Annotated in this window: 110 protein-coding genes, 4 tRNA genes and 1 riboswitch (2 of these 115 only partly in view); of the genes, 61 read left to right on the top strand and 53 right to left on the bottom strand. The window is 64.1% G+C overall.

Going from position 1 to position 113,527, the window contains the following annotated elements; all coding sequences use genetic code 11:
• From pssA to PI87_RS11665, 5 genes are all read right to left on the bottom strand, one after another.
• Positions 1–305, bottom strand: partial view of a CDP-diacylglycerol--serine O-phosphatidyltransferase gene (gene pssA, locus PI87_RS11685; RefSeq protein WP_039597855.1) — the 5' portion only. The gene continues 568 nt to the left of window position 1, outside the view; 305 of the gene's 873 nt are visible here — the first part of the coding sequence; it begins with the start codon at positions 303–305; the stop codon falls past the left edge of the window.
• 13 nt (positions 306–318) lie between these two features.
• Positions 319–966, bottom strand: a complete 648-nt coding sequence (locus tag PI87_RS11680) for a phosphatidylserine decarboxylase (protein ID WP_039597854.1) — start codon at positions 964–966, stop codon at positions 319–321.
• 150 nt (positions 967–1,116) lie between these two features.
• Positions 1,117–2,133 (bottom strand): ketol-acid reductoisomerase, encoded by a 1,017-nt coding sequence (ilvC, locus tag PI87_RS11675; protein WP_039597853.1) that lies wholly within the window; start codon positions 2,131–2,133, stop codon positions 1,117–1,119.
• A 74-nt stretch (positions 2,134–2,207) separates the two neighbouring features.
• Entirely contained in the window at positions 2,208–2,699 is a 492-nt protein-coding gene (gene ilvN / locus PI87_RS11670) for an acetolactate synthase small subunit (RefSeq protein WP_021195003.1), read from the bottom strand.
• Positions 2,699–4,456 (bottom strand): acetolactate synthase 3 catalytic subunit, encoded by a 1,758-nt coding sequence (locus tag PI87_RS11665; RefSeq protein WP_039597852.1) that lies wholly within the window; start codon positions 4,454–4,456, stop codon positions 2,699–2,701. Before PI87_RS11665 ends, ilvN begins: the two co-directional genes overlap by 1 nt.
• 379 nt (positions 4,457–4,835) lie before the next feature.
• Here PI87_RS11665 and PI87_RS11660 point away from each other — a divergent pair, with 379 nt between their 5' ends.
• The 10 genes from PI87_RS11660 (at position 4,836) to PI87_RS11615 (ending at position 12,606) form a co-directional block, all read left to right on the top strand.
• Positions 4,836–5,402, top strand: a complete 567-nt coding sequence (locus tag PI87_RS11660) for an RNA polymerase sigma factor (RefSeq protein WP_021195005.1) — start codon at positions 4,836–4,838, stop codon at positions 5,400–5,402.
• The gene (locus PI87_RS11655) at positions 5,399–5,845 is read left to right on the top strand and encodes a DUF3619 family protein (protein WP_039597851.1); all 447 of its coding nucleotides are present in this window, start codon (positions 5,399–5,401) and stop codon (positions 5,843–5,845) included. The genes PI87_RS11660 and PI87_RS11655 overlap by 4 nt, the downstream gene beginning before the upstream one ends.
• An 11-nt stretch (positions 5,846–5,856) precedes the next feature.
• A complete protein-coding gene (locus PI87_RS11650; RefSeq protein WP_039597850.1) occupies positions 5,857–6,708 on the top strand; it encodes a DUF3106 domain-containing protein in 852 nt (283 codons plus the stop codon).
• Positions 6,709–6,800: 92 nt separating this feature from the next.
• The gene (locus tag PI87_RS11645) at positions 6,801–7,325 is read left to right on the top strand and encodes an RDD family protein (protein ID WP_039597849.1); all 525 of its coding nucleotides are present in this window, start codon (positions 6,801–6,803) and stop codon (positions 7,323–7,325) included.
• 30 nt (positions 7,326–7,355) lie between these two features.
• Positions 7,356–8,375, top strand: coding sequence for an esterase/lipase family protein (locus PI87_RS11640; RefSeq protein ID WP_039597848.1), 1,020 nt, complete (start codon positions 7,356–7,358; stop codon positions 8,373–8,375).
• A gap of 241 nt (positions 8,376–8,616) precedes the next feature.
• Entirely contained in the window at positions 8,617–9,564 is a 948-nt protein-coding gene (locus tag PI87_RS11635) for a UDP-2,3-diacylglucosamine diphosphatase (RefSeq protein ID WP_039597847.1), read from the top strand.
• Positions 9,565–9,575: 11 nt separating this feature from the next.
• The gene (locus PI87_RS11630) at positions 9,576–10,694 is read left to right on the top strand and encodes a glycosyltransferase family 4 protein (protein WP_232313978.1); all 1,119 of its coding nucleotides are present in this window, start codon (positions 9,576–9,578) and stop codon (positions 10,692–10,694) included.
• 12 nt (positions 10,695–10,706) lie between these two features.
• Positions 10,707–11,171 (top strand): diacylglycerol kinase, encoded by a 465-nt coding sequence (locus PI87_RS11625; protein WP_052321487.1) that lies wholly within the window; start codon positions 10,707–10,709, stop codon positions 11,169–11,171.
• Between the two features lie 140 nt (positions 11,172–11,311).
• The gene (locus tag PI87_RS11620; RefSeq protein ID WP_039597846.1) at positions 11,312–12,025 is read left to right on the top strand and encodes a TetR/AcrR family transcriptional regulator; all 714 of its coding nucleotides are present in this window, start codon (positions 11,312–11,314) and stop codon (positions 12,023–12,025) included.
• Positions 12,022–12,606, top strand: a complete 585-nt coding sequence (locus tag PI87_RS11615) for a TIGR00730 family Rossman fold protein (RefSeq protein ID WP_039597845.1) — start codon at positions 12,022–12,024, stop codon at positions 12,604–12,606. The genes PI87_RS11620 and PI87_RS11615 overlap by 4 nt, the downstream gene beginning before the upstream one ends.
• A 19-nt stretch (positions 12,607–12,625) precedes the next feature.
• Here the strand turns inward: PI87_RS11615 and PI87_RS11610 are convergent, their stop codons facing one another.
• The 4 genes from PI87_RS11610 to PI87_RS11595 form a co-directional block, all read right to left on the bottom strand.
• Positions 12,626–13,204 (bottom strand): DUF924 family protein, encoded by a 579-nt coding sequence (locus PI87_RS11610; RefSeq protein ID WP_039597844.1) that lies wholly within the window; start codon positions 13,202–13,204, stop codon positions 12,626–12,628.
• 63 nt (positions 13,205–13,267) lie between these two features.
• Positions 13,268–13,672 (bottom strand): group II truncated hemoglobin, encoded by a 405-nt coding sequence (locus PI87_RS11605; protein ID WP_039597843.1) that lies wholly within the window; start codon positions 13,670–13,672, stop codon positions 13,268–13,270.
• A gap of 27 nt (positions 13,673–13,699) precedes the next feature.
• Complete coding sequence (locus PI87_RS11600; protein WP_039597842.1) at positions 13,700–16,234, bottom strand: ABC transporter permease; 2,535 nt, start codon at positions 16,232–16,234, stop codon at positions 13,700–13,702.
• Between the two features lie 65 nt (positions 16,235–16,299).
• On the bottom strand, positions 16,300–17,400 hold the full coding sequence (locus PI87_RS11595; protein ID WP_039597841.1) for a substrate-binding domain-containing protein: 1,101 nt from the start codon (positions 17,398–17,400) through the stop codon (positions 16,300–16,302).
• A 159-nt stretch (positions 17,401–17,559) separates the two neighbouring features.
• Here PI87_RS11595 and PI87_RS11590 point away from each other — a divergent pair, with 159 nt between their 5' ends.
• The gene (locus PI87_RS11590) at positions 17,560–18,408 is read left to right on the top strand and encodes a substrate-binding domain-containing protein (RefSeq protein ID WP_039597840.1); all 849 of its coding nucleotides are present in this window, start codon (positions 17,560–17,562) and stop codon (positions 18,406–18,408) included.
• A 30-nt stretch (positions 18,409–18,438) separates the two neighbouring features.
• Here PI87_RS11590 and PI87_RS11585 read toward each other — a convergent pair whose 3' ends face one another.
• Positions 18,439–19,383, bottom strand: a complete 945-nt coding sequence (locus PI87_RS11585; RefSeq protein WP_039597839.1) for a LysR substrate-binding domain-containing protein — start codon at positions 19,381–19,383, stop codon at positions 18,439–18,441.
• Positions 19,384–19,606: 223 nt separating this feature from the next.
• On the opposite strand from PI87_RS11585, the gene xdhA reads away from it, so the two are divergent.
• The 6 genes from xdhA (at position 19,607) to PI87_RS11555 (ending at position 27,776) form a co-directional block, all read left to right on the top strand.
• Positions 19,607–21,121 carry a xanthine dehydrogenase small subunit gene (gene xdhA / locus PI87_RS11580; RefSeq protein ID WP_039597838.1) on the top strand — a complete coding sequence of 505 codons (1,515 nt, stop codon included), beginning with the start codon at positions 19,607–19,609 and terminating at the stop codon, positions 21,119–21,121.
• A 22-nt stretch (positions 21,122–21,143) separates the two neighbouring features.
• Positions 21,144–23,510: a xanthine dehydrogenase molybdopterin binding subunit gene (gene xdhB, locus PI87_RS11575; RefSeq protein WP_039597837.1), complete on the top strand. Its 2,367-nt coding sequence runs from the start codon at positions 21,144–21,146 to the stop codon at positions 23,508–23,510.
• A gap of 25 nt (positions 23,511–23,535) precedes the next feature.
• The gene (gene xdhC / locus PI87_RS11570; protein WP_039597918.1) at positions 23,536–24,570 is read left to right on the top strand and encodes a xanthine dehydrogenase accessory protein XdhC; all 1,035 of its coding nucleotides are present in this window, start codon (positions 23,536–23,538) and stop codon (positions 24,568–24,570) included.
• A gap of 2 nt (positions 24,571–24,572) precedes the next feature.
• The gene (locus tag PI87_RS11565) at positions 24,573–25,610 is read left to right on the top strand and encodes an adenosine deaminase (protein WP_039597836.1); all 1,038 of its coding nucleotides are present in this window, start codon (positions 24,573–24,575) and stop codon (positions 25,608–25,610) included.
• A 19-nt stretch (positions 25,611–25,629) separates the two neighbouring features.
• Positions 25,630–26,964 carry a guanine deaminase gene (guaD, locus tag PI87_RS11560; RefSeq protein WP_039597835.1) on the top strand — a complete coding sequence of 445 codons (1,335 nt, stop codon included), beginning with the start codon at positions 25,630–25,632 and terminating at the stop codon, positions 26,962–26,964.
• Positions 26,965–26,977: 13 nt separating this feature from the next.
• Positions 26,978–27,108: riboswitch (yybP-ykoY riboswitch) on the top strand.
• A gap of 95 nt (positions 27,109–27,203) precedes the next feature.
• Positions 27,204–27,776, top strand: coding sequence for a TMEM165/GDT1 family protein (locus tag PI87_RS11555; protein WP_039597834.1), 573 nt, complete (start codon positions 27,204–27,206; stop codon positions 27,774–27,776).
• A 273-nt stretch (positions 27,777–28,049) separates the two neighbouring features.
• Here PI87_RS11555 and PI87_RS11550 read toward each other — a convergent pair whose 3' ends face one another.
• Both PI87_RS11550 and uraH read right to left on the bottom strand, forming a co-directional pair.
• Positions 28,050–29,315, bottom strand: coding sequence for a urate hydroxylase PuuD (locus PI87_RS11550; protein ID WP_039597833.1), 1,266 nt, complete (start codon positions 29,313–29,315; stop codon positions 28,050–28,052).
• Positions 29,316–29,332: 17 nt separating this feature from the next.
• On the bottom strand, positions 29,333–29,686 hold the full coding sequence (gene uraH, locus PI87_RS11545; protein WP_039597832.1) for a hydroxyisourate hydrolase: 354 nt from the start codon (positions 29,684–29,686) through the stop codon (positions 29,333–29,335).
• A 366-nt stretch (positions 29,687–30,052) separates the two neighbouring features.
• Here uraH and PI87_RS11540 point away from each other — a divergent pair, with 366 nt between their 5' ends.
• From PI87_RS11540 to PI87_RS11510, 7 genes are all read left to right on the top strand, one after another.
• Positions 30,053–30,802: a GntR family transcriptional regulator gene (locus tag PI87_RS11540; protein WP_039597831.1), complete on the top strand. Its 750-nt coding sequence runs from the start codon at positions 30,053–30,055 to the stop codon at positions 30,800–30,802.
• A 93-nt stretch (positions 30,803–30,895) separates the two neighbouring features.
• Positions 30,896–32,305 (top strand): nucleobase:cation symporter-2 family protein, encoded by a 1,410-nt coding sequence (locus PI87_RS11535; protein WP_039597830.1) that lies wholly within the window; start codon positions 30,896–30,898, stop codon positions 32,303–32,305.
• Positions 32,306–32,309: 4 nt separating this feature from the next.
• Positions 32,310–33,740, top strand: coding sequence for an 8-oxoguanine deaminase (locus PI87_RS11530; RefSeq protein WP_039597829.1), 1,431 nt, complete (start codon positions 32,310–32,312; stop codon positions 33,738–33,740).
• Positions 33,741–33,937: 197 nt separating this feature from the next.
• Entirely contained in the window at positions 33,938–34,900 is a 963-nt protein-coding gene (puuE, locus tag PI87_RS11525; RefSeq protein WP_039597828.1) for an allantoinase PuuE, read from the top strand.
• Positions 34,897–35,418, top strand: a complete 522-nt coding sequence (uraD, locus tag PI87_RS11520) for a 2-oxo-4-hydroxy-4-carboxy-5-ureidoimidazoline decarboxylase (RefSeq protein WP_039597827.1) — start codon at positions 34,897–34,899, stop codon at positions 35,416–35,418. The genes puuE and uraD (PI87_RS11520) overlap by 4 nt, the downstream gene beginning before the upstream one ends.
• A gap of 291 nt (positions 35,419–35,709) precedes the next feature.
• Positions 35,710–36,192, top strand: coding sequence for a 2-oxo-4-hydroxy-4-carboxy-5-ureidoimidazoline decarboxylase (gene uraD / locus PI87_RS11515; RefSeq protein ID WP_052321492.1), 483 nt, complete (start codon positions 35,710–35,712; stop codon positions 36,190–36,192).
• A gap of 137 nt (positions 36,193–36,329) precedes the next feature.
• Positions 36,330–37,400: a porin gene (locus tag PI87_RS11510; protein WP_039597826.1), complete on the top strand. Its 1,071-nt coding sequence runs from the start codon at positions 36,330–36,332 to the stop codon at positions 37,398–37,400.
• Between the two features lie 200 nt (positions 37,401–37,600).
• Here PI87_RS11510 and PI87_RS11505 read toward each other — a convergent pair whose 3' ends face one another.
• Both PI87_RS11505 and PI87_RS11500 read right to left on the bottom strand, forming a co-directional pair.
• On the bottom strand, positions 37,601–39,922 hold the full coding sequence (locus PI87_RS11505; RefSeq protein WP_039597825.1) for an NADP-dependent malic enzyme: 2,322 nt from the start codon (positions 39,920–39,922) through the stop codon (positions 37,601–37,603).
• A 305-nt stretch (positions 39,923–40,227) separates the two neighbouring features.
• Positions 40,228–40,881, bottom strand: coding sequence for a DUF4136 domain-containing protein (locus tag PI87_RS11500; RefSeq protein WP_039597824.1), 654 nt, complete (start codon positions 40,879–40,881; stop codon positions 40,228–40,230).
• Between the two features lie 153 nt (positions 40,882–41,034).
• On the opposite strand from PI87_RS11500, the gene pepN reads away from it, so the two are divergent.
• The 3 genes from pepN to PI87_RS11485 all read left to right on the top strand — a co-directional run bounded on the left by pepN (position 41,035) and on the right by PI87_RS11485 (position 44,946).
• Entirely contained in the window at positions 41,035–43,737 is a 2,703-nt protein-coding gene (pepN, locus tag PI87_RS11495) for an aminopeptidase N (protein WP_039597823.1), read from the top strand.
• Positions 43,738–43,789: 52 nt separating this feature from the next.
• Entirely contained in the window at positions 43,790–44,797 is a 1,008-nt protein-coding gene (locus PI87_RS11490) for a class 1 fructose-bisphosphatase (RefSeq protein WP_039597822.1), read from the top strand.
• Between the two features lie 73 nt (positions 44,798–44,870).
• A tRNA-Thr gene (locus PI87_RS11485) sits at positions 44,871–44,946 on the top strand.
• A gap of 61 nt (positions 44,947–45,007) precedes the next feature.
• On the opposite strand, the gene lysM is transcribed toward PI87_RS11485, so the two are convergent.
• Positions 45,008–45,493 carry a peptidoglycan-binding protein LysM gene (gene lysM / locus PI87_RS11480; protein ID WP_039597821.1) on the bottom strand — a complete coding sequence of 162 codons (486 nt, stop codon included), beginning with the start codon at positions 45,491–45,493 and terminating at the stop codon, positions 45,008–45,010.
• A gap of 290 nt (positions 45,494–45,783) precedes the next feature.
• On the opposite strand from lysM, the gene PI87_RS11475 reads away from it, so the two are divergent.
• Complete coding sequence (locus tag PI87_RS11475) at positions 45,784–46,830, top strand: extracellular catalytic domain type 1 short-chain-length polyhydroxyalkanoate depolymerase (RefSeq protein WP_039597820.1); 1,047 nt, start codon at positions 45,784–45,786, stop codon at positions 46,828–46,830.
• Between the two features lie 8 nt (positions 46,831–46,838).
• Here the strand turns inward: PI87_RS11475 and PI87_RS11470 are convergent, their stop codons facing one another.
• The 3 genes from PI87_RS11470 to gcvA all read right to left on the bottom strand — a co-directional run bounded on the left by PI87_RS11470 (position 46,839) and on the right by gcvA (position 48,698).
• A complete protein-coding gene (locus PI87_RS11470) occupies positions 46,839–47,147 on the bottom strand; it encodes a hypothetical protein (RefSeq protein ID WP_039597819.1) in 309 nt (102 codons plus the stop codon).
• A gap of 105 nt (positions 47,148–47,252) precedes the next feature.
• Positions 47,253–47,690: a YXWGXW repeat-containing protein gene (locus PI87_RS11465; RefSeq protein WP_039597818.1), complete on the bottom strand. Its 438-nt coding sequence runs from the start codon at positions 47,688–47,690 to the stop codon at positions 47,253–47,255.
• A 72-nt stretch (positions 47,691–47,762) separates the two neighbouring features.
• Positions 47,763–48,698, bottom strand: a complete 936-nt coding sequence (gene gcvA, locus PI87_RS11460; protein ID WP_039597817.1) for a transcriptional regulator GcvA — start codon at positions 48,696–48,698, stop codon at positions 47,763–47,765.
• Positions 48,699–48,838: 140 nt separating this feature from the next.
• Here gcvA and PI87_RS11455 point away from each other — a divergent pair, with 140 nt between their 5' ends.
• A complete protein-coding gene (locus tag PI87_RS11455) occupies positions 48,839–49,672 on the top strand; it encodes a DMT family transporter (protein WP_039597816.1) in 834 nt (277 codons plus the stop codon).
• A gap of 22 nt (positions 49,673–49,694) precedes the next feature.
• Here PI87_RS11455 and greB read toward each other — a convergent pair whose 3' ends face one another.
• Positions 49,695–50,258 (bottom strand): transcription elongation factor GreB, encoded by a 564-nt coding sequence (gene greB, locus PI87_RS11450; protein ID WP_039597815.1) that lies wholly within the window; start codon positions 50,256–50,258, stop codon positions 49,695–49,697.
• Positions 50,259–50,373: 115 nt separating this feature from the next.
• On the opposite strand from greB, the gene PI87_RS11445 reads away from it, so the two are divergent.
• Positions 50,374–50,450: transfer RNA gene (locus PI87_RS11445), tRNA-Arg, on the top strand.
• Between the two features lie 217 nt (positions 50,451–50,667).
• Positions 50,668–50,744: transfer RNA gene (locus PI87_RS11440), tRNA-Arg, on the top strand.
• A 157-nt stretch (positions 50,745–50,901) separates the two neighbouring features.
• Here PI87_RS11440 and PI87_RS11435 read toward each other — a convergent pair.
• A complete protein-coding gene (locus tag PI87_RS11435) occupies positions 50,902–53,316 on the bottom strand; it encodes a RelA/SpoT family protein (protein ID WP_039597814.1) in 2,415 nt (804 codons plus the stop codon).
• On the opposite strand from PI87_RS11435, the gene PI87_RS11430 reads away from it, so the two are divergent.
• Positions 53,315–53,530 (top strand): hypothetical protein, encoded by a 216-nt coding sequence (locus tag PI87_RS11430; protein WP_039597813.1) that lies wholly within the window; start codon positions 53,315–53,317, stop codon positions 53,528–53,530. The two genes, PI87_RS11435 and PI87_RS11430, sit on opposite strands and share 2 nt — an antisense overlap.
• Before the next feature lie 35 nt (positions 53,531–53,565).
• Here the strand turns inward: PI87_RS11430 and rpoZ are convergent, their stop codons facing one another.
• The 3 genes from rpoZ to PI87_RS11415 all read right to left on the bottom strand — a co-directional run bounded on the left by rpoZ (position 53,566) and on the right by PI87_RS11415 (position 55,542).
• Positions 53,566–53,769 carry a DNA-directed RNA polymerase subunit omega gene (gene rpoZ, locus PI87_RS11425; RefSeq protein WP_004630929.1) on the bottom strand — a complete coding sequence of 68 codons (204 nt, stop codon included), beginning with the start codon at positions 53,767–53,769 and terminating at the stop codon, positions 53,566–53,568.
• A gap of 137 nt (positions 53,770–53,906) precedes the next feature.
• The gene (gmk, locus tag PI87_RS11420) at positions 53,907–54,581 is read right to left on the bottom strand and encodes a guanylate kinase (protein WP_039597812.1); all 675 of its coding nucleotides are present in this window, start codon (positions 54,579–54,581) and stop codon (positions 53,907–53,909) included.
• 25 nt (positions 54,582–54,606) lie between these two features.
• A complete protein-coding gene (locus PI87_RS11415) occupies positions 54,607–55,542 on the bottom strand; it encodes a YicC/YloC family endoribonuclease (RefSeq protein ID WP_039597811.1) in 936 nt (311 codons plus the stop codon).
• A gap of 157 nt (positions 55,543–55,699) precedes the next feature.
• On the opposite strand from PI87_RS11415, the gene PI87_RS11410 reads away from it, so the two are divergent.
• The 6 genes from PI87_RS11410 to PI87_RS11385 all read left to right on the top strand — a co-directional run bounded on the left by PI87_RS11410 (position 55,700) and on the right by PI87_RS11385 (position 60,639).
• Positions 55,700–56,725 carry a serine/threonine protein kinase gene (locus tag PI87_RS11410; RefSeq protein WP_039597810.1) on the top strand — a complete coding sequence of 342 codons (1,026 nt, stop codon included), beginning with the start codon at positions 55,700–55,702 and terminating at the stop codon, positions 56,723–56,725.
• A 105-nt stretch (positions 56,726–56,830) separates the two neighbouring features.
• On the top strand, positions 56,831–57,745 hold the full coding sequence (locus tag PI87_RS11405; protein ID WP_039597809.1) for a PP2C family protein-serine/threonine phosphatase: 915 nt from the start codon (positions 56,831–56,833) through the stop codon (positions 57,743–57,745).
• A gap of 103 nt (positions 57,746–57,848) precedes the next feature.
• Positions 57,849–58,571 (top strand): ribonuclease PH, encoded by a 723-nt coding sequence (gene rph, locus PI87_RS11400; RefSeq protein ID WP_039597808.1) that lies wholly within the window; start codon positions 57,849–57,851, stop codon positions 58,569–58,571.
• 20 nt (positions 58,572–58,591) lie between these two features.
• Complete coding sequence (gene rdgB / locus PI87_RS11395) at positions 58,592–59,197, top strand: RdgB/HAM1 family non-canonical purine NTP pyrophosphatase (RefSeq protein ID WP_039597916.1); 606 nt, start codon at positions 58,592–58,594, stop codon at positions 59,195–59,197.
• A 6-nt stretch (positions 59,198–59,203) separates the two neighbouring features.
• Positions 59,204–60,472, top strand: coding sequence for a radical SAM family heme chaperone HemW (gene hemW / locus PI87_RS11390; protein ID WP_039597807.1), 1,269 nt, complete (start codon positions 59,204–59,206; stop codon positions 60,470–60,472).
• A 77-nt stretch (positions 60,473–60,549) separates the two neighbouring features.
• Positions 60,550–60,639 (top strand) — tRNA-Ser (locus PI87_RS11385).
• A gap of 21 nt (positions 60,640–60,660) precedes the next feature.
• Here PI87_RS11385 and PI87_RS11380 read toward each other — a convergent pair.
• Both PI87_RS11380 and PI87_RS11375 read right to left on the bottom strand, forming a co-directional pair.
• On the bottom strand, positions 60,661–61,818 hold the full coding sequence (locus PI87_RS11380; protein WP_039597806.1) for an FAD-dependent oxidoreductase: 1,158 nt from the start codon (positions 61,816–61,818) through the stop codon (positions 60,661–60,663).
• Positions 61,811–62,251, bottom strand: coding sequence for a hypothetical protein (locus tag PI87_RS11375; RefSeq protein ID WP_039597805.1), 441 nt, complete (start codon positions 62,249–62,251; stop codon positions 61,811–61,813). The genes PI87_RS11380 and PI87_RS11375 overlap by 8 nt, the downstream gene beginning before the upstream one ends.
• 156 nt (positions 62,252–62,407) lie before the next feature.
• On the opposite strand from PI87_RS11375, the gene PI87_RS11370 reads away from it, so the two are divergent.
• The 3 genes from PI87_RS11370 to PI87_RS11360 all read left to right on the top strand — a co-directional run bounded on the left by PI87_RS11370 (position 62,408) and on the right by PI87_RS11360 (position 64,876).
• A complete protein-coding gene (locus PI87_RS11370; protein WP_039597915.1) occupies positions 62,408–63,256 on the top strand; it encodes an AraC family transcriptional regulator in 849 nt (282 codons plus the stop codon).
• Positions 63,257–63,323: 67 nt separating this feature from the next.
• A complete protein-coding gene (locus PI87_RS11365) occupies positions 63,324–63,956 on the top strand; it encodes a DUF2968 domain-containing protein (protein ID WP_039597804.1) in 633 nt (210 codons plus the stop codon).
• A gap of 182 nt (positions 63,957–64,138) precedes the next feature.
• On the top strand, positions 64,139–64,876 hold the full coding sequence (locus PI87_RS11360) for a hypothetical protein (protein WP_039597803.1): 738 nt from the start codon (positions 64,139–64,141) through the stop codon (positions 64,874–64,876).
• 40 nt (positions 64,877–64,916) lie between these two features.
• Here PI87_RS11360 and pcp read toward each other — a convergent pair whose 3' ends face one another.
• From pcp to PI87_RS29050, 9 genes are all read right to left on the bottom strand, one after another.
• The gene (gene pcp, locus PI87_RS11355) at positions 64,917–65,564 is read right to left on the bottom strand and encodes a pyroglutamyl-peptidase I (protein ID WP_039597802.1); all 648 of its coding nucleotides are present in this window, start codon (positions 65,562–65,564) and stop codon (positions 64,917–64,919) included.
• A 78-nt stretch (positions 65,565–65,642) separates the two neighbouring features.
• Positions 65,643–66,677, bottom strand: coding sequence for a TRAP transporter substrate-binding protein (locus PI87_RS11350; protein WP_039597801.1), 1,035 nt, complete (start codon positions 66,675–66,677; stop codon positions 65,643–65,645).
• A 142-nt stretch (positions 66,678–66,819) separates the two neighbouring features.
• On the bottom strand, positions 66,820–67,776 hold the full coding sequence (locus PI87_RS11345; protein ID WP_039597800.1) for a DUF979 domain-containing protein: 957 nt from the start codon (positions 67,774–67,776) through the stop codon (positions 66,820–66,822).
• Positions 67,777–67,779: 3 nt separating this feature from the next.
• Positions 67,780–68,505, bottom strand: a complete 726-nt coding sequence (locus PI87_RS11340) for a DUF969 domain-containing protein (protein WP_039597799.1) — start codon at positions 68,503–68,505, stop codon at positions 67,780–67,782.
• Positions 68,506–68,564: 59 nt separating this feature from the next.
• On the bottom strand, positions 68,565–69,308 hold the full coding sequence (gene pxpA / locus PI87_RS11335) for a 5-oxoprolinase subunit PxpA (protein ID WP_039597914.1): 744 nt from the start codon (positions 69,306–69,308) through the stop codon (positions 68,565–68,567).
• 19 nt (positions 69,309–69,327) lie between these two features.
• Positions 69,328–70,389, bottom strand: a complete 1,062-nt coding sequence (locus PI87_RS11330; protein WP_052321486.1) for a biotin-dependent carboxyltransferase family protein — start codon at positions 70,387–70,389, stop codon at positions 69,328–69,330.
• A complete protein-coding gene (gene pxpB / locus PI87_RS11325; protein ID WP_039597797.1) occupies positions 70,386–71,033 on the bottom strand; it encodes a 5-oxoprolinase subunit PxpB in 648 nt (215 codons plus the stop codon). The genes PI87_RS11330 and pxpB overlap by 4 nt, the downstream gene beginning before the upstream one ends.
• Before the next feature lie 259 nt (positions 71,034–71,292).
• A complete protein-coding gene (locus PI87_RS11320) occupies positions 71,293–72,507 on the bottom strand; it encodes a multidrug effflux MFS transporter (RefSeq protein ID WP_039597913.1) in 1,215 nt (404 codons plus the stop codon).
• 302 nt (positions 72,508–72,809) lie between these two features.
• Entirely contained in the window at positions 72,810–72,965 is a 156-nt protein-coding gene (locus PI87_RS29050) for a hypothetical protein (protein WP_157003111.1), read from the bottom strand.
• 49 nt (positions 72,966–73,014) lie between these two features.
• On the opposite strand from PI87_RS29050, the gene PI87_RS11315 reads away from it, so the two are divergent.
• The 5 genes from PI87_RS11315 (at position 73,015) to PI87_RS11295 (ending at position 78,252) form a co-directional block, all read left to right on the top strand.
• Complete coding sequence (locus PI87_RS11315; protein ID WP_039597796.1) at positions 73,015–74,529, top strand: ABC transporter ATP-binding protein; 1,515 nt, start codon at positions 73,015–73,017, stop codon at positions 74,527–74,529.
• Positions 74,522–75,643, top strand: a complete 1,122-nt coding sequence (locus PI87_RS11310; RefSeq protein WP_039597795.1) for an ABC transporter permease — start codon at positions 74,522–74,524, stop codon at positions 75,641–75,643. Before PI87_RS11315 ends, PI87_RS11310 begins: the two co-directional genes overlap by 8 nt.
• A 30-nt stretch (positions 75,644–75,673) precedes the next feature.
• Entirely contained in the window at positions 75,674–76,594 is a 921-nt protein-coding gene (locus PI87_RS11305; protein ID WP_039597794.1) for an ABC transporter permease, read from the top strand.
• Between the two features lie 62 nt (positions 76,595–76,656).
• Entirely contained in the window at positions 76,657–77,817 is a 1,161-nt protein-coding gene (locus PI87_RS11300; protein WP_039597793.1) for a BMP family ABC transporter substrate-binding protein, read from the top strand.
• A gap of 153 nt (positions 77,818–77,970) precedes the next feature.
• Complete coding sequence (locus PI87_RS11295) at positions 77,971–78,252, top strand: YkvA family protein (protein WP_039597792.1); 282 nt, start codon at positions 77,971–77,973, stop codon at positions 78,250–78,252.
• A gap of 35 nt (positions 78,253–78,287) precedes the next feature.
• On the opposite strand, the gene PI87_RS11290 is transcribed toward PI87_RS11295, so the two are convergent.
• The 4 genes from PI87_RS11290 to PI87_RS11275 are packed head-to-tail and all read right to left on the bottom strand — an operon-like array spanning position 78,288 to position 81,440.
• Positions 78,288–79,259 carry a quinone oxidoreductase family protein gene (locus PI87_RS11290; protein WP_039597791.1) on the bottom strand — a complete coding sequence of 324 codons (972 nt, stop codon included), beginning with the start codon at positions 79,257–79,259 and terminating at the stop codon, positions 78,288–78,290.
• Positions 79,256–79,690 (bottom strand): methylglyoxal synthase, encoded by a 435-nt coding sequence (locus tag PI87_RS11285; RefSeq protein WP_039597790.1) that lies wholly within the window; start codon positions 79,688–79,690, stop codon positions 79,256–79,258. The genes PI87_RS11290 and PI87_RS11285 overlap by 4 nt, the downstream gene beginning before the upstream one ends.
• 9 nt (positions 79,691–79,699) lie before the next feature.
• On the bottom strand, positions 79,700–80,491 hold the full coding sequence (locus tag PI87_RS11280) for an SDR family oxidoreductase (protein ID WP_039597789.1): 792 nt from the start codon (positions 80,489–80,491) through the stop codon (positions 79,700–79,702).
• A gap of 22 nt (positions 80,492–80,513) precedes the next feature.
• Positions 80,514–81,440: a DMT family transporter gene (locus PI87_RS11275; RefSeq protein WP_039597788.1), complete on the bottom strand. Its 927-nt coding sequence runs from the start codon at positions 81,438–81,440 to the stop codon at positions 80,514–80,516.
• A gap of 199 nt (positions 81,441–81,639) precedes the next feature.
• Here PI87_RS11275 and PI87_RS11270 point away from each other — a divergent pair, with 199 nt between their 5' ends.
• Positions 81,640–83,118: an NCS1 family nucleobase:cation symporter-1 gene (locus PI87_RS11270; protein WP_039597787.1), complete on the top strand. Its 1,479-nt coding sequence runs from the start codon at positions 81,640–81,642 to the stop codon at positions 83,116–83,118.
• 68 nt (positions 83,119–83,186) lie between these two features.
• Positions 83,187–83,837, top strand: a complete 651-nt coding sequence (upp, locus tag PI87_RS11265; RefSeq protein ID WP_039597786.1) for a uracil phosphoribosyltransferase — start codon at positions 83,187–83,189, stop codon at positions 83,835–83,837.
• 112 nt (positions 83,838–83,949) lie between these two features.
• Here upp and PI87_RS28505 read toward each other — a convergent pair whose 3' ends face one another.
• A complete protein-coding gene (locus tag PI87_RS28505; RefSeq protein WP_084209933.1) occupies positions 83,950–84,102 on the bottom strand; it encodes a DUF3149 domain-containing protein in 153 nt (50 codons plus the stop codon).
• A 154-nt stretch (positions 84,103–84,256) separates the two neighbouring features.
• Positions 84,257–85,816: a helicase HerA-like C-terminal domain-containing protein gene (locus tag PI87_RS11260; protein WP_039597785.1), complete on the bottom strand. Its 1,560-nt coding sequence runs from the start codon at positions 85,814–85,816 to the stop codon at positions 84,257–84,259.
• A 183-nt stretch (positions 85,817–85,999) separates the two neighbouring features.
• Here PI87_RS11260 and PI87_RS11255 point away from each other — a divergent pair, with 183 nt between their 5' ends.
• The 8 genes from PI87_RS11255 (at position 86,000) to rng (ending at position 93,270) form a co-directional block, all read left to right on the top strand.
• On the top strand, positions 86,000–86,725 hold the full coding sequence (locus tag PI87_RS11255) for a YebC/PmpR family DNA-binding transcriptional regulator (RefSeq protein ID WP_039597784.1): 726 nt from the start codon (positions 86,000–86,002) through the stop codon (positions 86,723–86,725).
• A gap of 83 nt (positions 86,726–86,808) precedes the next feature.
• On the top strand, positions 86,809–88,077 hold the full coding sequence (gene purD, locus PI87_RS11250; protein ID WP_039597783.1) for a phosphoribosylamine--glycine ligase: 1,269 nt from the start codon (positions 86,809–86,811) through the stop codon (positions 88,075–88,077).
• Positions 88,078–88,225: 148 nt separating this feature from the next.
• The gene (hemF, locus tag PI87_RS11245; RefSeq protein ID WP_039597782.1) at positions 88,226–89,134 is read left to right on the top strand and encodes an oxygen-dependent coproporphyrinogen oxidase; all 909 of its coding nucleotides are present in this window, start codon (positions 88,226–88,228) and stop codon (positions 89,132–89,134) included.
• Positions 89,131–89,841, top strand: a complete 711-nt coding sequence (locus tag PI87_RS11240; RefSeq protein ID WP_039597781.1) for a nicotinate-nucleotide adenylyltransferase — start codon at positions 89,131–89,133, stop codon at positions 89,839–89,841. The genes hemF and PI87_RS11240 overlap by 4 nt, the downstream gene beginning before the upstream one ends.
• Before the next feature lie 64 nt (positions 89,842–89,905).
• A complete protein-coding gene (gene rsfS, locus PI87_RS11235) occupies positions 89,906–90,550 on the top strand; it encodes a ribosome silencing factor (RefSeq protein ID WP_039597780.1) in 645 nt (214 codons plus the stop codon).
• A gap of 21 nt (positions 90,551–90,571) precedes the next feature.
• Positions 90,572–91,042, top strand: coding sequence for a 23S rRNA (pseudouridine(1915)-N(3))-methyltransferase RlmH (gene rlmH / locus PI87_RS11230; protein WP_027680941.1), 471 nt, complete (start codon positions 90,572–90,574; stop codon positions 91,040–91,042).
• Positions 91,039–91,662, top strand: a complete 624-nt coding sequence (locus PI87_RS11225; RefSeq protein ID WP_039597779.1) for a Maf family protein — start codon at positions 91,039–91,041, stop codon at positions 91,660–91,662. Before rlmH ends, PI87_RS11225 begins: the two co-directional genes overlap by 4 nt.
• 138 nt (positions 91,663–91,800) lie before the next feature.
• The gene (gene rng / locus PI87_RS11220; RefSeq protein ID WP_039597778.1) at positions 91,801–93,270 is read left to right on the top strand and encodes a ribonuclease G; all 1,470 of its coding nucleotides are present in this window, start codon (positions 91,801–91,803) and stop codon (positions 93,268–93,270) included.
• A 24-nt stretch (positions 93,271–93,294) separates the two neighbouring features.
• Here rng and PI87_RS11215 read toward each other — a convergent pair whose 3' ends face one another.
• The 4 genes from PI87_RS11215 to mdlC all read right to left on the bottom strand — a co-directional run bounded on the left by PI87_RS11215 (position 93,295) and on the right by mdlC (position 98,893).
• The gene (locus tag PI87_RS11215; protein ID WP_052321485.1) at positions 93,295–94,686 is read right to left on the bottom strand and encodes an MFS transporter; all 1,392 of its coding nucleotides are present in this window, start codon (positions 94,684–94,686) and stop codon (positions 93,295–93,297) included.
• Between the two features lie 182 nt (positions 94,687–94,868).
• Positions 94,869–95,804: a ketopantoate reductase family protein gene (locus tag PI87_RS11210; protein WP_039597777.1), complete on the bottom strand. Its 936-nt coding sequence runs from the start codon at positions 95,802–95,804 to the stop codon at positions 94,869–94,871.
• Between the two features lie 6 nt (positions 95,805–95,810).
• Positions 95,811–97,295, bottom strand: coding sequence for an aldehyde dehydrogenase (locus PI87_RS11205; protein ID WP_052321484.1), 1,485 nt, complete (start codon positions 97,293–97,295; stop codon positions 95,811–95,813).
• The gene (gene mdlC / locus PI87_RS11200; RefSeq protein ID WP_039597776.1) at positions 97,295–98,893 is read right to left on the bottom strand and encodes a benzoylformate decarboxylase; all 1,599 of its coding nucleotides are present in this window, start codon (positions 98,891–98,893) and stop codon (positions 97,295–97,297) included. Before mdlC ends, PI87_RS11205 begins: the two co-directional genes overlap by 1 nt.
• 101 nt (positions 98,894–98,994) lie before the next feature.
• Between mdlC and PI87_RS11195 the strand changes: the two genes are divergently transcribed.
• Positions 98,995–99,894 (top strand): LysR family transcriptional regulator, encoded by a 900-nt coding sequence (locus PI87_RS11195; protein ID WP_039597775.1) that lies wholly within the window; start codon positions 98,995–98,997, stop codon positions 99,892–99,894.
• A 13-nt stretch (positions 99,895–99,907) separates the two neighbouring features.
• On the opposite strand, the gene PI87_RS11190 is transcribed toward PI87_RS11195, so the two are convergent.
• Both PI87_RS11190 and msbA read right to left on the bottom strand, forming a co-directional pair.
• Positions 99,908–100,504, bottom strand: a complete 597-nt coding sequence (locus PI87_RS11190) for a peroxidase-related enzyme (RefSeq protein WP_039597774.1) — start codon at positions 100,502–100,504, stop codon at positions 99,908–99,910.
• Positions 100,505–100,549: 45 nt separating this feature from the next.
• A complete protein-coding gene (msbA, locus tag PI87_RS11185) occupies positions 100,550–102,217 on the bottom strand; it encodes a lipid A export permease/ATP-binding protein MsbA (protein WP_442965488.1) in 1,668 nt (555 codons plus the stop codon).
• Positions 102,218–102,507: 290 nt separating this feature from the next.
• On the opposite strand from msbA, the gene PI87_RS11180 reads away from it, so the two are divergent.
• Entirely contained in the window at positions 102,508–103,290 is a 783-nt protein-coding gene (locus PI87_RS11180; RefSeq protein WP_039597772.1) for a glycosyltransferase family 25 protein, read from the top strand.
• A 16-nt stretch (positions 103,291–103,306) separates the two neighbouring features.
• Here PI87_RS11180 and PI87_RS11175 read toward each other — a convergent pair whose 3' ends face one another.
• From PI87_RS11175 to dnaE, 5 genes are all read right to left on the bottom strand, one after another.
• Positions 103,307–104,149 (bottom strand): glycosyltransferase family 2 protein, encoded by an 843-nt coding sequence (locus PI87_RS11175; protein ID WP_039597771.1) that lies wholly within the window; start codon positions 104,147–104,149, stop codon positions 103,307–103,309.
• Entirely contained in the window at positions 104,136–104,909 is a 774-nt protein-coding gene (locus PI87_RS11170) for a glycosyltransferase family 2 protein (protein WP_039597770.1), read from the bottom strand. The genes PI87_RS11175 and PI87_RS11170 overlap by 14 nt, the downstream gene beginning before the upstream one ends.
• 12 nt (positions 104,910–104,921) lie before the next feature.
• Positions 104,922–106,202 (bottom strand): O-antigen ligase family protein, encoded by a 1,281-nt coding sequence (locus PI87_RS11165; RefSeq protein WP_039597769.1) that lies wholly within the window; start codon positions 106,200–106,202, stop codon positions 104,922–104,924.
• Positions 106,199–107,266: a glycosyltransferase family 4 protein gene (locus PI87_RS11160; RefSeq protein ID WP_039597768.1), complete on the bottom strand. Its 1,068-nt coding sequence runs from the start codon at positions 107,264–107,266 to the stop codon at positions 106,199–106,201. The genes PI87_RS11165 and PI87_RS11160 overlap by 4 nt, the downstream gene beginning before the upstream one ends.
• 84 nt (positions 107,267–107,350) lie before the next feature.
• Entirely contained in the window at positions 107,351–110,878 is a 3,528-nt protein-coding gene (dnaE, locus tag PI87_RS11155) for a DNA polymerase III subunit alpha (RefSeq protein WP_039597767.1), read from the bottom strand.
• Positions 110,879–111,028: 150 nt separating this feature from the next.
• Between dnaE and PI87_RS11150 the strand changes: the two genes are divergently transcribed.
• Positions 111,029–111,877: a sulfurtransferase gene (locus PI87_RS11150; RefSeq protein WP_039597766.1), complete on the top strand. Its 849-nt coding sequence runs from the start codon at positions 111,029–111,031 to the stop codon at positions 111,875–111,877.
• Complete coding sequence (locus PI87_RS29830; RefSeq protein ID WP_269746643.1) at positions 111,874–111,999, top strand: hypothetical protein; 126 nt, start codon at positions 111,874–111,876, stop codon at positions 111,997–111,999. The genes PI87_RS11150 and PI87_RS29830 overlap by 4 nt, the downstream gene beginning before the upstream one ends.
• A gap of 64 nt (positions 112,000–112,063) precedes the next feature.
• Here the strand turns inward: PI87_RS29830 and PI87_RS11145 are convergent, their stop codons facing one another.
• Positions 112,064–112,636 carry a flavodoxin family protein gene (locus PI87_RS11145; protein ID WP_039597765.1) on the bottom strand — a complete coding sequence of 191 codons (573 nt, stop codon included), beginning with the start codon at positions 112,634–112,636 and terminating at the stop codon, positions 112,064–112,066.
• A gap of 79 nt (positions 112,637–112,715) precedes the next feature.
• Positions 112,716–113,414, bottom strand: a complete 699-nt coding sequence (locus tag PI87_RS11140) for a pirin family protein (RefSeq protein ID WP_039597764.1) — start codon at positions 113,412–113,414, stop codon at positions 112,716–112,718.
• Positions 113,415–113,521: 107 nt separating this feature from the next.
• On the opposite strand from PI87_RS11140, the gene PI87_RS11135 reads away from it, so the two are divergent.
• A protein-coding gene (locus PI87_RS11135; protein WP_039597763.1) for a LysR family transcriptional regulator crosses the window boundary here: on the top strand, positions 113,522–113,527 show its 5' portion. Its footprint extends 897 nt past the window's final position; only the first 6 of its 903 coding nucleotides appear in the window; the start codon lies at positions 113,522–113,524; its stop codon lies beyond the right edge, outside the window.

Below are 113,527 nucleotides of genomic sequence, written 5' to 3'. Positions count from 1 at the left end.
CCGAACGCGCTTTGCGTGTTGGTGAGGCGTGCGACACGGCCATCCATGCCGTCGAGCACCATCGCCGCGAAGATAGCAATGGCCGCCGTCTCGAAGTTCAGGTTCATCGCCTGCACGATGGCGAAGAAGCCAGCGAACAGCGCAGCCGTCGTGAACGCGTTGGGCAGCAGATAGATGCCGCGGCGGCGGGGACGAACGACTTCCAGATCGTCGTCATCCGGGCGCGGCTGGTTGTGGCGCAGCGGACGCAGGTGCGTCACGTTGCTGGGGGTAAAGCGCTTCTTGCGCCGATTGAACGCGGGCATGACGGCCTCCGGATCAGTCCAGTTCGGCGAGCACCGTCAGCGTGGCCGACACCTTCTCGCCGATCGTCACGCGCGGGCGCGCCGTCAGCGGCAGGTACACGTCGACGCGCGAGCCAAAGCGGATGAAGCCATAACGCTGACCGCGCGAGAGACTCTCCCCTGCCTTGGTATAGCAAAGGATGCGGCGCGCGATCAACCCGGCCACCTGCACTGAGGTGACGAGCTGGCCATCGGGACGGCGCAGGACGACTGCGTTGCGCTCGTTCTCGAGCGAAGCCTTGTCCAGGTCTGCATTGACGAACTTGCCCGGGAAGTACTGCACCTGCTGCACCGTGCCATCGACGGGCGCGCGGTTCGAGTGCACATTGAAGACGTTCATGAACACGCTGATCTTCAGCGAGTCGCGATCGGCGTACGGATCACGCACTTGTTCGACGGCGACGATACGGCCGTCGGCCGGCGAAAGAATCGCGTTGGCCTGCGTTGGCACCGCACGCGCCGGATCACGGAAAAACTGCAGCACGAACAGCGTCAGCACCCAGAACGGCCAAGCCCAGCCGAAGCCGGCGGCAACCTGCACGATGAGCGAGACAATGAAGATCCCGCCCAGGTACGGCCAGCCCTCGCGGGCGATGATGGGATGCGGATACGTGTTGTTCAAAATCAGACCTCGACAGCGTCTTGAAGGAAATGCGGCATTCTAGCCGACACGGGACCGCGCCAGCACTCGAAACGGTACATCCTCCTGTGGATTCAGCATAAAAAAAGCCAGCCCGAAGGCTGGCTTTCTTCTCGCACAAGGCGCGGGCGATCAGTTCTTCGACTGGTCGACCAGCTTGTTCTTGGCGATCCACGGCATCATCGCGCGCAGCTTGGCGCCGACTTGCTCGATCTGGTGCTCTTCGGTCAGGCGGCGGCGCGAGATCAGCGTCGGCTGACCTGCCTTGTACTCCAGCAGGAAGCTCTTGGCGTATTCGCCGGTCTGGATGTCCTTCAGGCATTGTTTCATGGCCTTCTTGGTCTCGTCCGTCACGACGCGCGGGCCGGTGACGTACTCGCCGTATTCGGCGTTGTTCGAGATCGAGTAGTTCATGTTGGCGATGCCGCCTTCGTAGATCAGGTCGACGATCAGCTTCAGCTCGTGCAGGCACTCGAAGTAAGCCATTTCCGGAGCGTAGCCGGCTTCCACCAGCGTCTCGAAGCCAGCCTTGATCAGCTCGACGGTACCGCCGCACAGCACGGCTTGTTCGCCGAACAGGTCGGTTTCGGTTTCTTCGCGGAAGTTGGTTTCGATGATGCCGGCGCGGCCGCCGCCGTTGGCGGTAGCGTACGACAGGGCGATGTCACGCGCAGCGCCCGACTTGTCCTGGTGCACGGCGATCAGGTGCGGCACGCCACCACCTTGAGCGTACGTGCCACGCACGGTGTGGCCCGGGGCCTTCGGGGCGATCATGATGACGTCCAGGTCCGCGCGCGGGATCACGGCGCCGTAGTGCACGTTGAAGCCGTGAGCGAAGGCCAGCGCAGCGCCTTGCTTGATGTTGTTGTGCACTTCGTTCTTGTACACGTCGGCGATCTGTTCGTCCGGCAGCAGGATCATGACAACGTCGGCTTCCTTCACTGCCTCGGCCACTTCCTTGACCTGCAGGCCGGCGTTGACGGCCTTGTTCCACGACGCGCCGTTCTTGCGCAGACCGACCGTCACCTTCACACCCGAGTCGTTCAGGTTCAGGGCGTGGGCGTGGCCTTGCGAGCCGTAGCCAACGATGGTGACATTCTTGCCCTTGATCAGGGAGAGGTCGGCGTCCTTGTCGTAAAACACTTTCATGGTGATGTCCTAATTTTCAAATATTGCTGATCTATGGGGTCCGGCCGCAGTTACACGCTCGTGCACGCGCCGGTTCAAACCTTCAGAATGCGCTCGCCGCGGCCGATGCCCGAGCCGCCCGTACGGACGGTCTCAAGGATGGCAGTACGGTCGATGGCATCAAGAAACGCGTCAAGCTTGCTGCCGTTGCCGGTCAGCTCGATCGTGTAGGTCTTCTCGGTCACGTCGATGACGCGGCCGCGGAAGATGTCCGCCGTACGCTTCATCTCCTCGCGTTCCTTGCCGACCGCGCGCACCTTCACGAGCATCAGCTCGCGCTCGATGTGCGCGCCTTCGGTCAGGTCGACGACCTTGACGACTTCCACAAGGCGATTCAGGTGCTTGGTGATCTGCTCGATGATGTCGTCCGAACCGGTCGTGACGATCGTCATGCGCGACAGCGAGGCGTCTTCGGTCGGAGCGACCGTCAGCGTCTCGATGTTGTAGCCGCGCGCCGAGAACAAACCCACCACGCGCGACAGCGCGCCGGCTTCGTTTTCCAGCAGGACGGAAATGATGTGACGCATTACAGGTCCTCCGCGCCGAGCAGCATTTCAGAGATGCCCTTGCCCGCCTGGACCATCGGCCAGACGTTTTCGGTCGGGTCGGTCTGGAAGTCGAGGAACACGGTGCGATCCTTGAGTCGGAAGGCTTCGCGCAGCGCAGGCTCAACGTCAGCGGTCTTTTCGACGCGCATGCCAACGTGGCCGTACGACTCAGCCAGCTTCACGAAGTCGGGCAGCGCCTGCATGTAGGAGTGCGAGTAACGGTTGTCGTACTCGATTTCCTGCCACTGACGCACCATGCCCAGATAGCCGTTGTTGAGCGAGCAGATCTTCACTGGGGTGTCGTACTGCAGGCAGGTCGACAGTTCCTGGATACACATCTGGATCGAGCCTTCACCGGTGATGGTGACGACTTCCTTGTCCGGGAACGCCTTCTTGATGCCCATGGCGTACGGCAGGCCCACGCCCATCGTGCCCAGGCCACCGGAGTTGATCCAGCGACGCGGCTCGTTGAACTTGTAGAACTGCGCAGCCCACATCTGGTGCTGACCCACGTCGGAGCAGACGAAGGCGTCGCCATTCGTCAGTTCCCAGATCTTCTCGACCACGTACTGCGGCTTGATGATCTCGGAGGTGCGGTCGTACTTCAGGCAGTCGACGCTGCGCCACTGCTCGATCTGCTCCCACCACTTGGCCAGCGCCGTCTTGTTCGGCTTAGCTTCGCCAGACTGGATCTGGGCGATCATCTCCTGCAGCACGTCCTTGACGTTGCCGACGATGGGGATGTCGACCTTCACCCGCTTGGAGATGGACGACGGATCGATGTCGATGTGGATGATCTTGCGCGGCTGCGACGTGAAGTGCGCCGGGCTGCCGATCACGCGATCATCAAAGCGCGCGCCGATGGCGATCAGCACGTCGCAGTTCTGCATCGCCATGTTGGCTTCGTAGGTACCGTGCATGCCCAGCATGCCGACGAACTGCTTGCTGGTGCCGGGGAATGCGCCCAGGCCCATCAGCGTGTTCGTGACCGGGTAACCCGTTAGCGCAGCCAGTTGACGCAGCTCTTCGCTGGCCTCGGCAAGCACCACGCCGCCACCCGAATAGATGTACGGACGTTCGGCCTGCAGCAGCAGACTCACCGCCTTGCGGATCTGGCCGGAGTGCCCCTTGTTGACGGGGTTGTACGAGCGCATCTCGATGGTCTTCGGATACTCGTACTTGCACATCTCGCGCGAAACATCTTTCGGGATGTCCACCACCACCGGGCCCGGACGGCCCGTCGCGGCAATGTAGAACGCCTTCTTGATGGTCGAAGCGAGGTTGCGCACATCCTTGACCAGGAAGTTGTGCTTGACGATCGGGCGGGTGATGCCGACGGTGTCGCATTCCTGGAAGGCATCCTGGCCGATGGCGTGCGTCGGCACGTTGCCGGTGATGATCACCATCGGGATCGAATCCAGGTAGGCGGTGGCGATGCCGGTCACGGCATTGGTCACGCCAGGGCCGGACGTCACGAGGGCGACACCGACCTTGCCCGTGGCGCGCGCATAGCCGTCAGCCGCATGGACTGCCGCCTGTTCATGGCGCACCAGGATGTGTTCGATCTTGTTTTGCTTGTAGAACGCGTCGTAGATATAGAGCACCGCGCCGCCGGGGTAACCCCAGACGAACTCGACGCCCTCTGCCGCGAGCGCATTGACGAGGATGTCAGCCCCCATCATGTCGGCAGATGAACCGCTATTGGCGTGGGAAAATTCCGCGCTTGGCATATTCATGTCAGTCCTTTGCAATTTTCGGCAAAAAATTGTTTGGATGCTCTCTACCGGGCTTGTGGCACGGATTTGAGCGGTGCGCGTCTGCATGGATGGCCGCCTGATGGGCAGCCAGATGAGACAAACCACAGATGTTGTGAACCGATGATGATACTGCAATGCCGCATGGTGGTCCAGCAGCGGCGCGAATCACCACACCGCGGCCACACCGAGCGGTCCGCCAGACGGTCGGACTGTCCGTCGACCCGCATTTTTGCTAGCATCGCAACATTTTTGACGGTCTAGACCGTCGCTGCTGCGCGGCGTCATGTTCACATCGCATCACTTCATGACAATGTGAAATTTCGCCAACCCGCCCCACAGGATTCGCACCCGCTGTTGTATGGCCTCTGAACAGGAACTGTCGGCCTTCCTCATAAGCGTCGAAAAACGCGCCTTCAAGCAGGCAGTATTCGCGGTCCGCGACGACGACGCTGCGCTCGACATCGTGCAGGACGCGATGATCAAGCTGGCCGAAAAATATGGCGACAAGCCCGAGGCCGAACTGCCGCTGCTGTTCCAGCGCATTCTGCAGAACACGATCCACGACTGGTTCCGCCGCTCCAAGGTGCGCAACACGTGGGTCAGCCTGTTCTCCAGCTTCCGCACGGATGCAGAAGGCGACGATACCGACCCGCTGGAGCTGATCGAAAGTGAAGCCGGCTCCACAGCAGCAGAAAGCAGCGCCGACAAGGTCGAGCGCTCGCAGATGCTGGAAATCCTGGAACGCGAAATCGAGAAGCTCCCCACACGTCAACGGGAAGCCTTTCTGATGCGTTACTGGGAAGACATGGATGTTGCCGAAACTGCCCAGGCGATGGGCTGTTCCGAGGGGAGCGTGAAAACGCACTGCTCGCGGGCAACGCACGCCCTGGCCCAAGCGCTGCGGGCGCGAGGGATCCGACTATGAACAAGGTAGAACTTCGAGAACGCCGCTTTGTGCACGCCGTCCGCACCGCTCTGAACGAGTCGGCCGGACAGTTGCCGCCTGACGTACGTGACCGCCTCTCTGCGGCACGCCGAACGGCGCTCGCGCATAAGAAAGCGGAAGCGCCGAGCACAGTGCGCTCGCCTGCCCTGGTCATGCCGGGTGTGGGTCAGGTCTCCTTCGACTTGGAGGACGACGCCACGTCGCCGCTGCAGCGCCTCGGCGCGTTCCTGCGTCGATTTGGCCTGCTGTGGCCGACCATCGCGCTGGTTGCAGGGCTTGCCGGCATCTATCAGTGGCAGCAGCAACAACGCGTGGACGAGCTCGCCGAGGTCGACGCCGCCATGCTGCTCGACGACCTGCCGCTGGCCGCCTACGCCGATCAAGGCTTCCATCAGTACCTCGATAAACGCGATCAGCAGTGAAAGGCTGATCGATGAGCAACTTCCACCGCACCCACGGCCAACCACCGCGAGGCGGCCAGACCTCGCGCCTGTGCGCTACCCTCTTCGCGCTGATTGGCGCCGCTGGGCTGACCGCCGGACTGGCGATTGCACAAGTTCCGGCCGCATCGGCACCAGTTGCCGCGCCTGACATCAGCACCAACGCACCGTTGGCGCTGCCCACGCCACCGACCACCAATCCGCAACCGTCCATCCATCCGAACTGGTCAGAGTTGACCATCGTGCAGCAGCGCATCCTGGCGCCGCTCGCGCCGGAGTGGAACGGCATGCCCGAGCTTGCCCGCAAGAAATGGCTGCAGATTGCCCAGGCCTATCCGAAGTACGCACCTGCGCAGCAGCAGCGTCTGCAGACGCGCATGGCGGACTGGGTCAAGCTGACCCCGGAACAGCGCCACCGTGCGCGCGAAAACTTCCAGACCACCAAGTCGGTTCCGGTGCAGAAGAAGAGCGAGGCCTGGCAGCGTTACCAGCAACTGCCTGATGAGCAGAAGAAGGAGCTTGCTGCTGCCGCCAAGGCGCAGAAGCGTCCGTCTGCGGTGACGGCATTGCCAGGCAGCACAAGCCTGGCCAAGGACGCAGCCAAGGCCGTCCACCATGGTCGCACCAAGCCGGGCACGACAAAATCGGCGCCGAATCCGCTGGCGCCGGCCAAGTCCACTGCAACGGCTGCGGCATCTGCGCCTGCCGCAGCAGCACCCGCCCCCGCTGCAGTGGCGCCAGCACCGGCAAGTGCGCCGATCACGCCGGCACATCCGGTTGCTCCAGCGACTAGCCCCGACGGCGATTCAGGCAATCCTCCACCGTCGACCGTACTGGGCGGCTAAGCCCGCACACCCTTTGGCATAATCCGATCACGCGCCGCGCACGTTGTGCGGGCGCACGATCAATTACGCCCAGCCTGCGCTTACCCGGTTCGATGGCCACTACCGCTTCCCCCTCCTCGCCTGTCACGACGCCTGATCCACTCGCCGCTCCCACGCTGCGCCGCCGACTGGCTGCGATGCTCTACGAGGGCTTGCTGCTGTTTGGCGTGATGTTTGGCGCGACAGCGATCTTTCTGCTACTGCGCGCAATCATTCCGCCGCTGGCGCGCACGGGCGATATCGGCCTGCAAGTGTGGGGGTTCTTCGCGCTCGGCCTGTATTTCGTGGGTTTCTGGCGCAAGCGCGGCCAGACGCTCGCCATGCAGACGTGGCGCATGCGCGTCGTGAACGCGGACGGCTCCCCCATTTCGCTCGGCCGTGCCATTGCGCGTTATGCGCTGGCCTGGATCTGGGTGGTCGTAGCCGTCGGCATCATTCATGTGTGCGGGGTTTCACGCTGGACCGGCGCAGGCGTCGCACTGGCCTGCGTGCTGGCGTGGGGCGCGCTGGCATGGCTGGACCCACAGCGCCAGTTTCTGCACGACCGCCTGGCCGGCACGCGGCTGGTGCGCGGCTGATCGATCGCATCTTCGGCGACGGCACATTCCATGACGCGCGCCGATCTGCCGACCTCCTCCACGCCCCTCGCTTCGCTGACGGCAGCCAACGCGCGCCGCATTGCCGTGGCACTGCAATGCGCGGCGACGCTGGCGGTCGCATGGACAGCGCATCGCTGGGGCGACCTGAACTGGTGGGGCGCGGCTGCCGTTGCCGCAGCGGCACTGGTGCTCGGCTATCTCGTCTCGGTGGGCTGGGCATTCCTCATTGCATCCACAAGTCTGGGCACGGCCATTCCGGATGACCCGGTGTGGGACCGCATGCCCGTGCCGCGCGAGCAGCGCATCGGCGTGGCCGGCTTCATCGCCTGCTGGCTGCGTGAATGCGTGTCGGTGGCTTGGATGTTCAATGTGTTGCAGCCGTTTCGCGCTCAGGCGGCGCTCGATACGGCAACAGATGATGGCACGCGTGTGCCTGTGCTGATGATCCACGGGTACGGTTGCAACCGTGCGGTGTGGTTGCCGATGCAAAAACATCTGGCCGCCGCCGGTCACCCGATCGAGGCCATCGATCTGATGCCATTGCTGGGTGACATTGACGACTACGCCCACGACATCGCAACGGTTGCCGCTCGGATGGCGCATGCATACGGCCGTGCGCCCGTACTGCTTTGCCACAGCATGGGCGGGCTGGCTGCACGTGCGCTGCTGCGGCAAGCATCGGATGCTTGCCCGATCGCCCACGTCATCACGCTTGGCACGCCACATCGCGGCACGGCGATGGCGCGCAGTGGGCGCGGGCGCAACGTGCGGCAGATGGCCTGGGCCAGCGCATGGCTGCGTCAGCTTGCAGCATCCGAAACGCCGGCCGTACGGGCGCGTATCACATCGATCTTCTCGTGGCACGACTCCATCGTCGGGCCGGCCGGTGCGTCCTGGCTAGAGGGTGCGCGACACGTGCCGTTCTCCGGTATCGGCCATGTGTCGCTGCTATGCGACGCACACGTGCGCGATGCCGTGCTGGCAGAACTGACACGCATCGAAGGCACCCCGCCCGCCTCATCTCCTTGAAACGCACGCTGGGCAAAGGTCTCCGGCGCACGCCCTGATATTCCTTGGCAATCACGTCATGTGACGGTCATGTTTCTGACACGGCTTATTCACGCAGCGGTGGCGAAATCCGTCCAACGCAGCCTCTGTTGCCGACATGGTCCTGCCAAATCTGCCCAGCCCTGGTTTTCTTCGCCGCCTCGCGCAACGCTTTCGCGCCGCCCCCCTCACCGGTTCCGACTGGAACGCTCCACCGCCTCTGATGCAAATGGCCGCCGGACTCGCCGCCGGCGCGCTGGGCTCGGCCGTACCTGCAGGCCGCGGCGATGTGCGTGATCACGAGGCACCCGCCTCGGCACCAATCCCGGCCCTGGTACCCGACCAGTTGGCCGACAAGGACGCCGACCCACCTGCCGAAAAAATTCACCGCTACCGCACCATCTGGCTGTCGGATATCCACCTCGGCACCGCCGGCTGCCAGGCCGACTACCTGCTCGACTTCCTCAAGCACAACGAATCCGACACGCTGTACCTCGTCGGCGACATCGTCGACGGCTGGCAACTGCGCAAGGGCTGGTACTGGCCACAGGCGCACAACGACGTGGTGCAGAAGGTGCTGCGCCGCGCGCGCAAGGGCACCCGCGTGGTGTTCATCCCGGGCAACCATGACGAGATGGCGCGCCAGTTCCATGGTCTGAACTTCGGCGATATCGAAGTCGCGGAAGATGCGGTACATGTGACCGCCACAGGCAAACGCCTATGGGTCGTGCACGGTGATCTGTTCGACGGCGTGATGCAGCACGCGCGCTGGCTCGCCTACGTGGGCGACACGCTCTACACCTTCATCCTGGCGATGAACCGGCACTTCAACAGCATCCGTGTGCGGCTGGGGTTTCCGTACTGGTCGCTGTCGCAATACCTCAAGCATCAGGTCAAGAACGCGGTCAACTTCATCAACTCGTTCGAGCGCGTGATGACCGACGAAGCGCGCCGCCGCGGCTGCGATGGCGTGGTCTGCGGGCACATCCACAAGGCCGAGATCCGCGAGATCGACGGTCAGCTCTATTGCAACGACGGCGACTGGGTGGAGAGCCTCTCCGCCCTGGTCGAAACCATGGAAGGCGAACTGCAGATCGTCTACTGGACGCACCTGCTCGACGCACCGCCCACCTCCCGCCGCGCCCGCCGTGCCGCTGCGGCTGCCGCCTGATGGAAGCCCACATGACGAACACCAACATCGACCTTGCGCAGCCTGCCGCCGCCCAACCTACCCCCCAAGGAGAGCCCGTGAAAGTCTTGATCGTCACCGATGCCTGGGAACCGCAGGTCAACGGCGTCGTCCGTACCCTCACTCAGACGCGCCGTGAGCTTGAAGCGATGGGCCACATCGTCGACATGATCACGCCGCTCGAATTCAAGACGGTGCCGTGCCCGACGTATCCGGAAATCCGCCTCTCGATCCTGCCGGCCAAGCGCGTGCGTGAGCGCATCGAACAGTTCGCCCCACAGGCGTTGCACATCGCCACCGAAGGCCCGCTGGGCCTGGCCGCACGCGCCTATGCGCTACGCCACAAGCTGCCCTACACGACGGCGTACCACACGCGCTTTCCGGAGTACGTGCAGGCACGCTTCGGCATTCCGCTGGCCTGGACGTATCGCTTCCTGCGCTGGTTCCATAGCCCCGCTCAAGCGGTGATGGCGCCAACGCCCGTGGTGCTGAAAGACCTCGCCGACTACGGCATCACCAACGGCGTGCTGTGGACGCGCGGCGTAGACCTGGACGTCTTCACCTCCCAGCGCGGCACCGTACTCAACACGGCTCACCCGATCTTCTTGTACGTCGGCCGCGTGGCCGTGGAGAAGAACGTGGAAGCGTTTCTGGAGCTGGACCTGCCCGGCTCCAAGTGGGTGGTGGGCGAAGGCCCGGCGCTGGCCGGCCTGAAGGCAAAGTACCCGAACGCAAACTACCTGGGCGTGCTCAAGCAGCCGGAGCTGGCCAAGGTGTACGCCTCGGCCGATGTGTTCGTCTTCCCGAGCCGCACGGATACGTTTGGGCTGGTGCTGCTCGAAGCGCTGGCCAGCGGCCTGCCTGTGGCGGCCTACCCGGTGACGGGCCCGATCGACGTGCTGGGCGACTCGCCGGCCGGTGCGCTGCGCGAAGACCTGCGCGAAGCCTGCCTCGAAGCGCTGCGCATCGACCGACCGACGGCCCGCGCACACGCCGAGAAATTCTCATGGCGAGCGGCTTCCGAGCAATTCCTGGCGCACTTGCGTCCGATGCCCGCCGTACAATCCGGCGATGCCAAGACCGCTCAACCCTCGACCGCCACGGGCGCTTAAGCCTTGCGTTCCATGAAGCCGACCACGCCGCCCGATCGGCCATTAGCAGACCCAGCCACGCCGCCCGCGGCAGGCGCCTATTCGCCGGCCGACAACCCGCACAAGGGCAACCGGGGCATCGCGCGGGCGTGGTTCGCGCTCAAGAACTCCATCAGCGGCATCCGCTTCGCCATCGACGAGGAAAGCGCGTTCCGCCAGGAGCTGACGCTGTGCGCGATCCTGTTGCCATGCGCGTTCGTCATTCCCGCTACGGTGGTGGAGCGCATCATGATGATCGGCACACTGGTGCTGGTGCTGATCGTCGAGCTGCTCAATTCGAGCGTGGAAGCCGCGGTCGACCGCATCTCACTGGAGCAGCACGGGCTGTCCAAGCGCGCCAAGGATTTCGGCAGCGCGGCCGTCATGCTGGCCCTGCTGCTGTGCGTGGGGACATGGGTGGCGATCGCCTGGCCGTGGGTGGCATCGCTGTTGCGCTAAGGGCTTACCCGCGCACTCGCGGCGATAACGTTTGGCAATGTCTGCCCCACTGCATGTGGGGAGTCGTTGCTGCAGCACGATCTTTTATAATCCGGGCACACACACGCCACGGAGACAGGGCCACCGGCCTTGGCAGTTCAATGGAAACCAAGCAGCATTCCACCGGCCCACGCCGCACGCGCGACCGCATCCTCGAAGTATCGCTGCGCCTGTTCAACGAGCTGGGCGAGCCCAACGTCACCACCACGACGATTGCCGAAGAGCTCGAGATCAGCCCGGGCAACCTGTACTACCACTTCCGCAACAAAGACGACATCATCAACTCGATCTTCGTGCAGTTCGAGCAAGAGATCGCGCGCCGCCTGAAGCTGCCGGACGACCACAAGGCCACACTGGACGAGACCTGGGGTTATCTGCAGTACATGTCGGAGTTCTTGTGGAACTACCGCTTCCTGTATCGCGACATCAACGATCTGCTGGCACGCAACCGCATGCTGGAGCTGAACTTCAAGCGCATCGTCGAGCAGAAGCGCCACTTCGCCATGGACATCTGCCACCAGTTCATTGAAGACGGCGAGATGGAAGCCACGCCCGTCCAAGTCGATGCGATCTGCACCAACATCGTGGTGATCGCCACCTACTGGCTGTCGTTCCAGTTCGTGCAGCACCCGCGTCAGTACAACGACCAGAACGCGATCCGTGACCACCTGCACGGCGCGAGTTACCACATCCTGTCTATCCTGGCGCCTTACCTGCGCGGCAAGCCTCGCCGTGCCTTCGATCTGCTCGCGGTCAGCCGCAGCAACGATCCGCCCCTGGGCTCTGCCGGCGGCACCACCACTCCTGCCAAATGAAATCGATCTGCGTCTATTGCGGTTCCAGCCCGGGCGAACGCCCGGACTACAAGACCGGCGCCATTGCGCTGGGCAATGAGATGGTCCAGCGTGGCCTCACGCTCGTCTACGGCGGCGGCAACGTCGGCCTGATGGGCATCGTGGCGGATGCGGTGCTGCATGGCGGCAGCCCAGTCATCGGCATCATCCCGAAGTCGTTGGTGCGCAAGGAGGTCGGCCACAAGGAGCTGACCGAGCTGCACGTCGTCGACAGCATGCACCAGCGCAAGCAGATGATGGCTGACCGTGCGGATGCCTTCATCGCCATGCCCGGCGGCGTGGGCACGTACGAAGAGCTGTTCGAAACCTTCACGTGGCTGCAACTCGGCTATCACAACAAGCCGATCGGCTTGCTGAACGTGGCGGGCTTCTACGACAAGCTGCTTGCCTTTATTGATCACGCCGTGCAGGAAGGCTTCCTCAAGCGCCACCACGCCGACCTGCTGCACGTGAGCGACAACCCTGCCGAGCTGATCGACATGCTCTCGCGTGCACCGCGCGAGACGGTCGACAAGTGGTCGGAACGCCGCGAGCGCACCTGAGCCGCGCCCGGCCTCGCGTCTAGAAAGACGACCCGGGCTGGGTCAGAAACTGCACCTCCTCGGGCGTAGACACACGCCCGAGCACTCCATTGCGATGCGGGAAGCGCCCGAAGCGCGCAATGATCTCCCGATGTTTCTCCGCCCAGATGAGTGAGTCTGCGTCGCCCTCCTGGTCACGCAGGCGCGTATAGAGGCGGATCGATTCGTCCTGCGCAGCCAGCGTCTCGCTGTGCTCGAACGGCAGGTAGCAGAACGCGCGGTGATAGCGCGTTGGAAGTTGCACGTCCCAACCGGCGGCCACGACGATCTGCGCGGTATGCAGCGCCGCCGCGTCGCTGGAAAAAGCGCGCGGGCTGTTGCGGAACATGTTGCGCGAGAACTGATCCAGCACCACGATGCGCGCAATCGCTTCCAGCGGCGTGTCCATCCACGTATCGGCCTCGCCGGTTGACAACGCCTCCCACAACGGCAGGAAACGCGCGCGAATCTCTGCGTCAAATTCGTCGGACTTGATGAACCATACCGATCGTTGATCGACGAGCGGCACAGTACCGAACCAGAACGCGAGCACGTCGTCGGCGGTGGGCAAACCGATCATGCGGGTGTCTCCTCAGGGTGTTCTTATCTTGCAGCGTGCGCTTAGCGCGGCGCCCGCTGTAACTTACCGCTGCACATTGCGCATCCAGTCGGCGGTCTGCCAGAAGGCCTGCATGAGACGCATCTGCAGCGCTTCATCCAGACCGATGTCTTGCATCGCGAGTGCCATGCAGCGCATCCACTGGTCACGCTCCTGCGTGCCGATCTCGAATGGCAGATGGCGAGCGCGCAGACGCGGGTGGCCAAAACGCTCGATGTAGTGGTTCGGGCCACCGAGCCAACCGCACAGGAACCAGAACAGCTTGTCCCGCGCGCTATCCAGGCTGGGCGGGTGCACCCCACGCAGCACGGCAAACTCGGGATCAAGGTCCATCAGGTCATAGAAACGGTCGACGAGTTCGCGCACACACGCCTCGCCGCCAATCAGGTCGAAGGCCAGGGTTTCCTGGCCGGAAGTTGCGTCAGTCATACAGCGTCAATCACGTCAAAAAAACCTTCAGGCATCCCGCAGCGTCGCCATGGCTGGGCGACGCAGCACGTCGCGCAAACCCAGCCAGCCACCGGCAAAGGCGCACAGCATGCCGCCCACGATGCCCACCGGCAAGATCGCCGGGTTGAATCGATACGGGAAGTCGAACACATGCGCCGACAGCACCCAGCCAATAGCGATGGCGCCCAGACCCGCCATCAATCCGGCCAAGCCACCGACGATCAGCACCTCAGCGTATTGCGTCTGCCGCACGATGCCGGAGCCCGCGCCCAGCGCGCGCAGCACGCCGGCATCGCGCAGGCGCTCGTCGCGCGAGCCAGACAGCGCGGCGTACAGCACCAGCACACCCGCCGCCAACGTGAAGACGAACAAGAACTCTACCGCCACCGTCACCTGATCCAGTACACCCTGCACCTGCTGCAAAATCAACTCGGTATCTACCACCGTCAGGTTCGGGAACTCGCGCACCAGCTTAGACGGTAGATCGGCCTGCCCCGCAGGAATCCGGAACGCCGTCACGTAAGTCTGCGGCATGTCGTGCAGTGCCACGGGCGGCAGGATCACGAAGAAGTTCACGCGCATCGAGCTCCAGTCGAGCTTGCGCAATGACGTGATGGGCGCATCCACCGTCTGCCCGGCAACGTCGAAACGCAGCACGTCGCCCAGGCGCAAGTTCAGCGTCTTGGCGATGCCCTCTTCCACCGACGCCTCGGGCTTCTGCCCGCCAAACCACTGGCCGGCGATGATGCGATTCTCGGGTGGCTGTTCCGTCGCGTAGGAGAGGTTGAACTCGCGCTCGATCAGGTTACGAGCGCGGGATTCCGCATACGTCTCGCGGCCGATGGTCTGACCGTTCACCTGCGTCAGGCGCCCGCGCACCATCGGGTAGAGCTTCGGATCGGCCACGCCCGCCTGCGACAGCGCTTGCGACACCGCCTCCATCTGATCCGGCTGGATGTTGATGATGAAGCGATTGGGTGCATCGGCCGGCGTGGCGTTGTGCCACGAGCGAATCAGGTCATTGCGCGTCATGGCAAGCAGCAGCAGTGCCATCAGCCCGACAGCCAAGGCAACGGTTTGCAGCACGCTCACACCGCGACGGCGCTCCAGCACGGCCAGCGCAAAACGCCAGCCCACGCCCAGCGCACGGCCACGCCCGAGCGATACCGCCAACGCGCGCAACCCAGCGGCCGCCAGCAACGCGAAAACAAGGATGGCGCCGGCAAACCCGCCCGCCGTCAACGCCCCCAGTTTCACATCGCGCGCAGACACCACCAGCAGCGCAAAGAACGCCGCCGCTCCCAACGCATAGCCAACCCACGCGGCAATGGCGCGCTCACTCACGTCACGCCGCAGCACGCGCAGCGGCGGCACGCGCACGAGGCTCAGCAGCGGCGGCACGGCAAAACCCACCAGCAGCACCAGACCCGCCGTCACCCCCACCACGGCCGGCCATGCAGACGGCGCCGGCAACGACACCGTCACCAGATCACCCAGCGAAGCCAGCAGCAGCCAATGCGCGCCGTAGCCCAGCGCCACGCCCACGAGCGAGCCAAGCACGCCGATCAACAGGAACTCCAGCGCAAACGTCCCAAGGATCTGCCCCTGCCGCAGGCCGAGGCACTTGATGATGGCCACCGCATCGGTATGCCGCGCGGTGTAGCGCCGTGCTGCCATGGTGATGGCCACTGCTGCGATCATCGCCGCAAGCAAGGCGACAAGCGAGAGGAAGCGCTCAGCGCGATCCAGCGTTTCGCGCATCTGCGGCTGACCATTCTGCAACGACTCGATGCGCACGCCGCGCACCTGGCGCGTCTTCAACTCGCTTTCGGTCCAGTTGCGAAAGGCAGCCGTGGCGGCATCGGGCCCGGCCACCAGCAAGCGATACGTGACGCGGCTGCCATAGGTGACGAGGCCGGTGGAAGCCAGGTCGGCCATCGGCAACATCACACGCGGGGCAAAGTTCATGAAGCCTGCGCCGCGATCCAACTCTTGCGTGATGACGTGGGCGATCTTGAAGGTACGCGTGCCCAGGCGGACGGCATCGCCCACACGCAGGCCTAACGCTTCGAGCAGTGGTGCGTCTACCCACACCGTGCCAGCGGAAGGAATTGCGCGGATGGGGGTGCCGACGGTATCGCGCCCGTCGCCGCTCACCTTGAGGGCGCCGCGCAGCGGGTATCCCGCATCCACGGCCTTGATGGCTGCCAGTTGCGATGCCGGCTCGCCAGATGACCCGTTAGTGAGCGTGCTGGCCATGCTGGGGAAGGTAGCGGTATGCGTGACCTCCAGGCCGCCGGCGCGCGCATGCGCTTCGATGTCGGCGGGCAGCGGCTGATCGGACACGACCAGCACATCCGCGCCAATCAACTGGCGGGCATCGCGCTCCAGGCCAGCGTGCATGCGGTCAGCGAGGAAGCTGACAGACGCCAGCGCGGCCACAGCCAGCACCAACGCAACGAGCAGCAGGTTCAGCTCGCCAGCGCGCCAGTCGCGGCGCAGCATGCGCAGGGCTTGGGTCCAGACGGAAAAACGTGACATGGGCGGAACATGGACAGGGCGCGCATCGACATCGATCACGCAAACCCCGCCATGTTCGCACGACTTCAGTGGGCCAGCGCGCGGGCGTCCTCGGCGTGCCAGGGCAACGCCTGGTCAGCGGTGAGCAGCGCGACCTGCTCGGTGGCGCGATAGCCAGCCAGATGGCTCAGGCCCTCGCGGAACACCGGCTGGCCAATGCGCTCGATCAGCTCGCGCACCCAGAGGCTGAGCGCGTCATTGCGGCGCACCGCCAGGTAGTACGTCTCACGGGTGAGCGGCACGAAATGCAGGCCATGGGCCTCGGCGCCGGGGCGCAGGCCAAAGCCAACGTCCGCCCGCCCTTCCTGCACAGCCACAGCGATCTTGTCGCTGGAGAATTCCTGTTCGTCGTAACCGTTGATCTGATCTGGGTACAGCCCGGCAGCCACCAGCAACTGATCGAACAGCAGGCGCGTACCCGAACTGCGCTGGCGATTGATAAATCGCGCCTGCGTGCGCGCCAAATCCTGTAGCGACTGCACACGCCCCGCCCATTCCGGCGACATCATCAGCCCCTGCTCCCGGTCTGCCAGGGCGATCAGGCGCACGGCGGTCGGACGCAGCCACTTGCGCAACGTCTGGTGAGCGATCGAACCGGCACCCTGTTGCGGCGCCACATAGAAGCCGGCCACCTCGCACTGTTTCTCCTGCAGGCAGATCAGCCCTTCCACCGCACTGCAGAACACGGTATCGAGCTGCGAGGCATGGCTTTCATGCGCAAAGGTCTCGGCCAGCACTTCCACTGCCGGATCGTGGCTGCCTGAGAAGCGAATGCGCGTTTGCGACTGCGAGGCGTCTTCCAGCTCCGCCATGAACTGGCCCATGGCCTGGCGCACGGCCGGATCAAGCTGCTCGCGCAGGCGCATCTCCGCACGCAACATGCGCTCGCCGAACAGCGTGAGCGATGCGCCGCGGCCGCGCTCCATATCCAGCAAAGCCCGTCCGAGCATCTCTTCCCACGAGCGCATCACGCCCCATGCGTGCCGGTACGACAACCCCACCTGCTTGGCTGCCCGGTGCAGCGACCCCGTTTCGCGCACCGCCCGCAGCAACTGAAAGACCTTGCCGTTGGCGCGCGGATTGTCGTCCGCGCCAACCACCGGAAATACCTCGAACTGGAACGTCATTATGTTTATGGTTTCCTATTTACTTCGCTCATGCTCCCGGAAAACAATTCCCATCACTTCCCGAGGCGGGCGCATTGTGGCCGCCGACCGCCTCAATGTTGCCGACATCATGCAACATCCGACATAAAGCGTCCACGTCTCTTACCCCCTGCTCACAACATGCCCGGATTGCTCCAAACCCTTCGGTTGTCCGCCATCACCTGCCTGGCACTGACGTTCGCCAGCGCTGCATATGCAGCCGATCTCCGCATGGCAACCACCACCAGTACGGAAAACTCCGGTTTGCTCAAAGTGCTGTTGCCCAAGTTCGAGGCCGCCACCGGCATCCATGTGCACGTGATTGCCGTTGGCACTGGCAAGGCAGTCAAACTGGGGGAATCGGGTGATGTGGACGTGGTGCTCGTGCACGCCCGGCAACTGGAAGATGCCTTCGTCGCCTCGGGTGGCGGTATCGACCGGCGGGACGTGATGTACAACGACTTCATCCTCGTCGGCCCAACGGCGGACCCGGCAGGCATCCGCGGTCAGAAGAATGTCATCCAGGGCATGGAGGCCATCGCCGCCGCCGGCGAGAAGTCCGGCACCAAGTTCATCTCGCGCGGCGACAACTCCGGCACCGATGTGATGGAAAAGGCCTACTGGAAGACGGCCAACATCGATCCGAAGGGCAAGCCCTGGTACGTGAGCGCGGGCCTGGGGATGGGCGAAGTGCTGAACATGGCCGCGCAGATGAACGCGTACACGCTATCCGACCGCGCCACCTATGGCGCCTACCGCGCCAAGACAGGCCTGGACATCGTGCTGACCGGGGACGCGCGCATGTTCAACCCGTACGGGATCATCGCCGTGAACCCGAAGAAGTATCCGAGCATCAACTATGCGGATGCGACCAGGCTGATCGAGTGGATCACCTCGACCGCCGGCCAGCAGGTGATTGCCGATTTCAAGGTGAACGGGGAGCAGGTGTTCTTCCCTGACTACGGGAGAGCAGTGGCGAGCGGGAAGTAACCCCGCTGCGATGGGAAACCGGACGGCAGCTCAGGCCGCCGTTTCCAATTGCGGATGCTGCGGCAGCTCAGCGGCCACTTCGCCGATCATCCGGCGCAGCCACATCACATCGGGCGCAGCGTGGCTGCGCTCATGCCAGAGCTGGTAGAAGCGCATCTTCGGGAACGCCATGGGCGTCGGCAGGATGCGGATCGGCAGGTACTGCGCACAATGCGCGGCAAACTGGCGGCCGGTCGTGAAGACGAGATCCGTGCGCATCAGCACATAGGGCACCAGCCCGAAGTACGGCAGCGACACCTGGATCTGCCGCTTCAGCCCTTGCTCTGCAAGTGCTTGATCGATCATGCTGCGCTGCATGACCGCATACGGCGCGGGCGCCAGGTGCGGCATCTCCACGTAATGCTTGAGCGAGATGCCCTTGCGCGCCAGCGGGTGCTGCGCGCCCAGCATGCAGACGACTTCATCGTCGAACAGCGGGGAAATGTGCAGGTGCTCCGGCGGCGAAAGCCAGTTGCCGATCACCAGATCCATGCCGCCCTGCTCCAGCGCGGCCAGGTAATCGACGCCCGCATTGAGCGGATGCACCACCAGCTTGGCCTGCGGCGCTTGCTTGCGCAGGCGCTCGACGATGTTCGGCAGGAAGAAGGCGTCCAGGTAGTCAGGCGCGCCCAGGTGGAAGGTGCGCGTGGTGTTGCCGGGGTCGAACTCCTGTGAAGGGCGGGCAATGCGCTCCATCGCCTCCAGGCTCTGCTGGGCCAGGGCGAGCAGTTCGTGGCCACGCTCGGTCGGCACCATACCGTTCTTGCCGCGCACGAGGATGGCGTCGCCCGTGATCTCGCGCAGGCGCTTGAGCGTATTGCTGATGGCCGGCTGCGACTGGCCAAGCTTGACGGCCGTACGCGTCACGCTCTGCTCGGTGAGCAGCGTGTACAGGACGCGCAGGAGGTAGGTATCGAGGTGATCTTTGCCGTGCATCTGGAGGCGAAAATAGGTGACGGGGGGCAGTACCGTACCGTCTATAAAACGTGCGAGGGGACGTTCTCAGTGTATGTCACTTGTACGTCGCGCCGCCAGACCACTACCGGCGGGTATACCCCGGATTTTGGCTTTCCGATGCGGGTTATCACCTGGGCCAAATATTGCATTCCTGGCCCGGTGCTATGGTTCCGTTACACACACAAACAAGCGTAGACACCCCATGGAGACTCAGCCCATCCGCTTCTTCCACCGCGGCCAGGTGCGCACCGTCACGGACGCGCCGATCACCCGTACGGTGCTCCAATACCTGCGTGAAGACGCACACTGTACAGGCACCAAGGAAGGGTGCGCCGAGGGCGATTGCGGTGCATGCACGGTCGTGCTTGGCGAACTGCAGGAAGACGGCAGCGTCGGCCTGAAGGCGGTCAACGCGTGCATCCAGTTCCTGCCCACGCTGGACGGCAAGGCGCTGTTCACCGTGGAAGACGTGCGCGGCAAGGACGGCACCCTGCACCCGGTGCAGGAAGCCATGGTGGAGTGTCACGGCTCGCAGTGCGGCTTCTGCACGCCAGGCTTCGTGATGTCGCTCTACGCGCTGTACGAGAACACCGGCAGCGAGGCGCCAATCCCCTCGCGCCAAACCATCTGCGATTCGCTCACGGGCAACCTGTGCCGCTGCACGGGCTACCGCCCCATCATCGATGCGGGCGAACGCATGTTCGAGCTGCCCTCCCCCGCCGGCATTGACCGCACGCAACTGGCGGAAACGCTGCGCAAACTGCAACGCACGGATACCTTCAGCTACGCACCTGCCTACACCGAGAACGCTCCGCGCTTCTACGCGCCGCGCACGGCATCGGCATTCGCCGCCATCAAGGCTGCGCACCCGGACATCCGTATCCTGGCCGGCAGCACCGACGTGGGCCTGTGGGTGACCAAGCAGTTCCGCGATCTGGGCGACATCCTCTACATCGGCCAAGTGGCTGACCTGTACGCCCTGGAAAAGCGCGACGGCTGGATCGAGATCGGCGCCGCCGTCTCGCTGGAAAAGGCCTACGACTTCCTCGCCCAGGACTACCCCGAGCTGACCGAGTTGTGGAAGCGCTTCGCCTCGCTGCCGATCCGCAACGCCGGCACGCTGGGCGGCAACGTCGCCAACGGTTCGCCGATCGGTGACTCGGCCCCGGCACTCATCGCCATCGGCACGCGCGTCGTGCTGCAGCGTGGCGACGTGCGCCGCGAGCTGCCGCTCGAAGACCTCTACCTCGCCTACCAGAAGAACGCGATGGAAGAAGGCGAGTTCGTGGCTGGTATGCGCATCCCGGTGCGCGAGGGTCGCGACGCCATGCGCTTCCGCACGTACAAGCTGTCCAAGCGCTTTGACGAAGACATCTCGGCTGTGTGCGCAGCGCTGGCCATCGAACTGGACGGCGACATTGTGCGCAGCGCACGCATCGCTTACGGCGGCATGGCGGCAACGTCCAAGCGCGCCGCTGAAACCGAAGCCGCCATCGTCGGCCAACCGTGGAACGAAGCGACGGTGCGTGCTGCCATGGCAGCCATGTCGCGCGACTACACCCCGCTGACTGACATGCGCGCCACCGACAACTACCGCCGCGTGTCGGCGGCCAACACGGTGTACCGCTTCTGGCTGGAAACCCGTACCGACGCGCCGCTCACGCCCGAACAGATCAATGTGCGCGCGGTCGAACTGAATACCCTCACCGCCGCCTGAGCCGACTGCAAAGAGACATCGTATGAACAAGCAAACCGAGGCCTTCCTGCTCGCAGAAGCCGATATTGCAGCGGCTATTCCTGACCAGCGCGGTGCTATGGTCGGCATCTCGCGGCCGCACGAATCGGCGCATCTGCACGTTGCCGGCACCGCCACCTATACCGACGACATTCCCGAGCTGGCAGGTACGCTGCACGCCGCGCTGGGCATGAGCACGCAAGCCCACGCGCGCATCGTCAACATGAACCTGGACCGCGTGAAAGCCGCGCCGGGTGTGGTGGCCGTATTCACCTCGGCCGACATTCCGGGCACCAATGATTGCGGTCCGATCATCCACGATGATCCGATCCTGGCCACTGATACGGTGCACTTCATCGGCCAGCCGATGTTCATCGTGGTGGCCACGTCGCACGATGCAGCACGCCGCGCGGCACGCTTGGGGCAGATCGAATACGAAGTCCTGCCCCCGCTGCTCACGCCTGAAGAGGCGCGCGCCGCTGGCAAATCCGTGCTGCCGCCGATGCACCTCAAGCGCGGTGAGCCGGCAGAGCGCATTGCTGCCGCGCCGCGTTCCGAAGCAGGCCAGATGTCACTGGGCGGCCAGGAACAGTTCTATCTGGAAAGCCAGATCTCGTACGCGGTGCCGAAGGAAGACAACGGCATGCACGTGTGGTGCTCGACGCAGCACCCGACCGAGATGCAGCACATGGTCTCGCACATGCTGGGCTGGCACGCCAATCAGGTGCTAGTGGAATGCCGCCGTATGGGCGGTGGCTTTGGCGGCAAGGAATCGCAATCGGGCATCTTTGCATGCTGCGCTTCGCTGGCAGCCTGGAAGCTCGCCTGCCCGGTCAAGCTGCGTCCGGACCGCGACGACGACATGATGATCACCGGCAAGCGTCACGACTTCCGCTTCGGTTACGAAGCCGGTTACGACGACAACGGCCGCATCCTCGGCATCACGTGCGACATGACCTCGCGCGCTGGTTTCTCGGCCGACTTGTCCGGCCCCGTGATGACGCGCGCCATCTGCCACTTCGACAACGCCTACTGGCTGTCGGATGTGGAGATCGACGGCTTCTGCGCACGCACCAACACGCAGTCGAACACCGCGTTCCGCGGCTTCGGCGGCCCGCAGGGCGCGTTTGCCATCGAGTACATCATGGACAACATCGCGCGCTCGGTCGGCCGTGACTCGCTCGACGTGCGCCGCGCCAACCTGTACGGCAAGGACAAAAACAACGTCACGCCGTACGGCCAGACCGTGGAAGACAACGTCATCCACGAACTGCTTGATGAGTTGGAAGCGACGTCCGACTATCGTGCCCGCCGCGAAGAGATCCGCGCGTTCAACGCAACGAGCCCCGTGCTCAAGCGTGGCCTGGCACTGACGCCGGTGAAGTTCGGCATCTCGTTCAACGTGAAGCACTTCAACCAGGCCGGCGCGCTTGTGCACGTGTACAACGACGGCTCGATCCTCGTGAACCACGGCGGCACCGAAATGGGCCAGGGCCTGAACACGAAGGTCGCACAGGTTGTGGCACACGAACTGGGCGTTGCCTTCACCCGCATTCGCGTGACGGCAACGGACACCAGCAAGGTGGCCAACACGTCGGCCACGGCAGCATCGACGGGCAGCGACCTGAACGGCAAGGCCGCGCAAGACGCTGCACGCCAGATCCGCGAGCGCCTGACCGCCTTTGCCGCACAGCACTACGACGTGCCCATCGAGACGGTCGCTTTTGTGGGCGACCAACTGGAGATCGGTGCACGCCGAGTGGCGTTCGATGAGGTGATCCGCCTGGCCTACATTGCCCGCGTGCAATTGTGGTCGGATGGCTTCTACGCCACGCCCAAGCTGCACTGGGATCAATCCAAGCTGGCCGGTCGCCCGTTCTACTACTATGCATACGGCGCTGCCGTGTCGGAGGTGGTGGTCGATACGCTCACCGGCGAATGGCGCCTGCTGCGCGCCGACGTGCTGCACGATGCGGGCCGCTCGATCAACCCGGCGCTGGACATCGGCCAAGTGGAAGGCGCGTTCATCCAGGGCATGGGCTGGCTGACCACGGAAGAACTGTGGTGGAACAAGAGCGGCAAGCTGATGACGCACGCACCGTCCACTTACAAGATCCCGACGGTCAACGACTGTCCGCCGGACTTCCGCGTGCGCCTGTTCAACAACGCCAACGTGGAAGACAGCATCCACCGTTCCAAGGCGCTGGGCGAGCCGCCGCTGCTGCTGCCGTTCTCGGTGTTCTTCGCCATCCGCGATGCGGTGGCTGCCGTGGGCGATGGCCGTACGAGCCCGCCGCTGAACGCACCGGCCACCAGCGAGGAAATCCTCAAGGCCGTGGACGCCATCCGCAGCGCCCCGCTGACCGCCTGAGTCCGGAGATACCGTCATGACCGCCATGGACCACACGCAACTGCGCCCGTTCCGTTTTGCCGATGTGCTTGCCACCGTGCAAGCCGGGCAGCCGTGCGTGCTGGTCACCGTGACGGACGTACAGGGCTCTGCTCCGCGCGAGCCCGGCACGCTGATGCTGGTGGGCACCGACGGTTTCTTCGGCACCATCGGCGGCGGCCATCTGGAATGGCGCGCGATGGAAATCGCACAAGCCATGATGGATGCACCCGAAGCCAGCGGTGATGCACGCCGCCAGTTCGTGCGCATTCCGCTCGGGCCCGCGCTCGGCCAGTGCTGCGGCGGCGTGGTACGCCTGTCGCTCGAACGACTCGACGCGCGTGATGTGGACTGGATCGCCCTGGCCGATGACGCCATGCGCCAGCGCCGCAGCCTGCGCCGCTTCGTCTCCATCGATCCGGCAACGCCTGTCGAAGCGAGCATCGGCGATGCCGCCGCGGCCGGCGTAGCACTCGACCCGATTGGCTTCACGCAAACCGTGCTGCCGCCCGACATGTCGATCGTGCTGTGTGGTGCAGGCCATGTCGGCCACGCCATCGTGCGTGCGCTGGCGCACCTGCCCTGCCGCGTGACCTGGGTGGACGAACGCGATGCGATGTTCCCGTTCCCCACGGAAGTGCCGCCGAACGTCGTCATCGAGTCCACCGATACGCCGGAGGCCGTGATCGACCACGCGCCCGCCGGCAGCTACTTCCTGGTCATGACGCACAACCATGCGTTGGACCTCATGCTGTGCGAGCGCATCATGCGCCGCACGGACTTTGCCTACTTTGGCCTGATCGGCTCCAAGACCAAGCGCGCGCGTTTCGAGCACCGCATGGTGGAGCACGGGGTGGACCCGGCACGCTTGCCGGAAATGGTGTGCCCGATTGGCGTAGCGGGCATCGTGGACAAGGCGCCGGATATCATTGCGGTATCCGTCGTCGCCCAACTCCTGCAGGTACGCGAGCTTCAACAGCACGCGCTCACCACCGCCAGCGGTGGGGCGGCGGTTCCTTACCGCGTCCCTACCCCTGCCTGATCATGCCGATCTCCTCCACGCTTGCAGAACGCATCGCCACCAGCCCCAAAGCCGAACTGCACATCCACATTGAAGGCTCGCTCGAACCCGAACTGATGTTCGCGCTGGCCGAGCGCAACGGCGTCAAGCTGCCGTATGCCTCTGTCGAAGAAGTGCGCGCAGCGTATGCCTTCGACGATCTGCAATCGTTTCTCGACCTGTACTACGCCGGCGCCAGCGTGCTGCTGACCGAGCAGGATTTCTACGACATGACTGCCGCCTACGTGGCGCGCGCACTGGCCGACAACGTCCGCCACGCAGAGATCTTCTTCGACCCGCAAACGCACACCGCCCGCAACGTGCCAATGCACGTGGTGATTGGCGGTATCGTCCACGCGCTGGATGACGCCGAGCGCGAGCACGGTTTCTCCAGCAGCCTGATCCTCTGCTTCCTGCGCCACCTGAGCGAGGAAGACGCCTTCGCCACGCTGGAAGCCGCCCTGCCCTACATCCAGGACCCGGCCAACCGCATCATCGGTGTGGGATTGGATTCGTCCGAACGCGGCAACCCGCCGGAAAAATTCGCACGCGTGTTCGCCGAGTGCAAGAAGCTCGGCCTGCGCCTCGTTGCCCACGCTGGCGAAGAAGGCCCAGCGCAGTACGTGATCGACGCGCTCGACATCTTGAACGTGGAGCGGATCGACCACGGCGTACGCGCCATCGACGACGCAGCACTCGTCAAGCGCCTGGCCACCGAGCGCGTCGCGCTGACGGTCTGCCCGCTGTCAAACGAAAAACTGAAGGTCTACCCCGACTTGCGCGATCACTCGCTCAAGCAATTGCTGGACGCAGGATGCGCGGTGACCCTGCACTCCGACGATCCGGCCTACTTTGGCGGCTACATGAACACCAACTGGCTCGCCACCTTCAACGCCCTCAACCTGTCTGCCGCCGATGCCCACACGCTGGCGCGCAACAGCTTCGAGGCGTCCTTCCTGCCCGAGCAGGACAAAGCCCTGTGGCTAGCCAAGGTCGACGACCACTGGAAAGCCACACACTAAAAAACACGACGAGACGACGATGACCACCATGCCTCCGACTTCCAACACCGTTCACGCCTACCGCGGCCGTGTGCTGCATTTCCTGCACGATCCGCAGTATCGCGAGCGCGATGCCTATGAGTATTGGGAAGACGGCCTGCTTGTGGTCATGGGCGGCAAGATCGTGCAAGCCGGCGACTACGCCGCGCTGCGCGAAAACCTGCCCGCCGGCACGCAGCTGCACGACTACAGCGGCAAGCTGATCGTGCCGGGCTTCATCGACACGCACGTGCACTTCCCGCAGACTGACATGATCGCGTCGCCGTCGCCGGGCCTGTTGCACTGGCTGGAAACGTACACCTTCCCGGAAGAGCGCCGCTTTGAAAGCGAGCAATACGCCGCCGGCGTCGCCTCGTTCTTCCTCGATGAGCTGCTGCGCAACGGCACGACCAGCGCGATGGTGTGGAGCACCGTGCATCGCGGCTCGGCAGAAACGCTGTTCAGCCAAGCGCAGCAGCGCGGCATGCGCCTCATTACCGGTAAGGTGATGATGGATCGCAACTGCCCGGAGTACCTGCAGGACACGGCAGAATCCGGCGCGCGCGACTCGGCCGATCTGATCTCCCGCTGGCACGGCAAGGACCGCCTCGCCTACGCCATCACCCCGCGCTTCGCCCCCACTTCCAGCGAAGCCCAACTGGCTGCCACCGGCGAGCTGGCCAAGCAACACCCGGACGTCTTCATTCAAACGCACGTTGCCGAAAACCCGGACGAGGTGAAGTGGGTGGCCGACCTGTTCCCGAACGCCCGCAGCTACCTGGACGTGTATGACAAGTACGGCCTGCTGCGCAAGGGCGCCTTCTACGGCCACGCCATCTGGCTGGACGACAGCGACCGTCAACGCATGGCGGAATCCGGCGCGGCCGTGGCGCACTGCCCCACGTCCAACCTGTTCCTGGGTAGCGGCCTGTACAACTTCCACAAGAACGACGCGCACCGCTTGGCGCTGACGCTGGCCACCGACGTAGGCGGTGGCAGCTCGTTCTCGATGCTGCGCACGATGGGCACGGCACACAAGGTCGCGCGCATGGGCGGCTATCACCTGACCGCACTGCGCATGTTCTACCTGGCCACGCGCGGCGCTGCAGAAGCACTGGGTTGGGAAGACCGTATCGGTAGCTTTGTGCCGGGCGCCGAAGCGGACTTCATCGTGCTGGACCCGGCTGCTACGCCGCTGCTGGCACGCCGCAACGCACGCTCGGAAACGCTGGAAGAACTGCTGTTCTCGCTGGCGCTGCTGGGCGAGGACCGTGCGGTATCCGCCACTTACATCCAGGGCGAGCCGGCCAAGTTTGCGGTTGGCGCCAACGCTTGATCCTCTTATAATCCTCGCTTCCATTGGGGAGTAGCCGCCCAGAGCCGAAGCTCTGGGGGCCACGTCAACAGACTTGACCCTCGTCGCAATGACAGAGGGTTATGGCGTGGTCAGCTGCCACTCAGGGTGCCAACCTGGCACCTTGGTGTCATGCCTGGCGAGACCGATGACACACCTCTGCGGATAGGGCCGGCAGCGGTGCGTCATTGGTTCGCACACGGCCCTGACATCACAACAACATGGAAGCCTTCCTCGTCTCTACCGGCATCGTCGCCCTCGCGGAAATCGGCGATAAGACGCAATTGCTGTCGATCCTGCTGGCCGCGCGTTTTCGCAAGCCGGTACCGATCATCCTCGGCATCTTCATCTCTACCCTCGTCAATCACGCGCTTGCCGGCGCTGTCGGCGGCTGGATCACACATGTGCTCGGTGAGAACGTGCTGCGCTGGATTCTCGGCGCCGCCTTCATCGCCATGGCTGGATGGATGCTGATTCCGGACAAGCTGGACGATGAGGAGGCCCCCTCCACCGCGCAGCGCGGCCTGGGCATTCTGGGTACCACCATCGTTGCGTTCTTCTTTGCAGAGATGGGCGATAAGACGCAGATCGCCACCGTGGCGCTGGCTGCGCGCTTCAATGATGTGGTGTCTGTGGTGGCCGGCACGACCATCGGCATGCTGCTGGCCAATGTGCCCGCCGTGCTGATGGGCAACAAGTTTGCCGCGCGCATGCCGATCACGCTGGTGCATCGGATTGCTGCGCTGATCTTCCTTGTGCTGGGTGTACTGGCGTTGCTGGGTGTCGGCAAGTAGGCATCAGACTGAAGGCTCTGCGCACCCGCTCAGAGCCTGCTGACGCTTCTCCGCGAGCCGTTGAGTGGGTGTTGCGGGACTACCGTCCTCCAATGCGCCCACGCGGCGCATAGTCACGCCGAAATCGGCCTGCGCTAAAGCACCGCAAACATATCCTCAGGGCGAAAAAAAACGGGGCCGTGGCCCCGTTCAACCCTCACCGGTCATGTCACCCGCTAGGGAACGAATGACATGCTCCGATAAACCTAAAATCTGTTGTTGCTTCAGCGTGCCTCAGTTGGTCTTGGCGCCGCCTTCAAACCACTTGGCGATGATCGTGCGCTCGTCGTCGGTGATGTTCGTGACGTTGCCCAGCGGCATCAGCTTCTGTTGCACAACCTGCTGGTAGACGAGCTGCGCATGCGCAGACAATTGGTCCGGCGTATCGAGCAACACGCCCTTAGCCGGCGAAGGCATCAGAGTAGGATGAGCCGAATGACATTGGTAGCACCGCGCGGTAACGACTGCCTGTACTTTGGCGAAGTCCGAACCGCTAGCGGCTGCCGGAGCGGCTGCGGCAGGCGCCGAAGCACCGCCCTCTGCCGCTGCGGGAGCGACTGCGGCGGCGCTTTCAGCCACCGGCGCTGCCGGATGCTGCACCGGAGCCAGCCACACCGCCACGCCTAGCAGCACTGCAACGCCGGCTGCCGGATAACCCCAGTTCACCACGCCCTTGTGCTTCAGGATGAAGAACTGACGGATCAGCACGCCTGCCAGCATGATCAGCACCAGCACAACCCAGTTGTACTTGTTCGCGTACGTCATGCTGTAGTGGTTCGACAGCATCGCGAACAGCACCGGCAGCGTGAAGTACGTGTTGTGCACGCTGCGTTGCTTGCCGCGCTTGCCGTGGATCGGGTCCGGCTTCTCGCCGGCCTTGAGCGAGGCCACCACCTTGCGTTGCCCCGGGATGATCCAGAAGAACACGTTGGCGCTCATGATGGTCGCGATCATCGCGCCAATCAGCAGGAATGCCGCACGGCCCGAGAACAGGTGGGTCGCTGCAAACGCCGCGATCACCACATAGGCCGCCACCAGAATGCCCACCACGCGGTCGTTCTTGCCGAACACGCGGCAGATGGTGTCGTACACCAGCCAGCCGACCACCAGGAAGCCCAGCGCCAGCAGCACCGCCGTTGTTGCCGACATGTCGAACACGTTGCGGTCGATCATGTAGACGTTGGCGTTGAACAGGTACACCACCGTCAGCAGGGCGAAGCCCGACATCCAGGTCGTGTACGACTCCCAGTAGAACCAGTGCAGGTGATCCGGCAGTTGCTTCGGTGCCAGCAGGTACTTCTGCGGGTTGTAGAACCCGCCGCCGTGCACGGCCCACAGCTCGCCGTCGACGCCCTTGTCCTTCAGGTCCGGTGCCGTCGGCTTGTTCAGGCTGTTGTCCAGCCAGACGAAGTAGAACGACGAACCGATCCACGCGATCGCGACGATCACGTGCAGCCAACGCAAGAGCAAGTTGGCCCAGTCGAGGATATAACCTTCCATGATGACTCCCTGCCCTGTTAGCTACCGCGATAGGTCGAATACGACCACGGCGAGACCAGCAGCGGCACGTGGTAGTGCGCGCTAGTGTCGGCCACGCCAAAGCGCAGCGTCACCACGTCCAGGAACGCGGGCTCGGGGAGTTTGACGCCGGCTGCGCGGTAGTACTCGCCCACCCCGAAGTCCAGCTCATAGACGCCAACCTGCAGCGCGTCGCCTTCCAGCAGCGGCGCATCGCAACGGCCATCGTGATTGGTGCGAACCGATTTCACCGGTTGGCGCTGATTGTCGACAATCTTGAACAGAGCGATCGCCAGGTTTTGACCCGGCGTGCCTGCAGCGGTGTCGAGCACATGGGTAGTCAAGCGTCCCATTTGTCTTCCTCTGTAGTTCGAATTTTCAGAAGCGCCGCTGCCTCCACTTGCACCTCGCGCCAATCCCTTGCGTGACAAGGGCTGGCGCCGGGGCCCGCTCGGTACGTGCTATGCACGCATCCCGGCGCGCGTCCAGCCGGTTTACGCCTGCCACCCATGTTGGGAGGGGACATGCCAAACCGGCAAAGCCGTCGCTCGTTCTGGGTCCGACTCCGTGTTTCGGTGGGGACTCGAAACAGGGATTTCCCTAGTTTGTCGGATTCCTGAACGCATTTTGTTGACAATATTGAAGGCGCCCACGAATAATTGTCAACAGGTTTTCGCAGTAGCTTATGCTGCGTCGCACTGTTCACAAGCGGGTTCGCCATGTCCAAAAGTCTCAAGCTGGTCTCCACTGAAACGGCATCCAAGCCGGGCAACAAGGCATCGGGGGCAACACGCATGTCAGTCGAAGAGCGGATGTACCACGAGATCTACGACGCGATCATGGAACACCGCCTGCCTCCGCGCACCAAGCTGACGGAGCATGCGCTTTGCGAAATCTATGCCACCGCACGCCATACGGTGCGCAAGGTCTTCTCCCAACTGGCCGCCGATGGCCTGGTTGACCTGGAGCCGAACCGCGGCGCCTTCATTGCCGCCCCGTCAATCGACGAAGCCCACGCCATGTTCGAGCTGCGCCAGATCCTGGAGCACGCGGTGCTCGACAAGGTCGGCCACAGCAGCGACCCAAAGGCAGCCATCGCGCCCCTGGTGGAACTCGTCAAGCAAGAACGCCAGGCGTTCGTCACACAGGACCGCCCGCGCTGGATCCGCCTGTCGGCGGAATTCCACGTTGCGCTGGCCGAGCAGTCCGGCAACCCTCTGGTGGTCGAGATGATGCGTCGTCTGGTGTCGCGCACCACGCTGATGATTGCCAGCGTCGAAGCCCCGGGCAACAACGCCTGCTCGTTTGACGAACACCTCGACATCCTCAACGCGCTGGAGCGCGGCGACGCCAGCGCTGCCCAGGCCCACATGGCCCAGCACTTGCAATGCTGTGCCGACCGCGTGCGCCCGGAGGCGCCCGCTGATTTCGATCTGCGTTCGGTATTGGGCCCGCGCAACAAAGTCTAGGACCGGTTTTGCTGTATTGGGCGAGCTGGCACGACAGAGGCCGGCCGCCACAAGCCGGACGCCCGTCCGGCTCACCACCCAAAGGAGACGTATATGGCAAGCAGCACCATCGCCGCCCCCACGGCGGATCTGACCAATGAGCGCGTGGCCTATGGCCGCCTGCTCGCATTGGGCCTGCAACATGTATTGGTCATGTATGCAGGCACCGTGGCAGTGCCGCTTATCGTGGGCGGCGCACTGCATCTGCCCAAGGAGCAGATGGCCTTCCTGATCAATGCTGACTTGTTTGCTGCCGGTCTTGCCACGCTCATCCAGGCATTCGGCGTCTGGAAGTTCGGTATCCGCATGCCCGTCATGATGGGCGTGACCTTCGCCTCCGTCGGCCCGATGATCGCCATCGGCACCGATCCCACCATCGGCCTGCTCGGCATCTACGGCGCAGTCATTGCGGCGGGGATATTCGGGATCATCGTCGCGCCGCTCATGGGGCGCGTACTCGGGCTCTTCCCGCCGGTCGTGACCGGCACCGTCATCACGCTGATCGGCATGTCGCTGATGGGCGTAGGCATCAACTGGGCCGCAGGTGGCCAGCCGACCAAAAAGGCTGTGGTGGACGGCGTGCTGCAAACCGTGCCGAACCTGGAGTACGGCAACCTCGGCAACCTGGCCATCGCGGCAGCCGTGCTGGTCATCATTCTGTTGCTGACCAAGTACGGCAAAGGCCTGATCGGCAACATCGCGGTGCTGCTGGGCATCGTGATCGGCACGTTCATCGCCATGGCCTTCGGCAAGGTGAACTTCACCGGCATGGGCGACGCAGACTGGGTGGCCGTCATTACGCCGCTGCACTTCGGTATGCCGACGTTCCACTTCGGCGCCATCGCCTCGATGTGTATCGTGATGATGATCACGCTGGTGGAATCGACCGGCATGTTCCTGGCGCTGGCCGAGATCACCGGCAAGAAGCTCTCCACCGATGACCTGACCCGCGGCCTGCGCGCCGACGGCCTGGGCACCGTGATCGGCGGCCTGTTCAACACCTTCCCGTACACCTCGTTCTCGCAGAACGTGGGGCTGGTGACGGTGACGGGCGTGCGCTCGCGCTATGTGGCAGCCATGGGTGGCATCATCCTGATCGTGCTGGGCCTGTTCCCGAAGATGGCGCACATCGTGGCTTCGGTGCCCTCCTTCGTGCTGGGCGGCGCAGGCATCGTGATGTTCGGCATGGTGGCCGCCACGGGCGTGCGCATCCTGGGCTCGATCGATTTCAACAAGTACCGCCACAACCTGTTCATCGTGGCCATCTCGATCGGCTTCGGCATGATCCCGACGCTGGCACCGACCTTCTTCCAATACCTGCCGCACTGGCTGGAGCCGGTCACGCACAGCGGCATCGTGCTGGGCACGCTGGTCGCCGTCACGCTGAACCTGTACTACAACGGCATGCAGTCTGCCGAGCACGCGATGCGCGACGCTGCTGCGAATACGCACGGCACGGAGTAATCGCATGAACGCCACTGTCGCGCACAACGACCCGCTCCTGATCGCCCGTCATGCTGACGTGCTGGTCACCATGGACGCGCAACGCCGCGAGATTCCCGACGGCGCCCTGGTGGCGCGCGGTGGCGTGATCGAATGGGTGGGCGCCACGGCCGATCTGCCGGCGCAGTATCGCGATGCCGCCTGTGCCACAACCCGCCAGCCCAACGTGCGTGTGATCGAACTGCGTGACCACGTGGTCACGCCCGGCTTCGTCAACACGCACCACCACATGTATCAGAGCCTGACGCGTGCCCTGCCCGCCGCGCAGGACGCCGAGCTGTTCGGCTGGCTCACGAACCTGTATCCGGTGTGGGCAGGCCTCACGCCCGAGATGGTGCGTGTGTCTACGCTCACGGCGATGGCGGAATTGCTGCTCTCGGGCTGCACGACTTCGAGCGACCATCTGTACCTGTACCCCAACGGCAGTCGGCTCGATGATTCGATTGAAGCCGCGCAGCAGATCGGCATGCGTTTTCACGCCGCGCGCGGCAGCATGAGCGTCGGCCACAGCCAGGGTGGCCTGCCGCCGGACCGCGTGGTCGAAGGCGAAGAAGCCATCCTCAAGGAAACGCAACGCCTGATCGAAACCTGGCACGACGCCGATCGCCACTCCATGCTGCGCATGGTGGTGGCGCCGTGCTCACCGTTCTCCGTCTCGCGCGACCTGATGCGCGAGTCGGCCAAGCTTGCGCGCAGCTACGGTGTGTCGATGCACACCCACCTGGCTGAGAACGACAACGACATCGCCTACTCGCGCGAGAAATTCGGCATGACGCCGGCCGAGTATGCGGAAGATCTTGGCTGGGTCGGCCGCGACGTCTGGCACGCGCACTGCGTGAAACTCGACGCGCACGGCATCGACGTGTTTGCGCGCACGGGCACGGGCGTGGCCCACTGTCCGTGCTCGAACATGCGCCTCGCCTCAGGCATCGCGCCCATCCGCACGATGCGCGATGCCGGCGTGCCGGTCGGCCTGGGCGTCGATGGCAGCGCGTCGAACGACGGCGCACACATGCTCGGCGAAACGCGCCAGGCGATGCTGCTCGCCCGCGTCGGCTTCGGCCCCGCAGCGATGAGCGCGCGTGAAGCGCTGGAAATCGCCACGCTCGGCGGCGCCCGCGTGCTCAACCGCGACGACATCGGCGCGTTGGCACCCGGCATGTCGGCTGACTTTGTCAGCTTCGACCGCCATCAAGTCAGCTTTGCCGGCGCAGACCACGACCCGGTCGCTGCGCTGGTGTTCTGCGCTCCGTCCAACGTGGCGCACAGCGTGATCAACGGGCGCGTGGTCGTCGAAGACGGCCGCCTGACCACGCTGGAACTCGACGCCCATCTCACGGTTCACCGGAGGCTCGCGCTGGAACTGGCGCAGGCTGCCCGAGCAGTCCCGGCGTGACGTGATGGAGCCTGGCCTGTTTGACGACATTGCCCGCAAATCTGCGGCGTTCCCGCAACAGCAGGAACTCGGCGCCCTTCAAGCTGCCGGGTCGCGTGTGCAAAGGAACAACATCCATTCGTGATGTCGTCAATTTGAAAAGGCCCATTCCACTGTCCGACCGGTGTTGTATGAAGTCTCCTCGACATGAAAAAACCATGACAAACAATAACTATCCGCGCGATCTGATCGGTTACGGCAAGAACCCGCCCAACGCCAATTGGCCGGGCGGTGCGCGCGTGGCCCTGCAGTTCGTCCTCAACTACGAGGAAGGCGGTGAGAACTGCGTGCTGCACGGCGATGCAGGTTCGGAGCAATTCCTCTCCGAGATCATCGGTGCAGCCGCCTACCCTGCTCGCCACATGAGCATGGAAGGCATCTACGAATACGGCTCGCGTGCGGGCGTGTGGCGCATCCTGCGTGAGTTCGAGAAGCGTGGCCTGCCGATGACGATCTTCGGCGTGTCGATGGCCCTGCAGCGCCATCCGGACGTGACGCAAGCCTTCGTTGACCTGGGCCACGAAATCGCCTGCCATGGCTGGCGCTGGATCCACTACCAGAACATCGACGAAGCCACCGAGCGCGAGCACATGCGCATCGGCGTCGAGATCATCCGCCAGATGACCGGCAACGCGCCGCTCGGCTGGTACACCGGCCGCGACAGCCCCAACACCCGCCGTCTGGTGGTCGAGCACGGCGGCTTCGCCTACGACGCCGACTACTACGGCGAAGACCTGCCCTTCTGGACCGAAGTGCAAACCTCGGCCGGCGAGGCCAAGCCGCATCTGGTGGTGCCGTACACGCTCGACACCAACGACATGCGCTTCGCCAGCCCGCAAGGCTTCAACACGGGCGACCACTTCTACCAGTACCTGAAAGACGCCTTCGACGTGCTGTACGAGGAAGGCGACCCCAATGGCCTGGCACAGCCGAAGATGCTGTCGATCGGCATGCACTGCCGCCTGCTAGGCCGCCCGGGGCGCTTCCGCGCACTGCAGCGCTTCCTTGACTACGTGCAATCGCACGACAAGGTCTGGATCTGCCGACGCATCGATATTGCGCAGCACTGGATCCAGAACCACCCGTACGCCAAGCAACCCGTTTTGAGCACCGCAGCATGAGCCAAACCACCTACACCCTTTCGCAACTCAACGGCATGGACGCACCGCAGTTCGTGCAGGTCCTGAGCGGCATCTACGAGCACTCGCCGTGGGTTCCCGAGAAGGTCGCGACGCAGCGGCCCTTCGCATCGGCAGAGGCACTGACCACAGCCATGCGCGACACCGTGGATACCGCAGGCATTGATCCGCAACTCAAGCTCGTGCGTGCTCACCCGGAATTGGCAGGCAAGGCCGCCGTGCGCGGTGAGCTGACCGCCGAGTCGACGCGTGAACAAAGCGGCGCAGGCCTGAACCAGTGCACGCCGGAGGAATTCGAACGCCTGCAAGCACTGAACGCCCAGTACAACGAGAAGTTCGGCTTCCCGTTCATCCTGGCGGTGCGTGGCTATGACCGCCACGGCATCATCGACAACTTCAGCAAGCGTGTTGAGAACGACCGCGACACTGAGCTGCGTACGTCGCTGGAACAGATTCATCGCATCGCCGGCTTCCGTCTGACCGATTTGATTTCAGGCTGACAGTACGACGCTGCAAACGTAGCGAGCACGGGGCGCTGCCCGGCCGGAATGCCTGACCGGCCGGTCCGCGATTGCACCAGAGAGTGCAGCGTGGTGTGCGGCACAAGACCTCACACAGGAGACAGAACTATGCAGTGGACCATCAAGCGCAGCGTTGCCGCGTTTGCTGTGGCGTCCGCGTTCACGGTGGTGAGCGCAAGCGCCATTGGGCAATCGCCTACATCGCAGCCCGGTCAGCAGGTGAGCGCCAAGAAGGAACACGCCACCTACTCCGTTGCGCAAATCAATGCGATGGACAACACGCAGTTTGTGCACGTGCTCGGCGGCGTCTACGAACATTCACCGTGGGTGGCCGAGCGCGTGGCCGCGCAACGCCCGTTTGCCTCGGCCGACGCGCTGCGTGCCGCCATGCGCATGACCGTGAACAACGCCGGTGAAGCGCAACAGATCAAGCTCGTGCGCTCGCACCCAGAACTGGCTGGCCGTGCTGCCGTGCGAGGTGAGATGACCGCGGCCTCGACGCGCGAGCAAGGCGGTGCGGGACTGACCCAACTGACGCCCGAAGAGTTCGCACGCCTGCAAGATCTGAACAAGCGCTACAGCGAGAAGTTTGGCTTCCCGTTCGTGATGGCCGTGCGCGGCTATGACCGGCACGCCATCATCGACGCCCTGGCCACGCGACTGCACAACGACCGCGACACCGAGCTGCGCACGTCGCTGGAGCAGATTGATCGCATTGTCGGTTTCCGTCTCAACGATTTGATTTCAGGTTAATCAGCACAAAACGCTGTGGGCGCGGTGTCATGGGGCATGGGACACCGCACGGCATGGAACCTGACCGGCCGGCCTGTGACCGCATCAAAGAATGCGGCATAGCCCACAGTGATCTTCAACAACAAAGGAGGTAGCAAATGCAGTCGAAATTCAAGCGTGGCGCCGCTGCGCTCGCAGTGGCATCCGCGCTGGGGGCGTTGAGCGCCGGCGCACAAGCGCAATCGTCCGTCACGCTGTACGGCCAGGTAGACGCCTGGATGGGCGCACAGAAGAGCCTAGGGTCGTCCGACCGTGCCTGGGTGCAGAATGCCGGCGGTATGTCCACGTCGTACTGGGGCATGAAGGGCAGCGAAGATCTGGGCAACGGCCTGAAGGCGATCTTCACCCTGGAAGCCTTCTTCCGCCCGGACAGCGGCAAGTTCGGCCGCTTTGACGGCGACACGTTCTTCGCCCGCAACTCGTTCGTCGGCCTGCAATCGAACTCGTGGGGCTCGATCAAGCTCGGTCGCCTGACGCCGCCGTACTTCGTCTCGACGATCCTGTTCAACCCGTTCATCGATTCGTACACCTTCTCGCCGATGGTGTTCCACACGTATCTGGGCAACGGCCTCTCCGGCCCCGGCGGTATCTCGGGCCTGGTCGGCGATTCGGGTTGGAACAACTCGATCATGTACTCCACGCCGGACTTCAACGGTCTGACGGGTAACTTCATCTACGGTGCCGGTGAGCAGGCTGGCCACAACGGCCAGAACAAGTGGGGCGGCAACTTCCTCTACTTCCACGGCAACTTCGCAGCCACGGCAGCGTTCCAGCAAGTGCGCTTCGATTCGAACCCGGGCGATCTGAATGCACTGGTGGCTGGCTTCCAGCGTCAGTCGGCAGCGCAACTGGGGGCAACGTATGACTTTGGCGTGGTCAAGCTGTACGGTCAGTACCAGTACATCAAGAACACGATCGCCACGGGCGATGCCAAGAGCAACGGCGGCCAACTGGGCGTGTCGATTCCTGTCGGCCCGGGCAGCGTGTTGGCTTCGTACGCGTATACGAAGACCTCAGGTGCCGCTGACGTGAAGCGCAACACCTGGGCAGTCGGCTACGACTACTCGCTGTCCAAGCGCACCGACGTGTATGCCGCGTACTTCCGCGACAAGGTTTCGACCCTGTCGTCGGCTGACACCTTTGGCGTGGGCATCCGCGCGAAGTTCTAAGCGGTTGCTTTCCTTGTCACCGCCCGCGTATCGACAGCGCGGGCGGATCATTCAAACGGCGTTCCGGGCTCGGGCGCCGTTTTTTTCCTCTTGTTTTCTGATCTTGAACCCGCCAAAGAAAAACGGCGCCTGAGTTGCTGCAGGCGCCGTTTCTCATTCGGGCCACCGCACGCGGCGGCCCAGATTTGGCAGTCAGCCGATCAACGTTCGGCCGACACGTCTGCCACTGCCAGTGCCGTCATGTTGACGATACGGCGCGACGTGGCCGACGGGTTCAGGATGTGCACCGGCTTGGCCGCGCCCAGCAGGATCGGGCCCACCGTCACGCCCTGTCCGCCCGTGATCTTGAGCAGGTTGAACGCGATGTTGGCGGCATCCAGCGTCGGCATCACCAGCAAGTTGGCGCTGCCGGCAAAGGCGCTCTTTGGCAGGAAGTGGTGGCGGATGTCTTCCGACAGCGCCGCATCACCCTGGATCTCGCCTTCCACCTGCAGTTCCGGCGCTTCAGCCTTCAGCAGGTCGTACGCAGCGCGCATCTTGCGAGCCGAGGCACTTTTGGACGAACCGAACATCGAGTGCGACAGCATCGCCACCTTCGGCTCCTGGCCAAAGCGGCGCACTTCTTCTGCGGCCAGCTTGGTGATGTCGGCCAGCTCTTCCGCCGTCGGCATCTCGTTGACCGACGTGTCGGTAATGAACAGCGTGTGCTTTTCCAACATCAGGCCGTTCATGGCAGCGAACACCTTGGCGTTCGGTGCCAGACCGATCACGTCGCGCACGTGTTCCAGATGCGCGTCGAAGCGGCCGATGGTGCCGCACAGCATTGCATCGGCATCGCCCAGACGCACCAGCATCGCGCCGATCAGCGTGTTCGAGCGGCGCAGCGCCGACTTGGCCATGTCCGGCGTCACGCCGTTGCGGCCCATCAGCTCGTGGTATGCCGTGTGGTATTGGTGGTAGCGGCGGTCATCTTCCGGGTCCACCAGTTCGAAGTGCACGCCGGCCTTCAGACGCAGACCGGCCTTCTGGATGCGCATTTCAATCACGTGCGGGCGGCCAACCAGAATCGGCTTGGCCAGGCCTTCGTCCACCACCGTCTGCACGGCACGCAGCACGCGCTCCTCTTCACCTTCGGCGTACACAACGCGCTTCGGGTTGGCCTTCGCAGCCGAGAACACCGGGCGCATGGTCAGGCCGGTGTGGTACACGAAGTCGCTCAGTTGGGCGCGATAGGCGTCCAGATCCTTGATCGGGCGCGTGGCCACGCCGGACTCTTCCGCTGCCTTGGCCACAGCCGGGGCAATCTTCTCGATCAGACGCGAATCGAACGGCTTCGGAATGATGTAGTCCGGGCCAAAGGTCAGGTCCTGGCCAGCATAGGCCTGGGCCACGGCGTCGTTCGTTTCGGCTTCAGCCAGCTCGGCAATGGCCTTCACGCACGCCAGCTTCATCGCTTCCGTGATCTTGGTGGCGCCGCAGTCGAGCGCACCGCGGAAGATGTACGGGAAGCACAGCACGTTGTTGACCTGGTTCGGGTAGTCCGAACGGCCCGTCGCGACGATGCAGTCCGGGCGCGCGGCCTTGGCCACTTCCGGGCGGATTTCCGGCTCGGGGTTGGCCAGTGCCAGGATGATCGGCTTCGGTGCCATGGTCTTGACCATCTCAGCCGTCACCACACCGGCAGCCGAGCAGCCGAGGAACACATCGGCATCGCGCATGATGTCAGCCAGCGTGCGGGCCGACGTGTCCTGCGCATAGCGTGCCTTGTTCGCTTCCATCTTGGCGTCGCGGCCAACGAAGATCACGCCCTTGGAGTCGACCACGTAGACGTTCTCGCGCTTGACGCCCAGGCCCACCATCACGTCCAGGCAGGCAATCGCCGCGGCGCCAGCGCCCGACACCGCCACCTTCACGTTGCCGATGTCCTTGCCCACGACCTTCAGGCCGTTGAGCAACGCCGCCGACGAGATGATTGCCGTGCCATGCTGGTCATCGTGGAAGACGGGGATGTTCAGGCGGTCACGCAGCTTCTGCTCGATGTAGAAGCACTCCGGCGCCTTGATGTCTTCCAGGTTGATACCGCCCAGCGTCGGCTCCAGCGCCGCGATGATGTCGACCAGCTTGTCCGGATCGCGCTCGGCCAGTTCGATATCGAACACGTCAATGCCGGCAAACTTCTTGAACAGACAGCCCTTGCCTTCCATCACCGGCTTGCTGGCCAGCGGGCCGATGTCGCCCAGGCCCAGCACAGCGGTACCGTTGGTGATCACGCCGACGAGGTTGCCGCGCGAGGTGTACTCGGCTGCCAGCGACGGATCCTGCTCGATGGCCGTACACGGATACGCCACGCCCGGCGAGTACGCCAGCGACAGGTCGCGCTGGTTCATCAGCGCCTTGGTCGGGCGCACCTCGATCTTGCCGCGCGTCGGAGCACGGTGGTATTCAAACGCGGCGCGGCGCAGTTCGGCCTCGGCGCCTTGGTCTTGGGAATCGGGCGAGGCGTCGTGAAGCTTGTCGTTCATGTCGATGAATCCTGGTGGAGCCTGATGAGGAGTTCCGCAGATGAGACGCACATGCGCTCAGGCAGAAACTCCCTGAGACGAAGTGGCAAAAAACAGTGGAAACAGAGAGAAACCGGGAGCGAGGCCGCACGCGTTGCGGGGCACCGTCAGGAGGGTAGCGACGGGGCGCGGGCAGCACCGGCCAGGGGTGGCGGTCGGCGCGAGATGGGATGGGGTGACAACGCTCAAGCGGGGTACGGCTGGCGGCCTACAAATTAGGTCAGACATTCTAACGTAGACCGCTGGCCAAAACCCACCCTGTCGCACTACTTGACCGCCGGTTTCACCGATGGATCAACGGGCAACTCCACGAGGATGGGCTGCGCATTCGGCGCCGGGAAATTCGCGAACGCGCTGCGGATCAGGTACGGCATCACCGCGGTCAGCGAACCGTCACCGCCCTGGGTCTGCGCGGTCACCTGATAGACACGCTTGCCCGATGCGGCCTCTTCAATTTCGACGTGATAGGCATAGAACGGCACTTGCACATTGGTGTCAACGTATTGCGGACCCCATGGGCCCCAGGGCCCCCACGGACCACGCCACGGCCCCCACGGACCAGGGCCCCAGTACGGATCGGGGTACACGGGCTGGCGCACCTGCACGAGGCCCGTGGCGGTCGAGTAGTTCAGGCGCACCAGATAGCGTGCACCCGCACGTGGCGCGCTGGTAAAACCATGCGCGGCTAACTGGTCGGACGTCCAGGCCTCGTAAGTCTGGCGCTCCAGGTCGTTTTGCTGCGCTGCAGTGCGCTCAAACGCATAGGTGCGCGGCGGCGCGTCTTGCCAGCCGGGCTGCCTGAACGCCGTGACTTGGCTAGTGACGGTGCTGGCGCAACCCGCCAGCAGGCTGGCGGCCATCAGCGCACCGGCTATCGGCCAGATGCCGGATGTTTTGACCCTCTTGGCCCAATTCCACATAGAAAATCCCCCTAGTCTTCAATCAGACAGGTTTCGGCGCACACGCAAGGCGTTGCGCCTCACCTTTTACTCAGAGTCACGCGGTGCGCTGAAGATTCCCGCCAAGCGCCTGAGTACAATGGTCTTTTGCGTTCCGCTACGAGGATGTTACCGATGTTGCGCACCGATACCGCCGTGACGATTTACCGCAAGGACTACACCGCACCTGCGTTCCGCATCGATGAAGTGGCGCTGGAAATCGACCTCGTGCCCGAGCGCACCCGCGTCGTCAATCGCCTGCGCATGACACGCACTGCCGCCGGCAAGCCGCTCGTGCTGGTGGGCGAAGGGCTGGAGCTGGCGGGCGCAACCGTCGACGGCCAAGCCCTGTCCGGCCTGCAAGCCAATGGCGACACGCTCACCATTGATGCCGTGCCGGCAGAGGTCGACGCCAGCTTCACGCTGGAGCTCACCACCTACTGCAACCCGGCCGCCAATTCGTCGCTGATGGGGCTGTACGTCTCCAACGGCAACTTCTTCACGCAGTGCGAGGCCGAGGGCTTTCGCAAGATCACCTACTTCCTCGATCGCCCGGACGTGATGACGGTCTACACCGTCACGCTGCGCGCCTCGAAGGCGGACTACCCGGTACTGCTCTCCAACGGCAACCTCGTGTCGGAACGCGATTTACCGGATGGCCGCCACGAAGCCGTGTGGCACGACCCGTTCAAGAAGCCGTCGTACCTGTTCGCGCTGGTGGCAGGCAAGCTGGAATGCATTGAAGAGCGCATCCAATCCGCCTCGGGCAAAGAGAAACTGCTGCAGGTGTGGGTTGAATCGCAAGACATTGGCAAGACGCGCCACGCCATGGATTCGCTCATCCACTCGATCCACTGGGACGAGCGCCGCTTCGGGCTGGAGCTGGATCTGGACCGCTTCATGATCGTTGCCGTGGGCGACTTCAACATGGGCGCGATGGAGAACAAGGGCCTGAACATCTTCAACACGAAGTACGTACTGGCCAATGCGGAGACCGCCACCGATGTGGATTTCGCCAACATCGAATCGGTGGTCGGCCATGAGTACTTCCACAACTGGACGGGCAACCGCGTCACCTGCCGCGACTGGTTCCAACTGAGCCTGAAGGAAGGCCTGACGGTGTTCCGCGATCAGGAGTTCTCTGCGGACATGGCGGCACTTGCAGGCAACGAAGCCGCGGCTGCAAGCGCCCGCGCCGTCAAGCGCATCGAAGACGTGCGCCTGCTGCGCCAGGCACAGTTCCCGGAGGATGCAGGCCCGATGGCCCACCCGGTGCGCCCCGACAGCTACGAAGAGATCAACAATTTCTACACCGTCACCGTGTATGAGAAAGGCGCGGAAGTCGTGCGCATGTACCAGACCCTGCTCGGCCGCGATGGCTTCCGCAAGGGCATGGACCTGTATTTCCAGCGCCACGACGGCCATGCCGTCACCTGCGATGATTTCCGCGCTGCCATGGCCGATGCCAACAGCCGCGACCTCACGCAATTCGGCCGCTGGTACAGCCAGGCCGGCACGCCCGTCGTTGCCGTGGAAGGCAACCATGATGCCGCCACGCACACCTACACGCTCACGCTGCGCCAGCGTTGCGAGCCGGTCGGCATCGAGGTGAACAGCGGCGTCCAAAAGCAGCCGTTCCACATTCCGTTTGCCGTGGGGCTGATCGACAGCCAGGGCCGCGACCTGCCGCTGCGTTTGCGCGGCGAAGCCGCATCGGTCAAACCCGTGACCACGCGCGTGCTCGATTTCATCGAGACCAAGCAGACCTTCGTGTTCGAAGACGTGGCCGAGGCGCCGCTGCCCTCGCTGCTGCGCAATTTCTCGGCGCCGGTCATCGTCGAGTACGGCTACACGACCGAGCAGCTCACCTTCCAGCTCGCGCACGATTCCGACCCGTTCAACCGCTGGGAAGCCGGCCAGCGCCTGGCCACCGACACGCTGCTGCGCATGGTGTCGGACATCCAGCACGGTCGCGCACCCGAGGTCGACCCAGCGCTGGTGGAAGCGCTACGGGCCGTAGTGGCTGACGCCTCGCTCGACCCCGCCTTCCGCGAGCAGATGCTGATCCTGCCGGCCGAAAGCTACCTCGCCGAGCGCATGGATGTGGCCGACCCCGCCGCCATTCATACGGCGCGTCGCACCCTCCGCCGCACGCTGGCCGAAGCTCTCAACGCTGAACTGCTGCGCGCGTATCACGACAACCAAACCGAAGGCACCTACTCGCCGGATGCCGTGTCCGCCGGCAAGCGTGCACTCAAGAACATCGCCCTGGGCTATCTGGTCGAGACCGAATCCCCCGAAGCGCTGGCCCTGGCCGAACAGCAATACGCCCGCGCCACCAACATGACCGACCGCATGGGCGCCCTTGCAGCCATGGTCGCCAGCTATGCGCCGGGCCGCGAAGCCGCATTGACCGACTTCTACACGCGCTTTGCCGACGACGCACTCGTCATCGACAAGTGGTTCTCGCTGCAGGCCGTGCAGCCTGGTGGTGCCGGTAAGCCGACGCTGGAAACCGTGCGCGCGCTGATGGCGCATCCGGCCTTCACGCTGCGCAACCCGAACCGCGCGCGCTCGTTGATCTTCAGCTTCTGCTCGGGCAACCCCGCGCAGTTTCACGCCGCCGACGGCTCCGGCTATGCATATTGGGCCGAGCAGGTACTGGCGCTCGATGCCATCAACCCGCAGGTGTCCGCCCGTCTGGCACGCGCACTGGACCGCTGGCGCAAGTACGTGCCCACGCTGCGCGACGCCATGCAGGACGCGCTCAAGCGCGTGGCGGCCCACCCGAGCCTCTCGCGCGACGTGCGTGAGATTGTCGGCAAAGCACTGGCGTGATGCGGTCTGTGACCCAGTGTGTCGTAAAATCGCGCCCGTCTCAGGAGAACCCATGAAGCGCATCAACCTCACCCGCTACCTGATCGAAGAGCAGCGCGAGCACAACACCATCCCTGGCGAGCTGCGTCTGCTGCTCGAAGTCGTGGCGCGCGCCTGCAAGGCGATCTCGCACAGCGTCAACAAGGGCGCCCTTGCCGGCGTGCTCGGCTCGGCCGGCACCGGCAACGTGCAAGGCGAAACCCAGCAGAAGCTGGACGTGATCGCCAACGAAGTCCTGCTCGAAGCCAACGAATACGGCGGCAACCTGGCCGCCATGGCCTCGGAAGAGATGGAATCGTTCTACGAGATTCCGCACCGCTATCCGAAGGGCGAATACCTGCTGCTGTTCGATCCGCTCGACGGCTCATCCAACATTGACGTGAACGTGTCGATCGGCACGATCTTCTCGGTGTTGCACATGCCCAAGGCCGGCGAAGCCGTGACCGAAGCCGATTTCATGCAGCCCGGCGCTAGGCAGGTTGCTGCCGGCTATGCCGTGTACGGCCCGCAGACCACGCTGGTGCTGACCGTCGGCAACGGCGTGCATATGTTCACGCTCGATCGCGAAGTCGGCAGCTTCATCCTGACCAGCCGCGACGTGAAAATCCCGGCCGACACGAAGGAATTCGCCATCAACATGTCGAACATGCGCCACTGGGCCCCGCCCGTGCGCCGCTACATCGACGAATGCCTGGCCGGCACCGAAGGCCCGCGCGGCAAGGATTTCAACATGCGCTGGATCGCCTCGATGGTGGCCGACGTGCATCGCATCCTCACGCGCGGCGGCATCTTCATGTACCCGTGGGACAAGCGCGAGCCGGGCAAGGCCGGCAAGCTGCGCCTGATGTACGAAGCCAACCCGATGGCGTTCCTGGTGGAACAGGCCGGCGGCGCGGCCACCAATGGCCAGCAACGCATCCTGGATATCCAGCCCGAAAAGCTGCACCAACGTGTGGCCGTGGTGTTGGGTTCTAAGAACGAGGTGGATCGCGTCACGCAGTACCACCTTGAGGCCAAGTAACGACGTTTGACGGTGTTTTTCCAGCGATTGTTGCAGGGCGCCAAAAAGTTCTGTTAGAATCGCTGTTTCCGACGCCGCTGTAGCTCAGTCGGTAGAGCAGCGCATTCGTAATGCGAAGGTCACCAGTTCGATTCCGGTCAGCGGCACCAGAACACCAAAAAGCCCAGTCTTCATCGACTGGGCTTTTTGCTTTGTGCCGACTGATACCGCTCAGGCCGCCGGAATGCGCAGCTTCTGCCCCGGATAGATCTTGTTCGGATCCGACAGCATCGGCTTGTTCGCCTCAAAAATCACCGGATACTTGTTGGCATCGTCGTAGAACTTCTTGGCGATGGCCGACAGCGTGTCGCCGCGCTCCACCGTGTGCCACTGCGATTCTTCCGATTCGGTGTTGACCGACATCTGGTCGTCCACCGACTTGATGCCGTCGACGTTGCCGCAGCACAAGATGATCTTCTCGCGCGTAGCCTGATCGGCGGCTACGCCAAACACCTTGGCGGCATCGCCTTCGACTTGCACCGACAGCGCCGTGGCAGTCAGGCCCTGCTGGGCGATGTAATCCTGGATAGCTTGGCCCTTGGCATCGTCGGCGGCCTTGGCGGCATCGGCGTCTGCGGATGCATCGGCCGGGGCGGCTGCGGCGCTGCCGTGGAACAGCTTTTCACCAGCTTCTTTGATGAAGTCAAAAAAACCCATAACGACCTCCATAAGTACACAACGGGGAACGGAAAAGCGTCGGGCGCGTGACAGCCGGGGCGCGCCCGTCGCCGCAGTGTAGCCGCTCGCGTGCGGTGCCTCCATGACAGCCGGGGCGCAAATGCAAACTTTGCCGCACCCCGAACATGCGGTTACACCGGTTACCCCAACGATGCTGCATCGCAACATCATCACTGGCACAATGGTCCCAATCCGAACCTACAATGCGCCGGAGGGAGCGCATACTGCCGCCCCCGCCCGAGCCATCCGCCGCCATGCACCGTACGTGGATGAAGTCCATCTCCCGGTTGGTTGATGCGTTGACCACGCCGGATTTCGGCCGCCAATCGTGGCCGCCCAAGCCGGTCAAGCCGCCCAAAGCCGGCACGCGCCGCGACAGCGCACGTCGCGTGCGTGTACCTGCCGTGCCGACGCCCACCGCCGGCACCTTTGCACGCGAGCAATTCATCTACGAGCCGGAATCACCCGCCGTGGTGGCACGCCGCCCGGAATACTGGCTCTACACGCCGCCCACGCGCGGCAGCAAGCCCCCCGCGCTGATGGTGATGCTGCACGGCTGCAAGCAATCCGCTGAAGTGCTGGCGCACGGCACGCGCATGAATGCGCTGGCAGATCGCGAGGGCTTCATCGTGCTGTATCCGGAGCAGCCGCGCCGCGCGCATCCGCAATGCTGCTGGCACTGGTATGACCCCGAGCACGTCGGCGCGCGCGAGGCGGACGGCATCAGCCGGCTGGTCGAACAAACGATCGCGCAAACCGGCGCCGATCCTTCACGCGTGTATCTGGCGGGGCTGTCGGCAGGTGCTGGATTGGCCGGCTTGATGGCGCTGCGCCATCCAGAGTTGTTTGCCGCGCTGGCGCTGCACTCCGGCCCGGCACTGGGCATCGCACGCACGCCTGCCTCGGCGTTAAACGTAATGCGGCGTGGTGCGCGCGTTGATCCGCTCGATGCGCTATCGACGGTGGTGGACGTGGCCACCTACCCCGGCATGCCGACAATGATCCTGCACGGTCTGCGCGATGACGCCGTTAACCCGGCCAATCAGGCGCAACTGGCCTCGCAGTTCCGCGCACTGAATCACCTGGGCGATGCCGCCGGGGTGTCTCGCGAAACCTCACGCGGCGACGGCTACATCCTGCGCAACGACATGCGCGACGGCGAATGCGTCGTCAGCCTGTGCCAGCTCACAGCAACTGGCCACGCCTGGAGCGGCGGCGACCCACGCTATGCCTTCCACGCGCCGGGGCCGGATGCCACTTGGCTGTGGTGGCAATTCGCGCGACGTCACGCACGCGAAGCTGCGCTGGCCGCGTAGGCGATGTGTCAGAGATCAATCGACTGCTGAACGCCACCACGCCCCAGCAGTTCATCGATCAGGCCGTAGCCGCGTGCGAGGCCGGCATCCTCTGCTGCTTCGCGCGTCGACAATGGGCGCTCGTCATGCGAATGCGCGACCAGCGTTTCGACGGCCGTCGGGTCTGCACCTGATTCGCAGATGCGCACGACAAAATCCCACAGCATCTGCGCCGGTGTACCGCCCTCGCCCGGCTTACGGGCTGCACGCGGAATGGCCAGCACGTAGACGTCGAAATCCTTGTACACCTCGGTGCGCCAGTTCGATTCCACGGTCATGTTGCCTCCTCGAGTACGCCTGCGTGACAGACACATCGTGTCGACATTGCAAACGCGCGCCGAAAACAACACAGGCCGGTACATGACCGGCCTGTCTTCACAGCATCAGCATTCGCCCTTCTTGGCGTGACCCGGGGGGCAGTGGTAGCGATCATCGCGGTCGCGGCGGTCGTGGTCCCAGTCGCGGTCCCGATCGCGGCCGCGCCAACGGCCATCATCGCCGCGATCCCAACCGCCCTCGTGCATTTGCCAACCGCGCGGACCTTGCTCCCAACGCGGCTCGCGCCAGTGGTAACCGTCACGGCCGTGCTCGCGATAGCCGCGACGCCAGACATATCGACCATCGCGCCATTGCCAGTAACCCGGCACCCACACGTAGCCTGGCTGCATGACCGGCACAGGCTCATATTGCGGCGGCGGCGGCGCGTACGTCGGGCCAATCTGCACGCCAATCGACACCTGCGCTTGCGCCGGCAAGGCAATCGCAGCCATCACACCGGCAGCGGCCAAGCATGTGGCGAGAATCCATGCGTTCTTCTTCATCGGAGACCTCCTTTCTCTGCAATCGAGCTTGATTCGATCCTAGCACCGGCCGGCGTCATGATCTGTAGGGTGTTACGCGGCGTTACCTTCGTTACCTGGCAACGCAGATATATGCATCGCTGTGTGAAGCGGGCCACGCGCCTCTTCAAGCCACGCGCAAAACGCCTGCACCACTTCGTCGCCGAGATTGCGCGCGGGACAATACCAGTAGTAGCTGCGCGCGACCAATGCCAAGTCTGGGAACGGCGCGATGAGGCGCCCCTCTTCCAGATCTTCAGCGATGAGCGCGGATGGCCCCATCGCGACCCCAAGCCCATCGATAGCAGCCTGGATCGACAAGTAGAAATGCTCGAACGTGAGCGCATGCGCGGGCCGCAAATTGGGCACGCCCGCCAGCACGAGCCAGCTCGGCCAGATCGAAGGCAGCGTATCTGAATGCAGCAGCGTGTGTCGCCGCAGATCCGATGGCGCACCCAACGGCGCGCGCTTGAGCAACGCCGGGCTGCACACAGGAAAGCGGCTCTCATCCAGGAAGCGCCCCGATCGAAAGCCCGCATGGATCTCCGGCCCGCCACGAATGATCACGTCGAAGTTATCGGGCAGGTCTTCGATCTCTTCGATGGACGTGGTCAGCCGCACCTCCACGCGCGGAAACCGCATCTGAAACGTGGACAGCCGCGGGATCAACCAGCGCATCGTGAAGGTCGGGATGCTGTTCACGCGCAGGATGCGCGCCGCATCACGATCACGCACCGACTGGCTGGCCACGCTGATGCGATCGAGCGCCACGCCGATCTCCGACAGATAGCGCTGCCCCGCATCGGTCAGTTCCACACGTCGGTTCAAGCGCCGGAACAGCGGCACGCCCAGCCACGCCTCCAACACCTGAATCTGCCGGCTGATGGCGCCATGCGTGACGCTCAACTCCTCGCCCGCACGCGTGAAGCTCAGGTGGCGCGCCGCTGACTCAAAGGCGCGCACAGCATTCAACGGAGGCAGCTTGCGCATATCGCGTGAGTTTTTTGCACAGATCAGGTCAGTATATATCGATTGTTGATCACAATCCGTGCCGATACGCTGTCGTCTTCTTGCTCACGCCGATACATCATCGGGTGAGAAAAATCGACCCGACTCCGTCCCCGCCCATCGTGACCCCCGTCGTCATCGCCCTGGTTCTGTGCGCCGCCCTGCTCCATGCCTCGTGGAATGCACTGCTGAAAAGCGGCTCCGACCGCCTGCGTGCCATCACGCTGATGACGCTGGCTTCCGGCGTGGCTGCAATCCCGATGGCGGTCGCACTTCCGCTGCCGGCCCCAGCCGCGTGGCCGTACGTGGCGCTATCCGCCGTGCTGCACGTTGGCTACAACGTGTTTCTCGCGCGGGCGTATCGGTTCGGAGAATTCGGGCAGGTGTACCCGATTGCGCGTGGCTCGTCGCCGCTGCTGGTGACGATGGGGGCCGTGCTGTTCGCGGGTGAGATGCCCGGCGCGATTGCGCTTGCGGGCGTGGTGCTGGTAAGCGCCGGCATCCTGAGCCTGGCACGCGGTCGCAAAGCGGACCTCGGCTCGACACTCGCCGCCTTCACGACCGGCGTGTTCATCGCGTGTTACACGGTGTGCGACGGTATCGGCGCACGGCTGGCGGGCAACGCAAACGCGTATTCGGCGTGGCTGTTCATGCTCGACGACCTGCCCATGGTGCTGTTGTATCGCGTATGGAAGGGCCCGCTGAACATCGACGTGCGCGATGCCGCTACGCTCAAGGCCTTTGGCGGCGGCGTGGTCTCGCTCGTCGCTTACGGCATCGTCATCTGGGCCGTGACGCTCGCGCCAATGGGGCCGGTATCCGCCCTGCGCGAAACGTCGGTGGTGTTTGCCGCGCTACTCGGCCGCTTCTTCCTCAAGGAATCGCTCACGGCGCGACGCCTGTCAGCGTGTTCGGTCATTGCCTTCGGCGCTTACTGCCTCGGGCACCCGGCGTGAGCGCTGTACTCGCACGGCGCATTCAAGCAGCGCGCGGCGGGTATTTGACCTCAAGGATGTCGATCTGCTCAACGCCCGCGGGCGTGCGCAGTGGCACCGTATCCCCCTCGCGCGCCTTGATGAGTGCACGCGCAATCGGCGAGATCCAACTCACGCAGCCCCGATCAAGATCGACCTCGTCCATGCCGACGATGGTGATGGTGGTTTCGCCGCCAGCCTGGTTGGCGTAGGTGACCGTGGCGCCAAAGAAAATCTGATCGTTGTCGCCCTGCAGACTGGCGTCGACCACTTCGGCTTTCTCGATACGGCGTGTGAGAAAGCGAATACGCCGGTCGATCTCTCGCAGGCGCTTCTTACCATAGAGGTAGTCACCGTTCTCGGAGCGATCGCCATTGGATGCAGCCCACGACACGATGCCGACCACCTCGGGCCGCTCCGTATCGATCAAGTGCATCAACTCCGTGCACAAGCGCTCGTAGCCGGCGGGCGTGATGTAGTTCTTGGAGCCCGGCGGCAGAGGCGCGGCGCCCTCGGGCAGATCGTCTTCATCGTCGCCGGAGTCTTCCCGGACGAAAGCCTTGTTCATGGTGCGAGCAACGGTTGTTCAGGACTCCATTATAGAAAGTTGGCTCCTTCAGAAGAAAAAGTGAAGAAGGGGGTTCACAAGGTCGGAAAATTCTGTATAATCTCATTTCTCGGTTGCGGCTGTAGCTCAGTTGGATAGAGTACTTGGCTACGAACCAAGGGGTCGTGGGTTCGAATCCTGCCAGCCGCGCCAACCTGATAAGAACGAGAAGGGCTTCCAGAAATGGAAGCCCTTTTTGTTTGCCCGCTCCCCAGCCACCGATCAACAGCAGGCTGCGCACAGGTGGCGAGGCGTCGAAAAAGAAGCGAGGGCAACGGCTCTCACCCTCTTCGCTGCATCACGCATGTCGGAATGCGTGATTCGCCACTGGACTCTCCGCAGATCACATGTATAATCGCGCCCTTCGGTTGCGGCTGTAGCTCAGTTGGATAGAGTACTTGGCTACGAACCAAGGGGTCGTGGGTTCGAATCCTGCCAGCCGCACCAACCTGATACGAACAAAAAGGGCTTCCAGAAATGGAAGCCCTTTTTGTTTTGCCTGTGTCCCACGCAACACTGAAATGATGTGCTGCGCGCGCGGGCCACAAACAAAAAAGGCGAAGCCAACCGGCCTCGCCCTTTCTGCATCTGCGCCCCGCGCCAGTTAGTCGCCACGATCCCGCGCAATGCGGATCACATCCGGGTTACGCCGCAGCGCCCGCATCACGTCGGCCAGATGCACACGGTCGTGCACCTGGATCAGGAAGGTCATGTACGTGGCCTCCTGATCGCCCTCCTGCTCCATCGACACGTGCGCCACGTTGGCATCGGCCGAGGTCAGGTCCGCCGCCACGCGCGCGAGGATGCCCTTGGTATTGCGCACCAGCACCTTGATCGACACGTCGAACGCGCGCGTGGTGTGCTCCGCCCACATGACGTCGATCCAGTGCTCCGGATCCTTGCTGTGCAAGCGCTTGGCCACTCGGCATTCCTGCGCGTGGATCTGCAGGCCCTCGCCCTTGCCGATGTAGCCCACTATCGAGTCGCCGGGAATCGGCCGGCAGCATGACGAGAACACCATAGCCATACCCTCATCACCACTGACGGTGACGGCCGGCGCCTCTTCATTGGCGAAGGTGTGCACGGCAGCCATCAGAGACTCATCGCCGTCGTGCCCGCCTTCCTGCAGCACGATCTCGATGCGACGCGCGATCACGGCCGGTACACGGCGCCCCAGCGCGAGGTCCGCAAAGACGTCTTCGCGAGCCTTGTTGCCGGTCCATTGCACGATGCGTTCCCACACCGGTGCGGGAACGGCCTTCATGTCGATGCCAAGCTGGCGCAGCGCCTGCTCCAGCAAGCGCTCGCCGAGCTGAATGGCCTCATCAAGTTTGGCCGTCTTGAGGAAATGGCGGATCGCCGCGCGTGCCTTGCCGGTGCGCACGAACGTGAGCCAGGCCGGATTCGGCTTCGAGTACGGGGCCGTCACGACCTCAACAATGTCGCCGTTCTTCAGCTCGGTGCGCAGCGGCAGTAGCTCGTTGTTGATCTTGACCGCCACGCATTGGTTGCCTAGGTCACTGTGCACCGCGTAGGCAAAGTCCAGCGCCGTGGCGCCACGCGGCAGTGCGCGGATCTCGCCCTTAGGCGTGAACACATACACGGCATCTGGGAACAGGTCGATCTTGACGTGCTCCAGAAACTCCTGCGAATCGCCGGTCTGGCTCTGGATATCGAGCAGCGACTGCAACCACTGATGCGCCTGCTGCTGCGCGCGATCGGGCTCGTCGTGGTGCTGCTTGTACATCCAGTGGGCAGCCACGCCGGCTTCCGCAATCTGGTTCATCTCGCGCGTGCGAATCTGAAACTCGACCGGCGTGCCGAACGGCCCCACCAGCGTCGTGTGCAGCGATTGATAACCGTTGATCTTCGGGATCGCGATGTAGTCCTTGAACTTGCCTGGCATCGGTTTGTACAGGCTGTGCAGCGCACCCACGGTCATGTAGCACTGCATCTGCGTGTCAACCACCACGCGAAAGCCATACACATCCAGCACCTGCGAGAACGACAACTGCTTGTCGTGCATCTTGCGGTAGATGCTGTAGAGCGTCTTCTCGCGCCCCGTCAGCTCCGCCGGGATGCCCGCATCGGCCAGTGCGCGTTGCGCCGTCTCAAGAATGCGCGTCACCACCTCACGGCGATTGCCGCGCGCGGCCTTCACGGCCTTCTCGAGCGTCGCGTAACGGAACGGCGAGCCGATACGGAAACTCAGTTCCTGCAACTCGCGATACGTGGTGTTCAGACCGAGTCGGTGTGCGATCGGCGCGTAAATCTCCATCGTCTCGCCCGCGATACGACGACGCTTTTCGGGCGGCACATGGTCGAGCGTACGCATGTTGTGCGTGCGGTCGGCCAGCTTGACGAGAATCACGCGCACATCGCGCGCCATCGCTAGCAGCATCTTGCGGAAGCTCTCCGCCTGCGCCTGCTCTCGGCTTTGGAATTCCAGCTTGTCCAGCTTGGTCAGGCCATCGACCAGTTCTGCGACCTTGGGCCCGAATTTTTCGGCCAGCTCGCTCTTGGTGACGCCCTGATCCTCGATCACGTCGTGCAGCAGTGCCGCCATGATCGATTGCACATCCAGTTTCCAGCCCGCACAGATCTCTGCCACGGCCACCGGATGCGTGATGTACGGTTCGCCGCTCTGACGATACTGGCCGAGGTGCGCCTCGTCGGAGAAGTGAAACGCCTCTTTCACCAGCTTGAGATCGGCCGGCTTCAGGTACGACAGTTTCTCGGTCAGCGCCGTAATCGAGACAACCTGCTGACGCGGGGGCGCAGCGGGCTGCGAGGTCGGGCCAAACAGATGCCGATAGGTCTGCTCCAGCACCGCATCGATGAAGAGCGTGTCGCCAGTCGCGTCAGGCTTGACCGCTTGCGCGGCGCCTTCAGCAGGTTGAGCCTTGGGCGATTTGGGCGGCAACGCCGACCGCTCGCCCACCAAGTCCGCACCACGCGGGTCGGGCAGGTTCGGCGCCCCCGTACGAGGCGACGCGGGGCCGGAAGCGGAAGTCGGCATGGAAACGAAGGAAGCGGTGGAAGACCCAGGCAGCGGCGAGGAAGCCCCCGCCGCGTCCGACGTGCTGCCGGACGACTCCGCCGGCGGCACGTTGTGCTCGTGCGTGGCGGAGCGTTGGTTCCTGGGCGAAGAAGAAGCGGGCGAGGTAGGCATGCCGGGGTCTTGTGCGTTCGCGGCTTTCACATCCATGAAAGATCGCAAGAACGATCAGTGACCAAGGCAGCGTACCACGCCAGGTAATGCGTCAGCTCAGGACGGAACCTTCTTGAGCATTTCGATACCGACTTGGCCGGATGCGATTTCGCGCAGCGCGGTCACGGTCGGTTTGTCCTTGGCATCGACCTTGGGCGTGTGGCCCTGCACCAACTGACGGGCGCGGTATGTTGCGGCCAGCGCCAGTTCGAAGCGATTCGGAATCTGTTTCAAGCAATCTTCGACGGTAATACGCGCCATGAAAACTCCACCTGGTGGCAAATCTTGTTGATCTCGGTATTTTAGCAGCAGCGCAGCACTCGGCCCGGAGAGCACATCAGCACAAGCGCTACCACACTTTTACAAAAGCGCCGGAAAACGCCGACGCTTCAGGCAATTCAGTGAATGCCCAGTTCGACGAAAAGCTCGCCGTGGCGGGCCTTCTGGGCACCAAAACGCAGGCGCGTGGCCTGCACTACCGTGCGCAGTTCGGTCAATGCAGCATCGAACACTTCGTTGATGATGACGTAGTCAGCCTCAGGTGCGTGCGCCATCTCGGAGCCCGCTGCCAGCAGGCGGCGCACGATCACGTTGGGCTCGTCCTGGCCGCGCTTCTTCAAGCGATCCTCCAGCGCCGTGAGCGACGGCGGCAGGATGAAGATCTCGACGGCATTGGAGAAGCGGTGATGCACCTGCTGTGCGCCCTGCCAGTCAATCTCAAGCAGCACGTCGGTGCCAGCGCGCATCTGCTCTTCGATCCACACGCGCGAGGTGGCGTAGTAGTTGCCATGCACCTCGGCCCATTCAAGAAACTCGCCGCGGTCGCGGCAGGCCTTGAACTCATCCACAGTCATGAAGTTGTATTCGCGGCCGTGCTGCTCGCCCGGGCGGGGCTTGCGCGTGGTGGCCGAGACCGACAGGCGGATCGACGAATCCTGCGCCAGCAGCGCATTCACCAGCGTCGACTTGCCGGCGCCGGAGGGCGCCACGACCATGAACAGGCTGCCCGGAAAATGGTTCTCGATGGGCGTATCGACGGCCGAATGAACCTGAGGCGCTTGAGGGGATGGCATGTTCTAGTTCTGTTGTTCTAGGGGGTTATTCGAGGTTCTGGACTTGCTCGCGCATCTGCTCGATCAGCAGCTTGAGCTCCATCGACGCGTCGGCCAGTTCCTTGGCGGCGGCCTTCGAGCCGAGGGTGTTCGCCTCGCGGTTGAGCTCCTGCATCATGAAGTCCAGGCGCTTGCCGAGTTGGCCGCCCTTTTCCAGCAGATGGCGCGTCTCACGCAGATGTGCTTGCAAGCGCGAGAGTTCTTCAGCGATGTCGATGCGGATGCCGTAGACGGTGGCTTCCTGGCGAATGCGTTCGGACAGCTCGTCGCGCGTGAGGGCCGGCGTGCCATCGGGTGCAGCCAGGCCAAACGCTTCGCGCAGGCGCTCGGTCAGCTTGTCCTGATGTTGCTGGATCAGGTTCGGCACCATCGGCGACAACTCTTCGACAATCTTGAGCATAGCGTCGACGCGGTCCAGCAGCATGGCCTTGAGCGCATCGCCTTCGCGGCGGCGGGATTCCAGGAGTTGCTTGAGCGCCTCTTTGGCGGCGTCGACAACGGCGTCGCGCAGCGCGTCCTGGGTCAACTCGGGCTCGGCCAGCACGCCCGGCCAGCGCAGGATCTCGCCCATGCGCAGTGAACCCGACGCGGGCAGGTAGCGCGTGACTTCCTGCTCGAGCTTGGCCAACTGTTGCAGCACGCCGACATTGAGCGCCGCAACGTCGCTGGCGGCTTCCTGGCGTTGCAGGTTGATCCGGCACTCCAGCTTGCCGCGCGACAGTGCGCTCATGAGCATCTCGCGCAGGGCCGGCTCGAAGGCGCGACACTCTTCCGGCGCGCGGAAGAACAGATCGAGGAAGCGCGAGTTGACGGTGCGGAATTCGACCGACACGGTGGCGACGTTTCCGCTCGGTGCACCGTGGGCATCGGTAAAGGCTGCCTGGCGTGTAGCAACGCCGTAGCCGGTCATGCTGTGGATCATGAAATCGAGGTGTCTTCTTAGAGGTGCTGGATGCCCGGTGTGCCCAAACGCATACCGTGGCACGCTGAGAATTGGCGGGGAATCCCCCACCTTTTGTCGCTTTACAACGTGTGGACGGGTCAGGGAAAATCCGACAGCCATTTCGCCACACAAACCCATGACAGAGTCAAAAGGCTCAGGACAGCCACGCAGTGCACCGTTGCCGGTCGGCACCCTGCTGTCCAACTACCGTATTGTAAAGAAGTTGGCCAGCGGGGGGTTCAGCTTCGTCTATCTCGCCACCGATGAACATGGGACGCCGGTGGCCGTGAAGGAATACCTGCCGTCTTCGCTGGCCCGTCGTTCGCCCGGCGAATTGATTCCGGTCGTGCCTGAAGAAAGCGCGAGCGCGTTCCGCCTCGGGCTCAAATACTTCTTTGAAGAAGGCCGCTCGCTCGCCCGCATTTCTCACCCCGCCATCGTGCGCGTGCTCAATTTCTTCCGGGAAAACGGCACCGTCTACATGGTGATGACGTACGAGCAGGGCAAAACGCTTCAGGAGCACATCCTCAACGCGCGCCAGCAGGGCAAGCTCAAGATGCTGCGCGAGCGTTTCATCCGCCAGGTCTTCCATGACCTGATGAGCGGCCTGCGCGAAGTCCATATCCACAAGCTGCTGCACCTCGACATCAAGCCGGGCAACATCTATCTGCGCGAAGACCATTCGCCGATCCTGCTCGACTTTGGCGCCGCGCGGCAAACGCTCACTGCAGAGGCCTCGCGCTTCCAGCCGATGTACACACCGGGCTTTGCTGCGCCGGAGCTGTACCGCAAGCACAACGAGCTGGGCCCGTGGACGGACATCTACAGCATCGGCGCGACCATCTATGCCTGCATGGCAGGCACGCCGCCGCAGGAAGCCACGCAGCGCGAAAAGGACGACAAGCTGGAAGAAGGCCTGGAGCGCCTGCGCAAGGTCTATACAGCCAGCCTGATTGACTTGGTCGGCTGGTGCCTGAAGATGAAGCCGGAGGAACGCCCGCAAAGCGTGTTCCGCCTGCAGAAGGTACTGCGCGAAGAAAGCAACGCGCTGACCGAGTTGCAGGCACTGACCGCCGTCACACAAGGCGGCCCGGTGCCAGAAGAGAAAGAGGCGTTGACGACACGTTTCATGAGCCGCCTGTTGCGCCGCCGGGACAATTGACCGTCAAGTTGCCCCCAGCAGGCGGAGTATGATTCCAACACGGTGCAGCGCGGGACGGGACCAGCCGCCGCACCACACTCCTTCACCGAATACTCAATAGCCGCAATGCGATTCTCGGTCTATCAAGAAAGCAAAAAAGGCGCTCGACGCGTCAACCAGGACCGCATGGGGTACTGCTTCACGCGCGATGCCATGCTGATGGTGCTGTGCGACGGCCTGGGCGGACACTCGCTGGGCGAAGTCGCAGCCCAGCAGGCGCTGCAGACCATGGCACGCCAGTTCCAGCGCCACGCACGTCCGTCGATTCGCAACCCGCACGACTTCCTGCACGAGAGCATCATGCTCGCGCACCGCGACATCCACCGCTATGCCGAAACCAACGGCCTGCCGGATGCGCCGCGCACCACCATTGTCTGTGCGCTGGCGCAGCGCGGCTCGCTGCACTGGGCACACGCGGGTGATTCGCGCATGTACCTGATGCGCAAGGGCGAACTGGTGACGCGCACGCGCGATCACTCCAAGATCGAGAACCTGCTGCAACAGGACCGCGTGCTGCCGATGCAGGTGGCCAACCACCCCGAGCGCAACAAGATCTACAACTGCCTGGGCTCGCCCAACCTGCCGTTGATCGACATCGGCGGACCGACCAACCTGGAGCCGGGCGACGTCGCCATGCTCTGCTCCGATGGCCTGTGGGGCAGCGTGCAGGAAGACGAACTGGTCGACACCTGTACGAGCTTCTCGGTCACGCAGGCGATTCCGGAACTGATTGCCCGCGCACTGCGCAATGCCGGCGACACCGCCGACAACACGACCGCCATCGCCATGATGTGGGAGCTGGACGCGGTGACCACCACGCAGGATTCGGTGCAGACCGACACCCTGCCGCTGAACGCCTTCACCACGTCCATCCTGGATGCGCCGAGCGGCGAATCTGGGCTGATGTCGGAAGAGGAGATCGAGCGCTCCATCGCCGAGATCCGTGCCGCCATCGACAAGACCAGCAACCTGACGCGCTAAGCGTCACCGAGCAGGTCCCCGCCGGCCCGCCCTGCCAGACCCGACGTCGGCAGCGCGGGCCGGTATCATGTCGGGCTATCCGTTTTCTCAAGCGAGACCCCACATGCGTCCTAGCGGCCGTCAGCCCGACCAACTCCGCCCCGTCACCCTCACCCGCCACTTCACACGCCATGCTGAAGGCTCGGTGCTGGTGTGCTTTGGCGATACCCAAGTGCTCTGCACGGCCAGCGTGCTGCCCAAGGTGCCGCCGCACAAAAAGGGCAGCGGTGAAGGCTGGGTGACCGCCGAGTACGGCATGCTGCCGCGCTCGACGCACACGCGTTCCGACCGCGAAGCCGCACGCGGCAAGCAGACCGGCCGCACGCAGGAAATCCAGCGCCTGATTGGCCGCGCGATGCGCTCGGTATTCGACTTGGCGGCGCTGGGCGAATACACCATCCACCTCGACTGCGATGTGCTGCAGGCAGACGGCGGCACGCGCACGGCCAGCATTACCGGTGCGTTCGTGGCGGCCCATGACGCCATCTCCGCAATGCGCGCGAAGGGTCAACTGCCCGAGGGTGCGCAGCCGATCCGCGACTTCGTTGCCGCCGTGTCGGTAGGCGTGTTCAATGGCGTGCCGGTGCTCGACCTCGACTATCCGGAAGACTCCGCCTGCGACACCGACATGAACGTCGTCATGACCGGCGCGGGTGGCTTTGTGGAAGTGCAAGGCACCGCCGAAGGCACGCCCTTCACGCGCGCCGAAATGGACACGCTGCTCGGCCTCGCCGACCAGGGCATCCGCACGCTGATCGGCCTGCAGAAGCAGGCACTCGGCCTGTGAGCGCAACCGTCGTGACAGCCATGCGCAAAATCGTTCTCGCTTCCAACAACGCCGGCAAGCTGACGGAGTTCAACGCCTTGCTCGCCCCGCTCGGATTCGATGTGACGCCGCAAGGCGCACTCGGCATTCCCGAGGCGGAGGAGCCCTACGCAACCTTCGTCGAGAACGCGCTGACCAAGGCGCGCCACGCCAGCCGTGCGTCCGGCCTGCCGGCGCTGGCGGATGATTCCGGCATCTGCGTGCACGCGCTGGACGGCGCACCGGGCGTGTATTCCGCGCGCTATGCACAACTGGCTGGCGAAGAAAAGTCCGATGCTGCCAACAACGCCCGCCTCGTGCGCGAACTGGCCGGCAAGGCCAATCGCGGCGCACACTATGTTTGCGTGCTGGTCTATGTGCGGCACGCTGACGATCCGCAGCCCATCATCGCCGAGGGCAACTGGTTCGGCGAGGTGATCGACGCACCGCGCGGCGACGGTGGTTTCGGCTACGACCCGCACTTCCTGCTGCCCGACCTCGGCAAGACTGCCGCTGAAATGTCCAAAGCCGAGAAGAACGGCGTGAGCCATCGCGCACAAGCGCTCGCACAACTGGTCGAGCGGCTGCGTCTGTTTGAGAACGCCTGAGTTTCGATGATCCCGATTCACCCAGCCGGCGCAGTCAAGACGCCCTCCGCGACCGCCGCCGAAACCGGCGACAAAGTCACCTCCGTCTTCCTGCAGCCAGGCAAGATCAGCCTGCCCGCATCACCGCCGCTGTCGTTGTACGTGCACGTGCCTTGGTGTGTACGCAAGTGCCCGTACTGCGATTTCAACTCGCATGCGGAGCCGGAACAGGGCATCCCGGAAGAACGCTTTCTCGCGGCTGTACGGCAGGACCTGGAAGCCGCGCTGCCGATGGTGTGGGGCCGGCATGTGCACACTATCTTCATCGGTGGCGGCACCCCCAGCCTGTTGTCGGCGCAGGGGCTGGACCGGCTGCTGTCGGACATCCGCATGCTGTTACCCGTCGATGCCGATGCCGAGATCACGATGGAAGCGAACCCCGGCACGTTCGAGGCCGAGCGCTTTCGCAGCTATCGTGCGAGCGGCGTGAACCGTCTGTCGATCGGCATCCAGAGCTTCAACGATGCGCACCTGCAAGCGCTGGGCCGCATCCACAGCGCGGCCGAAGCACGTGCCGCCATCGACATCGCCCGCGCGCACTTCGACAACATCAATCTCGACCTGATGTTTGCCCTGCCCGGCCAGACGCTTGCCGAGTGCGAGGCTGACTTGGAAGCCGCGCTGTCGTTCGATACCAACCACGTCTCTCTGTATCACCTGACGCTGGAGCCGAACACATACTTCGCCAAGTACCCGCCCGCGCTGCCGGACGACGACACGGCGTTTGCCATGCAGGACTGGATTCATGCGCGGCTGGCTGCAGCTGGCTACGAGCACTACGAAGTGTCGGCGTATGCCAAAGCGGGCAAGCGCTGCAAGCACAACCTGAACTACTGGCAGTTCGGTGACTACCTCGGCATCGGGCCGGGCGCGCACGGCAAACTGAGCTTTCCGCACCGAGTCATCCGCGAGATGCGGCACAAGCATCCGGACACCTACCTGCGCCAGACCGAAACATCGGGCGGTGCCGCCGTCGTGCAGGAGCAGCGCGAAGTCGATGCGGCCGACCTGCCGTTCGAGTTCATGCTCAACGCGCTGCGGCTGACGGACGGGTTCCCCGTCACGCTGTTCCAGGAGCGCACCGGCCTGCCGCTTCGCACGATCGAGCACGAACTCGACGCCGCGGAACAGCGCGGCCTGCTCGCGCGTGACCACGTAGCGATCCGCCCGACCGAGCTGGGACAGCGATTCCTGAACGATCTGCAGGAATTGTTCTTGGCCGACGATAAAAACTGACGGTGACCCGGTGCCAAGTTGCACCGGGTACCGTTACAATGGCGGCCTTGCTCGCAACGAGCAGCCCAGCAGCACAAGGAAGCGTGGCCGAGTGGTTTAAGGCAGCAGTCTTGAAAACTGCCGATGGGGTGACCCATCCGTGAGTTCGAATCTCACCGCTTCCGCCAATCTCTTTTGCCCCTCCCCTTTCAAGCCATCGCCCCGAGCAGCACATCCGTGCCTCTTCGCGATGCCTCCATCGCGCGGGCAGTCGTCTCCCGCAATACCGTCTCGTAGCCGGCAATCGCCGCATCGAGCCCCACACGGCCTTGCCGCACCTCACCCAGCCATGCTGCCAAGTTGGCCGCGTCCGTCAGCGCAGTGTTGGCACCCAGGCCGCCTGCGGGGCTCATCGCGTGGATTGCATCGCCAAGCAGGGTGACGCGGCTGCTTGCCCATGGCAGCAAAGGCTGTGTGGCGCGCACCGGCAGCATGACCGTCGAGGCAGCATCCCCATAGGCAAGCAGTGCACGCAGTCCGCGCGCCCAGCCGACAGAGAGCGCAGCGATGCAAGCATCGACGCTACCGCCCGTATTCAAGCGTTGGTTTTGTGCAATCACCGCCCAGTACAGATACGGCTCCACTTCGCTCAGCCCGGCCTGGAGTTGCGCGGGTGACATCGCAAAACGCATCGCGTCGATGATGACCGCCAGCCCGTCGCCAAAGACGATCGTCGTGTTTCCCGGCAACTGATCGTCGATACGCGCCAGCGCGGCGGGCGTCAGATACGTCTTGCCGTAGATGACGGAGGCCTCGGTCAATACGGGCTCGGCCTCCGGCAACCGCTGCGCACGTATGCCGGAATGCACGCCATCGGCGCCAACCAGCACGTCGGTCACGAGCGTCGAGCCATCGTCGAACGTCACCTCGATGCGTCCGTCTTCGCACAACCGGTGACGAACATGCCCGCGCCCGAAGTGCACCCATTTACCGATGCCGTCGAACAGCACCTCGCGCAACGTCTGACGATGGGCGTTCAAGTCTGCCGGCTCGTCAGCATCGTCGTCGCGCCACGATTCGACCCAGCGGCCGTCCACGGGGCGCAGATGCGGATCGAACAGGTTCACGCGGCGCGCCGGCACGGCGCACGTCTTGCGGAGCAGCCTGTAGCGCGCCGGCGGCAGGCAGGCCTCCAGCGCCCGCTGCCCAGCGGCATCGATGCGGATGCGATAGCCCTGCGGACGGCTGCCCATGGCGGCATCGCGCTCGAACACGTCGAAAGCGATGCCGCGGCGACGCAGCCCCTGCGCGAGACACAGGCCACCCAGTCCCGCGCCAATGATGGTCACATGCAATGGTTCAAACATCGGCCCACTCCGCGAATGGCATCGATTGATTGGAGCCATCGCCCAGCGCGCGTCGGGCGACATCCAGTGCCACATCAAAACTGGCGACCACCACCATCGGCACCTTGAACGCCTGCACAGCGATCGCCGCCTGCGCGCGCACGGCCAGCCGCTGCACAGGATCGGGTTCAACATGCACCAGCGCCCTGCACTGCCCGGCCAGCGCCGCCTTGTTCTCCTTCAGCCAGACGGCGCGCAACCGGCGATCTTCGTGCGCCTCGTCTGCCTGCTGAACGCCGTGGATCACGACAAACGGCTGGCTACGCGCCAGCAGTGCGTCCATCTCACGTGCCCACTGCGGCGCATACCCGGGTGCCTGGGCGCCGCTACGCAGCATCACGATCGGCCATGCCGAGATGTCGTAGATGCGGAATGTATCCAACGTTTCTGCCATGTTTCCCCCTGCTGGGATTGCGATCCATGAGTGGCCCCTGTGGGCCGTGGGGTCACTATCGCGCACCGCAGCAAAGACGTGATAACGTGGTTTGGACAGAAACTATTGAAAACTCGCCAACCGCACATGCGCGCCCAGCCTCGCACCAGCGATGCCATGCCAGCCCGTCCCATGGCCGAGCTGATCACCCTCAAGGCCTTCAGCGAACGCACGGACGGCCCTGAGATCGTTGCCGTGGTGGGCACCGCCGAGAGCAATGACAGGCTCCAGTTCGGCACGCGCGAGGTCGACTGGCACAGCCATCTGCGGGGGCAGATCTTCTGCGTGGACAGCGGCCTGATGCACGTACGCACGCGGCATGGTTCGTGGATCCTGCCGCCGCACCGCGCCGGCTGGATTCCGCCAGGGGAGATGCACAGCGCCACCATCAGCGGCGTGATGAGCGGCTGGTTCGTGCTGGTCGCGCCTGCGTGCTGCGCGGATCTGCCCGACCGGCCATGCGTGGTCGGCATCAGCGACGTCATGCGTGCGCTCGTGCGCCGCGCCGTTACCTGGCCGGTCGATGACCTCCTCACGCCGGAATGCCAACGTATCGCCGCGGTGCTGCTTGACGAGCTACGTCACGCCCCGCGAGAACCACTGCATCTGCCGCTGCCGACTGACCGGCGCCTGGCGCGCATCGCGCAAAGTCTTGTCGACACACCCGGCGACACACGCACGCTGGAAGCCTGGGCCGAATGGGCTGGCGTGTCGCCACGCACGGTCAACCGGCTGTTCCTGGCGGAAACCGGCATCGGCTTCGCGCAATGGCGCCGCCAGGCCCGGCTGGTGCATGCGCTCGAACGCCTGGCCGCCGGTGAGCCGGTTGCCAACGTGGCCGACGCACTGGGCTACGCCTCGCCCAGCAACTTCATCGCCATGTTCCGCCAGTACTTTGGGCAATCCCCCGCGCGCTACTTCGGACGACGCGAATTGTCTGCTGCCGCATCCGCTGACGATGCGTGACTGATCCCACCGGAATCCGCAGGCAAAGCTGATATAGTCGCGTCGGCTCCGATTTCTGATTCTTGCGATGTCTCTCGTCTTCCGCCGAACCGTTCTCATGTTTGCTGCCGCAACTGCCGTTGCGGGCACCGGATTGGCGCATGCCCAAACTGCAGCACCGCAAGCGCCGGCCGCCGCCACAGCTGCCTCTGCCGGCACCGTGGCCGAGCTGCAGCAGTTGCTGGCGCAGAAGCGCCTGACAGAACTGCGCACCACCTACAACGGCGACTACGGCACGAGCCTGCTGCTGGTCAACGAAGACACCACCGCCTACGTCGCGCTGTCGTATCGCAAAGAATTGTGGCGCGTGTACAAGTTCGCGTCAGTGGCACCGGCTGAAGGCGCGTATGACACGCTGGCCCGCCAGACCCGTGTCTGGGCTGAAGATGACCTGCGCCGCGCCGTCACCGCCGGCCAGAAAGCCCAGCTCGAGCGCGAAGCCCAGGCCGCCGAGCAGCGCGCCGCCTCGCTCGGCCAGGAAGTGCGCATCATGCAGGCGCAGCGCCAGAAGATGCTGGAAGAACAGCAGACGGTGCGCCAGCAAACCCAGGCGCTGGACGTCGAGCGCCGCGCCTACAAGGCACAGGTTGACTCGCTGCAACAGCAGATCCGTCTGCTGGAAAAGCAGCTCAACGACCCGGCCTGGGCGCCTGCTCAGTAAGACTCCCACCCCGTTCCCTAGCCTGTGGTGCACATGCCGCAGGCTGGCGGTCGCCCCGTCGCCGACACAGTACGCAACAGATTTAGGATAAGTCTGATCGACCGCCTCCTGACAGGCTCTTAGCATGTCGACTGTTCCCGCAAGCGGCCACGCGCCTGCTGCGGCCATCAGCGGAGACGGACGTGGACTCTCTCAACTTCACCATCAGTGGCGACCTGGGCCTACCAGGTTTTGTGCGCGTGCCCCCGCCCTTCGGCACGCCGCGCGATGCTGTCCGTGCGATCCACTCCACCCTGGCCCGCGTAGAGAACGACGTGCGGCTGGCGACCGCCGCAACCGAGCATCAGGTGCTGCGCGCGCGATGGCGCCAGCGTTTGACAATCGTCGCGATCGGGGTGGCATGCACGGCGGCGGCCGCGCTGATCGGCTCGCATACTGGCAAGCGCCAGCCGCCGCTCCCCCACATCGACCCGGCGCAGTACGCTGCAATCTCGCAAGCGCCCACGCCAAGCGCGCCGGCAGAACTGCTTGCACCAGACACGGCACCAGCCGTCGCTGCCGGTGAAGCATCGAGCGGGATTGATGCCACGCCGGCCAAGACCGAAATCGAAACCGCACCGAGCCACGCGGGCCAACCGAACATCACCGTCGTGGCCAAGCCGGAGACGGAAGTTGTTCGCACACCGGCCCTCTCGACATTGCCAGAGACCGCCACCAAGTCGCGTACGCTTGCTCGCGCAACCGGCCGCACGGCAGCGCCTGTTGCGCCCGCTCGACCGGTTGCCGAGACCTACGATGCGCCGGCGGCGATCGAGAGCTACCGCACAATGGATGACACCGCGCCCGTCACCTCGGGCTATGTCGCCCCAGGCACTTCAGTACGCATCGAACTGCAACGCCACACGCGCCTGACCGACTGATCCGGCGTGCGCGCCACCACCCCAAACGGGCGGCGGCTGCCTAGTGCAGTTGGCCGCCCGTTTCGCGTACGTCGTGCAGCGTGCGCAGCGTCGTCTCGATGGCAATGCGCAGCCCGGCGACGATGGTGTCGTGTGCCATGCTCGGCTGCCCCGGATGCTTGGCCGCCTGCGACGGCAGATACGGGATGTGGATAAAGCCGGCGCGTGTGGGCAGCTTGTGACGGGCGATGGCGTGCATCAGCCCATAGAAGACGTGGTTGCAGACGAAGGTCCCCGCCGTCTGCGAGATCGCGGCGGGAACACCGCCCGCACGCAGTTCGCGCACGATGGCCTTGATCGGCAGCGTTGAAAAATACGCAGCCGGCCCGTCGCTCGCAATGGCGATATCGATGGGCTGCTTGCCGGCGTTGTCCGCAATGCGCGCGTCGTCCACGTTGATGGCGATGCGCTCGATGGCCATTTCGGAGCGGCCGCCGGCCTGCCCCACGGCGATCACCACATCCGGCTGCAGCGTCTGCAGCAGCTTGCCGAGCACCTTGTTGGATTCGCCGAAGATGGTCGGCAACTGGCGCGCGATGATCTCGGCGCCGGCGATCCCCTGACCGTCGAGCGTGCGCACGGCTTCCCACGACGGGTTGAGGGGCTCGTTCTCGAACGGATCAAAACCGGTGACGAGGACGGTAGGCATGACGTTCTCCTGCTTGCTACGTAAGACAAAAACGATGATAAACGTCCGTCGAACATCATGCCCAAGTGCGCGCTGGCGTTAGTTCGCCTTGCTGCGCTTGTTCTCGAAGGTCAGCAGGATGTCGACTTCTTCCGTGCCCGCCGTGTGCAGCCATTCACGCGTCAGACGCTCGCCCAGGCGGCGCATGTCGCCCTGCAGGTTCACGTCGGGATTGAGCACGCGTACACCGCTCTTGGCAAGCTCGGCCTCATCGCGCTCGTAGGTCTGACGGCTCGAATCCCAACCGCGTGCCTCGTAGTCCTTGGCCAGTTTCAGCACGGTCTGCTGGGTGGCGGGCGGCAGCTTGGCAAAGCGCGCTTCATTGACGAACACGGCGTTCTTCGGAATCCAGGCGTTGACCTTGTAGTAGTAGGTCAGGCGCTGGCCGGCCTTGGTTTCCAGGCCGGTTGACGGCGAGGTGACCATGGTGTCGATGCGCCCGGCGCTGATGGCGGCAGCCAGGTCGGCAGCCTCTACCTGCACAGCCTGCGCACCGTACAACTCGGCGATGCGCTTTTGCGCGGCGTTGTACGTGCGCAAACGATGGCCTTTCAGGTCGGACAAACGGGCAATCGGTGTTTCGGAATACAGGTTCTGCGGCGGCCAGGGCACGGCGTACAGCAGACGCAGGCCGTTGGCCTTCATCAGGGCTTCGATGCGGCTGCGCGAGGCGTCCCACAGCAGGCGTGCGTCGTTGTAGCCCGAAACCACGAAGGGAATCGAATCCACACCGAACAGCGGATCGCGCTGGGCCAGTGTCGAGAGCATCACCTCGCCCGCCTCGGCTTTGCCGTCTTTCACGCCGTCGAAGATCGCGGCCGGCTTGAGCAACGTGCCATTCGGCGACACCTCGAACTTGAGACTGCCGTTGGTGGCCGTGTTCACGGCGCTGGCGAAGGCCTGCAGGTTTTGCGTATGGAAATTGACGGCCGGATACGGTGTGGCCACGCGGAATGTTTCAGCGTGCGCCTGCGTAACAGACGTCAGCGAGATCAGCGACAGGGCGCTGGTTGCAAGAACACAAAGGAAGCGGCGTCCCGACTTGGGCCGGCCGCTCGTCATCTGGCTGCTCATGAATCCCCCCGGAGAAGAGCACGATGCGAGGTCAACGACCGCACACCCTGCTTACCCCCTCGGGCGGCGATCACGTCTGGCGGCGTACGCCGGTTGTATTTCACCGGCGTGACGCACACCGCACGCGATGCATTAGACACGATTAGTGCAGCATCAGGAAGTACAGCAGCACGATATTGGCTGCAAGCAACAGTAGCGCAGTCGGGACTTGCGCTTTGATCACAGCGTTCTTATCGGACAGCTCCAGCAGTGCAGCCGGCACAACGTTGAAGTTGGCCGCCATCGGGGTCAGCAGCGTGCCGCAGTAGCCCGAGAACATGCCGATGGCCGCCATCACTGCCGGGTTGGCATGGAACACGCCCACTAGGATCGGCACCCCCACGCCGCCCGTCATGACCGGGAAGGCCGCAAAGCCGTTGCCCATGATGACGGTGAACAGCGCCATGCCTACGCAGTAGACGATCACCGCGACGAGGCGATAGTCCATGTTGATGTAGGCGGTGGTCAGGTGTGCCACGGCCTTGCCCACACCCGCATCGGCAAACACCAGGCCCAACATGGCCAGCATCTGCGGCAGCACCAGCGCCCAGCCGAGCGACTCCGTCAGGCGGCGCGATTCACGCATGGCTTGCACCGGCGTGTCACGCGTGAGCCAGCAGGCCAGACCCAGCGAAATGATGCAGCCCAGGCCCAGCGAGACGAAGGTCTGGTTCTTCGGGTCGAGCAGCAGATCGCCGCCGATCTTGATGTCCTTCAGGAACACGCTGCCAATGACGGTGACCAGCGGAATGGTCAATGCCGGGATGAACAGGCGATTGCCCAGGCGCTTGGCGGAGGCCTTGCGCTCTTCAGCCGGCAGTTCACCATGCTTGCCGAGCGTCACGCCGCCCATGCCGGCCAGCAACGCCATCAGCACCGCACCGCAGCCCACCACGATCGGCGGGATCTTGTCACCGACCAGGAAGATCACGGCGAAGATCGCCCAGAACAGACCCGTGGTCCAGCGACGCGGGTGGTCCTTGTCGGCAAAGGTCATTAGCGCGGTGATCGTCAGGATGATCCCGGCCAGCCAGTACAGATAGTTGATCGACAGAATCATGGCTTACCCCTGCTTGGCCGTAGCGGCGTTGGTGTTGCCAGCCGCACCCATCTCACGGGCCAGCCAGCCGTCCAGGCGCTTGAGGCGCACGGCGTGGATCAGGAACGCGCAAACGGCGGTCGGGATGCCCCACACGGCAATGTGCAACGGCTCCACGTCGATGCCCGAGCCGAGCAGGAACGTGTGCATCAGCGCGATGGCGCCAAAGGCCACGAAGATGTCTTCACCGAAGAACAGGCCGACGTTGTCGGTGGCAGCGCAGAAGGCCAGCAGGCGTTCACGCACCGGCGCCGGCAGCTTGCCGAAGCGGTTTTCGGCGGCGCCTTCGGCCATCGGGGCCAGGAGCGGGCGCACCATCTGTGGATGACCGCCGAGGCTGGTCAGGCCCGCCGCAGCCGTCAGCTCGCGCACGGCGAGGTAGACGATCAGCAGACGGCCGACGGTGGCCGATTGAATGCGCGAGATCCAGTTCTGCGCGTGTTCACGCAAGCCATGGCGCTCGAGCAGCCCCACCACCGCCAGCGGCAGCAGGATGATCAGCGGCAACGTGCGTGTCTTGATGATGCCCGTCCCGATCGCCGTCAGGATTTGGTCAATGGACATCGATGCCGCAAAACCGGTGGCGATGGCGGCCACAGCCACCACCAGCATCGGATTGAATCGCAGGACGAACCCCGCGATGATGACGACCACCCCGATCAGCGGCCATAGATTCACTGCCGTACTCATGTGGTGCTTCCCCCCCAAGTTGCTAAAAAAAGCCCCGCATGGAACGTGCGGGGCGTGCTTCAGGCACCGGCGCCGACAGCGATCCCTTCGCTGCCGAGCCGTTCCCGGATGCGTCGCGCGAACGCCAGCGCATGTGCGCCGTCGCCGTGCAGACATACGGTTTGCGCGTGGATCGGAACCCACGTGCCATCAATCGCTTTCACGCGCTGCTCGCGCACCATCGTCAGTGTCTGGTCGAGCGCGGCGGCTTCATCGTCGATCAGCGCGCCAGGCGTGCCGCGTTTGACGAGCGAGCCATCCGCGTTATACCCGCGATCGGCAAACACCTCTTCCTTGGCCTGCAGGCCAAGCTCACGCGCCGCCTTGACCAGTTCGCCGCCGGCGAGCCCGAACACCACCAGCGACGGATCGAAATCACGCACGGCGCGCACGATCGCAGCCGCCAGCGGGCGGTCTCGCGAGGCCTGGTTGTACAGCGCGCCGTGTGCCTTCACGTGGGCCAGCTTGCCGCCCTGCGCACGCACGATAGCGGACAAACCGCCAATCTGGAACAGCACGCCGGCGTAGATCTCTTCCGGCGGCAGGTGCATCTCGGTGCGGCCAAAGTTCTCGCGGTCCGGAAAGCTCGGATGCGCGCCGATCGACACACCCTCGCGCAGCGCCCACGCGGTGGTCTGGCGCATCGTGTTGACATCACCAGCGTGCCAGCCGCAGGCGATGTTGGCGGAACTCACCAGCGCAAGCAGCGCCTCGTCGTTGTCGCAGCCCTCGCCGAGGTCGGCGTTCAGATCAATCGTCGTCATGATGTTGTCTTCCAATGCTTCAGGCACTCAGCCGTGTCTTGGCGGCGCGCCGCGCCGTCGACAGAATGCCCTGGCGCTGCCAATCCAGCGCGGTTTCGATTTGCTGCAGATAGCGCGTCACGTCAGCGCGCGCGGCTTCGGCTTCTTCCAGCGTCACGCGTTCAAAGCGGATGCGCGTGCCCAACGGGATTTGCGCCAGGCGCCATTGGTCCGCCAGGATCACGCTGCCGATCTTGGGGTAGCCGCCCGTGGTCTGTGCGTCGGCCATCAGCACGATAGGCTGACCCGACGGCGGCACCTGGATCACGCCCGGCACCACGCCGTGCGAGAGCAGATCGCCGCTCTGCTGTTTTTTGCGCTTAAGTTCCGGCCCTTGCAGACGGAAACCCATGCGGTTGCTGTTGGGGGTGAGCGTCCAGTCCGATTCCCAGAACGCGGCCTGCGCATCAGCCAGGTAGTCGTCGTACTCCGGGCCCGGCAGCACACGGATCACGGGCGTGTCGCCTTGCACGCGGTCGAACGTCCAGCGCGCGGCCTTCACGGCGACAGCGTCCTTGCTGATGTCGGGGGCGTGCGAGGTGTCGGCGGGCAACACGGGCAATCTGTCGCCGTCCTTGAGCGGGCGACCTTCAAAGCCGCCAAAGCCGGCCTTCAGGTCAGTGCTACGCGAGCCCATCATCTCCGGCACGTCGATGCCGCCGGCCACGCACAGGTACGCACGCACACCGCCCTGGGCCACGCGCAAGGTCAGCGTCTGGCCGCGCTGCACGGGGATGGCGTGCCAGGCGTGCACGGGCGTGCCGTCCAGCGTGGCGCGGCAATCGGCGCCCGTCAGTGCGATCAGGCCGTTGGCCTGGAAGCGCAGCGTGGCATTGCCAAGCGTGAACTCGATGCCCGCCGCATCACTGCGGTTGCCGACCAGGCGATTGCCCACGTATAGCGACAGCGGGTCGAGCGCACCCGCCGTGCACACGCCAAAGCGGCGATAGCCGGTGCGGCCCAGATCCTGCACGGACGCGAGCACGCCGGCCCGCACGATCTCGATCATGGCTTGAGCGGATTGGGATTGGCGGGGGCTCATGCGCGCACCTTCGAGGCAACGAAACGGATGCGGTCTCCGGGTGCCAGCAGCGTGGGGGGATTGCGCTGCGGCAGGAAGAGCGCCGCATCCGTGCGGCCAAGCAACTGCCAGCCGCCGGGGGACGCGGCCGGGTAGATGCCTGTCTGCTCGCCGCCAATGCCGACCGAGCCGGCAGGCACCGCCATGCGCGGCTCCGCGCGGCGCGGCGTGGCAAGCGATTTGTCCAGGCCGCCCATATAGGCAAAGCCCGGCTGGAAACCGAGGAAGTAGACGATGTATTCAGGGGCGGTGTGGCGGCGCACGACTTCGGCCGGCGTCAGGCCGGTGTGCTTGGCGACCTCGCGCAGATCGGGGCCATCATCACCGCCATAGGCGACTTCGATGTCGACCAGCTTGCCGTCGGCCACCAGTGCTTCGCTGTCTTCCCATGCTTCGCGCAGCAGGGTTTCGAGCACGCGCGCGTCGGCCAACGGGCCAAACACGAGCGTGAGGTTATTCATGCCGGGCACCACGTCAATCACGCCCGCCCAATTGGACGCGCGCGAGGCGATGGCCCAGATACGCTGCTGGCAATTCAAGGTCGCCGGCGGCGGCACTTCGCACAACAGCGCCAGTTCGCCCAGCCGGTGAATCGTGCACTGCAACTTAACCCCCGGTCTCGAAAGCACGCGTTACGGCGTGCGGATGAAAACGAAAGTGATACGTTAATAAAACGTTGATAAATTATGTATAAGAAGTAACCCTTAGTCGCGCAGGGTTTGGTCGCGTCTGATCATGGTCCAGCGTCCTCATGATAGGCGCCGGACACGATCAGCGTGACTGGCATGTTATGCCAAAGTCATATGAAAGGATGAAGACGCCTCTAGAACAAGAGGCGTAGACGCATAGTGGGAATTGCGCGAATCAGGCGCCGGGCTCTTCGCGCGTGGCGCGCAGCCCCAGGATGAGCGCCCCGACAGCGCAAACCGCCATCATGCCCAGCAGCGGCAGCGCGCTCTGACCGATGGCTGCGACCACCGTGCCCGTCACCATGCCCAGGCCGAACTGCATGGCACCCATCAGCGCCGAGCCGGTACCAGCGCGTGCGCCCTGCCCGGCCATCGCCAGCGCGCCCGTGTTGGGCGAAATGCAGCCGATCGACGCGATGTAGCAGAACAACGCCACCAGCACGAGCGGCAGCGGCGTGAACCCGGCCGCTGCGGCTGCCGTCGCCAGCACGCTGGTCACCACCGGAATCCACAGCGCCCGGCGCAGCACGCGCGCCGGCGAGTATTTGCGCACCAGCCGCACGTTCACGCGCGAGGCCGCAATCATCCCCGCTGCGTTGCCGCCGAACACCCACGCATAGTGCGACGGCGACAATCCATACCCGTCGATCAGCACGAACGACGATACGGTGATGTAGGCAAACATGCCCGACAGGAACACCGCGCCACACCACATGTAGGCGGCGTAGTGGTGGTCACGCAGCAGTTCCCAATAATCACGCAGCACGTGGCTGACCGCTAGCTTGCGGGCCTTTTCCGGGGCCAGCGTCTCGCGCATCAGGTAGTGCACCGCCAGCAGCGACAGCACGCCGAAGGTCGTCAGCAGCGCAAAGATGATCCGCCACGAGCCCACCTGCAGCACGGCGCCGCCAATCATCGGCGCGAGAATCGGCGCCACACCCATCACCAGCATGAGCGTGGAATACGCCTGTGCGGCGCCTGCCGGATCCATGCGGTCACGCACGGCTGCGCGCGCGATCACCATGCCCGCACAACCGCCAAAGCCCTGCACGCCGCGAAGCACGGTCAGCATGGTGGCGTCCTTGGCGAACGCGCAGCCGATTGAGGCCACCACGTACAGCGCCAGGCCGATATACAGCGGCGGCTTGCGGCCAAAGCGATCGCTGGCCGGGCCGTAGATGAGCTGGCCGATCGCCAGGCTGATGAGGAAGACGGTGAGCGTGAGCCCCGCCGCGGCTGACGAGGTATTCAGGTCGCGCGCGATGGTCGGCAGGCTCGGCAGATACATGTCGACCGACAGCGGGCCAACCGCGGTGAGCATGCCAAGCAGCAAGAGCCAGCCAGGAATGGGGCCAGGCAGGCGGGATCGTCCGGAAACGGGAGCAGTCATGGGAGGGAAGGCGGCGCGGCAGCGGAACGTGGGATGCGGCATCCGTGCCGGAGCAAACCGCGAACTGTAGCGCAAAGTGGCAGATCCCGCCGAAAGCACCGGACAGGTGCATACCGTAGGCAACCTCGCCCGTTCGCCCCACGCGAGGGACACCCGCGCAACCTGCATACCCAGACATAACAAGCTACGACGCGCAAATCGACAAAATCAGCCCGGCACGGGATTTGCACTCCCAGCCCGTTCATGTGCAACCCGCGTAAACCCGCCACAACCGCCGTCCGGCATGGGCTGGACGATATAATTCACATTTGATGAAAAGCATCACGCAACCATGATGATTGCTGCGACGCGTCGGCGCGAATCTGCGTCGGCATCGCGAGCAGTGAAGTGTCGTCAACAACCAAAAACAGACCGCCTTCGACGAGCGCGTTGCTCGCGCGAGGTGGCACGGAAACCACGAGCCCACCTGTTGTGACACAACATCCTCCGCGCCTGTCGCTGACAGGCATGACCAAACGCTACCCGAGCGTGGTCGCCAACGATGGCGTGAGCCTGACCGTCGCGCCCGGCGAGATCCACGCCGTGCTGGGCGAGAACGGCGCCGGCAAGTCGACGCTGATGAAGATCATCTTCGGCGCGGTGCAGCCCGACGCCGGCGAGATGCTGCTCGACGGCCAGCGCGTCGAAATCGCCAACCCACATCAGGCGCGCGCGCTGGGCATCGCCATGGTGTTCCAGCACTTCTCGCTGTTCGACACGCTCACGGTGGCCGAGAACATCCTGCTCGGCCTGCCTGCCGGCACGGATTTGCGCGACGTGGCCGAACAGGTGCGCACCACCGGCGACAAGTACGGCCTGCCGCTGGAACCGCATCGCCATGTGCATACGCTGTCCGTGGGGGAGCGCCAGCGCGTGGAAATCGTGCGTGCGCTGCTCACCAAGCCGCGTCTGCTGATCCTCGACGAGCCGACCTCGGTGCTGACGCCGCAGGCCGTCGAGAAGCTCTTCGTGACGCTGCGCCAGTTAGCGGCCGAAGGCACCAGCATCCTCTACATCAGCCACAAGCTCGACGAGATCCAAGCGCTGTGCCACACCGCTACGGTGATGCGTATGGGCAAGGTTACGGGCGTGTGCGACCCGCGCCAGGAAACGGCGGCATCGCTCTCGCGCATGATGATCGGCGGAGAGCCCCCGCGCGAACAGCGCCCGCAGACCACGCCGGGCGAGGTGCGCATGGAGGTGGCCGGGCTGTCGCTGCCCAAGGCGCACGCCTTTGCGACGGAACTGCGCGACATCGCTCTGCAACTGCGCAGCGGCGAGATCGTCGGCATTGCGGGCGTGTCGGGCAACGGGCAGCAGGAGTTGCTGGCCGCGCTCTCGGGCGAAGACACGCGTGCTTCCGCGCAGATGGTGATGATCGGGAACGAACCGGTCGCCAAGCTGGACCCGCGTGCGCGCCGCAAACGCGGGCTGTCGTTCGTGCCGGAAGAGCGTCTGGGACGCGGCGCGGTGCCGTCTCTGTCGCTGGCGGCCAATACGCTGCTGACGCATCAGCGTGCGCCGCAGGTGCGCGGCGGGCTGATCGACAAGAAGGCGGCTGCCAAGCTGGCCTCCACAATCATCCAGCGCTTTGGCGTGAAAGCCGGTGGGCCGGACGCGCTGGCCAAGAGCCTGTCGGGCGGCAACCTGCAGAAATTCATTGTCGGCCGCGAAATCGAATGCGCGCCGCGCGTGCTCATCGTTGCGCAACCCACTTGGGGCGTGGACGTGGGCGCCGCAGCGCAGATCCACAACGAAATCCTCGCGCTCAAGGCCGGGGGCTGCGCCATCCTGATCGTGTCGGAAGAACTCGACGAACTCTTTGCGCTGTGCGATCGCCTGCACGTGATCGCCAATGGGCGCCTCTCCCCTTCCACGCCCACCCACGCCACCGACCGCGAGCAGATCGGCCTGTGGATGAGCGGCATGTGGGATAAGGCTTCGGCTTCGGCAGCAGCAACCTCGGAGGCGGCCCATGGCTGACGTCATGCATGGCAGCCGCTTGGCGCTGCCGGTGTCGCTGGAGCTGCGCGCGATTCCGTCGCGCACCATGGCCTACGCCTCGCCGCTGATCGCGCTGGTGCTGACGATGGTGTTTGGCTTGCTGCTGTTCGCGCTGCTGGGCAAAGACCCGGTGGCCGGCCTGCGTGTGTTCCTGATCGAACCGCTCGCCAACAAACGTGCGATTGGCGAAGTGCTGCTCAAGACCGTGCCGCTGGTGCTGTGCGCGCTGGGCTTGTCGGTGTGCTATCGCGCCAACGTGTGGAACATCGGCGCGGAGGGGCAACTCATTCTCGGCGGCATCTTCGCTGCGGCCACGATCATCTATTTCGATACGCCGACACCGTCCATTCCGGGTGCGATTGTTGGCAACCTCGCGCTGGTGCTCGCCGTCATCGCTGGGCTGGTTGGCGGGGCGCTGTGGGCGGCCATCACTGCCCTGCTGCGCGACCGCTTCCACGCCAACGAGATTCTCGTCTCGCTGATGCTCACGTACATCGCGCAGTTGCTGCTGTTGTATGTGGTCAACGGGCCGCTCAAAGATCCGAACGGCATGAACTTCCCGCAATCGATGGTGTTCGACAGCGCGTTCGTACTGCCCACGCTGGTGGCCGGCACGCGCCTGCACGTCGGCTTCCTGTTCATGCTCGTCATGACGGCGGCGATGACGCTGTTCGTGTTCCGCAGCTTTGCGGGCTATCGCTTGCAAGTGGGTGGCTTGGCGCCGCAAGCAGCCCGCTACGCGGGCTTCTCGTCGCGCGGGGCGCTGTGGACGGCGCTACTGGTATCGGGCGGGCTGGCAGGCATTGCCGGCGCCTTCGAAGTCACGGGCCCGATCGGGCAACTGCTGCCGTCCATCTCGCCCGGTTACGGCTTTGCCGCCATCGTGGTGGCCTTTGTGGGCCGCCTGAATCCGGTGGGCACCGTGCTGGGCGCGATCGTGATGTCGCTGTTCTATATCGGCGGTGAACTGGCGCAATCGCGCCTGGGGCTGCCGTCGGCCATTACCGGGGTGTTCCAGGGCATGCTGCTGTTCTTCCTGCTGGCCTGCGACACGCTCATCGAATACCGCCTGCGCTGGCGCGCGCATCACTGATCGGGCTGAGAGAGAGAAACAAAGAGAAACATGGAAAGTCTTGCTCCCCTGATCGCCGCGTCGATCAACGCCGGCACCCCGCTGCTGCTGGCCGCACTGGGCCTTTTGATGAACGAGCGCTCCGGCGTGCTCAACCTGGGCGCCGAGGGCATGATGCTGGTGGCCGCCGTGGTCGGCTTCATGGTCGGCTACCAGACGCAGATTCCGCTGCTGGGTTTTGCGGCCGGTGCGATTGCCGGCATGGTGATGGCCGCGCTGTTTGCATGGCTGGCGCTGGTGCTGGTCACCAATCAAGTCGCCACCGGTCTCGCCTTGTCGATTTTCGGCACTGGGCTGTCGGCCTTCATGGGCCAGCGCTTTGTTGGCATGTCGCTGCCGGCACAGGCGCATGGCATTCCGGGCCTGGAGTCGCTGCCGTTCGTCGGCCCCGCCCTGTTCGCGCACCACTGGATGGTCTATTTCAGCCTGCTGCTGTGCGGCGCGATTGCGTGGTTCCTGTTCAAGACGCGCGCGGGCCTGACGCTGCGCGCGATTGGCGAATCGCCGGAGTCCGCTCATGCGCTGGGCTATCCGGTGCGCACCATCCGGTTTGGCGCGCTGCTGTTTGGCGGCGCGTGTTGCGGGTTGGCGGGTGCGTACCTGTCGCTGGTCTACACGCCGATGTGGGTTGAGAACATGGTCGCGGGCCGCGGCTGGATCGCCCTGGCGCTGACCACCTTTGCCACCTGGCGCCCGCTGCGCATCCTCTTTGGCGCGCTGCTGTTCGGCGGCGTGACCATTCTGCAATTCCACCTGCAGGGGATGGGCGTGTCGGTGCCGTCGCAGATTCTGTCGATGGCGCCGTTTGCCGCCACGATCGTCGTGCTGGCCATCATCTCGCGCAACCCGGATTGGATCCGCCTGAACATGCCCGCATCGCTGGGCAAGCCGTTCCGCCCCGGTTCTGCCTAAGCTTTCTGCATTCCCGTTTTTTTCTTCAACACAGTCAACGAGCCACACAACAGGAGAAATCGATGAACGTTACCCGCAGGATCACGCTGGCCGCCCTGGCCGCCGGCGCTGCCCTCACCCTCTGGGGTTGCGGCAAATCCAACGAAGGCGCAGGCGACAAGACCGCCGCGCCGGCAGCATCGTCGGCCCCGGCTGCTGCTGCACCGGCACCGGCCAACGAGCCGCTGAAGGTTGCGTTCGTCTACGTCGGCCCGGTGGGCGACGCAGGCTGGACCCACGCCCACGACGACGGCCGCAAGGAAGTCGAAGCCAAGTTCGGCGACAAGGTAAAGACCAGCTTCGTGGAAAGCGTGCCCGAGAGCGCCGCGGATGCAGAACGCGTGTTCCGCGACCTCGCCACGCAAGGCAACAAGGTCATCTTCGGCACCAGCTTCGGCTTCATGGAATCGATGCTCAAGGTCGCCAAGGAATTCCCGGACGTGAAGTTCGAGCACGCCACGGGCTACAAGACTGCCGACAACCTCGGCCAGTACGACGTGCGCACGTATGAAGGCGCGTACCTGGCGGGCGTGGTGGCGGGCAAGATGAGCAAGTCGGGCAAGCTGGGCGTGGTGGGTTCGGTGCCCATCCCCGAGGTGATCCGCAACATCGACTCGTTCACGCTGGGCGCACGCAGCGTCAACCCGAAGGCCACCACCCGCGTGGTGTGGGTCAACAAGTGGTTTGATCCGGGCAAGGAGCGTGAAGCCGCTACCACCCTCATCGGACAAGGCGTTGACGTGTTGATGCAGAACACCGACTCCGCCGCCGTGGTGCAGACCGCGCAGGAGAAAGGTGTCTACGCCATGGGCTGGGACAGCGACATGACCAAGTTTGGCGAGAAGGCCCACCTGGCCGCCTCGATCAACAAGTGGGGCGTGTACTACATCAAGGTCATCGGCGACGTGCTTGAAAACAAGTGGAAGCCTGAGACCAACTGGTGGGGCCTGAAGGAAGGCGCGATTGATCTGGGTGCCTACAACGCCATCGTGCCCGCCGACGTTAAGGAGCTGGTCGAGACCCGCAAGAAGGGCATCATCGACGGCTCGGCCCCGATCTGGAAGGGCCCGCTCAAGGACAACACCGGCAAGGAAGTTCTGCCTGCCGACAAGGTCGCCGACGATGGCTTCCTGCACGGCATCAAGTTCTACGTGGAAGGCGTGGAAGGCAAGATCCCGGGCTAAACTGCATCCGCTTCGGCAAAAAGCCGGCACCTCGCAAGAGGGCCGGCTTTTTTCATGCTTGCCTTGAAAATGAGGCCATTTCCCCAAGCTGATACGATGGTCCGCCGGTCAATTCGCCCCATGTGACGCCGGCCTTTCATCCAGGAGCCCACCATGTTCGGACGACTCTTCCGCCTGTGGAGCGTAGTGCGCAATGACGTGCGCCTGCTGTGGTTTGCGCTGCGCCATCCGGGGGCACCGTGGTGGCTCGCGCCGGCTGCACTGCTGCTGGTGGGCTATGTGGTGTCGCCAATCGACCTGATTCCGGACTTCATCCCCGTGATCGGCTGGGTGGACGACATCGTGCTCGTTCCGTTGGCCTTGCACTTCCTGCTGCGTGCCCTGCCCGAACGCGTGCGTGAGGATGCACGCTTTGCCGCCGCCCGGCGCGCATGAAACCAAGCGAGCCGGGCGGGCGGTAACTTCCCGTCTTACGGCAAGAGGATCGTCGAACCCGTCGTCTTGCGCTCCTCCAGATCGCGGTGCGCCTGCGCCGCATCCAGCAGTTCGTAGCGCTGGTGAATCTCGATCTTCACCTTGCCGCTGCTCACCACGTCAAACAGATCCGCCGCCATCGGCTCCAGCCAGTCGCGGCGCGCTGTGTACGTCATCAGCGTCGGACGCGTGAGCTTAAGCGACTTCGCACTCAGCAGACTCAAATCCACCGGCGGCACGGGGCCAGACGCACTGCCATAGGACACCATCATGCCGCGCGGCGCCAGGCAATCCAATGAGCCCCTGAACGTGTCCTTACCGATACCGTCATAGACAACCGGCACGCCCCTGCCGCCGGTCAACTCCACCACGCGCTCGGTAAAGTTCTCGCGCGTGTAGATGATGGTGTGATCGCAGCCGTGTGCGCGGGCGAGATCAGCCTTGGCATCACTGCCAACCGTACCGATCACCGTGGCACCAAGTGCCTTGAGCCACTGGCATGCAATCAGGCCAACGCCGCCGGCTGCCGCGTGAAACAGCACCGTATCGCCCGGCTGCACGCGGTAGCTGTCACGGAGCAGGTATTGCGCGGTCATGCCCTGCAGCATCATCGCCGCACCGGTTTCAAAATCGATGGTGTCCGGCAAGCGCACCAGGATGTCGGCCGGCATCGTGCGCATCGCTGCATAGGCTCCGGTTGGACGGCCGGCGTAGGCCACGCGGTCACCCGGCTTGACGTGCGTCACGCCCTGGCCCACCGCCTCCACCACGCCTGAAGCCTCCATGCCGAGTCCGCCCGGCAGCGGCTGCGGATACAGCCCTGTGCGGAAATACACGTCGATGTAGTTCAGGCCGATCGCGTGCTGCTTGATGGTGGCCTCGCCGGGGCCGGGCGCAGGCACGTCGACGTCGACGTACTGCATCACTTCCGGGCCGCCAGTTTCGAAAATGCGGATGGCTTTCGTCATGCGTGGATCTCCTTCGGGTCGGGCTGCACCTGTTGCAAGGCGGACATCACCAAGTCGGCGGTGGCCAGGTTGGTGGCGCAGGGAATGTTGTGCACGTCGCAGGCGCGGACCAGCGCGTTGATATCGGGTTCGTGCGGCTGCGGCGTCATCGGATCGCGCAGGAAGATCACCGCATCGACACGGCCTTCCGCCAGTTGCGCGCCAATCTGCAGGTCACCGCCCCATGGGCCAGACAACATGCGCTGCACGGTCAGGCCGACTTCCGCCTCCAGCCGGCCGCCGGTGGTGCCGGTTGCCAGCAGATCGCATTGCGCCAGGTAGGCCTGATGCGTCTGCGCGAAAGCAATCATGTCGTCCTTCTTGTGGTCGTGCGCGATCAGGGCGATGCGTCGGCGCTTGAGTGCAGCGCCTTCGGGCGTGATGGTGGTCATGGTCTGGACTTAGAAAGTGCCGGGGAAAGCGCCGCCATCCAGCAGGATGTTCTGCGCGTTCAGGTAACCAGCGTGCTGGCTGCAGAGGAAGGCGCACACGGCACCAAACTCCGCGGGTTGGCCGAAGCGCTGCGCCGGGTTGCCCTGGCGCTTGCGTTCGAAATTCTCTTCCACGCTGATGCCGGCAACCTTGGCGCCAGCTTCAAACGTCTTGGTCAAACGGTCGGTTTCAAACTGACCGGGCAGCAGGTTGTTGATGGTCACGCCATGCTTGGCGACGTCGCGCGCGAGGCCCGCCACAAAGCCGGTCAGGCCTGAGCGCGCGCCGTTGGACAGGCCAAGCACATCGATCGGCGCCTTCACCGCACTGCTGGTGATATTGATGATGCGGCCCCAGCGGCGCTCAATCATCTTGTCGACGGTCGCCTTGATGAGGTCGATGGGGGTCAGCATGTTGGCGTTGAGGGCCGCCGTCCACGCATCGCGATCCCAATCACGGAAGTTGCCCGGCGGTGGGCCGCCCGCGTTGTTGACGAGGATGTCGGGCGAGCCGCCCAGGCGCTCGCACGCGAGCAGCGCCTCGGCCCGGCCTTCCGGGGTGGTGATGTCGGTGGCAACCGCTTCCACGCGAACGCCGTGTGCATTGCGGATACGTTCGGCTGCCGCCAGCAAGGCTTCAGCGCCGCGAGCAACGATCACCACATCCACGCCTTCGGCCGCCAGCGCATCGGCGCAGGCGAAGCCCAATCCCTTGCTCGCGCCGCACACCAACGCGCGCTTGCCTTTCAGCCCCAAATCCATCCTGTCTGACTCCTTGTGATCGTTATTTGGATTGACTGCCACGGCGCGACAGCAACGCCATGCCGGCCAGCACCAGTGCGCTACCCGCGATCTGCCACACGGTGATCGGCTCGCCCAGCAGCCACCAGCCCAGCAGCAGCGTCGACACCGGCCCGATCATGCCTGCCTGCGATGCCACCGGTGCGCCAACGCGGGCGACGGCCATCATCGTCATGGTGACGGGCGCCACCGTACAAAACACTGAATTGATGGCCGACAACCCGTACACCTGCCAAGGCAGCACCAGCGCCGACACCGGCCGCAGCACCAGAAACTGGATGATGCACGCCACCGTTGACACGCACATGGCATAGGCCACCAGCCGCATCGAGCCCACGCGCTTGACCAGTTCACCACTGGCCAGCAGATAGATACCGTAGCTGATGGCGCTGGCGAGTACCAACCCGCCGCCCAGCCACACGTTGTTGCCACCCAGGTTCAGGTCGTGTGCAAACACCAGCACGATGCCGGCATACGCCAGCGCCAGGGACACCCACTGCAAACCGGTGATACGACGCTTGAACACCGTCGACGTGATCAGCAGCACGAACGACGGCGTCAGAAACAGAATCAGCCGCTCCAGCCCCGCGGTGATGTATTGCAGGCCCAGGAAATCCAGAAAGCTGGAGAGGTAATAACCGATGATGCCGAGGCCGACGATGCGCCAGCGATCTGCCGGGGCCAGCGGCTCCGCGCGGCGCGACTGCCACCACCCCATCGCCATGAACAGCGGCGCCGCCAGCAGCATGCGTAGCGTGATCACCATGACTGCGTCGACCTGATAGCGGTACATCAGCTTGGCGACGATCGCCTTGGCCGAGAACAGCACGGCGCCCACCGAGGCGAGCAGCAAGCCACCAGTATCAGTGGTACGCGTGGAGGTGGAGGACGCAGAAGACGCGGTGGTCACAACGGAGGGCGTGGATGCGCGCAAGGCGCGTAGTGACAAGAGTCGGGGAGCGCGGTCGATTGTATGTGAATTCAGCAAAACGTTCCGACGGGGAGTGCGCTGCACGTGGCACGAGATTCGCTTGGAAGCGCCCTGCTCCGCCGTACAATCGCGCCTGCATTCCGAATATCTAAAACGACAACGGATTCCACACATCACCATGAGCCAATCCACCTCCCCCGCCTACTCCGCGGGTACCGCCGAGGCACCCGATCCGACCCTCTGGAACGAAGACCTCAACCCTACCCCGCAGGCCGCCCGCACCTGGACGGCCACCAATTACGCCGCGCTGTGGGTATCGATGGTGGTGTCGGTGCCGGCCTACATGCTGGCCTCGGGCCTGATGAGCGAGGGCATGAACTGGTGGCAGGCCGTGCTGACGGTGTTCCTGGGCAACCTGATCGTGCTGGTGCCGATGGTGCTGGTGGGCCACGCGGGCACCAAGTACGGCATTCCCTTCCCTGTGCTGGTGCGGGCGTCGTTCGGCGTGCGCGGCGCGCAGTTGCCGGCCATCCTGCGGGCCATCGTGGCGTGCGGCTGGTTCGGCATCCAGACGTGGCTGGGCAGCCAAGCGATCTACACGATCCTGAACGTTGTCACCGACAACATGCTGGTGGGCAGCAACATTCCCGGCCTGGGCATCAATCCGGGCCAGGGGTTCTGCTTCCTGCTGTTCTGGGGCCTGCACATCTGGCTGATCACCAAGGGGCTGGAGTCGATCAAGCGCTTCCAGGCGCTGGCCACCCCGCTGCTGATCCTGGCGGCGCTGGGCCTGGTCTGGTGGGCGTACATCAACGCAGGCGGCTTTGGCCCGATGCTGTCGGCGCCGTCGGCGTTTGCGGCGGGCGGCAAGCGCGCCGGCGAGTTCTGGGGCTTCTTCTGGCCGTCGCTCACGGCCATGGTCGGCTACTGGGCCACGCTGGCGCTGAACATTCCAGACTTCACCCGCTTTGCGCGCAGCCAGCGTGATCAGCTTGTCGGCCAGGCGATCGGTCTGCCGCTGCCGATGGGGCTGCTTGCACTGGTGGCGGTGCTCGTCACCTCGTCCACGGTGGTCATCTACGGCCAGGCCATCTGGGATCCGGTCACGCTGGCCGGCAAGATGACGGGCCCGTCGGTCATCGTTGCGCTGCTGGCGCTGATCACCGCCACGCTGATGACGAACATTGCTGCCAACGTGGTGTCGCCGGCGTATGACTTCTCGAACCTGGCCCCGCACCGCATCTCGTTCCGCATCGGCGGCTACATTACGGCGGGCGTCGGCCTGGCGATGATGCCGTGGAAGATTCTGGAGACCACCAAGGGCTACATCTTCACGTGGCTGGTCGGTTACGGTGCGCTGCTGGGCCCGGTGGCCGGCATCATGATGGTCGACTACTTCCTCGTGCGCCGCACCGTGCTCAAGACCGGTGAGCTGTTCCGCGTGGACGGCCCGTACGGCTACGGCAACGGCTGGAACGGCCGCGCCATCGTCGCGCTCATCATCGGCGTGCTGCCCAATCTGCCGGGCTTCTTCAAGCAGGCCGGCTTCGTGGCCAGCGTGCCGGGCGTGTTCGAGGCGCTGTACACGTATGCATGGTTCGTGGGGCTGGCGATTTCGGCCGTGGTGTACATCATCCTGATGCGCGGTCGTCGCTAAGCCGCCCAGACAATCGACCCAAGGGGCGCGCCGGTACAATGCGCCCCAAAACCGAATCCCTCGCCGCTATGAAACAAGATCCGCGCTTTCCGAACCTGTTCATCCTCAATCACCCGCTGATCCAGCACAAGCTCACGCACATGCGCGACAAGGACACGTCCACGCGCACGTTCCGCGAGCTGCTGCGCGAGATCACGCTGCTGATGGGCTATGAGATCACGCGCAACCTGCCGCTGACCAACCGCCACATCGACACGCCGATGGGCCCGATGGAAGCGCCCGTCATCGCGGGCCGCAAGCTGGCCGTGGTGCCGGTGCTGCGCGCAGGCGTGGGCATGAGCGATGGGCTGGTGGAGCTGATTCCGTCGGCGCGCATCGGCCACATTGGTGTGTACCGTGACGAGCACCATCGCCCGGTGGAATACCTCGTGCGCCTGCCGGATCTGGAAGACCGCACCTTCATCCTGTGCGATCCGATGGTCGCCACCGGCTACTCGGCCGTGCATGCCATCGACGTGATGAAGAAGCGCGGCGTGCCGGACGAGAACATCCTCTTCCTGGCCCTGGTGGCCGCGCCGGAAGGTGTGGAAGTGTTCCAGCAGGCGCATCCGGGCGTGAAGCTGTTCGTGGCCTCGCTCGATTCGCACCTGGACGAAAACGCCTACATCATCCCTGGCCTGGGCGATGCGGGCGACCGCCTGTTCGGCACGAAAAACTGATCGCGCTTCGTTTTGCGCAAACAAAAACAGCCGGCAATGCCGGCTGTTTGCTTTGGTGCGCGCGATGGCCGTGAGGTAGCGGGAGCCCTCGGACGCCGGCAGCTGCGTCCGATCAAGCCTGGCGCTGCTTGGCGGCACGCTCTTCTTCACGCATCTTGCGGACGAAGAGGCGCGAGAAGAAGGCGCCCATGCCGATGAGAAAGCCGATGACGGCGAGGCTCGCCAGGCCGGTATCGGTCGTGAACAAGATCTTGAGTGCGGTCATATGCCAAATCTCCCGGATTGAGGGCCGCGGCACCGGATGATGCCTCGGCCCGATGCAGTCTAGGGAGACTGGCGGGCTAGGTATTGCGTGCGGTCAAGCGCAGGAGCGGTCTCATCCAGCGCGCTGCTGGATGGCTGACGCAGGTCAGAAACGCTCAGCGCTTCTTCGACCCGCCCAGGATGCTGCCCAGTACCCCGCGCACGATTTCACGCCCGATGGTCGAGCCGATCGTACGTGTCGCCGATTTGGCCAGCGTTTCGACAATCGAATCGCCACGGCCGGTACGCCCCGTGCCCTTGGTCAGAATCGAGCCGACCTCACCCAGCCAGCCACCGCCCTCCTGCGCAGGTGCGGGGGCCGGAACCGGCGCTGAACCGCTAGAGGCACCGAAATCCGTACCGATCGAACCCGAGGTCGGCGCAGGTGCTGCCCCGCCCGCCGCCACACGTCCGGTCAGGCTTTCATAAGCCGATTCACGATCAATTGCCGTGTCATAGCGACCGGCCACCAGCGAATTGGCAATCAGCGCGCGGCGCTCGTCATCCGAGATCGGCCCGATGCGCGATGCGGGCGGCACAACAAACGCACGCTCCGTAATCTCGGGGCGACCGCCCTCGTCCAGCATGGAGATGAGCGCCTCACCCACAGCCAGCTCGCCGATCGCCTGTTCGATGTTGAATTCGGGGTTCGCGCGCATGGTGGTGGCCGCCGCCTTCACGGCCTTCTGGTCGCGCGGGGTAAAGGCGCGCAGCGCGTGCTGCACGCGATTGCCAAGCTGGCCGAGCACCGTGTCGGGTACGTCAGCGGGATTCTGCGTCACGAAGTAGACGCCCACGCCCTTGGAGCGGATCAACCGCACCACCTGCTCCACCTTCTGCAGCAACGAGGGCGGCGCATCGTTGAACAACAAGTGCGCCTCGTCAAAGAAGAAGGCCAGCTTCGGCTTGTCCATGTCGCCCACTTCCGGCAGATGCTCGAACAGCTCGGAGAGCATCCACAGCAGGAACGTCGCGTACAGCTTGGGGGCGTTGAGCAGCTTGTCCGCCGCCAGAATGTTGATCACGCCCTGGCCGCGCACGGTCTGCATCAGGTCGTTGATGTCGAGCATCGGCTCGCCGAAGAACTTGTCGGCGCCCTGCTCTTCCAGCGCGATCAGGTTGCGCTGGATGGCCCCGATGCTGGCCGACGAAATGTTGCCGTACTTGTTCGTGTAGTCCGACGAATGCTCACCGACGTGCTGCAGCATCGCACGCAGGTCCTTCATGTCGAGCAACGCGAGGCCGGAGTCGTCCGCAATCTTGAAGACAAGATTGAGCACGCCGGTCTGGATGTCGTTGAGCTCCAGCATGCGCGCAAGCATCAGCGGGCCCATGTCGGACACGGTGGCGCGCACGGGGTGACCCTTCTCGCCGTACACATCCCACAGCGTGACCGGGCAGCCGGCCCATTGCGGTTCTTCCAGACCACGCTCCTGCAGGCGCGCCTTGAGCTTGTCGTTCGACTGGCCCGGCTGCGAGATGCCGGTCAGGTCACCTTTCACGTCGGCCAGGAAGACCGGCACGCCGATCTTGGACAAGCCTTGCGCGATGGTCTGCAGGGTGACGGTCTTGCCGGTGCCGGTGGCGCCGGTGATCAAGCCATGCCGGTTGGCGAGCTGGGGCAGGAGCACCAGTTCGGCTTTGGCGTTCTTGGCAATCAGAATGGGATCGGTCATGGCGTTTGGACAAGGATCAATCAGGGGGATACCACACGCACAAGTCGACCGGATGGACGGGACGGCGGACGTGTGCAGCATGCTAAAATCTGCGACCGATTATAGAGCGCGCAGGTGGCGTCAGACCGCCATCTGGGCGCCATGCATCGCACTATTTCCACCGCATTCCGCTCGGAGAGTTTCATGGCCGGTCATTCCAAATGGGCCAACATCAAGCATAAAAAAGCCGCTGCCGACGCCAAGCGCGGCAAGATTTGGACGCGCCTGATCAAGGAAATCACCGTGGCGGCCCGTCTGGGCGGCGGCGATGCCGACTCCAACCCGCGCCTGCGTCTGGCCATGGACAAGGCCACCGACGCCAACATGCCCAAGGACAACATCCAGCGTGCCATTGCCCGCGGCGTGGGTGGCCTGGAAGGCGCGAACTACGAAGAAATCCGCTACGAAGGCTACGGCATCAACGGCGCAGCCATCATCGTCGACTGCCTGACCGATAACCGCACGCGCACGGTGGCGGAAGTGCGCCACGGGTTCGACAAGTACGGCGGCAACATGGGCACATCGGGCTCGGTAGCGTTCATGTTCGACCACATCGGCCAGTTCATCTATGCCCCGGGCACGCCCGAAGACAAGCTGATGGACGCCGCGCTCGAAGCCGGCGCTGACGACGTCGTCACCCACGAAGACGGCGCGCTGGAAGTCATCTGCCCGCCGCACGATTTCAGCAAGGTCAAGACTGCGCTGGAAGCCGCCGGCTTCAAGGCGGAGCTGGCCGAAGTCATCATGAAGCCGCAGACCGAAGTCGTGTTCACCGGCGAAGATGCGGTCAAGATGCAGAAGCTGCTCGACGTCCTGGAAAACCTGGACGACGTGCAGGAAGTCTTCACCAACGCGGTCATCGGAGAGTAAGACCGGGACGCGCGCATAACGGCGATCGAACCCACGATCGCCGTTTTTGTTTTCCAGATTTCGAATTTTTAGGCAGGTACAGCATGAAAGTGATGGTGGTCGGTTCGGGCGGTCGAGAGCACGCCCTGGCATGGAAGCTGGCACGCTCGCCCAAGGTGCAGGTGGTGTACGTGGCGCCAGGCAACGGTGGCACGGCGCTCGACAAGCGCTTGCAAAACCTGCCGATCACGGATCCGGAAGTGCTGGCCGCATTTGCCGAGCGCGAAGGCATCCACTTCACGGTGGTGGGCCCGGAAGCACCGCTGGCTGCCGGTATCGTCGATCTGTTCCGAGCCAAGGGCCTGCGCATCTTCGGGCCGACCCAGGCCGCGGCGCAGCTCGAATCGTCGAAGGATTTCGCCAAGGCGTTCATGCATCGTCATGGCATTCCGACTGCCAAGTACCAGACCTTCAGCGACGCCGCACAGGCGCACGCGTACGTTGACCAAGAAGGCGCCCCGATCGTCATCAAGGCCGACGGCCTGGCTGCCGGCAAGGGGGTGGTCGTGGCCATGACGCTGGAAGAAGCACATGGCGCCATCGACATGATGCTGGCCGACAACCGCCTGGGCGATGCCGGCGCACGCGTGGTGATCGAAGAATTCCTGGCCGGCGAAGAAGCCAGCTTCATCGTCGTGTGCGATGGCAAGAACGTGGTGGCACTGGCCACCAGCCAAGACCACAAGCGCCTGCTCGACGGCGACGCCGGCCCCAATACGGGCGGCATGGGCGCCTACTCGCCCGCGCCGGTGGTCACGCCCACGCTGCACGCCCGCGCGCTGCGCGAGATCATCATGCCGACCATCCGTGGCATGGAGAAAGACGGCATCCCCTACACCGGCTTCCTGTACGCCGGCCTGATGATCGACGCCGACGGCACGCCCAAGACGCTCGAATTCAATTGCCGCATGGGCGACCCGGAAACGCAGCCCATCATGGCGCGCATGAAGACCGACCTGTACGACGTGCTCGACCGCGCCATCGACGGCAAGCTCGACGGCATGGAACTCGACTGGGACCGCCGCACCGCGCTGGGCGTGGTGATGGCCGCCCACAACTACCCGGAAACACCGCGCAAGGGTGACGTCATCACCGGCATCCCGAAGGAGACGGAAGACAGCGTCACCTTCCACGCCGGCACCACGCTCAAGGACGGCGTGCTGACCACCAACGGTGGCCGCGTGCTGTGCGTCGTCGGCCTAGCCGACACCGTTAAGGCGGCCCAGCGGGCAGCATATGGCGCGATCGAGCAGATCCAGTTCGATGGCGCACAGTACCGCACCGATATTGGTCACCGCGCCATTCGTCACTAAACCTGCTGTTTGACCGCGCCGATGCCCCAATTCAGGGCAGGCGCGGCATCCGTCACCCAGGGTGATCCCGGACTTGCTTCAGCGGCCCGCCCGCTACAATGGTGACAACCGCATGACTCGGCCGCACGAGCGGCCCCGCCCGAATCTGATGGATACCCAAGCCGTCCGCGCCTACCTGCTGGACCTGCAGGACCGCATCACCACCGCTGCCGGCGCACTCGACGGCGGCACCTTCGCCACCGATGCGTGGGACAAACCGCCCACCGAGCGCCTGCGCGGCAGCGGCCGCACCCGCATCCTCGAAGGCGGCGCGTTGCTGGAGCGCGGCGGCGTCGGCTTCTCGCACGTGATGGGCGACACCCTGCCCCCCTCCGCTACCGCCAACCGGCCCGAACTGGCCGGGCGCGGCTTCGAGGCGATGGGCGTGTCGCTGGTCTTCCACCCGCGCAACCCGTACGTGCCGACGGTGCACATGAACGTGCGCTGCTTCGTCGCCGTGCGGCCCGATGCCGAGCCCGTCTGGTGGTTCGGCGGCGGCATGGACCTGACACCCTACTACGGCTTCACCGACGACGCGTCGCACTTCCACCGCACCTGCCAGGGTGCCCTGGCCCCTTACGGCGACGAGCTGTACCCGCGCTTCAAGCAGTGGTGCGACGACTATTTCTATCTGAAGCACCGCAAGGAAGCGCGCGGCATCGGCGGCATCTTCTTCGACGACTTTGCCGAACTCGGCTTCGAGCGCAGCTTCGAGATGATGCGCTCGGTGGGCGACGCCTTCCTGCCCGCCTGGCGGCCCATCGCCGAGCAACGCCACGCCACGCCCTACGGCGAGCGCGAACGCGATTTCCAAGCCTATCGCCGTGGCCGCTATGTCGAATTCAACCTGGTGTTTGACCGCGGCACGCTGTTCGGCCTCCAAAGCGGCGGCCGTGCGGAATCGATCCTGATGTCGATGCCGCCCGTGGCCAACTGGCGCTACGATTGGCAGCCCGAAGCGGGCTCCCCGGAAGCGGCGCTGTACACCGATTTCCTGCCGGCGCGCGACTGGGTATGACGCTTCCCACCTTCGTCCGCCCCGATCTCGACCGCCCCTACCGCCTGGGCTTGCTGGGCGGCACGTTCGATCCGCCGCATGTCGGTCACATCGCCCTGGCCGAACTGTGCATCGCCCGGCTTGACCTAGATGAGCTGTTGTGGATTCCGACCGGCGTGTCGTGGCAGAAAGCCGCCGACATCACACCCGCCCCGCTGCGCTTTGCCATGACTGAACTGGCCGCCAAAGCGGTACGCGGCGGGCGCGCCCGGGTTCACGTGAGCAGCATGGAAGTCGATCGCCACGGCCCCAGCTACACGATCGACACCGTACGCGAGTTGCGCGGCGTCTACGGCCCCGATACGTCCATGGCTTGGCTCATGGGCGCGGACCAGCTCGTTGGTCTGGACACCTGGCACGGCTGGCAAGACTTGTTTGAATACGTGCACCTGTGTGTGGCCACGCGACCCGGTTTCGACCTGCACGCGCTGCATGTGCCGGTGCAGCGTGAACTCGATGTGCGCCGGGGCGACACGGCATTGGTACAATGCGCACCCGCCGGTCACATGTGGATCGACCAGACGCTGGCCGTCGACCTGTCGTCCACCCGCCTGCGCCAGCAACTTGCTACCGGCGCGCGCTGCGACGCCGACCTGCCTGCCGGTGTTGCCGACCTGATCCAATCGCATTCGCTGTACCGCCGTGCCAATGGCACGGTCAGTGCCTGACCGCGCTTCCCCAAGCGCTTTTTTGACCTTTTTTCTCGCCTTTTAAACGTTCTTCTCACTCAGTATGGATATTCGCAAACTACAACGCGTGATCGTCGACGCGCTCGAAGACGTCAAGGCGCAAGACATCAAGGTCTTCAACACGACGCACCTGACCGAACTGTTCGACCGCACGGTCATCGCCAGCGGTACGTCCAACCGCCAGACCAAGGCTCTGGCCGCGTCCGTCCGTGACGCCGTCAAGGAAGCCGGCGGTCACGTCATCGCCGTGGAAGGCGAAGACGTGGGCGAATGGGTGCTGGTTGACTGCGGCGACGCCGTGGTCCACATCTTCCAGCCGCAATTGCGCCAGTACTACAACCTGGAAGAAATCTGGGGTGACAAGCCGGTGCGCGTCGAGCTTGGTGGTACCGGTGCCAAGCGCGGCCTGCCCAAGGCCAGCGAGGGCTATGACGACGAGGATGAGGCTGACGAGGAAGTCACCCCGGCCAAGCGCCGCACTACCAAGCCCGCGCTGGCTGGTGAGCGCCCGACCAAAGCTGCAGCACCGGCCAAGAAGGCTCCCGCCAAGACCGCTGCCAAGAAGCCTGCTACCAAGCGCGCAGCTGGCACCGGCAAGCCCGCCACGAAGACTGCAAAAACAGCCGCCGCAAAAACGGCGACCAAGACGGCAGCCAAGCGCGCTCCGGCCAAGAAGCGCGCGGCGTAACGCCGAGCAGGCAGTCTCGCCATGCAGTTGCTGATCGTTGCCGTCGGGCACAAGATGCCGTCCTGGATCGAGGACGGCTTCTCTGAATATGCCAAGCGCATGCCACCCGAGCTGCGCATCGAACTGCGCGAGATCAAGCCCGAGCAGCGCTCGGGCAGCCGCACCGCCGCCACCGTCATGCAGCTTGAGGCCGCGCGCATCGAAGCCGCGCTGCCCAAGGGCTGCCGCATGATTGCGCTGGATGAGCGCGGCAAGGACCTCACCACGGTCGCCCTGGCCGAATCCCTCACGGGCTGGCAGCAGGAAGGCGGCGACATCGCTTTCGTGATCGGCGGTGCGGATGGGCTGGACCCGGCGCTCAAGGCGAAAGCCCGCACGCTGATCCGCCTGTCGAGCCTGACGCTGCCGCACGGCATGGTGCGCGTGCTGCTGGCCGAACAGCTCTACCGCGCGTGGAGCATCACGCAGAACCACCCATACCATCGCGTATGACCATGGACGCACTGGGCGCGCCACACCTCTATCTCGCTTCGCAAAGCCCGCGTCGGCAGGAGTTGCTGCGCCAGATCGGCGCGCGCTTCGAGCTGCTGCTGGCCGATGGCGATGAAGATGCCGAAGCACTCGAAGCCGTGCTCCCCGGCGAAACGCCCGACGACTACGTCCAGCGCGTCTGCGCATTGAAGGCGCAGGCAGCTGTGCGCCGCCGCATTGCGCGCCATCTCCCCGCCCTGCCGATCCTCACGTCCGACACCACGGTGTGCCTGGGCGGCGAGATCCTCGGCAAGCCCACCGACGCCGCAGATGCCCACCGCATGCTGCGCGGCATGTCCGGCCGCGAACACCGCGTGCTGACCGCCGTCACCGTCGTTACCGCCAGCGGCACGCCGATGCACGCGCTGTCCATTTCCGACGTGCGCTTTGCCGTGCTGACAGACAACGACATTGCCCGCTACATCGCCAGCGGCGAGCCGTTTGGCAAGGCCGGCGCGTACGGCATCCAGGGGCGCGCAGCCGCCTTTGTCGCCCATATTTCGGGAAGCTATTCGGGTATCATGGGTCTCCCCTTGTTCGAGACGGCAGCACTGCTCGCACAGGCTGGCATCACGCTGTAGATTCCGCTGTAACCCGCGCCCCCTGACCGGCCGCTGACGCACGCACCGGACAGCGTGCGAGGGCCGGTTTCAAGACACGCTTCGGGCAACCTGTTCAGCCCAGAGGCGGGTGCTGAAACCCGCTCTCCAGGTATCCCCATGTCCGAAGACATCCTCGTCAATATCACGCCGCAAGAAACGCGCGTGGCCATCGTCCAGCAAGCCGCCGTTCAGGAACTCCACATCGAGCGCACGCTCACGCGCGGGCTGGTCGGCAACATCTACCTGGGTAAGGTGGTGCGCGTGCTGCCGGGCATGCAGTCGGCCTTCATCGATATCGGGCTGGAGCGTGCGGCGTTTCTGCACGTGGCCGACATCTGGCACCCGCGCGATGCCAAGGACGCCCCGCCCACGCCGCAAGTCGCGATCGAGAAAACGCTGTTCGAAGGCCAGGCGCTGATGGTGCAGGTCATCAAGGACCCGATCGGCACCAAGGGCGCGCGCCTCTCTACACAGGTCAGCATTGCCGGCCGGACGCTGGTGTATCTGCCGCAAGACCCGCACATCGGCATCTCGCAGAAGATCGGTAACGAGGCCGAGCGCGAAGCGCTGCGCGCGCGCGTGACCGCCATGGTGCCCGCTGACGAGCGCGGCGGCTTTATTGTGCGCACCATCGCCGAAGAATCGACCGACGAAGAGCTCGCCAATGACGTTGCGTACCTGCGCAAGATCTGGGCGACCATCCGCCACAACGCCACCACCCTGCCTGCCCCGTCGATCCTGTATCAGGACCTGAACCTCGCCCAGCGCGTGCTGCGCGATTTCGTGACAGACGAGACGCGCAGCATTCAGGTCGATTCGCGCGAGAACTATCAGAAGCTCGTCGAATTTGCGCAGGAATACACGCCGGCCGTAGTCGAACGCCTGACGCACTACACCGGCGAGCGTCCGATCTTCGACCTGTACAACATCGAAGCGGAAGTCGAGCGCGCGCTGTCGCGCCGGGTGGATCTGAAATCCGGCGGCTACCTGATGATCGACCAGACCGAGGCGATGACGACCATCGACGTCAACACCGGCGGCTACGTGGGCGCGCGCAACTTTGACGACACGATCTTCAAGACCAACCTGGAAGCCGCGCACACCATCGCGCGGCAACTGCGGCTGCGCAACCTGGGCGGCATCATCATCATCGACTTCATCGACATGGAGTCTGCCGAGCATCGCGATGCGGTGCTGGCCGAGTTGCGCAAAGCACTGTCGCGCGACCGCACACGCATCACGGTCAACAGCTTCTCGCAGCTCGGACTGGTAGAGATGACGCGCAAACGTACGCGGGAATCGCTCGCGCACGTGCTGTGCGAGCAGTGCCCCGTGTGCCAGGGCAAGGGCCAGGTGAAGACGCCGCGCACGGTGTGCTACGACATCCTGCGCGAGATCATGCGCGAGTCACGGCAATTCAATCCGCGCGAGTTCCGCATCCTGGCTTCGCAGTCGGTGATTGATCTGTTCCTGGAAGAGGAAAGCCAGCATCTGGCGATGCTGGGTGACTTCATCGGCAAGCCGATTTCGCTGCAGGTGGAATCGTCTGCGGCCAGCCAGGAGCAGTACGACATCATCCTGATGTAGCACTGCCCCAGGCTGGCACGGCGGCTACGGCTTGGCCGGACTGCCGTGCGGCACCGGCGCAGCGGCCACCATAGGCGCAGCGCGCGCGGTCAATCGCGGAATCTGCTCCCGCATCATCAGCAACGCACCCAGCACCACCAGCATGGCGATCCCCAGCATCGCCAGATATGCGCTAGAACCACCCGCGGTGATGACCATGGCGCCCGCAAATGCGCTCAGGATCGCACCCAGACGCCCGAACGCCACGGCTGAGGCGGTACCGGTCGCGCGCACTGCCGTCGGATAGACGAACGCGCACAGCGCATACATCGTCGACTGCACTGCATTGACAAACAGGCCATGCAGGCCCAAGCCGACGATCAGCAACTGCGTGCTCTGCCGGGCATCCACGCCCTGCATCGCGAACGCGCTCAGCGCGGCGCCGATGCAGCACAGTGCCATCGGCCAGCGCGAACCCCAACGTGCTATCGCCACGGCGCACACCAGCGCGCCAATCACGCCGCCCAGGTTGTAGGCCGTCAAACCCTGACCCGCCACGGCCACACTCAGCCCCTCTGAAGCCAGCATGGTCGGCAGCCAGCTGAACGCCGCGTAAACCGCCAGCAGGCACATGAAGAATGCCGACCACAACGCCACCGTGTCACGTGCCTGCCCTGGGGCAAAGAGTGAGCGGAAGCCCGCGTGTTGGATGACTTTCTGGCCTGCCAGATCGGTAAAGGCGGCATCAGCCGGCGTGGCACGCTCCATGCGCGTCAGCAGCTCGGCCAATTGCGGCCAGTGCGACTGGCGGCGCGCCAGGAATCGAGGCGACTCCGGCAGCGCAGCGACCAGCACGAAGCCGAGCACCAGCGGCAACGCGCCACCAATCCAGAACAACCCACGCCATCCGTAGATCGGCAGCACATGGCCGGCAAACATCCCGGCCAGCATGCCGCCCAGAGGCACGCACACGATGGTGGCGGTCACGGCCAGCGTCCGGCGCCGGGCCGGTGTGAACTCAGCCGTCATTGTTGTCGAGCTTGGCAATGCACCGCCGATGCCCAGGCCTGCGATAAAGCGCAGCGCGGCGATCGTCGCCACATTGGGGGCGAAGCCGATCATGCAGGTCGCCACGCCAAACACGAACACGCTGCCGATCAGGGCCCAACGTCGCCCAAAGCGATCGGCAAACAGGCCGGCCAGAGCGCTGCCAATGCCCATGCCGATCAACCCGGCCGCCACCGCCGGCGCGAATGCGTTGCGCGTGATGCCCCATTCCTTGATGAGCACGGGGATGGCGAAACCGATCAACTGCCCATCAAAACCATCCATGACGATGGCAAACGCGGCGAGCAGTACGGCAGCCTTCTGGGCAAACGAAAATGGCCCATCGTCCAGGACACTGCCGATATCGATGGGCGCGCGATCCTGGCTCATGTCGGCCTCCCTTCGGAGGTTGAGCGGTCGCAGGGCAAATCCGTCGCGTACGCCTGTGCAAGCGCGCTAGACGCGCCCGCCAGTCTGAAGCAGCACAGCATGTGGTTGTCTCCATTGGGCTGGCGTCTGCGCGCCAATTAATTAACACGTTAACAATATAGGCGAGCCCTCCTCCTGTTCAACTAGGGTGTTTGCGGATGCGTGAATTGCGCCTGCGCCAAGCGCACCAACTGCATCAGCGTTTCAGTGTGAGGCACATGCACGCCATACCGGCGCGCCGCGACGACCACGGCGCCGTTAATCGACTCAATCTCCGTCGGGCGTCCTGCAAGCACGTCCTGCAGCATCGACGGCTTATGCCCGCGATGCGCGACGATGGCGTGGCGCACGTTGTCGCTCACCTTGACGGCATCGACGCTGACGCCGCTTGCGCGCGCTACCGCCAGCACCTCTTCAACAATGGTCAGGGCGAGTGTCGGTCCATCCTCCACCGCACCCAGCGCATCGACCGGACGGTTGAGCACCGTGCACAGCGGATTGAGTGCCGCATTGAACGCAACCTTCTCCCAGACAGCGCCCCACACGTTGGCGTCGGCCCGGCACTGCAAGCCCGCGTCGGACAACGCATGCACGGCACGTTCCAGCATCGGCCGATCGGCACCGTCGACGGTCATCATGCGGATCACACCCGCGCCGTGTGAACGCACGTGCCCTGGCCCGGCCAGATCCGCAGGCCACGTCGTCACGCCGACGAGGATGCGCTCCTGCGGCACCACCGAGGCCAATGCCTCCACGTTTCCGAGACCGTTCTGCAGCGTCAGCACGTACGTTGACGGCCCGATGAGCTGGCGCACACTCGCCAGCGCGGCGCGCGTGTGCATCGACTTCGTGAAGACGATCAGCAGATCCGGCACCTGCGTTGCCTGGCTCGGGCGCAGCACCTGCAAGTTGCGCACGTAGCGGTCACCCGTGTCGGTTTCCAGCCGCAAGCCGTGAGCGGCAATCGCACCAAGTTGCGCGTCATTGATATCGAGCAGCGTGACCTGCTCGCCCGTTTCCGCCAGCAGCCCGCCGAACAACGAGCCCATGGCGCCCGCGCCAAGAATCGCGATCTTCATAGCCTGTCAGAACGGGTAGTGGCGCGGCGTGGTCTGCACCGTCATCCACCGCAACTCGGTGAACTCGGCCACGCCCGCGCGGCCACCAAAACGCCCGAAGCCGCTTGCCTTGACGCCGCCAAACGGCATCTGCGCTTCGTCGTGCACGGTCGGGCCGTTGATGTGGCAAATGCCGGATTCGATGCGACGCGCCACATTCATGGCGCGCGCCACATCGCGACTGAACACGGCGGACGACAGACCGTAGGCGTTGTCGTTGGCACACGCGATGGCGGCATCGTCGCCGCTCACGCGCACGATGCCCTTGACCGGGCCGAATGATTCTTCTGCGTAGATCAGCATGTCGGGGGTGACGTGGTCGAGCAGCGTGGCAGGCATCAACGTGCTGGTGGCCTTGCCGCCGCACAGCAGCTTCGCACCCTTGGCGAGTGCATCGTCGATCAGGTGGTTGCAGCGTTCGACCGTGCTCATGTCGACCACTGAACCAAGTACCGCCGGCCCCTTGCGCGGATCACCCAGCGGCAACGACGCGGCCTTGGCAGCCAGCTTGGCAACGAACGCATCGGCAATGGCTTCGTCGACGATGATGCGCTCGGTGGACATGCAGATCTGGCCCGAGTTGGCGAACGCACCGAACGCCGCGCCGTCAACCGCAGCATCAATGTCCGCATCGGCCAGCACCAGCAGCGGCGCCTTGCCGCCCAGCTCCAGCACAGCGGGTTTCAGATACGTTGCGCACGTCTGCGCGATGATGCGCCCCACACGCGTCGAGCCAGTGAAGTTGACGCGCCGCACCGCCGGGTGCGCAATCATTGCCTCCACGATGGCACCGGCATCGGCCGGCGCGTTCGTCACGAAGTTGACGACGCCCTTGGGCAGCCCCGCTTCCTGCAACGCTTCGATGATGAGCCCGTGCGTGGCGGGCGAGATCTCCGAGCCCTTGAGCACGACGGTATTGCCGCACGCCAGCGGCAGCGCGATCGCACGCACAGCCAGGATGACCGGCGCATTCCACGGCGCAATGCCAAGCACCACGCCCGCAGGCTGACGCACACCCATCGCAAGGCTGCCAGGCACATCGGACGGAATGATCTCGCCGGCAATCTGCGTGACCATGGCGGCAGCCTCTTGCAGGCCGCTGGCGGCCAGGTGCACGTTGAAGCCTGCCCACAACGCGGAGGCGCCCGTCTCCGCAGCCATTGCAGCGGCAAACGCGGCACCCTTGGCTTCGAGCGCCTGGGCAGCGCGCATGAGCAACGTGCGGCGCTCAGTCGGCCCCATGGCAGCCCAGCTGGGGAAAGCCGCGGCGGCGGCATCGACCGCACGGCGCGCATCGTCCACCGTCGCTGCAGGCGCGCGTGTTGCGATGGAACCATCGAGCGGGTTGCGACGCTCGAAGACCGCGCCGTTGCTGGCTTGCGCGCGCTCGCCGTTGATCAGCATCGAGATGGTTTGCGTCCCTTCCAGCGGGGCGACATTCGTGTTCGTCATCAGGCAATCTCCACTTCAATCAAGGTTGGTCCGGTGGATTGCAGCGCGGTGCGCAGCGTGGCCTCCAGCGCGTGCGGGTCAGTCACACGCTCGCCGGTGCAGCCCATGGCGCGGGCCAGCCCGACGAAGTCGATGCCGTGCAAGTCGGTGCCCTGTACCGGGTCATTGGGCGCGAAGCCGAACACCGGCGCGAATTCCTGCAGGGCAGCATAGCGACGGTTGTTCAGGATCACGAACGTCATGGGCAATTTGAGCAGCGATGCGCTCCACAGCGCCTGGATGGAATACATGCTTGATCCATCGCCGATCAGGCCGATCACGCGCCCTTCTCCCCCAATGGGCCTGGCCAGCGCCACACCCACCGCAGCGGGCATGCCATAGCCCAATCCCCCGCTATCCATGGTGTAGAAAGCCCCTGCGCAACGCATCGGCAGATAGGCCTGCATGACGGAGCGTGCGCTGGGAGCTTCTTCAACGACGATATCCGCAGGGCCGCGTACGGCATCGAGCGTCTGCAAGACGAAGGCGGTGGACATGGGAGATGTCGGCTCCGCTCGCGGCGATTTGACGCGGGGTGCTGGCAGTGGTCGAGCGGGCGGTGCTGGCCTGGCCAGCAAGTCCCGCACACCAAGGCGGATGTTGCCGACAGCCGAGATGCCCTCGGGCGTCCAAGATGCCGTGGCCGGATCGTCGACCAGTTGCACGAGGTTGGCGCCCACGGGCACGTGCGGCCCATACCCTTCCACGTGATACGTGAACGCCGGTGCGCCTAGCGCGAACACGACATCGTGCCCCTGCAACAGCGAGACGATCTTCTCGCGCATCGCCGGCAGGAAACCGGCGAACAGTCGATGGTCTTCCGGAAAGGCGCCACGCCCTGCCATTGGCGCTGTGAACACGCGGGCGTTATGCGCTTCGGCCAACTGCACAACGGCATCCCAGGCACCTGCGCGGTCCACCGCCGCCCCCACCACAAATGCCGGCCGCTGCGCCGCATCCAGCGCATCGCCAATGCGCGCGAGCGTCGCCGGATCGGGTCGCACCTCGTACGACACTTCATGCACGGCGACAGGCTCGGTCAGCTGATCCCAGTCATCGACGGGGATGGACACCAGCACTGGCCCGCGCGGCTCCTGCATGGCGATGTGATACGCGCGGGCAAGCGCCAGCGGCACATCCTGCGCACGCGCTGGCTCGATGCTCCATTTGACGTACGGCTTGGGCAGCTCGGTCGCCTGATTGGAGGCGAGAAACGGATCGAACGGCAGGATGGACCGCGCCTGCTGCCCGGCCGTAATCACCAGCGGCGTGCGGTTCTTGAACGCCGTGAAGATGTTGCCCATCGCGTTGCCGACACCGGCCGCCGAATGCAGGTTCACCAGAGCGGCGTTGCCGGTCGCCTGCGCATAGCCGTCAGCCATGCCCACCACCACGGCCTCCTGCAGGCCAAGGATGTAGCGAAAGTCCTCCGGAAAGTCGCGGAACATCGGCAGCTCGGTCGAGCCCGGATTGCCGAACACGTGGGTCATGCCGAGCCGGCGAAGCAACTCGATCGTGGCGTCGCGCACGGTGACAAGCGCGAGCGAAGTGCGGGTCATGCAGCGTCTCCTCGTGTTTCCTCTTGCATTGGCCGCCCAGTATGGGAGTCGCTAACCTTGCGCGATATTGAATTTTCAGGCGAAAGTCATTACCTTTTGGCATGCCTTTCGATCTGCGCCAATTGCGCGCTTTCACCACCATCGTCTCGGCCGGCAGCCTCGGGCGCGCAGCAGAGGTCCTACACGTCACCCAGCCGGCGCTGAGCCGCATCATCAAGCGGCTGGAGGACGAGGTCGGCGCGCCGCTGTTCGAGCGGCACTCCAAGGGCATGCAGCTCACCGTCATCGGACAGGCGCTGCTGCCGCACGCCACACTGCTGCAGCGCGAGGCCGACTACGCACGAGAAGAGATTGACGCGATGCGTGGGCTCGCCAAGGGCACCATCCGCGTAGGTGCCGTGGGCAGCATCGCCAGCTACGTCCTGCCGCTGGCCGTCGGCACGGTGGTGGCGCGTTGGCCGAACCTGCGTGTGGAGATTCTGGAAGGCGTGTGGGACCGGCTGGCCGAGGGACTGGTCAAGCATGAGATCGATCTCGCGCTTTCCATGGCGATGCCGGATACGGACGAGATCATCGCGATTGCTGACTGCCGCTGGGAAGACGCGAGCTTTGTGGTCGCGTCGCCGGAACACCCATTGCGCAAGCGCCCTGCCCTGACACTGGCCGATACGATGTCTGCGCCGTGGGCCATCCCGCCGCGCGGCACGGGCCCCTACGAGCACATGCAGCAGGTGTTCGAGGCGGCCGGCCTGGGGCTGCCCAACATCGTGGTGGAAACGCGCTCGGTCACGGCGCTCAAGAGCCTGGTGGCGCGCTCCGGCTTCCTGAGCTGGATGGCCGAGCCGATGATCGACGCCGAACGCCGCGCCGGCGTGATCGAACCGCTGCCGATTCCCGGGCTGGTGGCGCGCCGCACGCTCACAGCGTTCCGACGTCGCCACGGCATCCTGCCGAGCCCTGCCGTCAAGCTGCTCGAAGCGTTGCGCGAGCTGACAGCCTAGACCGACCGGCGTCCTACTTCTTCTCGCGCGGCAGGCGGCCCATCAGGAAGAACTCATCGTTCGGCCGCATCGAAATCACGTTCGCCATGCGGTTCGACAAACCGAAAAAGGCCGTGATGCCAGCGATGTCCCAGATGTCCTCGTCATCGAAGCCATGCACGCGCAACGCGTCGTAGTCGGCTTCATTGACGGTGTGCGAGGCGTTGCAAACCTTCATCGCAAAATCGAGCATGGCGCGCTGGCGCGGGGTGATGTCGGCCTTGCGGTGGTTGACGGCAACCTGGTCGGCCACGAGCGGATTCTTCTCGTAGATGCGCAGGATGGCGCCGTGTGCGACCACGCAATACAGGCACTGGTTGGCGCCGGATGTGGCGACCACGATCATCTCGCGCTCGCCCTTGGTCAGGCTGCTGCCTTCGCGCAGCATCAGCGCATCATGGTAGGCAAAGAAGGCGCGGCACTCATCGGGCCGATGCGACAGCGCAAGGAAGACGTTCGGCACGAAGCCGGTCTTCTCCTGCACCTCAAGGATGCGCGCGCGAATATCTTCCGGAATGTCAGCCAGCTCAGGAACGGGGAACCGGCTGATGGGCGGCGTGGTGGTCGTCACGATGTCTCCTTGGATTGAGCATCTTGAGCACGCCGCCCAGGGGATTTACTGCGTGGCGAACTGGATGCGATGCAGTCCAGCATACAACCCATCGCGGTCGATGAGTTCGCGGTGCGTGCCGGCTTCGGCAATCTTGCCGTGCTCCAGCACGATGATGCGATCCGCGTTTTCGATGGTCGACAGGCGGTGCGCGATCACCAGCGTCGTGCGGCCTTCCATCAACCGTTCGAGCGCAGCCTGCACCTGGCGTTCGGATTCCGAGTCGAGCGCAGAGGTCGCCTCATCCAGGATCAGGATCGGTGCGTCCTTGTAGATGGCACGCGCAATCGCCATGCGCTGGCGCTGGCCGCCGGACAGCTTCGAGCCGTTGTCGCCGATGTTGGTGTCGATTCCTTCCGGCAGGTTGTCCACCATGTCCGTCAGGTAAGCGGCTTCCAGTGCGCGACGTACACGCGCCATGTCGATCTCGGATGCGTCACGCGCGCCATACGCCACGTTGGCGGCAATGGTGTCGTTGAACAGCACCACGTCCTGGCTCACGAAGGCGATCTGACGGCGCAGGTCCTGCAGCGACAGGTCGGACAGCGCGTCGCCATCGAGCGAGATGGTGCCCGAGGTCGGATCAAAGAAGCGCGGCATCAGGTTCACCAGCGTGGTCTTGCCGCTACCCGAAGGGCCGACAAGCGCAACCACTTCACCCGGCTTCACATGCAGGTCGACATTGTCGAGCGCCGCTTTGCCATCCGCGCCGTAGCGGAAGGTCACACGATCGAAACGGATATCGCCGCGGGCACGGTCAATGCGCTTGCCGCCTTCCTGCGGTTCGATGGGCGTATCAATCAGGCCGAAGATGAACTCTGCGGCAGTCAGGCCACGCTGCAGGGGTTGGTTCACGTCCGTCAGGTGCTTGAGCGGCGAGATCAGCAGCAGCATCGCCATCACGAAACCGGTAAAGCCGCCGACCGTCGTCTGGTTGGCCTGCGCCTGCATCATGGCGATCGCCAGGATGATGGACAGCGCCAGCGCCGCCAAAAACTGCGTCACCGGTTGATTCAGGCCGCCGGCCACGGCCACGCGCATGGCATAGCTGCGCAGGCGGTTGGTCATGGCGTTGAAGCGCAACGTTTCATAGGCCTCGCCGCCATGCAGCTTGACGACCTTGTACCCACCGACAGCCTCTTCCACCACGTAGGCGGCCTGGTTGGTCAGGTTCTGGCTCTCGCGGTTGAGCGAGCGCAGGCGGCGGTTGATGCGCGACATCAGCAGGCCGATGATCGGCAGGATCACCGCCACCACCAGCGTCAGGCGCCAGTTGGTGTAGAAGAGGAAGACCAGCAGCGCGAGCACCGTCATCGAGTCACGCACCATCGTGATGAACACGCCGGTCAGCACCTGCAGCACCTGGTTAACCTCGAAGATCACGGCGTTGATGATCGACGCCGCCGTGTTCTGCTGGTAGTACGACGCCGGCGCCTGCAACAGACGCTCGAACATCTTCACGCGCAGGTTCAGCAGCACCTTGTTCGACACCAGGCTCAGCAAATAGGTGGACGCAAACTGCGCCACGCCGCGTACTACGGCAATGCCCACCAGCATGGCCGGCACCTGCCACAGCTTGCCGGCGTATTCACCGCCAAAGCCCTGGTCCAGCAGATCCTTCACGACCTTGGGGATGATCCCTTCCGTGGCCGCCACCACGCCCATGGCAACCATGGACAGGATGAACGCAGTGAGCTCAGGACGCAGGTACGTCCACAAGCGCTTGAGCAGCGGCTTGGAGGGGTCTTGATGGTCAGACTTTGCTTGTATACTCACGGCGTTTTCAAATAAGGGTGGGCAGATTGCGCCGCATCGCAACGTGCACTGCCGACAACATGTGCATGGCGCGCCTGCCATCCGACAGACGGGCGACCCGGCATTTTACGGCAATGCGCCTGTTCCGGCCCATCCTGGCAGCACAATCCACAGCCAAGGCGCATTGCTGCGTCACCTGATTCTTCCGCATGAGTTCGCGCGTTCCCACGTTCTTCATCAACCTCGAGCACGACGTCAGCCGACGCCAAGCGCTCGAAGACCAGCTCGACGCACTTGGCCTGCCGCACACGCGCTTTCCCGGCGTGTACGGCAAAGCACTCCCCGCCGATGAACTGGCGCGCCACTACGACCAAGCCCGCGCCGTTGCCGAAAGCCGCTCGCTGACCGTCGGCGAGGTTGGCTGCGCACTGAGCCACCTGGGCGTCTACCGCGCGATGCTGGAGCAGGACCTGCCCTACGCACTCATCCTGGAGGATGACGCGAAGCTTGGGGTCGATGTGCCCGCCGTGCTCGATGCGCTGATGCAACAGGTCTCACCCGACGAACCCGTGGTGACACTGCTCACGCACATCGACCGTTACCACAAGCGCAGCGCGAAACCGCTCAACGCTGGCCACGATATGGTGAAGCTGGCGAACAACCAGTGGTTGGCGCACGGCTATTTCGTCACACGCGCAGCGGCCAAACGCATGGTCGAGCAGCTCTACCCCGTGTGGCTGGCGGCAGACTACTGGTCCAAGTTCGAGCGCGAGGGCATCGTGCAGATGCGTGCGGTCGTGCCCTATGTGATCAGCGTGCAGGATTTCGACAGCGGCTCCAACCTGGAAGCCGATCGCGTCATCAAGGGCCGCGAAGGCGATAACCAGCGGTGGCTCCGCCATCGCCTGCACCTGTTCTTCGTGCACAAGTTCCTGTATCAGATCTTCGTGCGTCCCTTCCGCGGCATCGCCAAGCAGAAGAAGACCTGGTGAGCGCGAAGGCGCCGGCTCAGGCGCCTTGCCCGCGCAGTTCTGCCAGCCCCGCCTCAGCGCGAATGACATCCGTATTGCGGCGCGCCATCATGCGACGATAGTTAGGGCTTTCCTGCTCGCGAGATTGTTCGCGGTGCCACAGGTGGAAGACCTCGGTGGCACAGAAACCGCGCTTGCGGCGCACACCGGCGTTGTACAGGCGCACAGCCAAATCGGCATCTTCATGACCCCAGCCGACGAAGCTCTGGTCGAAACCGTTCACGCGCTCAAAATCGCTGCGCCACACACCCAGGTTGCAGCTCTTGATGCCGCGCAGGCTGGTGTCCTTGAACGTGCGCGGCACCGGCAGACCCGGCACCAGCAGCGGCAGGAACTTGTTGATGCGGCCGGCGCGCCACGCGCTGAACCAATAGCCGCGATCCTTCAGGTGAATGTCAGTCTGCTGCGCGACAACCTCGCGCGTCATCGCTTCACTCAGCAGGATGCGGCTGCCGGACAGCAACCGCCCCGACTCGGCCAGCGCACGATGCCGGGCGACAAAGTCAGGGCGCGGCACGCAGTCGCCATCGAGAAAGACAAGGTAATCGGCCTCTGTGGCCAGCACACCACGATTGCGGATCTCAGCCGCGCGGAAGCCGTCATCGGGGTGCCAGACATGGCGCAGCGGGTACGTTGCCGTCTTGGCAGCGGCCTCCACCGCCAGACGCGTCTCGTCGCGCGAGCCATCGTCGGCGACGATCACATCAAACGCTGTGTCGGTCTGCGCGCCGCAACCAGCCAGCACGCGGGCAAGCGCGTCCGGTCGGTTGTATGTCGTGACGATCAGAGCGACGCGACGCGGGCAATCAGCGCTTGCCATGACGGTGCAGCATCATCAGCTTGATGTAGCGGTAGTACGTGCCCTCTGCGTTGGACACAGCCAGCATGAAGCCTTCCGCGCCATCCAGGAAACCGCGCTGGATGATGTAGGTCCGAATAAACGCCCACAGCCCGTGACCGATCGCACTCCCCAGCGATGCGCGCTTGCCCTTGGCATAGGCTGCGGCTGCACCGGCGGTCGAGTAGTCGTTGGCCTTGTCGAGCGCGGCCTTCAGATCAGGAATCGAATAGTGGATGATCGGCGCACGAAAATCGCCGACGGTGCCTTGGAACACCAGGTGCGAGTGCACCGGCGCATCGAAGAAGGTCACCTGCTCGCGCTTGAAGAAACGGCGAATGCGATCCGGCCACCAGCCCGAATGCTTCATGAAGCGACCACAGAAACTCGAACTGCGCGGCATGGAGTACACCGTATGCGTGCTGCCGGACTCGAGCACGGCGATCATCTCGGCCCGCAGCTCGGGGCTGATGCGCTCGTCGGCGTCCAGCGACAGGACCCAGTCGGTGCGCGCCTCGCGCAGTGCGCGGTTGGACTGCTCGCCGTAGCCCGGCCAGTCCGTTTCGAACACACGGGCGCCCAACTCGCGGCAGATGTCTTGCGTGCCATCGGTGCTGCCGGAATCGAAGACGATGACGTCGTCGGCCCAGTCGCGCACCGAGCGGATGCAATCGCCGATGTCGGCGGCTTCATTCTTGGCGACGATGATGACGGCGAGCGTGGCTCGATTGGATGCAGACATGCGAAGACGATCTCAGAGAACAGGATTGGCGCCAAGCTCTTGGCGGCGCCGGTGGATATGCGCGGTGAACACGGCCACCATCACGCTGTAGAACACCACGGTCTGCGCGATGATAAGCATCACCTCGGTCAGCCCAAACAGGATGAAGCCGACGCACAACGTGAGGCCCATGGCCCCGGTGGTCCGTAGGACGCGGTCATCGCACAGCGCGGCGCGCAGGAAGTACGCGGCAGGCACCAGATACAGCGCCAGCAATGCGCCAATGCCCAGCACGCCAAGCGTGGCGCCATTGTATAGAAACTCGTTGTGGGCATGCTCCACGGATGCAGCCCTCTCAGTGATCTCACCTTTGCGATATCGCGCCTCAAGATTCGACTTGAACTGGCCGGGGCCAACCCCTGCAATCGGATGCTGCGCCAACATCGATGCAGAGGCCTTCCATAACTGGAAGCGGATACCCATTGAAGTATCGACCTGCCCCGCCCGATACGCGTCAACATCCTGCATCGCTTGCTCAAGACGGTCACGAACCATGCCAGACGACGCCGCGATCGCCGTCAGCAGAATAAGAAGACCAACCAACACGCCCATACGCTTCCATCGCGATACATCCCGTAAAGTCGCCACCGCAATGCAGAACAGCACCGGAATGGCAACCCAGCCACCGCGAGCCTGTGACAGATACGACGCGTACACACCACCAATACCAGCGAGTACACGCAATGCGATCAGCGCTTTGCCACCGCTCCACGACCAACCGATCGAGATCAGCGAAAACAACCCAAGTAGCAGAGATAGATTCCCAAACGGGATAGGATTGGCGAACGCCGCGACATGATCGGAACGACCAATACGTAGATCCAGATAAGCCCAAACCATGGAGCCGAGGGCGCCTACAATACTGCCCCACTGTACCTGCTGCAATTGCCGCGATGGCAACTGCAGCAGTGCAAACAACACAAACCCGAACAACCATAGCCGTCCGTAGGCAAAAGGTATGTGCACTGAGGCTGCTTGATTCAGCAACGCACTCACCAGCATCGCCGTCGGCATTGCCGCCATGGCGAGGATCAACCAACAGTGCTCGCGCCACATCGCAAGCAGCCGATCCTTCAACTCCGAATACCCCGCCAGCATCGACCAAAGTGCGGACACCAACAGCAGCAGGAACGCCAGGAAAGCCGCGTTATGCATCGACAGCATCAGCGCCGGCAGAACGAATATCCCCAGCACAGCCAAAACCACCGGGACGCAAGACACGACGGCCCGGCCGCGTTGCACCATCGTGTTCATCGGGGTACCCCGGCGCTAGGTGCGAGGGCCAGCAAGGCATCGATATGGGCACCGATGCCCGGGTCATAGCGCAGATGTTCGCGCGGGTTCGCCAGGCGCGCCTGCCCGGCTTGCGCGCGTGCCACTGCCGCCTCGATGGTGCGGGCAAGCGTAGCCGGATCGCTCACATTGAAAGTCGGCGCACCCTCGTCGGAAATGACCTCGGTACAGGCGATGTTGCTCGCCAGCACAGCCGGCGTGCCGCACAACACGGACTCCACCCCGATCAACCCGAACGGCTCATAGTGCGAGGCGAGGATCGTGTAGTCCGCCGCACGGTAGACGTTCTCGACGTCTTTGCGATAACCAAGGTAACGGATGTTCGGCGAGGATGACGACACTGGCCGCCCAATCACCACTAGCTGTACCGGCAAATCCGTCTTGGAGAAGAATGCCTCCAGCAGCGGATACCCCTTGCGTTTGTGACTCGACGAGGGGAACACAAACGTGACACGGTCCTTGGAAAAGCCCAGTTCGTCGCGCAGGCGCTGGCGCTCGACTTCATCCACCAGCGAGAACTTGGCTTCGTCCACAGGGGGATAGACCGTCTTCACCTTGGCTTCAGGGATGTCGTAGTAGTCGAGCACCTCCTGCGCCATCAGCTTCGAGTGCGCGACGATCACGTGCGAGCGCACGTAGTCGCGACGCTCCAGCGCAATCTGCTGGCGATCCCAGAAGGCTGGCGCCTTGGGAAAGCTCTTGAGATAACCGATATGCGTACCACCGCAGATGGCGATATCCGACGCCCCGGTGCGATTACATCCAATCATCAGGTCGACGTGCTCGCGCTTGACCAGATGACGCACCAACCAGCCGAAGGCATGGTCGTTGAGCTTGCCCGTCAGCTTGCGCGTAGGCAGTGCGATGGCCTTGACCTGGGCGTACTCAGGGAGCGCCTTGTCGACCGTTTTGGCAAAGAACACAGGACGGATGGCGCGCTCATGCAGGCCGCGGACCAGATCCATCGCATAGCGCTCGCTACCGCCGCTGTAACCCAGCGCGTTGCACGAGATTCCGACATTCATGGGTGCTTAGGGTGTAATCGTGTGAAGTCTGCTGTGGCGCCGGGCCCTCGCCCGGCGAGGGCGCCCCCTGGCACCCTCTTCGAATCAGTCGTACATCGTGAGTACGTTCTCGGCATCCAGCGCCTGACGCAACGCTGCGATCGCCTCCTCGCTTGGCACGATACGCCAGGCATCGCCCAACACAGCCTCGCAGCGAGCCTGCTCGCCGAGATAGCTGATGCGCACCGACAGGCCGTTGCCATCGGTTGCCACGAGCGGCGTCAGCAAGTCGCGCAACTTGGCGGACGTCGAATTACCGTTCATTGACAGCCGGATGGCACGGGCAAACTTGGCGCGCGCCTGTGTCATGTCCATGACCGATTCGGCCGTCACGCGCACGCCGCCCGTGAACATGTCGTGGCGGGCACTGCCTTGCACGATCAGCACTTCGTCTTCCTTGAACAGCGCGCGATTGGCTTCGAAGACTTCGTTGAAGACCGTCACTTCGGTGGCTTCGCTGGCAGAGCCGTCGTCGAGCATGATGATCAGCATCTTGCCGCGCTGGGTCATCTGCGTACGCTGGCCGACGATCACGCCGGCCACGGTCTTGTTGCGCGCGTCGCGGTTGCCATAGCCGCCCCCACCACCACCGTTGCCCTTGTTGGTCACTTCCTGGGCGAGGTCGGCGAGCGTCGTGCGCGCGAAACGGCGCACCTCGTCGCGACACTCGTCGAAGAGATGGCCCGACAGGTAGAAGCCCAGCGCCTGCTTTTCTTCCTGCAGCTTGCGCTTGGTGGTCCAGGCCGGTTCATCGACGAGTTCCGGGCCATGCTGCTCGGCGTCGTCACCGCTCATCAGGTCGAAGAGCGAGACCTGATTGGCAGCGGCCGCCTTCTGTTCTGCCGCTTCCATCGCCAGCCCGATCGAGGCCAGCAACTGTGCGCGGTTCGCGTTCAGGCTGTCGAAGGCGCCGGCTCGCACCAGCGCTTCGATCGTGCGGCGATTGACCTGCCGGCGGTCAACGCGCTCGCAGAAGTTGAACAGGTCCTTGAACGGCCCCTCCTCCCGCGCGCGCAGGATGTCTTCAATGGCCCCCTGCCCGCTGCCCTTTACACCGCCCAGACCATAGCGGATGGTCTTGGCATCCGTCGGCGTGAAGCGGTACAGGCTGGCGTTGATGTCCGGCGGCAGAACCTTCAGGCCGTTCTTGCCGACTGCATCGTCGTAGAGAATCTTCACCTTGTCGGTGTCGTCCATGGCGAGCGACATGTTGGCCGCCATGAATTCGGCCGGGTGATGCGCCTTCAGCCACGCGGTGTAGTACGCCAGCAGTGCATACGCGGCCGCGTGCGACTTGTTGAAGCCGTAGCCCGCGAACTTCTCCATCAGGTCGAAGATCTCGTCGGCCTTTTCGGTGGAGAGCCCGTCCTTGGCCGCACCGCCGCGGAACAGCTCGCGGTGCTCGGCCATCTCTTCGGCCTTCTTCTTACCCATCGCACGGCGCAGCAAGTCCGCACCGCCGAGCGAGTAGCCGCCCACGATCTGCGCCATCTGCATCACCTGCTCCTGGTAGACCATGATGCCGTAGGTCTCCTTGAGCACCGGCTCGACGCGCGGGTCGGGGTACTCCACCTTCTCGCGGCCGTGCTTACGGGCGCAGAAGCTGGGGATCAGGTCCATCGGACCTGGGCGATACAGCGCCACCAGGGCGATGATGTCTTCAAAGCGGTCAGGCTTGGCGTCCTTCAGCATGCCTTGCATGCCGCGGCTTTCCAGCTGGAACACAGCGACGGTGTTGGCCGCCTTCAGGATGTCGAACGCCGGTTTGTCGGTCAGCGGAATATGGCTGCAGTTCCAGTCCGCCTTGGACGGATCGAGCATGCGGATGTAGCGCTCGGCCCAGTCGAGAATGGTGAGCGTGGTCAGGCCCAAGAAGTCGAACTTGACCAGGCCGACGGCTTCCACGTCGTCCTTGTCGTACTGGCTGACGACACCAGCATCTTCCCCGCCTTGCGTGTAGAGCGGGCAGAAGTCGGTCAACTTGCCCGGGGCGATCAGCACACCGCCCGCGTGCATGCCGACGTTACGCGTCATGCCTTCCACGCGCTGCGCAAGCTCCAGCAGCTGCTTGACCTCTTCTTCGTTCGCCTCGCGCTCGGCCAGCAGCGGCTCTTCCTTCTTGGCTTCTTCCAGCGTGACGAGCTTGCCCGGCTTGAACGGGATCAGCTTGGCCACGCCGTCGACAAAGTTGTAGCCGAGGTCGAGCACGCGGCCCACGTCGCGCACCGCAGCCTTGGCGGCCATGGTGCCGAAGGTGGCGATCTGCGAGACGGCGTCCTTGCCGTACTTCTCTTTCACGTACTGGATGACGCGGTCGCGGCCGTGCTGGCAGAAGTCGATGTCGAAGTCGGGCATCGACACCCGTTCCGGATTCAGGAAACGCTCGAACAGCAGGTTGTACTTGAGCGGGTCCAGATCGGTAATGCCCAGCGCATACGCCACCAGCGAGCCCGCACCCGACCCCCGGCCCGGCCCCACCGGCACGCCGTTGTTCTTGGCCCAGTTGATGAAGTCCGCCACGATCAGGAAGTAGCCCGGGAAGCCCATCTTGATGATGGTGCCGGTCTCGAATTCCAGGCGGGCGTAGTACTCGGCGCGCTTGGATTCGCGCACGGCCTCGTCGGGGAACAGCACTTCCATGCGTTTCTCGAGACCCTCCTTGGCGAGCTGGACAAGATAGTCGTCCAGCGACATGCCGTCGGGCGTCGGGAACAGCGGCAGCTTGGGCTTGCCCAGTTCCAGCGTGAGGTTGCAGCGCTGCGCGATCTGCACCGCGTTGGCCAGCGCAGACGGGATGTCGGCAAACAGCGCGCACATCTCGTCCTGTGTCTTGAAGTATTGATCCGTCGTGAAGCGTTTGGTGCGACGCGGGTTGGCGAGCAGCTCGCCTTCCGAAATGCACGTGCGCGCCTCGTGCGCCGTGAAATCGTCCGGTGTCATGAACTGCACCGGATGCGTGGCAACCACCGGCAGGTGCATCGCCGCGGCCAGATTCACAGCCTGCTGGATGTAGGCCTCGGTGCCGGCGTGACCGGCGCGCTGCAGTTCGATGTAGAACGCGCCCTCAAACACGCGCGACCAGTTCGTCGCCAGCTTGCGCGCCAGCGCTTCGTTACCGTTGGCCAGCGCCATGCCGACATCGCCCGCCATGCCGCCAGACAGCGCCAGCAGCCCCGTAGCAAGCGGCGCATCCTCTACGCCGGGCTCGTCGAACCATTCAGGGGCGATTTCCGCGCGGCCGCGATGCTGGTTGGTCAGCCACGCTCGCGCCAGCAACTGGCACAGGTTCAGGTAACCCTGCTTGTTACGCACCAGCAACAACAGACGTGCCGGTTTGTCGCGCTCATCGTGATTGGTGATCCACACGTCGGCGCCGACGATGGGCTTGACGCCCTTGCCGCGCGCTTCCTTATAGAAGCGCACCAGGCCGAAGGCGTTGGCAAGGTCGGTCAGCGCCAGGGCGCCCATGCCATCTTTGGCGGCTGCCTTGACGGCATCGTCCAGACGGACATTGCCATCGACGACGGAGTATTCGGAATGGAGACGGAGGTGGACGAAGCGCGGCGAATTCATCCGCGTATTGTAACGGGTGCCACCTTCCGTAAAGCATTTGCCGCGCGTCAGATTGACCCTCAGCAACCCCGCACCGATGCTTGGGCCGCTATAATTTCGGCTTACGAATCAACGGGTTATCCAGGCGCCTCAAAAACGGCGCGGCAGCACATGCAGATCGTCAATATTTCCGCTTACAAATTCATCACCCTTGATGACCGCGAAACCCTGCGTCCGGCGCTGCTGGCCGAATGCCAGGCACGCGAACTCAAGGGCACCGTGCTGCTGGCGCCTGAGGGCATCAACATCTTCCTGGCTGGCTCGCGCGAGGCCATTGACGGCATCATCGGCTGGCTGCGCGCTGATCCGCGCTTTGCCGATCTGGCCCCGAAGGAAAGCCTGTCCGATCACCAGCCGTTCCGCCGCCTGCTGGTGCGCATGAAGAAAGAAATCATCACCATGCGCTACCCGCTGATCCGCCCGGAAGACGGCCGCGCGCCGTCGGTCGCGCCGCCGGATCTCAAGCGCTGGCTCGACCAGGGCCACGACGACGAAGGCCGCCCCGTGGTAATGCTCGACACGCGCAATGACTATGAAGTGGCGGTCGGCACCTTCAAGAACGTCGTCGAATACAACCTCAAGAAGTTCACGGAATTCCCGCCCGCGATTGCTGCGCACAAGGATGACTTTGCCGGCAAGACGGTGGTGTCGTTCTGCACCGGCGGCATCCGCTGCGAGAAGGCGGCGATCCACATGCAGGAAGTCGGCGTTGAGCGCGTGTATCAGCTCGAAGGCGGCATCCTGAAGTACTTCGAGGAAGTCGGCGGCGACCACTACGATGGCGACTGCTTTGTCTTCGACCACCGCACAGCACTCAACCCGAAGTTGCTGCCGGCCGGTCCGAAGCAGTGCTTTGCCTGCCGCGCCGTGGTGACGCCCGAAGAACAACAATCGCCCAACTACATCCCCGGCCAGCGCTGCCCGCATTGCGCCGAGCACCAAACCCAGGCCGCTGCATGAAACGCCTCGCCGCTGCCCTCCTCGCCATGACGCTGTGCCTTGCGGCATTGGGCGGCTGTTCGACGAGCTGCGCGGGCGGCTCGAACCGCGGCATGTTCTGCGGAACCGGCACGCAGTTCTGAGCCACGCCACAGTCAACAAAAAACGCCGGGCATGCCGGCGTTTTTCTTTGGGCGATCGGCCTGCTTACTGGCGGCCGCGCACGAACTGCTTGGTCACCGCGACAACCCGCTCGCCGAACAGCTTGGCGGTTTCCAGGTCGCCAGGCAGCGGACCTTCTTCCGGGCTGGCGTCCGACGGGGCTTGCGACAGCGCGCCGCCAAAGCCGCCCATGTAGTTGATGTCGTTGCGGGTGGCGGCCTTGCTGTTGGCCGGCATCATGCCCGTGCCCACCCAGATCATCCCGTGCTGCTGCGATAGCGTCCACAGGTACTGGATCGACGCGTACTTGTCACCGTTGATAGAGGCGGAGTTGGTAAAGCCCGCGGCCACCTTGTCCTTCCATGCACCGGTGAACCACGCCTTGGACGAGGCATCTGCAAATTTTTTGAAGTCGCCCGAAACGCCACCCATGTAGGTCGGCGCGCCGAAGACGATGGCGTCAACGCCGGCCAGCAGTGCCCAGGTATCGTCATTGACGTCGGCCACCGAGACCAGGTGTGCCTCGGCACCAGCCGCCTGCACGCCGGCAAAGACTGCCTCGGCTTGTTTCTTGGTGTGGCCATAACCGCTGTGATAAACGACTGCAACTCGTGCCATGGGAGTCCTCTCGAGGTTGGGGTAACAGCAGGGAAACAACGAAAAAGAGAAACGGCGCACAAAGCGTGCGCCGCAAACATTACGGAAGATCGAACACCAGCACTTCGCTGTCTTCACCGCCGGAAAGCGTCACCGCGCCCTCTTGCGTCAGCTTGGCTGCATCGCCGCCCGACAGGGGCTTGCCGTTGACGGCGACCTTGCCGCGCACGACATGCACGTAGGCGCGACGGCCATCGGCGATGGGCAGCGTAGCGGCCTCGGCGCCGTCGAACCTGCCGGCATACAGCGCCATGTCCTGATGCACCTTCACCGAGTCGTTACGGCCATCTGCACTGGCGATCAGGGCGAGCTTGCCGCGCTTGGCCGCTGCATCGAAGTGACGCTCTTCGTAGCCGGGCGTGAGGTTCTGCTGCTCGGGCAACACCCAGATCTGCAAAAAGTGCGTGGTCTGGTCCTGCGCATGGTTGAACTCGGAGTGGCGCACGCCAGTCCCAGCCGTCATGCGTTGCACGTCGCCGGGGCGCAGTACGCTGCCGTTGCCCATGCTGTCCTTGTGCGCCAGCTCGCCGTCGAGCACGTAGCTGATGATTTCCATGTCGCGGTGGCCATGGGTACCAAAGCCCATGCCGGCGGCGACGCGGTCTTCATTGATGACGCGCAACGGCCCGAAATGCACGTGCTCCGGGTCCATGTAATCGGCAAACGAGAAGCTGTGATACGACTTCAGCCAGCCGTGGTCTGCGTAACCGCGGTCTTGAGAGGGGCGGATTTCAATCATTTTGATGAATCTCCTATCCAAATCACTGCGTTGATGTGTGAATGGTACGCAGATTGGCTATAGTACGAGCCATACGGCTTTGACTCATTTCATCAAAAAATCTGAATATGGCG

The sequence above is a fragment of the Ralstonia sp. A12 genome (assembly GCF_000801955.1).
Classification (GTDB): Bacteria; Pseudomonadota; Gammaproteobacteria; order Burkholderiales; family Burkholderiaceae; genus Ralstonia.
The sequence above is the reverse complement of the archived record's forward strand: the minus strand, read 5'-3'. Positions and strand labels throughout refer to the sequence as shown.

Coding starts and splice junctions, on each gene's coding strand:
- ilvC (WP_039597853.1), bottom strand. CDS start 2,133: ATGAAAGTGTTTTACGACAAGGACGCCGACCTCTCCCTGATCAAGGGC.
- ilvN (WP_021195003.1), bottom strand. CDS start 2,699: ATGCGTCACATCATTTCCGTCCTGCTGGAAAACGAAGCCGGCGCGCTG.
- PI87_RS11665 (WP_039597852.1), bottom strand. CDS start 4,456: ATGAATATGCCAAGCGCGGAATTTTCCCACGCCAATAGCGGTTCATCT.
- PI87_RS11660 (WP_021195005.1), top strand. CDS start 4,836: ATGGCCTCTGAACAGGAACTGTCGGCCTTCCTCATAAGCGTCGAAAAA.
- PI87_RS11655 (WP_039597851.1), top strand. CDS start 5,399: ATGAACAAGGTAGAACTTCGAGAACGCCGCTTTGTGCACGCCGTCCGC.
- PI87_RS11650 (WP_039597850.1), top strand. CDS start 5,857: ATGAGCAACTTCCACCGCACCCACGGCCAACCACCGCGAGGCGGCCAG.
- PI87_RS11645 (WP_039597849.1), top strand. CDS start 6,801: ATGGCCACTACCGCTTCCCCCTCCTCGCCTGTCACGACGCCTGATCCA.
- PI87_RS11640 (WP_039597848.1), top strand. CDS start 7,356: ATGACGCGCGCCGATCTGCCGACCTCCTCCACGCCCCTCGCTTCGCTG.
- PI87_RS11635 (WP_039597847.1), top strand. CDS start 8,617: ATGCAAATGGCCGCCGGACTCGCCGCCGGCGCGCTGGGCTCGGCCGTA.
- PI87_RS11630 (WP_232313978.1), top strand. CDS start 9,576: ATGACGAACACCAACATCGACCTTGCGCAGCCTGCCGCCGCCCAACCT.
- PI87_RS11625 (WP_052321487.1), top strand. CDS start 10,707: ATGAAGCCGACCACGCCGCCCGATCGGCCATTAGCAGACCCAGCCACG.
- PI87_RS11620 (WP_039597846.1), top strand. CDS start 11,312: ATGGAAACCAAGCAGCATTCCACCGGCCCACGCCGCACGCGCGACCGC.
- PI87_RS11615 (WP_039597845.1), top strand. CDS start 12,022: ATGAAATCGATCTGCGTCTATTGCGGTTCCAGCCCGGGCGAACGCCCG.
- PI87_RS11610 (WP_039597844.1), bottom strand. CDS start 13,204: ATGATCGGTTTGCCCACCGCCGACGACGTGCTCGCGTTCTGGTTCGGT.
- PI87_RS11605 (WP_039597843.1), bottom strand. CDS start 13,672: ATGACTGACGCAACTTCCGGCCAGGAAACCCTGGCCTTCGACCTGATT.
- PI87_RS11600 (WP_039597842.1), bottom strand. CDS start 16,234: ATGTCACGTTTTTCCGTCTGGACCCAAGCCCTGCGCATGCTGCGCCGC.
- PI87_RS11595 (WP_039597841.1), bottom strand. CDS start 17,400: ATGACGTTCCAGTTCGAGGTATTTCCGGTGGTTGGCGCGGACGACAAT.
- PI87_RS11590 (WP_039597840.1), top strand. CDS start 17,560: ATGCCCGGATTGCTCCAAACCCTTCGGTTGTCCGCCATCACCTGCCTG.
- PI87_RS11585 (WP_039597839.1), bottom strand. CDS start 19,383: ATGCACGGCAAAGATCACCTCGATACCTACCTCCTGCGCGTCCTGTAC.
- xdhA (WP_039597838.1), top strand. CDS start 19,607: ATGGAGACTCAGCCCATCCGCTTCTTCCACCGCGGCCAGGTGCGCACC.
- xdhB (WP_039597837.1), top strand. CDS start 21,144: ATGAACAAGCAAACCGAGGCCTTCCTGCTCGCAGAAGCCGATATTGCA.
- xdhC (WP_039597918.1), top strand. CDS start 23,536: ATGGACCACACGCAACTGCGCCCGTTCCGTTTTGCCGATGTGCTTGCC.
- PI87_RS11565 (WP_039597836.1), top strand. CDS start 24,573: ATGCCGATCTCCTCCACGCTTGCAGAACGCATCGCCACCAGCCCCAAA.
- guaD (WP_039597835.1), top strand. CDS start 25,630: ATGACCACCATGCCTCCGACTTCCAACACCGTTCACGCCTACCGCGGC.
- PI87_RS11555 (WP_039597834.1), top strand. CDS start 27,204: ATGGAAGCCTTCCTCGTCTCTACCGGCATCGTCGCCCTCGCGGAAATC.
- PI87_RS11550 (WP_039597833.1), bottom strand. CDS start 29,315: ATGGAAGGTTATATCCTCGACTGGGCCAACTTGCTCTTGCGTTGGCTG.
- uraH (WP_039597832.1), bottom strand. CDS start 29,686: ATGGGACGCTTGACTACCCATGTGCTCGACACCGCTGCAGGCACGCCG.
- PI87_RS11540 (WP_039597831.1), top strand. CDS start 30,053: ATGTCCAAAAGTCTCAAGCTGGTCTCCACTGAAACGGCATCCAAGCCG.
- PI87_RS11535 (WP_039597830.1), top strand. CDS start 30,896: ATGGCAAGCAGCACCATCGCCGCCCCCACGGCGGATCTGACCAATGAG.
- PI87_RS11530 (WP_039597829.1), top strand. CDS start 32,310: ATGAACGCCACTGTCGCGCACAACGACCCGCTCCTGATCGCCCGTCAT.
- puuE (WP_039597828.1), top strand. CDS start 33,938: ATGACAAACAATAACTATCCGCGCGATCTGATCGGTTACGGCAAGAAC.
- uraD (WP_039597827.1), top strand. CDS start 34,897: ATGAGCCAAACCACCTACACCCTTTCGCAACTCAACGGCATGGACGCA.
- uraD (WP_052321492.1), top strand. CDS start 35,710: ATGGACAACACGCAGTTTGTGCACGTGCTCGGCGGCGTCTACGAACAT.
- PI87_RS11510 (WP_039597826.1), top strand. CDS start 36,330: ATGCAGTCGAAATTCAAGCGTGGCGCCGCTGCGCTCGCAGTGGCATCC.
- PI87_RS11505 (WP_039597825.1), bottom strand. CDS start 39,922: ATGAACGACAAGCTTCACGACGCCTCGCCCGATTCCCAAGACCAAGGC.
- PI87_RS11500 (WP_039597824.1), bottom strand. CDS start 40,881: ATGTGGAATTGGGCCAAGAGGGTCAAAACATCCGGCATCTGGCCGATA.
- pepN (WP_039597823.1), top strand. CDS start 41,035: ATGTTGCGCACCGATACCGCCGTGACGATTTACCGCAAGGACTACACC.
- PI87_RS11490 (WP_039597822.1), top strand. CDS start 43,790: ATGAAGCGCATCAACCTCACCCGCTACCTGATCGAAGAGCAGCGCGAG.
- lysM (WP_039597821.1), bottom strand. CDS start 45,493: ATGGGTTTTTTTGACTTCATCAAAGAAGCTGGTGAAAAGCTGTTCCAC.
- PI87_RS11475 (WP_039597820.1), top strand. CDS start 45,784: ATGAAGTCCATCTCCCGGTTGGTTGATGCGTTGACCACGCCGGATTTC.
- PI87_RS11470 (WP_039597819.1), bottom strand. CDS start 47,147: ATGACCGTGGAATCGAACTGGCGCACCGAGGTGTACAAGGATTTCGAC.
- PI87_RS11465 (WP_039597818.1), bottom strand. CDS start 47,690: ATGAAGAAGAACGCATGGATTCTCGCCACATGCTTGGCCGCTGCCGGT.
- gcvA (WP_039597817.1), bottom strand. CDS start 48,698: ATGCGCAAGCTGCCTCCGTTGAATGCTGTGCGCGCCTTTGAGTCAGCG.
- greB (WP_039597815.1), bottom strand. CDS start 50,258: ATGAACAAGGCTTTCGTCCGGGAAGACTCCGGCGACGATGAAGACGAT.
- PI87_RS11430 (WP_039597813.1), top strand. CDS start 53,315: ATGGAAACGAAGGAAGCGGTGGAAGACCCAGGCAGCGGCGAGGAAGCC.
- PI87_RS11435 (WP_039597814.1), bottom strand. CDS start 53,316: ATGCCGACTTCCGCTTCCGGCCCCGCGTCGCCTCGTACGGGGGCGCCG.
- rpoZ (WP_004630929.1), bottom strand. CDS start 53,769: ATGGCGCGTATTACCGTCGAAGATTGCTTGAAACAGATTCCGAATCGC.
- gmk (WP_039597812.1), bottom strand. CDS start 54,581: ATGCCATCCCCTCAAGCGCCTCAGGTTCATTCGGCCGTCGATACGCCC.
- PI87_RS11415 (WP_039597811.1), bottom strand. CDS start 55,542: ATGATCCACAGCATGACCGGCTACGGCGTTGCTACACGCCAGGCAGCC.
- PI87_RS11410 (WP_039597810.1), top strand. CDS start 55,700: ATGACAGAGTCAAAAGGCTCAGGACAGCCACGCAGTGCACCGTTGCCG.
- PI87_RS11405 (WP_039597809.1), top strand. CDS start 56,831: ATGCGATTCTCGGTCTATCAAGAAAGCAAAAAAGGCGCTCGACGCGTC.
- rph (WP_039597808.1), top strand. CDS start 57,849: ATGCGTCCTAGCGGCCGTCAGCCCGACCAACTCCGCCCCGTCACCCTC.
- rdgB (WP_039597916.1), top strand. CDS start 58,592: ATGCGCAAAATCGTTCTCGCTTCCAACAACGCCGGCAAGCTGACGGAG.
- hemW (WP_039597807.1), top strand. CDS start 59,204: ATGATCCCGATTCACCCAGCCGGCGCAGTCAAGACGCCCTCCGCGACC.
- PI87_RS11380 (WP_039597806.1), bottom strand. CDS start 61,818: ATGTTTGAACCATTGCATGTGACCATCATTGGCGCGGGACTGGGTGGC.
- PI87_RS11375 (WP_039597805.1), bottom strand. CDS start 62,251: ATGGCAGAAACGTTGGATACATTCCGCATCTACGACATCTCGGCATGG.
- PI87_RS11370 (WP_039597915.1), top strand. CDS start 62,408: ATGCCAGCCCGTCCCATGGCCGAGCTGATCACCCTCAAGGCCTTCAGC.
- PI87_RS11365 (WP_039597804.1), top strand. CDS start 63,324: ATGTCTCTCGTCTTCCGCCGAACCGTTCTCATGTTTGCTGCCGCAACT.
- pcp (WP_039597802.1), bottom strand. CDS start 65,564: ATGCCTACCGTCCTCGTCACCGGTTTTGATCCGTTCGAGAACGAGCCC.
- PI87_RS11350 (WP_039597801.1), bottom strand. CDS start 66,677: ATGAGCAGCCAGATGACGAGCGGCCGGCCCAAGTCGGGACGCCGCTTC.
- PI87_RS11345 (WP_039597800.1), bottom strand. CDS start 67,776: ATGATTCTGTCGATCAACTATCTGTACTGGCTGGCCGGGATCATCCTG.
- PI87_RS11340 (WP_039597799.1), bottom strand. CDS start 68,505: ATGAGTACGGCAGTGAATCTATGGCCGCTGATCGGGGTGGTCGTCATC.
- pxpA (WP_039597914.1), bottom strand. CDS start 69,308: ATGACGACGATTGATCTGAACGCCGACCTCGGCGAGGGCTGCGACAAC.
- PI87_RS11330 (WP_052321486.1), bottom strand. CDS start 70,389: ATGAGCCCCCGCCAATCCCAATCCGCTCAAGCCATGATCGAGATCGTG.
- PI87_RS11320 (WP_039597913.1), bottom strand. CDS start 72,507: ATGACTGCTCCCGTTTCCGGACGATCCCGCCTGCCTGGCCCCATTCCT.
- PI87_RS11315 (WP_039597796.1), top strand. CDS start 73,015: ATGACCAAACGCTACCCGAGCGTGGTCGCCAACGATGGCGTGAGCCTG.
- PI87_RS11310 (WP_039597795.1), top strand. CDS start 74,522: ATGGCTGACGTCATGCATGGCAGCCGCTTGGCGCTGCCGGTGTCGCTG.
- PI87_RS11305 (WP_039597794.1), top strand. CDS start 75,674: ATGGAAAGTCTTGCTCCCCTGATCGCCGCGTCGATCAACGCCGGCACC.
- PI87_RS11300 (WP_039597793.1), top strand. CDS start 76,657: ATGAACGTTACCCGCAGGATCACGCTGGCCGCCCTGGCCGCCGGCGCT.
- PI87_RS11295 (WP_039597792.1), top strand. CDS start 77,971: ATGTTCGGACGACTCTTCCGCCTGTGGAGCGTAGTGCGCAATGACGTG.
- PI87_RS11290 (WP_039597791.1), bottom strand. CDS start 79,259: ATGACGAAAGCCATCCGCATTTTCGAAACTGGCGGCCCGGAAGTGATG.
- PI87_RS11285 (WP_039597790.1), bottom strand. CDS start 79,690: ATGACCACCATCACGCCCGAAGGCGCTGCACTCAAGCGCCGACGCATC.
- PI87_RS11280 (WP_039597789.1), bottom strand. CDS start 80,491: ATGGATTTGGGGCTGAAAGGCAAGCGCGCGTTGGTGTGCGGCGCGAGC.
- PI87_RS11270 (WP_039597787.1), top strand. CDS start 81,640: ATGAGCCAATCCACCTCCCCCGCCTACTCCGCGGGTACCGCCGAGGCA.
- upp (WP_039597786.1), top strand. CDS start 83,187: ATGAAACAAGATCCGCGCTTTCCGAACCTGTTCATCCTCAATCACCCG.
- PI87_RS28505 (WP_084209933.1), bottom strand. CDS start 84,102: ATGACCGCACTCAAGATCTTGTTCACGACCGATACCGGCCTGGCGAGC.
- PI87_RS11260 (WP_039597785.1), bottom strand. CDS start 85,816: ATGACCGATCCCATTCTGATTGCCAAGAACGCCAAAGCCGAACTGGTG.
- PI87_RS11255 (WP_039597784.1), top strand. CDS start 86,000: ATGGCCGGTCATTCCAAATGGGCCAACATCAAGCATAAAAAAGCCGCT.
- purD (WP_039597783.1), top strand. CDS start 86,809: ATGAAAGTGATGGTGGTCGGTTCGGGCGGTCGAGAGCACGCCCTGGCA.
- hemF (WP_039597782.1), top strand. CDS start 88,226: ATGGATACCCAAGCCGTCCGCGCCTACCTGCTGGACCTGCAGGACCGC.
- PI87_RS11240 (WP_039597781.1), top strand. CDS start 89,131: ATGACGCTTCCCACCTTCGTCCGCCCCGATCTCGACCGCCCCTACCGC.
- rsfS (WP_039597780.1), top strand. CDS start 89,906: ATGGATATTCGCAAACTACAACGCGTGATCGTCGACGCGCTCGAAGAC.
- rlmH (WP_027680941.1), top strand. CDS start 90,572: ATGCAGTTGCTGATCGTTGCCGTCGGGCACAAGATGCCGTCCTGGATC.
- PI87_RS11225 (WP_039597779.1), top strand. CDS start 91,039: ATGACCATGGACGCACTGGGCGCGCCACACCTCTATCTCGCTTCGCAA.
- rng (WP_039597778.1), top strand. CDS start 91,801: ATGTCCGAAGACATCCTCGTCAATATCACGCCGCAAGAAACGCGCGTG.
- PI87_RS11215 (WP_052321485.1), bottom strand. CDS start 94,686: ATGAGCCAGGATCGCGCGCCCATCGATATCGGCAGTGTCCTGGACGAT.
- PI87_RS11210 (WP_039597777.1), bottom strand. CDS start 95,804: ATGAAGATCGCGATTCTTGGCGCGGGCGCCATGGGCTCGTTGTTCGGC.
- PI87_RS11205 (WP_052321484.1), bottom strand. CDS start 97,295: ATGACGAACACGAATGTCGCCCCGCTGGAAGGGACGCAAACCATCTCG.
- mdlC (WP_039597776.1), bottom strand. CDS start 98,893: ATGACCCGCACTTCGCTCGCGCTTGTCACCGTGCGCGACGCCACGATC.
- PI87_RS11195 (WP_039597775.1), top strand. CDS start 98,995: ATGCCTTTCGATCTGCGCCAATTGCGCGCTTTCACCACCATCGTCTCG.
- msbA (WP_442965488.1), bottom strand. CDS start 102,217: ATGGTTGCCATGGGCGTGGTGGCGGCCACGGAAGGGATCATCCCCAAG.
- PI87_RS11180 (WP_039597772.1), top strand. CDS start 102,508: ATGAGTTCGCGCGTTCCCACGTTCTTCATCAACCTCGAGCACGACGTC.
- PI87_RS11175 (WP_039597771.1), bottom strand. CDS start 104,149: ATGGCAAGCGCTGATTGCCCGCGTCGCGTCGCTCTGATCGTCACGACA.
- PI87_RS11170 (WP_039597770.1), bottom strand. CDS start 104,909: ATGTCTGCATCCAATCGAGCCACGCTCGCCGTCATCATCGTCGCCAAG.
- PI87_RS11165 (WP_039597769.1), bottom strand. CDS start 106,202: ATGAACACGATGGTGCAACGCGGCCGGGCCGTCGTGTCTTGCGTCCCG.
- PI87_RS11160 (WP_039597768.1), bottom strand. CDS start 107,266: ATGAATGTCGGAATCTCGTGCAACGCGCTGGGTTACAGCGGCGGTAGC.
- dnaE (WP_039597767.1), bottom strand. CDS start 110,878: ATGAATTCGCCGCGCTTCGTCCACCTCCGTCTCCATTCCGAATACTCC.
- PI87_RS11150 (WP_039597766.1), top strand. CDS start 111,029: ATGCAGATCGTCAATATTTCCGCTTACAAATTCATCACCCTTGATGAC.
- PI87_RS29830 (WP_269746643.1), top strand. CDS start 111,874: ATGAAACGCCTCGCCGCTGCCCTCCTCGCCATGACGCTGTGCCTTGCG.
- PI87_RS11145 (WP_039597765.1), bottom strand. CDS start 112,636: ATGGCACGAGTTGCAGTCGTTTATCACAGCGGTTATGGCCACACCAAG.
- PI87_RS11140 (WP_039597764.1), bottom strand. CDS start 113,414: ATGATTGAAATCCGCCCCTCTCAAGACCGCGGTTACGCAGACCACGGC.